101 protein-coding genes and 2 tRNA genes are annotated in these 99,160 nt (G+C 64.4%); 60 read left to right on the top strand and 43 right to left on the bottom strand.

Features of this window, described 5'->3' with window-relative positions:
• Positions 1-192 precede the first annotated feature (192 nt).
• Positions 193-798: a helix-turn-helix domain-containing protein gene (locus ACP7BL_RS13955; RefSeq protein WP_126846414.1), complete on the bottom strand. Its 606-nt coding sequence runs from the start codon at positions 796-798 to the stop codon at positions 193-195.
• Positions 799-882: 84 nt separating this feature from the next.
• Between ACP7BL_RS13955 and ACP7BL_RS13950 the strand changes: the two genes are divergently transcribed.
• From ACP7BL_RS13950 to ACP7BL_RS13860, 19 genes are all read left to right on the top strand, one after another.
• Positions 883-1,134, top strand: coding sequence for a transcriptional regulator (locus ACP7BL_RS13950; protein ID WP_126846412.1), 252 nt, complete (start codon positions 883-885; stop codon positions 1,132-1,134).
• Positions 1,135-1,429: 295 nt separating this feature from the next.
• Positions 1,430-1,927 (top strand): hypothetical protein, encoded by a 498-nt coding sequence (locus ACP7BL_RS13945; RefSeq protein ID WP_010403021.1) that lies wholly within the window; start codon positions 1,430-1,432, stop codon positions 1,925-1,927.
• 104 nt (positions 1,928-2,031) lie between these two features.
• Entirely contained in the window at positions 2,032-2,304 is a 273-nt protein-coding gene (locus ACP7BL_RS13940; RefSeq protein ID WP_126846410.1) for a hypothetical protein, read from the top strand.
• Positions 2,301-2,696, top strand: coding sequence for a helix-turn-helix domain-containing protein (locus tag ACP7BL_RS13935; RefSeq protein WP_126846408.1), 396 nt, complete (start codon positions 2,301-2,303; stop codon positions 2,694-2,696). Before ACP7BL_RS13940 ends, ACP7BL_RS13935 begins: the two co-directional genes overlap by 4 nt.
• Positions 2,693-2,890: a hypothetical protein gene (locus tag ACP7BL_RS13930; protein ID WP_126846406.1), complete on the top strand. Its 198-nt coding sequence runs from the start codon at positions 2,693-2,695 to the stop codon at positions 2,888-2,890. The genes ACP7BL_RS13935 and ACP7BL_RS13930 overlap by 4 nt, the downstream gene beginning before the upstream one ends.
• Positions 2,887-3,114 carry a hypothetical protein gene (locus ACP7BL_RS13925; protein WP_126846404.1) on the top strand — a complete coding sequence of 76 codons (228 nt, stop codon included), beginning with the start codon at positions 2,887-2,889 and terminating at the stop codon, positions 3,112-3,114. Before ACP7BL_RS13930 ends, ACP7BL_RS13925 begins: the two co-directional genes overlap by 4 nt.
• Entirely contained in the window at positions 3,111-3,455 is a 345-nt protein-coding gene (locus tag ACP7BL_RS13920) for a hypothetical protein (protein WP_126846402.1), read from the top strand. Before ACP7BL_RS13925 ends, ACP7BL_RS13920 begins: the two co-directional genes overlap by 4 nt.
• Complete coding sequence (locus ACP7BL_RS13915) at positions 3,452-3,688, top strand: DUF2312 domain-containing protein (protein WP_126846400.1); 237 nt, start codon at positions 3,452-3,454, stop codon at positions 3,686-3,688. Before ACP7BL_RS13920 ends, ACP7BL_RS13915 begins: the two co-directional genes overlap by 4 nt.
• A 2-nt stretch (positions 3,689-3,690) precedes the next feature.
• Complete coding sequence (locus tag ACP7BL_RS13910; RefSeq protein WP_126846398.1) at positions 3,691-4,104, top strand: hypothetical protein; 414 nt, start codon at positions 3,691-3,693, stop codon at positions 4,102-4,104.
• Complete coding sequence (locus ACP7BL_RS13905; RefSeq protein ID WP_126846396.1) at positions 4,104-4,427, top strand: hypothetical protein; 324 nt, start codon at positions 4,104-4,106, stop codon at positions 4,425-4,427. The genes ACP7BL_RS13910 and ACP7BL_RS13905 overlap by 1 nt, the downstream gene beginning before the upstream one ends.
• The gene (locus ACP7BL_RS13900) at positions 4,427-4,696 is read left to right on the top strand and encodes a hypothetical protein (RefSeq protein ID WP_033966405.1); all 270 of its coding nucleotides are present in this window, start codon (positions 4,427-4,429) and stop codon (positions 4,694-4,696) included. Before ACP7BL_RS13905 ends, ACP7BL_RS13900 begins: the two co-directional genes overlap by 1 nt.
• Positions 4,693-5,013, top strand: coding sequence for a hypothetical protein (locus ACP7BL_RS13895; protein ID WP_126846394.1), 321 nt, complete (start codon positions 4,693-4,695; stop codon positions 5,011-5,013). The genes ACP7BL_RS13900 and ACP7BL_RS13895 overlap by 4 nt, the downstream gene beginning before the upstream one ends.
• On the top strand, positions 5,013-5,393 hold the full coding sequence (locus tag ACP7BL_RS13890; RefSeq protein ID WP_085364578.1) for a hypothetical protein: 381 nt from the start codon (positions 5,013-5,015) through the stop codon (positions 5,391-5,393). The genes ACP7BL_RS13895 and ACP7BL_RS13890 overlap by 1 nt, the downstream gene beginning before the upstream one ends.
• Positions 5,394-5,613: 220 nt before the next feature.
• Entirely contained in the window at positions 5,614-5,952 is a 339-nt protein-coding gene (locus ACP7BL_RS13885; RefSeq protein WP_126846392.1) for a hypothetical protein, read from the top strand.
• A complete protein-coding gene (locus ACP7BL_RS13880) occupies positions 5,949-7,937 on the top strand; it encodes a ParB/RepB/Spo0J family partition protein (protein WP_126846390.1) in 1,989 nt (662 codons plus the stop codon). Before ACP7BL_RS13885 ends, ACP7BL_RS13880 begins: the two co-directional genes overlap by 4 nt.
• Complete coding sequence (locus ACP7BL_RS13875) at positions 7,937-8,182, top strand: hypothetical protein (protein ID WP_126846388.1); 246 nt, start codon at positions 7,937-7,939, stop codon at positions 8,180-8,182. Before ACP7BL_RS13880 ends, ACP7BL_RS13875 begins: the two co-directional genes overlap by 1 nt.
• 33 nt (positions 8,183-8,215) lie before the next feature.
• Positions 8,216-9,013 carry a DUF6551 family protein gene (locus ACP7BL_RS13870; protein ID WP_126846387.1) on the top strand — a complete coding sequence of 266 codons (798 nt, stop codon included), beginning with the start codon at positions 8,216-8,218 and terminating at the stop codon, positions 9,011-9,013.
• Positions 9,010-9,501 carry a hypothetical protein gene (locus ACP7BL_RS13865; protein WP_260591500.1) on the top strand — a complete coding sequence of 164 codons (492 nt, stop codon included), beginning with the start codon at positions 9,010-9,012 and terminating at the stop codon, positions 9,499-9,501. Before ACP7BL_RS13870 ends, ACP7BL_RS13865 begins: the two co-directional genes overlap by 4 nt.
• Positions 9,498-9,740, top strand: coding sequence for a helix-turn-helix transcriptional regulator (locus ACP7BL_RS13860; RefSeq protein ID WP_126846386.1), 243 nt, complete (start codon positions 9,498-9,500; stop codon positions 9,738-9,740). The genes ACP7BL_RS13865 and ACP7BL_RS13860 overlap by 4 nt, the downstream gene beginning before the upstream one ends.
• A 285-nt stretch (positions 9,741-10,025) precedes the next feature.
• On the opposite strand, the gene ACP7BL_RS13855 is transcribed toward ACP7BL_RS13860, so the two are convergent.
• Complete coding sequence (locus ACP7BL_RS13855; RefSeq protein ID WP_299112579.1) at positions 10,026-10,907, bottom strand: protein-L-isoaspartate(D-aspartate) O-methyltransferase; 882 nt, start codon at positions 10,905-10,907, stop codon at positions 10,026-10,028.
• A gap of 23 nt (positions 10,908-10,930) precedes the next feature.
• On the opposite strand from ACP7BL_RS13855, the gene ACP7BL_RS13850 reads away from it, so the two are divergent.
• The 7 genes from ACP7BL_RS13850 to ACP7BL_RS13820 all read left to right on the top strand — a co-directional run bounded on the left by ACP7BL_RS13850 (position 10,931) and on the right by ACP7BL_RS13820 (position 18,822).
• Positions 10,931-11,161: a hypothetical protein gene (locus tag ACP7BL_RS13850; RefSeq protein ID WP_299112576.1), complete on the top strand. Its 231-nt coding sequence runs from the start codon at positions 10,931-10,933 to the stop codon at positions 11,159-11,161.
• A complete protein-coding gene (locus ACP7BL_RS13845) occupies positions 11,158-11,340 on the top strand; it encodes a hypothetical protein (RefSeq protein ID WP_426258605.1) in 183 nt (60 codons plus the stop codon). The genes ACP7BL_RS13850 and ACP7BL_RS13845 overlap by 4 nt, the downstream gene beginning before the upstream one ends.
• Positions 11,315-11,596 (top strand): hypothetical protein, encoded by a 282-nt coding sequence (locus ACP7BL_RS13840; RefSeq protein ID WP_426258604.1) that lies wholly within the window; start codon positions 11,315-11,317, stop codon positions 11,594-11,596. The genes ACP7BL_RS13845 and ACP7BL_RS13840 overlap by 26 nt, the downstream gene beginning before the upstream one ends.
• A 167-nt stretch (positions 11,597-11,763) precedes the next feature.
• Positions 11,764-13,287, top strand: coding sequence for a pyridoxal phosphate-dependent decarboxylase family protein (locus tag ACP7BL_RS13835; RefSeq protein ID WP_299112570.1), 1,524 nt, complete (start codon positions 11,764-11,766; stop codon positions 13,285-13,287).
• 10 nt (positions 13,288-13,297) lie between these two features.
• Positions 13,298-14,551, top strand: a complete 1,254-nt coding sequence (locus ACP7BL_RS13830) for an ATP-grasp domain-containing protein (protein ID WP_299112567.1) — start codon at positions 13,298-13,300, stop codon at positions 14,549-14,551.
• Entirely contained in the window at positions 14,548-16,059 is a 1,512-nt protein-coding gene (locus ACP7BL_RS13825; protein ID WP_299112564.1) for a hypothetical protein, read from the top strand. Before ACP7BL_RS13830 ends, ACP7BL_RS13825 begins: the two co-directional genes overlap by 4 nt.
• Before the next feature lie 186 nt (positions 16,060-16,245).
• Positions 16,246-18,822: a hypothetical protein gene (locus tag ACP7BL_RS13820; protein WP_299112562.1), complete on the top strand. Its 2,577-nt coding sequence runs from the start codon at positions 16,246-16,248 to the stop codon at positions 18,820-18,822.
• Between the two features lie 58 nt (positions 18,823-18,880).
• On the opposite strand, the gene ACP7BL_RS13815 is transcribed toward ACP7BL_RS13820, so the two are convergent.
• Positions 18,881-19,984, bottom strand: a complete 1,104-nt coding sequence (locus ACP7BL_RS13815; protein WP_426258603.1) for an FAD binding domain-containing protein — start codon at positions 19,982-19,984, stop codon at positions 18,881-18,883.
• Entirely contained in the window at positions 19,984-21,105 is a 1,122-nt protein-coding gene (locus tag ACP7BL_RS13810; protein ID WP_299112636.1) for an MFS transporter, read from the bottom strand. Before ACP7BL_RS13810 ends, ACP7BL_RS13815 begins: the two co-directional genes overlap by 1 nt.
• A 464-nt stretch (positions 21,106-21,569) precedes the next feature.
• Between ACP7BL_RS13810 and ACP7BL_RS13805 the strand changes: the two genes are divergently transcribed.
• Positions 21,570-22,760 (top strand): acetyl-CoA C-acyltransferase, encoded by a 1,191-nt coding sequence (locus ACP7BL_RS13805; RefSeq protein WP_426258602.1) that lies wholly within the window; start codon positions 21,570-21,572, stop codon positions 22,758-22,760.
• A 63-nt stretch (positions 22,761-22,823) separates the two neighbouring features.
• On the opposite strand, the gene ACP7BL_RS13800 is transcribed toward ACP7BL_RS13805, so the two are convergent.
• Positions 22,824-23,717, bottom strand: a complete 894-nt coding sequence (locus ACP7BL_RS13800; RefSeq protein ID WP_426258601.1) for an HpcH/HpaI aldolase/citrate lyase family protein — start codon at positions 23,715-23,717, stop codon at positions 22,824-22,826.
• Between the two features lie 202 nt (positions 23,718-23,919).
• On the opposite strand from ACP7BL_RS13800, the gene ACP7BL_RS13795 reads away from it, so the two are divergent.
• Positions 23,920-24,891, top strand: a complete 972-nt coding sequence (locus ACP7BL_RS13795) for an SPFH domain-containing protein (RefSeq protein ID WP_033965968.1) — start codon at positions 23,920-23,922, stop codon at positions 24,889-24,891.
• Positions 24,888-25,337: an NfeD family protein gene (locus ACP7BL_RS13790; RefSeq protein WP_426258600.1), complete on the top strand. Its 450-nt coding sequence runs from the start codon at positions 24,888-24,890 to the stop codon at positions 25,335-25,337. The genes ACP7BL_RS13795 and ACP7BL_RS13790 overlap by 4 nt, the downstream gene beginning before the upstream one ends.
• Positions 25,338-25,351: 14 nt before the next feature.
• On the opposite strand, the gene ACP7BL_RS13785 is transcribed toward ACP7BL_RS13790, so the two are convergent.
• Genes ACP7BL_RS13785 through ACP7BL_RS13775 form a run of 3 tightly spaced genes read right to left on the bottom strand, consistent with a single transcriptional unit; the run spans position 25,352 to position 27,829 of the window.
• Entirely contained in the window at positions 25,352-25,681 is a 330-nt protein-coding gene (locus ACP7BL_RS13785; protein WP_033965966.1) for a hypothetical protein, read from the bottom strand.
• Positions 25,682-25,718: 37 nt separating this feature from the next.
• The gene (locus tag ACP7BL_RS13780; protein WP_126846380.1) at positions 25,719-26,174 is read right to left on the bottom strand and encodes a hypothetical protein; all 456 of its coding nucleotides are present in this window, start codon (positions 26,172-26,174) and stop codon (positions 25,719-25,721) included.
• A gap of 47 nt (positions 26,175-26,221) precedes the next feature.
• Entirely contained in the window at positions 26,222-27,829 is a 1,608-nt protein-coding gene (locus ACP7BL_RS13775) for a phosphoenolpyruvate carboxykinase (protein ID WP_126846379.1), read from the bottom strand.
• A gap of 178 nt (positions 27,830-28,007) precedes the next feature.
• Between ACP7BL_RS13775 and ACP7BL_RS13770 the strand changes: the two genes are divergently transcribed.
• The 7 genes from ACP7BL_RS13770 to ACP7BL_RS13740 all read left to right on the top strand — a co-directional run bounded on the left by ACP7BL_RS13770 (position 28,008) and on the right by ACP7BL_RS13740 (position 33,253).
• Complete coding sequence (locus ACP7BL_RS13770; RefSeq protein WP_010402796.1) at positions 28,008-28,715, top strand: response regulator transcription factor; 708 nt, start codon at positions 28,008-28,010, stop codon at positions 28,713-28,715.
• A complete protein-coding gene (locus ACP7BL_RS13765; RefSeq protein ID WP_426258599.1) occupies positions 28,684-30,288 on the top strand; it encodes an ATP-binding protein in 1,605 nt (534 codons plus the stop codon). The genes ACP7BL_RS13770 and ACP7BL_RS13765 overlap by 32 nt, the downstream gene beginning before the upstream one ends.
• Entirely contained in the window at positions 30,285-30,710 is a 426-nt protein-coding gene (locus ACP7BL_RS13760) for an HPr kinase/phosphorylase (RefSeq protein WP_033965963.1), read from the top strand. The genes ACP7BL_RS13765 and ACP7BL_RS13760 overlap by 4 nt, the downstream gene beginning before the upstream one ends.
• Positions 30,710-31,648 carry an RNase adapter RapZ gene (gene rapZ / locus ACP7BL_RS13755; protein WP_185867584.1) on the top strand — a complete coding sequence of 313 codons (939 nt, stop codon included), beginning with the start codon at positions 30,710-30,712 and terminating at the stop codon, positions 31,646-31,648. The genes ACP7BL_RS13760 and rapZ overlap by 1 nt, the downstream gene beginning before the upstream one ends.
• A 13-nt stretch (positions 31,649-31,661) precedes the next feature.
• On the top strand, positions 31,662-32,069 hold the full coding sequence (locus ACP7BL_RS13750; RefSeq protein WP_033965982.1) for a PTS sugar transporter subunit IIA: 408 nt from the start codon (positions 31,662-31,664) through the stop codon (positions 32,067-32,069).
• On the top strand, positions 32,069-32,341 hold the full coding sequence (locus tag ACP7BL_RS13745) for an HPr family phosphocarrier protein (RefSeq protein ID WP_126846376.1): 273 nt from the start codon (positions 32,069-32,071) through the stop codon (positions 32,339-32,341). The genes ACP7BL_RS13750 and ACP7BL_RS13745 overlap by 1 nt, the downstream gene beginning before the upstream one ends.
• Before the next feature lie 108 nt (positions 32,342-32,449).
• Entirely contained in the window at positions 32,450-33,253 is an 804-nt protein-coding gene (locus ACP7BL_RS13740) for a TrmH family RNA methyltransferase (RefSeq protein WP_033965960.1), read from the top strand.
• Between the two features lie 11 nt (positions 33,254-33,264).
• Here ACP7BL_RS13740 and ACP7BL_RS13735 read toward each other — a convergent pair.
• The 5 genes from ACP7BL_RS13735 to ACP7BL_RS13715 form a co-directional block, all read right to left on the bottom strand.
• A tRNA-Arg gene (locus tag ACP7BL_RS13735) sits at positions 33,265-33,341 on the bottom strand.
• A 35-nt stretch (positions 33,342-33,376) separates the two neighbouring features.
• Complete coding sequence (locus ACP7BL_RS13730; protein WP_137902297.1) at positions 33,377-33,841, bottom strand: DUF1178 family protein; 465 nt, start codon at positions 33,839-33,841, stop codon at positions 33,377-33,379.
• Positions 33,838-34,659: a carbon-nitrogen hydrolase family protein gene (locus ACP7BL_RS13725; RefSeq protein ID WP_033965958.1), complete on the bottom strand. Its 822-nt coding sequence runs from the start codon at positions 34,657-34,659 to the stop codon at positions 33,838-33,840. The genes ACP7BL_RS13730 and ACP7BL_RS13725 overlap by 4 nt, the downstream gene beginning before the upstream one ends.
• A complete protein-coding gene (gene grxC, locus ACP7BL_RS13720) occupies positions 34,656-34,913 on the bottom strand; it encodes a glutaredoxin 3 (RefSeq protein WP_033965957.1) in 258 nt (85 codons plus the stop codon). The genes ACP7BL_RS13725 and grxC overlap by 4 nt, the downstream gene beginning before the upstream one ends.
• Positions 34,914-34,971: 58 nt before the next feature.
• Positions 34,972-35,697, bottom strand: coding sequence for a ComF family protein (locus tag ACP7BL_RS13715; RefSeq protein ID WP_426258598.1), 726 nt, complete (start codon positions 35,695-35,697; stop codon positions 34,972-34,974).
• A 44-nt stretch (positions 35,698-35,741) separates the two neighbouring features.
• On the opposite strand from ACP7BL_RS13715, the gene ACP7BL_RS13710 reads away from it, so the two are divergent.
• On the top strand, positions 35,742-36,590 hold the full coding sequence (locus tag ACP7BL_RS13710) for a class I SAM-dependent methyltransferase (protein ID WP_426258597.1): 849 nt from the start codon (positions 35,742-35,744) through the stop codon (positions 36,588-36,590).
• On the opposite strand, the gene ACP7BL_RS13705 is transcribed toward ACP7BL_RS13710, so the two are convergent.
• On the bottom strand, positions 36,587-37,036 hold the full coding sequence (locus tag ACP7BL_RS13705; protein WP_171010433.1) for a YaiI/YqxD family protein: 450 nt from the start codon (positions 37,034-37,036) through the stop codon (positions 36,587-36,589). The two genes, ACP7BL_RS13710 and ACP7BL_RS13705, sit on opposite strands and share 4 nt — an antisense overlap.
• A gap of 90 nt (positions 37,037-37,126) precedes the next feature.
• Between ACP7BL_RS13705 and ACP7BL_RS13700 the strand changes: the two genes are divergently transcribed.
• Positions 37,127-37,651: a gamma carbonic anhydrase family protein gene (locus tag ACP7BL_RS13700; RefSeq protein WP_033965950.1), complete on the top strand. Its 525-nt coding sequence runs from the start codon at positions 37,127-37,129 to the stop codon at positions 37,649-37,651.
• On the opposite strand, the gene ACP7BL_RS13695 is transcribed toward ACP7BL_RS13700, so the two are convergent.
• The gene (locus ACP7BL_RS13695) at positions 37,648-40,254 is read right to left on the bottom strand and encodes a M1 family metallopeptidase (RefSeq protein ID WP_033965948.1); all 2,607 of its coding nucleotides are present in this window, start codon (positions 40,252-40,254) and stop codon (positions 37,648-37,650) included. The two genes, ACP7BL_RS13700 and ACP7BL_RS13695, sit on opposite strands and share 4 nt — an antisense overlap.
• 106 nt (positions 40,255-40,360) lie before the next feature.
• Between ACP7BL_RS13695 and ACP7BL_RS13690 the strand changes: the two genes are divergently transcribed.
• Positions 40,361-41,320 (top strand): NAD(P)H-dependent flavin oxidoreductase, encoded by a 960-nt coding sequence (locus ACP7BL_RS13690; protein ID WP_426258596.1) that lies wholly within the window; start codon positions 40,361-40,363, stop codon positions 41,318-41,320.
• Positions 41,321-41,364: 44 nt separating this feature from the next.
• Here the strand turns inward: ACP7BL_RS13690 and ACP7BL_RS13685 are convergent, their stop codons facing one another.
• Positions 41,365-41,802: a DUF1465 family protein gene (locus ACP7BL_RS13685; protein WP_231565226.1), complete on the bottom strand. Its 438-nt coding sequence runs from the start codon at positions 41,800-41,802 to the stop codon at positions 41,365-41,367.
• Positions 41,803-41,920: 118 nt separating this feature from the next.
• Positions 41,921-42,118 carry a YdcH family protein gene (locus ACP7BL_RS13680; protein ID WP_426258608.1) on the bottom strand — a complete coding sequence of 66 codons (198 nt, stop codon included), beginning with the start codon at positions 42,116-42,118 and terminating at the stop codon, positions 41,921-41,923.
• Between the two features lie 175 nt (positions 42,119-42,293).
• Between ACP7BL_RS13680 and ACP7BL_RS13675 the strand changes: the two genes are divergently transcribed.
• Positions 42,294-42,449 carry a YdcH family protein gene (locus ACP7BL_RS13675; RefSeq protein WP_081988780.1) on the top strand — a complete coding sequence of 52 codons (156 nt, stop codon included), beginning with the start codon at positions 42,294-42,296 and terminating at the stop codon, positions 42,447-42,449.
• 52 nt (positions 42,450-42,501) lie between these two features.
• Here ACP7BL_RS13675 and ACP7BL_RS13670 read toward each other — a convergent pair whose 3' ends face one another.
• The 4 genes from ACP7BL_RS13670 to ACP7BL_RS13655 form a co-directional block, all read right to left on the bottom strand.
• Positions 42,502-42,882 carry a PilZ domain-containing protein gene (locus ACP7BL_RS13670; protein WP_033965977.1) on the bottom strand — a complete coding sequence of 127 codons (381 nt, stop codon included), beginning with the start codon at positions 42,880-42,882 and terminating at the stop codon, positions 42,502-42,504.
• An 81-nt stretch (positions 42,883-42,963) separates the two neighbouring features.
• A complete protein-coding gene (gene dksA / locus ACP7BL_RS13665) occupies positions 42,964-43,428 on the bottom strand; it encodes an RNA polymerase-binding protein DksA (protein ID WP_426258595.1) in 465 nt (154 codons plus the stop codon).
• A 740-nt stretch (positions 43,429-44,168) separates the two neighbouring features.
• A complete protein-coding gene (locus tag ACP7BL_RS13660) occupies positions 44,169-44,783 on the bottom strand; it encodes a hypothetical protein (RefSeq protein ID WP_033965943.1) in 615 nt (204 codons plus the stop codon).
• Positions 44,784-44,822: 39 nt separating this feature from the next.
• Positions 44,823-45,047, bottom strand: a complete 225-nt coding sequence (locus ACP7BL_RS13655; RefSeq protein WP_426258594.1) for a hypothetical protein — start codon at positions 45,045-45,047, stop codon at positions 44,823-44,825.
• A gap of 92 nt (positions 45,048-45,139) precedes the next feature.
• On the opposite strand from ACP7BL_RS13655, the gene serS reads away from it, so the two are divergent.
• From serS to ACP7BL_RS13630, 5 genes are all read left to right on the top strand, one after another.
• On the top strand, positions 45,140-46,420 hold the full coding sequence (gene serS, locus ACP7BL_RS13650; RefSeq protein WP_033965941.1) for a serine--tRNA ligase: 1,281 nt from the start codon (positions 45,140-45,142) through the stop codon (positions 46,418-46,420).
• A gap of 126 nt (positions 46,421-46,546) precedes the next feature.
• Positions 46,547-47,311, top strand: a complete 765-nt coding sequence (gene surE / locus ACP7BL_RS13645) for a 5'/3'-nucleotidase SurE (protein WP_426258593.1) — start codon at positions 46,547-46,549, stop codon at positions 47,309-47,311.
• A 10-nt stretch (positions 47,312-47,321) separates the two neighbouring features.
• Positions 47,322-48,446 (top strand): peptidoglycan DD-metalloendopeptidase family protein, encoded by a 1,125-nt coding sequence (locus ACP7BL_RS13640; protein ID WP_426258592.1) that lies wholly within the window; start codon positions 47,322-47,324, stop codon positions 48,444-48,446.
• 29 nt (positions 48,447-48,475) lie between these two features.
• The gene (tyrS, locus tag ACP7BL_RS13635) at positions 48,476-49,702 is read left to right on the top strand and encodes a tyrosine--tRNA ligase (protein WP_426258591.1); all 1,227 of its coding nucleotides are present in this window, start codon (positions 48,476-48,478) and stop codon (positions 49,700-49,702) included.
• A gap of 113 nt (positions 49,703-49,815) precedes the next feature.
• On the top strand, positions 49,816-50,136 hold the full coding sequence (locus tag ACP7BL_RS13630) for a pilus assembly protein PilZ (RefSeq protein WP_033965937.1): 321 nt from the start codon (positions 49,816-49,818) through the stop codon (positions 50,134-50,136).
• Between the two features lie 137 nt (positions 50,137-50,273).
• Here ACP7BL_RS13630 and recG read toward each other — a convergent pair whose 3' ends face one another.
• The gene (gene recG, locus ACP7BL_RS13625) at positions 50,274-52,334 is read right to left on the bottom strand and encodes an ATP-dependent DNA helicase RecG (RefSeq protein ID WP_426258590.1); all 2,061 of its coding nucleotides are present in this window, start codon (positions 52,332-52,334) and stop codon (positions 50,274-50,276) included.
• Positions 52,335-52,421: 87 nt separating this feature from the next.
• Between recG and ACP7BL_RS13620 the strand changes: the two genes are divergently transcribed.
• Complete coding sequence (locus tag ACP7BL_RS13620) at positions 52,422-52,688, top strand: succinate dehydrogenase assembly factor 2 (protein WP_426258589.1); 267 nt, start codon at positions 52,422-52,424, stop codon at positions 52,686-52,688.
• 147 nt (positions 52,689-52,835) lie between these two features.
• The gene (gene mfd, locus ACP7BL_RS13615) at positions 52,836-56,393 is read left to right on the top strand and encodes a transcription-repair coupling factor (RefSeq protein WP_426258588.1); all 3,558 of its coding nucleotides are present in this window, start codon (positions 52,836-52,838) and stop codon (positions 56,391-56,393) included.
• A gap of 15 nt (positions 56,394-56,408) precedes the next feature.
• Here the strand turns inward: mfd and ACP7BL_RS13610 are convergent, their stop codons facing one another.
• Together ACP7BL_RS13610 and ACP7BL_RS13605 are read right to left on the bottom strand one after the other, a co-directional pair.
• Complete coding sequence (locus ACP7BL_RS13610) at positions 56,409-56,813, bottom strand: hypothetical protein (RefSeq protein ID WP_426258587.1); 405 nt, start codon at positions 56,811-56,813, stop codon at positions 56,409-56,411.
• Positions 56,810-58,795: a putative bifunctional diguanylate cyclase/phosphodiesterase gene (locus ACP7BL_RS13605; protein WP_426258586.1), complete on the bottom strand. Its 1,986-nt coding sequence runs from the start codon at positions 58,793-58,795 to the stop codon at positions 56,810-56,812. The genes ACP7BL_RS13610 and ACP7BL_RS13605 overlap by 4 nt, the downstream gene beginning before the upstream one ends.
• Positions 58,796-58,894: 99 nt before the next feature.
• On the opposite strand from ACP7BL_RS13605, the gene moaA reads away from it, so the two are divergent.
• Positions 58,895-59,902 carry a GTP 3',8-cyclase MoaA gene (gene moaA, locus ACP7BL_RS13600; protein WP_126846357.1) on the top strand — a complete coding sequence of 336 codons (1,008 nt, stop codon included), beginning with the start codon at positions 58,895-58,897 and terminating at the stop codon, positions 59,900-59,902.
• A complete protein-coding gene (locus ACP7BL_RS13595; RefSeq protein ID WP_033963346.1) occupies positions 59,899-60,678 on the top strand; it encodes an NAD kinase in 780 nt (259 codons plus the stop codon). Before moaA ends, ACP7BL_RS13595 begins: the two co-directional genes overlap by 4 nt.
• 57 nt (positions 60,679-60,735) lie before the next feature.
• Here ACP7BL_RS13595 and ACP7BL_RS13590 read toward each other — a convergent pair.
• Both ACP7BL_RS13590 and ACP7BL_RS13585 read right to left on the bottom strand, forming a co-directional pair.
• Positions 60,736-60,810, bottom strand: a tRNA-Asn gene (locus ACP7BL_RS13590).
• Between the two features lie 62 nt (positions 60,811-60,872).
• Positions 60,873-61,400, bottom strand: a complete 528-nt coding sequence (locus tag ACP7BL_RS13585; RefSeq protein WP_081988578.1) for a DUF2141 domain-containing protein — start codon at positions 61,398-61,400, stop codon at positions 60,873-60,875.
• A gap of 373 nt (positions 61,401-61,773) precedes the next feature.
• On the opposite strand from ACP7BL_RS13585, the gene ACP7BL_RS13580 reads away from it, so the two are divergent.
• The gene (locus ACP7BL_RS13580; protein WP_137902291.1) at positions 61,774-62,358 is read left to right on the top strand and encodes a CC0125/CC1285 family lipoprotein; all 585 of its coding nucleotides are present in this window, start codon (positions 61,774-61,776) and stop codon (positions 62,356-62,358) included.
• An 80-nt stretch (positions 62,359-62,438) separates the two neighbouring features.
• Here the strand turns inward: ACP7BL_RS13580 and secA are convergent, their stop codons facing one another.
• Positions 62,439-65,174 (bottom strand): preprotein translocase subunit SecA, encoded by a 2,736-nt coding sequence (gene secA / locus ACP7BL_RS13575; RefSeq protein WP_426258585.1) that lies wholly within the window; start codon positions 65,172-65,174, stop codon positions 62,439-62,441.
• Between the two features lie 563 nt (positions 65,175-65,737).
• Between secA and ACP7BL_RS13570 the strand changes: the two genes are divergently transcribed.
• The 5 genes from ACP7BL_RS13570 (at position 65,738) to ACP7BL_RS13550 (ending at position 70,203) form a co-directional block, all read left to right on the top strand.
• Positions 65,738-66,829 (top strand): extracellular catalytic domain type 1 short-chain-length polyhydroxyalkanoate depolymerase, encoded by a 1,092-nt coding sequence (locus tag ACP7BL_RS13570; RefSeq protein ID WP_426258584.1) that lies wholly within the window; start codon positions 65,738-65,740, stop codon positions 66,827-66,829.
• 43 nt (positions 66,830-66,872) lie between these two features.
• A complete protein-coding gene (gene argJ, locus ACP7BL_RS13565) occupies positions 66,873-68,093 on the top strand; it encodes a bifunctional glutamate N-acetyltransferase/amino-acid acetyltransferase ArgJ (protein ID WP_426258583.1) in 1,221 nt (406 codons plus the stop codon).
• A gap of 6 nt (positions 68,094-68,099) precedes the next feature.
• On the top strand, positions 68,100-68,711 hold the full coding sequence (locus tag ACP7BL_RS13560; protein WP_033963339.1) for a glutathione S-transferase family protein: 612 nt from the start codon (positions 68,100-68,102) through the stop codon (positions 68,709-68,711).
• A gap of 297 nt (positions 68,712-69,008) precedes the next feature.
• Positions 69,009-69,449 carry a hypothetical protein gene (locus tag ACP7BL_RS13555; protein WP_033963337.1) on the top strand — a complete coding sequence of 147 codons (441 nt, stop codon included), beginning with the start codon at positions 69,009-69,011 and terminating at the stop codon, positions 69,447-69,449.
• Between the two features lie 346 nt (positions 69,450-69,795).
• Complete coding sequence (locus ACP7BL_RS13550) at positions 69,796-70,203, top strand: hypothetical protein (protein ID WP_126846344.1); 408 nt, start codon at positions 69,796-69,798, stop codon at positions 70,201-70,203.
• A 102-nt stretch (positions 70,204-70,305) separates the two neighbouring features.
• Here the strand turns inward: ACP7BL_RS13550 and trxA are convergent, their stop codons facing one another.
• The 10 genes from trxA to ACP7BL_RS13500 all read right to left on the bottom strand — a co-directional run bounded on the left by trxA (position 70,306) and on the right by ACP7BL_RS13500 (position 87,323).
• On the bottom strand, positions 70,306-70,629 hold the full coding sequence (trxA, locus tag ACP7BL_RS13545; RefSeq protein WP_126846342.1) for a thioredoxin: 324 nt from the start codon (positions 70,627-70,629) through the stop codon (positions 70,306-70,308).
• A 64-nt stretch (positions 70,630-70,693) separates the two neighbouring features.
• Positions 70,694-74,140, bottom strand: a complete 3,447-nt coding sequence (addA, locus tag ACP7BL_RS13540) for a double-strand break repair helicase AddA (RefSeq protein WP_426258582.1) — start codon at positions 74,138-74,140, stop codon at positions 70,694-70,696.
• Between the two features lie 6 nt (positions 74,141-74,146).
• Complete coding sequence (addB, locus tag ACP7BL_RS13535) at positions 74,147-77,095, bottom strand: double-strand break repair protein AddB (RefSeq protein ID WP_426258581.1); 2,949 nt, start codon at positions 77,093-77,095, stop codon at positions 74,147-74,149.
• The gene (locus tag ACP7BL_RS13530; protein ID WP_341204724.1) at positions 77,088-77,852 is read right to left on the bottom strand and encodes a nucleotidyltransferase family protein; all 765 of its coding nucleotides are present in this window, start codon (positions 77,850-77,852) and stop codon (positions 77,088-77,090) included. The genes addB and ACP7BL_RS13530 overlap by 8 nt, the downstream gene beginning before the upstream one ends.
• Entirely contained in the window at positions 77,849-78,814 is a 966-nt protein-coding gene (locus ACP7BL_RS13525) for an aminoglycoside phosphotransferase family protein (protein WP_137902404.1), read from the bottom strand. The genes ACP7BL_RS13530 and ACP7BL_RS13525 overlap by 4 nt, the downstream gene beginning before the upstream one ends.
• Positions 78,811-79,251: a tRNA (adenosine(37)-N6)-threonylcarbamoyltransferase complex ATPase subunit type 1 TsaE gene (gene tsaE / locus ACP7BL_RS13520; RefSeq protein ID WP_126846334.1), complete on the bottom strand. Its 441-nt coding sequence runs from the start codon at positions 79,249-79,251 to the stop codon at positions 78,811-78,813. The genes ACP7BL_RS13525 and tsaE overlap by 4 nt, the downstream gene beginning before the upstream one ends.
• Before the next feature lie 40 nt (positions 79,252-79,291).
• Entirely contained in the window at positions 79,292-81,556 is a 2,265-nt protein-coding gene (locus tag ACP7BL_RS13515; protein WP_260591503.1) for a sensor histidine kinase, read from the bottom strand.
• A gap of 260 nt (positions 81,557-81,816) precedes the next feature.
• Positions 81,817-84,945, bottom strand: a complete 3,129-nt coding sequence (locus tag ACP7BL_RS13510; protein ID WP_426258580.1) for a TonB-dependent receptor domain-containing protein — start codon at positions 84,943-84,945, stop codon at positions 81,817-81,819.
• Between the two features lie 204 nt (positions 84,946-85,149).
• Complete coding sequence (gene ahcY / locus ACP7BL_RS13505; protein ID WP_426258579.1) at positions 85,150-86,568, bottom strand: adenosylhomocysteinase; 1,419 nt, start codon at positions 86,566-86,568, stop codon at positions 85,150-85,152.
• Positions 86,569-86,750: 182 nt separating this feature from the next.
• Complete coding sequence (locus ACP7BL_RS13500) at positions 86,751-87,323, bottom strand: YqgE/AlgH family protein (protein ID WP_341204734.1); 573 nt, start codon at positions 87,321-87,323, stop codon at positions 86,751-86,753.
• Positions 87,324-87,439: 116 nt separating this feature from the next.
• Between ACP7BL_RS13500 and ACP7BL_RS13495 the strand changes: the two genes are divergently transcribed.
• The 4 genes from ACP7BL_RS13495 to ACP7BL_RS13480 all read left to right on the top strand — a co-directional run bounded on the left by ACP7BL_RS13495 (position 87,440) and on the right by ACP7BL_RS13480 (position 90,251).
• Positions 87,440-87,919: a peroxiredoxin gene (locus ACP7BL_RS13495; RefSeq protein WP_426258578.1), complete on the top strand. Its 480-nt coding sequence runs from the start codon at positions 87,440-87,442 to the stop codon at positions 87,917-87,919.
• A gap of 116 nt (positions 87,920-88,035) precedes the next feature.
• A complete protein-coding gene (locus ACP7BL_RS13490; protein ID WP_126846322.1) occupies positions 88,036-88,293 on the top strand; it encodes a hypothetical protein in 258 nt (85 codons plus the stop codon).
• A gap of 73 nt (positions 88,294-88,366) precedes the next feature.
• Positions 88,367-89,833: an AMP nucleosidase gene (locus ACP7BL_RS13485; RefSeq protein WP_426258577.1), complete on the top strand. Its 1,467-nt coding sequence runs from the start codon at positions 88,367-88,369 to the stop codon at positions 89,831-89,833.
• A 73-nt stretch (positions 89,834-89,906) separates the two neighbouring features.
• The gene (locus tag ACP7BL_RS13480; protein WP_033963821.1) at positions 89,907-90,251 is read left to right on the top strand and encodes a hypothetical protein; all 345 of its coding nucleotides are present in this window, start codon (positions 89,907-89,909) and stop codon (positions 90,249-90,251) included.
• Positions 90,252-90,327: 76 nt separating this feature from the next.
• Here the strand turns inward: ACP7BL_RS13480 and ACP7BL_RS13475 are convergent, their stop codons facing one another.
• The 6 genes from ACP7BL_RS13475 to ACP7BL_RS13450 form a co-directional block, all read right to left on the bottom strand.
• Positions 90,328-92,166 carry a M2 family metallopeptidase gene (locus tag ACP7BL_RS13475; protein ID WP_426258576.1) on the bottom strand — a complete coding sequence of 613 codons (1,839 nt, stop codon included), beginning with the start codon at positions 92,164-92,166 and terminating at the stop codon, positions 90,328-90,330.
• Positions 92,167-92,218: 52 nt separating this feature from the next.
• Positions 92,219-92,980 (bottom strand): alpha/beta fold hydrolase, encoded by a 762-nt coding sequence (locus ACP7BL_RS13470; protein ID WP_426258575.1) that lies wholly within the window; start codon positions 92,978-92,980, stop codon positions 92,219-92,221.
• A complete protein-coding gene (locus ACP7BL_RS13465) occupies positions 92,961-93,407 on the bottom strand; it encodes a GFA family protein (protein ID WP_426258574.1) in 447 nt (148 codons plus the stop codon). Before ACP7BL_RS13465 ends, ACP7BL_RS13470 begins: the two co-directional genes overlap by 20 nt.
• An 82-nt stretch (positions 93,408-93,489) precedes the next feature.
• Complete coding sequence (locus ACP7BL_RS13460; RefSeq protein WP_010402873.1) at positions 93,490-94,518, bottom strand: aspartate-semialdehyde dehydrogenase; 1,029 nt, start codon at positions 94,516-94,518, stop codon at positions 93,490-93,492.
• Positions 94,519-94,579: 61 nt separating this feature from the next.
• On the bottom strand, positions 94,580-95,296 hold the full coding sequence (locus ACP7BL_RS13455) for an MgtC/SapB family protein (RefSeq protein WP_426258573.1): 717 nt from the start codon (positions 95,294-95,296) through the stop codon (positions 94,580-94,582).
• A gap of 189 nt (positions 95,297-95,485) precedes the next feature.
• A complete protein-coding gene (locus ACP7BL_RS13450) occupies positions 95,486-97,708 on the bottom strand; it encodes a S9 family peptidase (RefSeq protein ID WP_426258572.1) in 2,223 nt (740 codons plus the stop codon).
• A gap of 295 nt (positions 97,709-98,003) precedes the next feature.
• Here ACP7BL_RS13450 and ACP7BL_RS13445 point away from each other — a divergent pair, with 295 nt between their 5' ends.
• Positions 98,004-99,134, top strand: coding sequence for a hypothetical protein (locus ACP7BL_RS13445; protein ID WP_221885160.1), 1,131 nt, complete (start codon positions 98,004-98,006; stop codon positions 99,132-99,134).
• Positions 99,135-99,160: the final 26 nt, after the last annotated feature.

Here is a 99,160-nt window from a genome sequence, read left to right as displayed (position 1 = left end):
GATCATCACCAAGGCGGTCATTCGAAGCCGTCTGATTATGCCGAACTTCCGCATGGCTGATCCACGGAAAACCACCATTCTGAACGGCCATGCGGCATAACCCTGCGTTCGGCATAATGACTGGAACCGTGTATCGGGCGTCGCCCGCGTGCGAATTGCGCTGTCTGCGCTGCGATGTGCAGTGCGCCGTCATCACCGCGGTGCGCGACCGGCGCTGGCGAGAGTTGCAGGCGATTCTGCTGGAGCCGCCGGCGTCTCATCGTCCAACGCGTAGAGAGGACCTTGCACTTGCGCGATCGCGGTGGGCCACAGCTCTGCAAGCTCACGAGCGAGCTCGGGCACGGGAGCCGTCAGATCAACAGCCCGCAGCAACCCCTCGATCATTTGCCCCAGCGCGTTCTCGCTGACCGGCGGCCCGCGATAGCTTGTCACGGGCGCGTGGACCGTAAAGACGTCCCTTCCGCTGGGTGCGTGTCGTGTCAGGCCGCGCGCGATCTGCGCGATCGCGCGGCGGTCGGCCGTGTCCATCGCCAGGAGGTGGTCAAAAAGTTCCCGTATCTCCGAGTCGAGCCGTGGCGCATCTGGGGTGTCATCTTCGGGCTGGTCGGTTTCACCTGTCAGGTAAGCCGGTGTAGTGCCAAGCTCTCGCGCAATAAGATGGATGTGCTTGGACCCATATCCCTTGCCGGATACGAGGTTGTAAATCGACGCTTGGCTAATACCCACGCGCCTAGCCAACTCCGACTGTGAGAGCTTTCGTTCGGCCATGCGGGCGCGGAGGCGGGAGGCATCGAGCACGCCTTTTGCTACAACTTTCCCTGTAGCGACGATCTGAAGATTTATCTGTTGACGCACCTACAGATTTGCCTTTAGATTACCCTCATGGAACAACTCTCCCCCACGGATGCATTGCGCGAAGCAATTTCGCGGGTTGGATCGCAATCCGCGATGGGTCGCCTCGTAGGGGTCACGCAAGCTGCGGTGTGGGGTTGGCTGAAGCTCAACAAGCCTCTCCCTGCCGAACACGTCCTCTTGGTGGAGCGCGAAACCGGCATCCCGAAAGAGGTGCTCCGCCCCGACATCTACCCCGACGACTCGGCTACCCCCCGCGCCAGCCTGGAGCCCGCGCGGTGACGGGGTCAGCACAATCCCTTTCCCTCTGCCGCCACCCGGGCGGCGAGCGTCGGCGGCGGGTGCGCTCCCGCCTGCCGTCGACGTCCCCCTTTTCCCGTTTCGGCCGCCGACGGGTCGGCCGGATCGCGTGCGTCCGGAACCTTTGCCCTGGGGTTTCGGTGTTTCGACTTGGCGCACGTGCCCCCAACCCGTCCTGTTCGCGTACCGGCACCGTCATCGGGTCCCTCTCCCCCATGGCGGTGCCACCTCCCCTCTGTATCGATCGCACCGGGGCCATGCTGCTGGCATCGCCCGCATGGTTTACAGCGCAGGCGGTGGCGGCATGACCAAGCTGCGCCAGCCGCTCACCGTCGAGGATGCGCTTTACAAGGTCCTCGGCGCGCTCACCATGTCGGGCGCGGTCGAGGCGACCGGGCGCACCGCAGGCTATCTCCGCATGCTGTCGGATCCCGACCAGCGCGCGCAACTGACCGTGATCGACATGATCAAGCTCGACGTTGCGCATATGCGTGCCGGCTTCCCGGGCATGCCGATCTTCGAAGCCGTCGCCACCATCCTGCACGCGGCCCAGCCCGAGCTTTTCAGCAACGCCTATGCGATCAGCCGCGTCACCTGCGATGTGGTCAAGGAAGGCGGCGACGCGCACGTCGCGCTGATCGAGGCGAGCTTGCCCGGTGCCGACAGCCGCACGCTGAAAAAGGCGCTCAAGGAAACCGTCGAATCGATCGAGGCCAACCACCGCGCCGTCGCGGTGATCCAGTCGCTGATCGCGCACGAGCAACAACCGCCATGATCCGCCCGGCCCGCCCCCGGGCTTGACCGAACCTGTATCGCCGAACCGTCGCCCCCTCGCCGCATCCGCTGGCGGGGTGGGAAAACTGCTGCCTGGAAACCCGCATGAGCAACCGCGCCGCCATCGTTTCGATCATGATCGACCTGGACGCGATCCAGGACGCGCTGCGGCCGATCGAGCGGTCGACCGGATCCTTTGCTGCGCTGGCGCGGATCCGGCGCGCACGTCTCGCTATTTCGCTCGCCAAGATCGAGCTGGCGCACGCCCTGCACTATGCGGTCGACCCCGTCATCGAGATGACGATCGTCGAGCCTGTGTCGGCACGGCTCACCGGCGCTGCGGCGACCAGCGTCCTGACCGACGGCCTGTCATCATGACCGGCACCATCACCCCCGGCGCGTACCTAAAGCGCTGCCGCCAGCGCGCCGGGCTCAGCATCGCCGATGTCGCCGCGCGCGTCTCGACCGAGCCGCAGACGTCCGAGCATCTGCGCGGCGAATGGCTCGAGCTGATCGAAGCCGACGCCACGCCCGCCACCTTCACCACCATCGTCGCGCTGCGGCTCGCCTATCGCTTTGATTTGACCGTGCTCGCCCAGCTCGAAGCGATCGCCCAGGGCGCGGATCTTCCCGCGCCGATCCTGTGCCGCATTTGCGCGTGCAGTGATGGCGATGCCTGCATGGACGCGCTCGGCTGGGCGTGTTTCTGGTCCGAGCCCGATCTGTGCTCAGCCTGCGCCACGCCGCCTGCGGCGAGCGTCGTCCAATGAGCGCCGACGGTAACCGCCGCCCCCGGCGCGCACGCCTGGCGCGCCGCGCGATCGATCTCGCGATCGCCGCCGCCGGTTTCGGCGTCAGCGTGCTGCTGCTTAGCAAACCTTCCTTGGCGAAAGCGGCCTTGTGGCTCGCTTTGGTCGCGCTCGCGACCGGCTTCGCGATGATCCAGCGGGAGACGCCACGATGAGACTTGACCTTGCCGTCCGGCCGCGCCCGGAAATCACGCACCGCATGGACTGCAGCTGCCCCAGCTGCCGCCCGCCCAGCCCCAGCGATCCGCGCCGCGCGCTGCTGCACCGCCTTCTGCACCGTGGCCCCAGCCTGTTCGCGCTCGGCATGGTGGCTGGCCTGCTGGCGGTCGCCGCCACCGGCAATCTGGGAGCGGCGCTGCGCGCGCTGTTCGGTCTGTGAGCGTCACAGTCGCATCGGTCGACGAGCAGATCGCAGCGGGCCGGTCACTTGTCCCGGACCATCTGTGGACCGGTGTCCGCGCGCATATCTTGCATGGCACATCCACCGGCAGCTTCCTCAGTGCCGTTTTCGCGAACGATCTGCTGAATGCGGCGACCAGCGCCGACGAGGTTTCGCTCGATCGCCTGCCGGACCTGATGCGGTTCCTGCACAATTACGCCCCCTTCCACTGCTGGGGCTCACGACGAGTGCGCGACCTTTGGCGCGAACTCGGCGGCGTTGGGCGACGTGCCTACGAGGATCCAAGGTTTGAACGCCTGAAAGAGGAAGCTGCGGCATGAGCGACAGCATTTCCGGCGACCAGCTCCGCTTGCTCATCGAGCGGATCGAGCGCCTCGAGGAAGAGAAGAAGGGCATCGCTGACGACATCAAGGATGTCTACGGCGAGGCCAAATCGACCGGATTCGACGTCAAGACGATCCGCACGATCGTGCGCTTGCGCAAGATGGAAAAGCACCATCGTGACGAGGCCGAGGCGATCCTCGAAACCTACAAATCCGTGTTGGGGCTGTAGCAATGGCAGAGGTTACTTCACGTCAGCGCCGACGGCTGTCCGACGACCAGATTGATGAGATGGCTCGCCTGCGGGAGCGGGGTTGGAGCAGCGAACGCATCGCGGCGCATTTCGGCGAACAGGGTGTCTCGATCAGTGCCAATGCGATCAATTGGCAGTGTCTGCGCGTCGGCGCCGATGCTCCGCTAAAGTTCCAAGGCCGGTGCACCCAGCCAACCGAGCCCTATAACCGCGGCGGCCACATTGTCCGCCCATTCTCGGCGGCCGACGACGCGCTCCTCCTGACGCTCGAGGCGCAGGGCATCAATATCGCTGAGATCGCGCGGCGGATCAGCAGGAAACCCAACAGCGTCAAAGGCAGGTTGATGACTCTCGCGCGCCGCGATGCTCGTGCAGAACTGCGGGAGGCGGCGTGATGCCAAAGCCCATGCTCCAAGAGATCGCCGCCATGCCCTACCCGGCATCGCTGCAGGCATGCCGTCGCTATTACGATCGCCATTGGGCATTGTTCGACGATCGTGGCGAGCGCGAGATCGTCGTCACGATCGATTTTGAAGTCACCAGAGAGGATCAGCGTTCCTACGCGATCCTGGCCTCATCGGCCGAGCAGGCTGAGGCCGAAGCGCGCGAGCTCTTGCGTGACGAGGTGCGCGGGATTTCGGACGTGCTGGATGTCCGACTGACCGATCCGCGTCACGATCGGTCCCATCCCGCCTTTTCGTTCGATCGGGTGCACTGATGGACGCGATCGATCTAAAACGGCAAAAGCTGATCGCAGCGACCGACTATGTCGGCAAGCTGACTCGGGCGGGCGTTCCCGCCGCGACGATCATCGACGGCCTCGTCGCTAACCACGGGGCCGCATATCGCACGCGCTATGATGGTAGCCGGCTATCCTGCGCCGGCGTCGTGTCCACCTGCACCTTCAGCCCCGACAAGGGATTGCTCGAGAACTGGACCAAGACCGCGACCCTTCGGCTGATGGCCTCGGCGATGGTGTCGGCATGATCCAGGGCACGATCCACGCCGATGGCATCGACTGGGCCGCGCAGACCTATGTCGAGGCGCTCGGCTTCCGCGAGCTCGATCGCTTTGTGCCGCCCGTGGTCGACCAGGAAACCCGCGTAATCGTGATTGACCGTCGCCTCGAGGTGCGCGGTCCACAATACGCCAGTCAGATCGACTGGGCTGACGCTCTCGCCTTTCGCACGCTCGATTATACGCCTGAGGCAAAGCCGTGCCGCGTGTGTGGCCAGGCATCGATGTCCAGGACCGACGATCTTTGCGACGCCTGCGACGACGATGATCTGTGGGGGTGTTGCTGATGAGCGGCGTGTATCCCACCGACGCGCTCTGCTTCGCAGACGCGGACAAAGTCCGCTCCCTGCTGTTTCACGCGGGCGTCCACAAAAGCACCGACACCGCGATCGGACTCATTCCTTATCCGGTGGCAGCGCGTGCCGTGCGCGAAGCTCTCACCCTCCTGCCAGTAGGCGGCACCGCTGTGCGAGAGGCGCTGGGCGAGCCCTCCGAGTGGGCGGAAAAACGCGAAGAGTTGCTGGATTGGACTGGTTCAGCGTGGTTGGCCCGCGAGGAGAACACAGATCGTAGGCGCGAAATGTACGCGTTTTTGTGCGAGCTGATCGGCTATCTGCAAGCTGGCGAGGACGCCGCGCGCGCCGCATCGGCCGAGGCGCGATCATGACGTGCGACCACGTCTCCTTACCCGGTGGCGGCTCTGCCATCGTCTGCTCGTCCCGGACGCGCCAACGCTGCGGCTGCGGTCGCCCTGCCACCCGCCTGTGCGACTGGAAGGTCCCGACCAGGAAGAGCGGCACGTGCGATGCGCCGGTGTGCGCTCGCTGCGCGCACCAGCCAGCGCCGGGGAAAGACCTTTGCCCCCAGCATCGCACCGCCTTCAACCAATGGCGCGCCGCCCGCGCGGCCGCGACCAGCGAGGCGCGCGCGTGATCGGCTTTGGCGATCGCGGCTTTTGCACGGCCCGCTGCGGCACGCTCGATTGCGTGCAGAATTTCACGCCTGAGCGCGAGGCCGAGGCGCGCGCCTGGTGGGGCAACCGCCCCGGCCATCCGCCTGTGGATTTCCTCGATCTCGCCGCGCGCTGCACGCGCTGGCGCCCTGCGCCGCGCCCGCTGCGCATGTTTCCGATCTCTGGAGGCGAGGTGACCAACCTCGCCCCCGCCCCTGACCGTCCAGCGGTGGCACCCGCTCGCTCGGTCCTAACCGAAGGAGCGTGCCCATGACCAGCACCCCGACCGAGTTTCCCGCGACGATCGCGTCTGCGCGGCCTCAGCAACTCCCGCCCGCGATCCTGCGCAAGGCGGTGACCTTCGATCAGCTCGAGATCAGCCGCTTCAACGTCCGCACCAATCGCAAAGCGCAAATGACGATCGAGGCGCTCGGCCGCTCGATCCTCGCGCTCGGCCTGGTCAACGCGCTGAAGGTCCATCCGCTGAAGGGCGGCAAGGAACGCTATGGCGTGCATGCCGGCGGGCGCCGGTGCCGCGCGATCGGCGCGCTGATCAAGGCGGGCGCGCTCCCGGCCGACTGGCCGATCGACGTCGTCGTGCGCGATCAGCTGACCGAGGCGCAGCTGCTCGAGGAAAGCCAGGCCGAGAACATGATGCGGCTCGATCTCGAAATGTACGAGATCGCCCAGGGCGTGGTGCGCTCGCATATGGCGGGCGATTCGCTCGAGACGATCGCCGAGCGGCTCGGCCAGGAACCGCGCTTCACCTATCGCGCCTATCGGCTGGGCATGCTTGCCCCGCCGATCTTCGATGCACTGAAGGCAGGCACGATTTCGCAGGCGCAGGCCGAAGCCTATGGCGCGACCGAGCAACAGACACTGCAGCTTGCCGCATTCAACGCGCTGCGCCTCTTGTCCCCGCTCGAGCAGACGCCCGATCGCATCCGCGCCTGGCTGAAGATCGGCGATGCCGAGGCGGCGCGGCTGCTCCGCTTTGTCGGGCAGCAAACCTATCTCGATGCCGGTGGCGCGCTGGAACTCGACCTTTTCGACGATCCTGCCGACGCCGCACCGGCGCGCGCGCTGATCTGCCATCCCGATTTGCTGCGCCAGCTTGCCGATGCCGCGCTGGCGGGTGTGCGCGACGAGATCCGCCGCCGCGCCGCGCGGCCCGATCTGCGCTTCGTTCCACAACCGCCGCAGGCGAGCTTTGGCGGACCAGATCATTTCCTCAATATTCCGGAACTCGCGGTGGTGCTGGGCGAGGAAACCGAAATCACCATGCCCGACGGCGATGTCGTCGGTTACATCCAGATCGCCGCGAGTGGTGACCCCAAAATCAGTTTCTGGTGGGAAAGCACGAAGGCGAAGTACAGCACGCGCAAACCCGTCGACACCGCCGCGCCAGCCGCCAAGCCGCGCGCGATCGGCGCGGCCGTCAGCCAAGTCGCGGGGTTTGACGCGCGCCGCGCGGCCGATGCGGCGATCAAGCAAGAGGAGGGCATCACCCAGGAAGGCGTCGACGTTTTCCGCGCGCTGCGTCGATCGATCCTGCGCGCCGCCCTGGTCGGCAATGCGCGCGATGGCGGCACTGTCGGCCGCGATTTCCTGGTCTGGTCGCAATTGCGCCAGATGATCGCGCCGAACACGCCGGGCAACGCGATCGGTGTCGCACGCCTGGCACCGGCCTCGGCCGGGCCTGACAGCGCACGCGGCCTGATCCAGGCGATGCCGGGCAACCGGCTGTGGATGGACGCCATGCGCGACATGCACCTGTGCCCGGCCTTCAGCAGCGACGATCTCGTGGCTGCGTTCCAGTCCTATCGCGACCAGGCCGAAGACTTCAAATCGCTTGCCGCGACGATCGCCGCAGGCCTCGCGATCGAACGGTCGCTCAATTACGGCGATTACAGCGTCCCACTGCACGACGCCCTTGCCGACATGGTCGGCCTCGCCACCGATGAGGGCCTGCGCGATTTCTGGCAGCCGACGGTGGAGCTGCTCGATCTGCTCGGCAAGGAACAACGCCTCGCGATCGCCGAGCCGATGGTCGAGCGGGTCACCTTCGCCACCTGGGCGCGGCTGAAGGGAAGCGAGATCTCGCGTCAGGTCCTGCAGGTCGTCACCGGACAGCATCCCGCCACCCGCGCATCGAAGGCGCAGGCGGCCGCGAACTGGGTGCATCCGCTGCTCCGCTTCCGCGGCAACGAATCCGCCGTCGCGGCCGATGCCGACGACATGCTCGAGGCGGCCGAGTGATGGGCGCGATCATCCACGGCGGAGGCCGCACCACATCGTTTGAAACCGCAGTGATGGATATGGCCGATCTCGGCCATTCTGATCAGGAAATCGCCGGTTTTCTCGGCGTGCGGCTGGATCATGTCCGGCGCGTCCATGCCTATATGCGCGACACCGGTGCCGACCGGAAGCGCCTGACCGACGCGCGCCTCGGTAGCCAGAAGCTCGCTGCAGCCGTCCTCAAGACCGGCAGGGGGTATCAATGACCGTTGCTTCCAAAAAAGCCGCGGGGGGGGGGTATGCCCTCCTATGCTCTACCTCGGGGCCGACAGCCGTCTATCGAATGGGTGCCGCTCGGCGAGCTTCGCATCGACGACAGCTACCAGCGCTCGATCGAGACCGACGCATCGCGCAAGTTGATCCGCGCGATCGCAGCCGAATGGGATTGGGACGTGTTTGACGTGCTCAAGGTCTCCCGTCGTCCCGACGATTCGTTGTTCGTCATCGATGGGCAGCACCGGCGCGCGGCGGCCGAGCTGCGCGGCGACATCACGCAATTGCCGTGCGTGCTGAAGCGTTGCGCCGGCCCGGCCGAGGAAGCGCGGATTTTCATCGCCTCAAACCGCGGCCGCAAGCGGATGAGCCGCATCGACGACTTCCGTGCGGCGCTCGGCGCTGGCGATGCCGACGCGCTGGCGATCGCGCGCCTGGTCGATGCGGCCGGCCTTAAGATCGCCCCTCACGAACAGCCTGCCCATGTCGCGCCGGGCGAGCTTATGATTGTCGGGTCGCTCCGAACGCTGTTCATCAAACATGGCGAACGCGCGTTGGGTCAGGCTCTGACCTTGATCGGCGAATCCTTCCCCGACGAGGTGCTGGTGCAGCCGGCGGCAATGCTCGGTGCGATCCTGACGCTGCTCGCGCACGAACGGCCAGCGATCGATCCAGATCGCCTCTTCCAGACGCTGCTGACCGGCACCACGCAACAATGGTCCGACTGGGCGAACCTGCGCATACTTTCGGGCACGCAAAGCAAGATCATCGCGCTGCGTGCCCTGGTCCGCGAGCGCTACAACACTTTGGCGGTGGCCGCATGAGCGGCGCGTGCGGATCGTGCACCCTTTGCTGCACGCTGATGCGCGTGGCGATGGAACCGCCGAAGCCAGAGCGGGTGACATGCGCGCATTGCAGCTCTGGCGGCTGCGCGATCTACGATCAGCGCCCCGACGCCTGCAGCGGTTTCCAATGCCTGTGGCTCGGGTCGCAGCGGGTTGCCCGGCTTGCGCTCCCGGCGGCGATGCGCCCGGATCGCACTGGCGTCGTCATCGATTTGAACGCGGCCGGGACGGTGATCGCCCATTGCGAACGCCCCGCGTCCTGGAATCGTGAGCCGATGCGCGCCTGGCTGCTCAAGCATGCACGGCGCACGAACGTGATCCTGGAAGTACCGGGCGGTGCCGAACTGCTGTCGGCCGACGGGAGCACCGAGGCGCTCGCGCGTGTCGGCGTCGATCCGGTGACCAACAACCGCCTGTACGTCCGGGAGTCCAGGCTGCAGGCGTATTTGGCGGGAGTGGCAGCATGAGCGCGCCCGCACGTCGACCCACATTGGCTGAGTCGAAAAATCTCGGTCGGCCAAGCGATCGAGGGCGCTTCCTGCGGATCGATGATGTGATCGCGACTACCGGGCTGAGCCGCGCGACGATCTATCGCCAAATCGACGCACATGCCTTTCCCGAACAGGTCCGGCTGACTGCCCGGGCAGTCGGATGGTGGGAAGCCAGCATCGAAGATTGGCTCAACGGACGCCGCTCCGCCGCCTGAACAGTTCCGCGAAGGGGGGCATTCGCGGGGGCACCGGACAAATCAGTCGAACAGTTTTAAGAGTAAATGGGGATACTTAGCATGCACAAACTGGCTTCCACCTCTTCCGCCAAGGCTTTGTGCCGGGTTGTCTTATCCGATTGTCCTGATTGTCCATTGGGCAGGGACTTTTTTGCGTAGCTCCAAAAAGAGCCGGTTTTTCTGACTGTCGGGGGTTCAGTACCGAAAAGCAGCGAGAATCTAGCGCATCGGCAATCCGAAGCAGCGTCGGCGCGATTTGTAGCTTCAAAGTATCCCCACGATCGGCACCCCGAAGCATAGTGGAATCGATCGGTCAAACAGGCCGTAACGCGCGAACGGTCGCGCGCGCGCGCCAGTCAACGGAACAAAGAGCGCTGCCCCTAAGGAACAGCGCGCGACGCTTCGATCGGCATTTTTTGTAAAGCGTAATAACTGCGTGCTGCTATCACTTAGACCGATCGGCATTACAAGTTTGCCGCCCGGTTTAAGCTGGGCAAGCAATGGGGCCGGAACCTCTGACGCGCTCGCAGCGACGATGATGCCGTCGAACGGTGCAAACTCCGGCCAACCAAGAAAGCCGTCGCCGGTGCGAACCTCGACATTGGCAAAGCCAAGGCGACCGAGCCGCTCCGACGCGGATGTCGCCAAAGGCGGAACGATCTCGATCGATGATACACGTTTAGCAATTCGTGCCAGAACCGCCGCCTGATACCCCGACCCAGTCCCCACATCCAGCACATTGGCACCAATGGGCAAGTCTAGCGCTGCCGTCATGATCGCGACGACATACGGATCGGAGATCGTCTGACCGTAACCGATGTCCTGCGGAAGGTCGACATAGGCGGCGCTGCGACGGTCTTCACGCACGAACTCGTCACGCGGAATTGCGTTAACGATGGTTAAAGCCGTCTCAAACGCAGGGGTGTCCGCCCTTGGAGCAAGGGCGCGTAGCTCGGCACGGATGGTGTCAACCATCGCCTTGCGCTGGGCGGATGGGCTTCCGCCCGGCAGCCGCTTAGCCAATACGGTCAGGATGTCTACCGGCTCAGGCTGCGTTTTCCGGTGAACGCACGCGCCCACCAGAAGCGCACCGAGCATGACCAGGAACGAAGAAATACGCAAAGACGTTGAGGGGCGAATGGCCATCTATCGCGCGGGTCCCATGTTTTATGGTGCTCGGCAAGTTGGGATACGCCAAGGATGTCGATGGGAGTGAGATCTGCGTGACGCCATTCCTCTCCTTGCATGCCATGCCGACGCGGCGCACCAAACAAACCAACGGCACGGCTTTGAAGGCGGATAAATGGTCCCGCAATCCAGCACCTTCCTCGGTTAGCGCAGGCGTAACCATCAAAATTTCCGCAGGTTTCGCGCTGCCGCCAAATTGCTTCCTAGAATGAAGATGGGGAAGTCGAAGCACTGGCAACGGGAAGTCTGGCATCATGGGCACCTGCACGGGCGTAAGCGCGATATCGTCGGCATCGCCGACCTCTTCGACCGCGTCGAGCAACCAAATGGCGGCATTGCGACAACGCAGGCAGGATTATCTGAAAATGATGACGGCCGCCCAATCGGGTGACGTTACGGCGGCGAAAACGGCGTATGCCCGCTTGACCGCCAACCGCACGCCCCCCGCCAAAAGCCCGCTCGCCGCGCTCGGCGCAACGCTCCAGAGCGGCGACGCCGCGGCAATCAAACGCGCCGCAGAGGTGTTGCAGCAAGCGCGGGACGCTCAGACCAGCATCTCGGCCGATCCGAATGCGCCACCACCGCCAAAGCCCATCCCCGCCGCCGCTTACGGATCGAGCCAGACCGACATCAATGTTCTCGCGTGATCGCGAGGTCAAACGCCTTTCCCGAACGGGCAAAGGGCTGATCCGGACCATGCCGTGCTGATCTTGCACACCATGCCTTGGCGGCGCGGCTGTGGAAGGTCGGGCCCGGACGCCGCATCCCCTTCCGCCGCTGCGCGACTTGGTGCAGCAGAAGCGACGCTGTGGTAATGTTCGATCCCGCCGTTCCGGTCGCGTCCGATTGTGAGGAGTCAACGCGCCCCGACGTGGAAACCGCGCGCGCCCTGCGTCGCGCGCCGACGTCGCTCGATCCGGCAGAGTGGTCGAGCCTGCGCGCACAGGGGCACCAGATGCTCGATGACATGATCGACCATTTGGAAGGGCTCGCGCGCAAGCCCGTGTGGCAACCGGCCCCCGCGCACATCCGCGCTGCGGCGCACGAAGCGCTGCCGCTGGCCCCGACCGATCTCTCGACTGTGCACGCGACCTTCATGGACGCGATCCTTCCTTATACAGGCGGCAATCTGCATTCCGGCTTCATGGGATGGGTGCAGGGTGCCGGAACCCCGGTTGGCATGCTGGCCGAGATGTTGAGCGGCGGCCTCAACGCCAATCTGGGCGGGCGCGACCACATGCCGATCCTGATCGAGCGCCAGATCCGCGACTGGGTGCGGGAGATTTTCGCCTTTCCGGAGAGTGCCGATGGCCTGTTCCTGACCGGAACGTCGCAAGCCAATTTCGTCGCGCTGCTGGTCGCGCGGACGCGCACTTGCGGCGCGACTGTGCGGCAAAGCGGCGTGGCCAAGGCTCCGCGTCTGATCGCTTATGCGTCGAACGAAGTTCATGGCTGCGTTCCCCGGGCGCTGGAAATGGCCGGGCATGGCTCCGACGGGCTCACCCGCGTCGCCACCGATGCTGCGGGGCGGATCGATGTGGCCGCGCTCCGCGCGTTTATCCGGGCCGATCGCGCCGCCGGGCTGACGCCGTTCCTGCTGATCGGCACCGCCGGTACGGTGAATAGCGGCGCGATCGACGACCTGGATGCCCTGGCGGACCTTGCCGGCGAAGAAGGTGTGCACTTCCATATCGATGGCGCGCTCGGCGCGCTTGGCATGTTGTCGCCAGAAATCGCGCCGCTGCTGCGGGGGATTGAACGCGCCGATAGCATGGCGTTCGATTTCCACAAATGGGGGCACGTCCCCTACGATGCCGGCTTCCTGCTTGTCCGCGAAGGCGCATGGCTGAAAGACACCTTCGCATCGCCCGCGGGCTATTTGACCCGCGCCGAGACCGGCCTCGCGGCGGGCGGGGACTGGCCATGCGATATCGGCCCCGATCTTTCGCGCAGCTTCCGGGCGCTCAAGACCTGGTTCACGCTCAAGACCTACGGGACCCAGGCATTGGGCGCGGCCATGGCTGCGAACTGCCAGTTGGCCCGCGTATTGGCTGCGCGGATCGCGGCCGAACCCGATCTGGAACTTCTGGCTCCCGTCGCGCTCAACATCGTTTGCTTCGGTTACGCGCCCGACGGCGTTGGCGGGGATGGCGCGATCAACCGTGCGATCGTCGAGGATCTGCACAATGCCGGTCGCGTCGCACCGTCCCTGACGCTGGTGAAGGATCGGCCCGCGATCCGCGCCGCTTTCGTCAATCACCGCACCACCGCAGATGACCTCGACGCGCTTGTCGAAGGAGTATTGCGGTTTGGCGCGGGCCATTCTTCGCGGCGCTGAGGATATATCGATGCCAGTCAACCACCCCCTTCTCAACCGGCCCGTAATCGGTCCACGCACCGAGACGCTCGGCATGCATCGCCTTTTGCCAATGGCCTTTGAGCGCCGCGACATGACCGCTTTATGGCAACACACCATCCAGCGGATCGAGGCGGACGTGGGCGACGCGGCAGCGATGATCGATCTGTCGATGATGCTCTATTGCCATTTTCGCGCCGACGAAGCGCGTGCCTTGCTCGATCAGGCCGTCGCACTTCAGCGCGACTTTTGCATCGTCCACGGTGATGGCTCGGGCCTGAAGGTGCTCGCCTTCGTCACGCCGGGCGATTTCATGGCCAACACGCCGGTCGATTTCCTGCTCAACGGTTCCGACGCCGTTCTGTGGCTGCGCTATGTCGATGCCGACACCGCAGATCTGGACGGCCTGCCCGAATATGATGTCGCCTTGCTGGCGATTGGCGAGGCCACCGAGCATCGCGCCGTCCTGGCGCGGATGGCGGAATTATTGCCCACGCTCGGTGGTCCAGTGATGAATGCCGATCCGCGCCGGATCGCGGGGCTGACGCGGGATGACGTCAGCGCGTCGCTTGCGGCCGAGGCGTCGCTGTGCGTCCCGCCAACCACCAAGGTCGATCGGGCGGTGCTCGAATCGATCGGCTCGGGAGCAACCGAACTCGCCGACCATGTCGCGAGCCTTGCCTTCCCCATCATTGTGCGCCCCCTCGGCACGCATGCCGGCGGCGGACTCGATCGCCTGGACTCGCCCGACGCCGCGCTGGCGTATCTCGCCACCGATGAGAGTGCGAAGTTCTTCATCGCGCCCTTTATCGATTATCGCGGAAACGACGGACTGTTCAGCAAACAACGCGTGGTGTTTATCGGCGGCAAGGCGTTCCCCAGTCATTTGGCGCTCTCCGACCATTGGATCGTGCATTATCTGAGCGCCGGCATGGCCGAAAATGCCGATAAACGCGCCGTCGAGGCGGCATGGATGGAGCATTTCGATATCGATTTCGCTCACCGGCACGCTGCTGCGTTCGCCGCGCTCAATCGTCGGATCGGGCTCGATTATTTCGGGATCGACTGTGCCGAATTGCCCGACGGACGACTGCTGATTTTCGAGGTCGATGTCGCCATGCTCGTTCACGACATGGATGACGGGGAGACGTTCCCGTACAAAAAAGTGGCGATGCAGAAGCTTTTCGACGCGTTCGTCAGCTATGCGGGCGCGTTGCGAGGGGTCGGCTATGAGTGCGCCGCGTGAGCGCCCTCGATTTACTGCACTTGCTCGTCAGCGGCGGGGATGAGCGGCTTGCGCTCGATCCGCAGACGGGGTGCAATATGTATGGATACGGACCGCGTCCGGCTGCCTCGGAACGCGCGCTAAGCTCGTCCACCGCTTCGTCGATTTCGGGCAGCGCCTTTGCGGCGGTCCAACACTATCACCGGTATCTTCTGGGCGAGAGTGTCGCGCGGGGAGAAACCGCTGTTTATCAGGCGGAATGTGACGGTCTCCGCGCCAGCCTGCTCGATTGTATCGGATGTGCGGCATCGTCAGGGGTCGAGGTCCTGCTATCACCCTCCGGCACCGATCTGCACTTGCTGGCGACGCTTTTGTTTCGCCAGCCGGACGCACCCCTTTTCACCCTGACGCTCGAGCCGAGCGAAACCGGCAGTTCGGTGGCGAGTGCGGCTTCGGGCTCGCACTTCATGGCGCATTCGCCAAGCGGCGCGTGCCGCTTGCCGGGCAGTTCGATTACATCGGGCATAAGCAACGCGACCTTTGCCGTACGGGACGATGCCGGTTGCCTAAGAGATGAAGACGATGTTGAGGACGACATCAACGCCCGTATCGCCGCCGCGATTGAAAGCGGCCACAATTGCCTGGTCGTCGTCACGGATGTGTCCAAGACCGGGTTGATCGCCCCCCGTCTCGATACGGTGTTTCGCCTGAGGGCACGTTATGGCGACCGCATCGATTTCCTGATCGATGGCTGCCAGCTGCGCCTCACACCGGAAACCATTCGGGCCTATCTCGCGCAGGGGTTCGCCCTTGCGATAACGGGATCGAAATTTCTGGGCGGCCCCAGTTTCAGCGGCGCGTTGTTCTGCCCGCCGTCTCTCGCAAAGCGCTGGCGCGACCGCGAACTGCCCCCGCAAATGGCGGACTATTGTGCGCCTGCCGAGCTGCCCTCGGGCTGGCGCGCGCGACAAGCCTTGCCGGACCGCGCCAATTTCGGCCTGCTGTTGCGCTGGCATGCTGCCCTCCATGAGTGGCAGGCGCTGCTGGCCATTCCATCATCCGAGATCGAGCGCACCGTCAGGACGTTTGGGAAGGCGGTGGAGGATCGCCTGCGGCACGATGGTGCCTTCATACCGCTGGCAACCCGCTCGCTTGATCGGCATCCGCTGCTGCCAAGCGGGTCTGATCTGTCTTATGATGCCATGCCGACCATCTTCCCGTTCCTGCTCAATCGGCAGAACGGCATCGGCACCCTCAACGCAGTCGAAACGCGGCATGTCTTTGAGAGAGTTGCGCGAGGCGGTCCGAACGTTCCCGCGATCCGGCTGGGCCAGCCGGTCGCGTGTGGCCTACGCCATGGCGAGAAGGTCGCCGCGCTGCGGCTATGCCTGAGCGCGCGGCTGATTGTCGATGCGTCCGACCGCGAGGGCGGCCTTGTGGCAATCATCAACCACGCCATGAAGGCGCTTGACGGCGTCGCGATGGCGTCTTGTGGATTCAGCGTCGAACGGCGATCGATCGCTGCCTGACGGGCGTTTTGGCTGCGACCGATCGTCCCCCCCGCACGAGCGCTGCTCCATGTGAAATCAGGCCACCGCGCGGGTTCCGCCTGAACGGTTTCCGCGACCGCCACAATTCCGCCAAGGTGCTTGATATAAGATCGTTTTACCAAGGGGTACGCCGCCATTGCGGGTACGCGGCCGTGGGGGAACAGCGTGAAGGCCTCAAGCTGGGCATGGCCATCTTTCGCGCTCGTTTCCGTCGGCCTCGCCGACGTTTCCGAGGCTGCACAAACCCAGCCAGCCCCTGCCGCACCCGCCGACCCGCTGACGCCAGGTTCCATGACGGACCGCGATACAGGTGACATCGTCGTCACCGGGCATCGAACCGCAGGCACTGCCATCGAGACGGTGAAACCGCTTGCCGTGTTCGACAGCGCCGCACTGCTGGCGCTGGGGCCGACAAGCATGGCGGACCTGATGAAACGCCTTAAGGGCGTGGCAACCTCCGCCAATGGCGGTGAACCCGCCATCCTGCTTAACGGTCGACGCGTTTCAGGATTCGGCGTTTTGATGAGCCTGCCTCCGGAATCGATCGAACGTGTCGAGGTCCTGCCCGAGCAGGAGGCCACTCGCTTCGGCTTTCCGCCAACGATGCGGGTGATGAACTTCATCACCAAAAAGCATTTTCGGTCGGTGACTTTGCAGGAACTGGGCGGCACGACCACCGAGGGCGGCGGTGCGACCAACTATGTCGAAGTGAATGGCGCGCGTATCGAGGGGCCGAAGCGGGCCTCGCTCAGCCTCTACTATCTCCATCTCGATCCCCTGCTACAAAGCCAGCGAGCGATCGCGCCAGATCCCGACTCCCTTTTCGCCGTTGGCGGCAACGTCACCGGCGTCGGCGGTGGCAGCATCGACCCTTCGCTGGATCGCCTTGCAGGCCATCCCGTTACCATCGCCGCCGTTCCTCAAAGCGTCGCGGCCCGTCAATCGCTCGACAATTATGTCAATTCCGGCCGGGCGATGACCGATTCCGGTGCCTACCGCACGTTGCAGCAGCGTACAGATACGCTTCACGCCGAAGGAGCCTTCGGGGCACCGCTTGGCAAGAGCGTGGACGGTTCGCTCAACCTTTCCGTTCAGGCAGACCGCAACAGCGGGTTGAGCGGGCTCGCCTCGGGCATCATTCAGGTGCCCGGAGGTACAACGGCGCTGCCCTTTTCCGGGCCAGTACTGGTCTATCGCGCCTTTCCCGGGGCGGTGCTGCACCAGAACAGCTCCATGCTGACCGCGCATGGCGGCCTGACCCTTCAGGGCAGTATCCGACGGTGGTCGTGGAACGTGACCACTAGCTATGACCGCGTATTCTCCCGGGCGGACTCAGAAACGGGTGTTCCACTTGATGCGCTTCAGGACGCGGTCACGGGCGGCGGAGATCCCATGGCAGCGCTCGACGTCGCGAGCGCGGCGCAACGCACCGTCAACCACAGCCGTACCTCGACCAGTACGGTTGCGAGCAAAGCGGTTGTGAATGGCTCGCTCGCCCATCTGCCTGCCGGTGATGCGCAAGTCACGGTTTCTGCGGATTATAGTCGTTCGGTCAGCGGGACCCATGGCAATGGCGAAGCGATCGACCTTGGGGCCGTCAGTCGATCGATCGGCGGAGCCAGTTTCAACACCGTGATACCCATCGCCTCGGCGCAGAACGGTGTGCTGCCCATTCTTGGCCAGTTGACGGTAAACGGCATGGTGGGTGTGTCAGATGTCTCCCGCTATGGGCGGCTGACCAGTTCGAACTATGGATTCACCTGGACCCCGGTGCGGCCCGTGCAGTTGACTGGTTCCATCACCGAAACGCGAACGCCGCCTGCGATCGGCCTGCTCGTCAGCCCCACCTTTACGACGCCGAACACCCCGTTTTTTGATTTTACCGCCGGTGCCAGTGTGCTGGTTTCCACGCTTGTGGGGGGCAACCCGTCACTGATGCCCGAGCGACGGCGAACGACGACGCTGGGGCTTGCGCTACAACCCTTCAAAGACCGGGAGTTCCGCTTCGGGATCGATTTTCTCGACACCACCATCGATAACCAGTCCGCCACGTTGGGAAGCCTGACACCGGACTTTCAGGTCGCGTTTTCAGGGCTATTCCTCCGGGATTTGGCGGGAACCCTGATCAGCGTCGATCTGCGTCCGGTCAATCTGGCGCGCGAGAACGAGAAGAAGTTGCGGATGACGCTGAACCTCCAGACCCCGATTGGCCGCGCCCCACCACCGCCGCCTGCGCCGAACAAGGACGGGCCTCCGGCGAAACCGGCCAAACCGCGCCCGTTCCTATATATAAACCTGACGACCAACTATCGGTTGCAGGATCGTCTGGTCTTGCGGAACGGATTACCATCGCTCGATCTCCTCAATGGAGCGACAATCGACGGGACCAGCGGACGGCCCGAGTGGGATGTTGATGGCACCGTCGGCGGAAATTACGGCCCGTTCAACGTCGGGGTGTATGCCAGACTGCAAGCACCAACCCGCATTCGCAGTGCGTCGGCAGTTTCCGATCTTCGTTTCTCCGCGAAAACCTGGCTCACGCTCTACGGATCGCTCGATATCGCCAAGATCGCCCACCGCCCCTGGAGCAAACAGATGTCGCTCCAGTTCACGGTGGAAAATATGCTGAACGACCGAATCCAGGTGCGCGATCGGACGGGGGCAACGCCCAATCGCTTTCAAGCCGCTTATCTTGATCCGCTCGGTCGGTCCGTCCGCCTGGGTCTTCGCAAATTGTTTTGAAGAGCGCGGCACCTTGCCAGGGCAGGCCTGCTCCCCCGGGGAATGTCACGGCGGCCCTTCACTCCATGAACGTGCCGAGCCGCCGCCCGAAGTCGACGATCGCGTGGCCGATCCGCAGGCGCGCCCGTTGATAGCGCTGCAACGCCGCTTCGATGGGGGCTTCGGCCAATGCGCTTGTCAGCGCCAGCGCATCGCCCGCTGCCTTTGCCACGCCCATCGCCGTGTGCGGGCGCGCCACAAAGGCGCTGTCACCGATGAGTACCAGCCGTCCGCGCGCCATTTTCGGGGTTTCATAATCGAAGATCGCCTGAACGAACGGGTTTGGCTCGGCCAGCAGCGCATCGTGAAACTGCGGCGGAAGCTGCGCCGAACCGGCAGACCGCAGATCAGACTTTGCCGGCTCGGAAAGCTGTCCTGGAGCAAGGGAGAACGCATGAACCTGGCCAGTGCGGTCTGCGAGCGTGCGCTGGAGATCGTCCGCGCGCCGATACCAGACCCAATTGTACCGCCGCATCCCCGGCTCCAATTCACCGTTCGGCCCGGGGACGACATAACCGAGCGCCTGCGATCGATTGCCCGTGTAAAAGGCGAACCGGTCGAGCAGCGTTTGCGCGGCACTGTCGGGAAGCGCGCTTTCGGGGACCAACCCGCGCCAGGCGACATAGCCGGTATAGGTCGCCTGTTGCGCGGTTCCGATCACGGCCGCGCGGACCGTCGACCCGATCCCGTCGGCACCGATGACCAGATCGGCGGTTACGCGCGTTCCGTCTTCGAACTGCACCCATGCCGTGCTGTCGTCGGTTCCTGCCTGCACCGCATCGCGACCGACATGATAGTCCGATGTCGAAAGCACGTCGCGCAATCCGGTATAAAGATGGTCCCAGGAGATTTGCATCTGGGGCGCGGCAACGCGCCCGGTGATGGTGCCATCAAGATCCAGGAAAATGCGCTCGCGCGCCATCACACCGATGGTTGCCAGATCATCAAGCCCAAGCGCGCGAAGCGCGACGAACACCTCTTCCTGCGGAACCAGTCCAGCACCGCGCCCGGCAAGCCCGGCGCGCGAACGCTCATAGACCTGGACATCGTGCCCGGCCTTTCGCAGCAGCCCTGCAGCGAACAGACCTGCGAGCGACCCGCCTACGATCACGATCCGCATCATCAGTGCTTTCTGCGCAGGCTGGCGATCTGCAGCGCGACCGCAACCAGTGCGAACGCGCCGCCAAGGGCAGCGACGGCGTCCCAGCCCCCCGCCTTCCACGCGGTCATCGCGGCGGCCGAGCCGACCGCGCCGCCAAGGAACATCGCCCCCATGAAGATGGTGTTCAACCGCGAGCGCGCTTCCGGCCGCAAGGCGTAGACAATATGCTGATTGGAGACGAGCGCGCTCTGCACGGCGAAATCGAGCAGAATGACGCCGACGATCAAGCCGGCCAGCGAGGTCCACACGCCGAAGATCAACCAGGAAAGCAGCGTCAGCAGCGCGCCAATCGCGATCACCTGGTGCGGCCCGTGGCGATCGGCGATCCGCCCTGCAATCGGTGCCGCAAGGATGCCGACCGCACCAACGACGCCAAAGAGTCCGGCGATTTCGGCCCCAAGGCCAAAGCGCGGTTCCTGCAGCCGCAGCGCGAGGATGGTCCAAAACGCCGTAAACGCGGCGAACAGCAGCGATTGCGTTACCGCCGCCAGCCGCAGCGCGCCGAACTCGCGCCACAAATGGACGAGCGAGCGCATCAATGCTCCATAGCGCAGGGTCGAGTCGGGCTTGCTGCGCGGCAGCGAGAACGCCATCATCGCACCAGCGGACAGCGCCATCGGCAGACCGAGCCAGAACATCGCGCGCCACCCCGCGTGCGTCGCGACGAACCCGGCCAACGTGCGGCTGAGCAGGATGCCACATAACAGCCCCGACATAACGGTGCCGACGGTCGCGCCGCGGCGTTCGGGCGCAGCCAGATGGGCGGCAAACGGAACGATCTGCTGCGCAACCGTCGCGGCAGCACCGACCAGCAAAGAGGCGAGGATCACCAGCATAACCGTCGGGGCAATCGCAGCGGCGACCAAAGCCAGCGCCAGCACACCGAATTGCAGCAGGATCAGGCGCTTGCGCTCGACAAGGTCACCCAGCGGCACGAGCAGGAACAGGCCGACCGCATAACCGAGCTGGGTCGCCGTCGGGATCATGCCGGCCGCAGCGCCCGGAAACTCGCGTTCGATGATGCCCAGCATCGGCTGGTTGTAATAGATATTGGCAACCCCGATCCCGGCTGCGGCCGCCATCGCAAAGGTGGCACCGCGCGTTAACGGGAGGCTCGGCGCGCTGGTCGATTCAGCATCGGCGATCCGCTCCTCCGGGGGGGTACGGCTGGCCCTCTGAATGTCAGTCATCATTCACATCCTGTCGCGGTTCAAGACAGGATTTTACCCAACTCTTGCCCCGCGCGAACCCATACTTACATATGACCTAACTTATTTGTTAATATTCAAAATGTTACGACCATTTTCTTCCATCAGCCCCGTCGGAGAAACGGCGCAAGGGACGCCGCTTCACGATCAGGAAGTCGTGCGGCTGCACCACAATCTCGTCGTCGGGCTGGGCGCAAGCCTGCCGTTAAATCGGCGAAGAAAGCTCGGAAGCTCGCGAAATTTGCCGCGATGTCTGGCAACGCTGCCGCTATGAGCCCATGTCCGATATCGAGAGAATGCCCCTCGCCCGCGCCTTCTGATGTATAAAAGGAAGATCCATGCCTAACGACCCCGTCATCATCGCCAGCTACGCCCGTACGCCAATGGGTGGCTTTCAGGGGGCGCTTTCCGGCGTCACCGCGGTTGAACTCGGCGTGACGGCGGTGCGTGCGGCAGTCGAACGGGCGCAGGTCGACCCGAACAGCATCGATCGGATTTATATGGGGTGCGTGCTCCCTGCGGGCCTGGGCCAGGCCCCCGCCCGCCAGGCGGCGCTCGGCGCGGGGCTGCCCGATTCGGTAGAAGCGACCACGATCAACAAGATGTGCGGCTCTGGCATGCAGGCGACCATCATGGCGACCGAAGCGCTGATGGCGGGCACCGTCGACGTAGTAGTGGCCGGCGGTATGGAGAGCATGACCAATGCGCCGTTCCTGCTGGCAAAACACCGCTCGGGCGCGCGGATTGGCCATGACGTCGTCATCGATTCGATGATGATGGACGGTCTGGAAGATGCCTATGACAGGGGCAAACCGATGGGGGCCTTTGCCGAGGATACCGCCACCGCCTATCAATTTACCCGCGCCGAGCAGGACAGTTTCGCGATCGAAAGCCTGACTCGCGCCAACGCGGCGATCACCGGCGGCGGCTTTGCCGACGAAGTCGTTCCGGTCACGGTCAAGACCCGCGGCGGCGATGTCGTCGTCAGCGAAGACGAACAACCCGGTAAGGCCAAGCCCGAGAAAATCCCCAGCCTGCGCCCCGCTTTCGCCAAGGACGGCACGATCACCGCTGCTACCTCCGCTTCCATTTCCGATGGGGCGGCCGCCCTGGTGCTGACGCGGGCGAGCGTGGCCGAACAGCACGGCCTGTCGCAGGAGGCGCGAATCGTCGCGACCGCGGCACACGCCCATGCCCCGGCTTTGTTCACCACCGCGCCGGTCGCGGCGATCCGCAAAGTGCTGGAGCGCGCCGGTTGGTCGGTCGACGACGTCGATCTGTTCGAGGTCAATGAGGCATTTGCCACCGTGGCGATGATCGCGATGCGCGAGCTGGCCATTCCGCGCGAGAAGCTGAACGTCAATGGCGGCGCGACCGCGCTCGGCCATCCGATTGGTGCCAGCGGCGCGCGGATCATCGCCACGCTGGTCGCGGCGTTGAAGCGGCGGGGACTCGAAAAGGGCGTTGCCGCCTTGTGCATCGGCGGCGGCGAGGCGACCGCAATCGCGGTTGAGCTGATCCACCCGTAAGCCGCGCATCGGCAAGGCCGACGCAAGGGCGCGGGGGCCCGGCGTCGGCCTGATGACAGGCGGTCAGGTCTGCCGCAAAAGCTGCTTTGCGCGCGACAAATGCGGGCGATCGAGCATTCCGCCCTTATACCCGATCGCGCCGACGCCCGGATTGGCGGCGAAGAGATCGACGATCGCCTGCGCCTCGGCGATTTCCTCCGCAGTCGGCGTGAAGGCGGCGTTGATCACGTCGACTTGGGCGGGGTGGATGGCGAGCATCCCGCGAAAACCATCGCGCCGCACCTTTTCCGCCCGCGCTTTGAGCAAGTCGAGATCGCGAAAATCGCCCTGGATCGTTTCGATCGCCGCGACCTCCGCCGCCGCCGCACCGAGCAGGCACAGCGAGCGCGCCAATTCATAGGTGAAGCCATAACTGCCATCGGCGTTGCGATTGTCGCTGGCCCCGATCAAATCGGCCAAATCTTCCGCTCCCCAGGTCAACGCCACGACGCGCGGCGCACCCTTATAGTCGCCGGTGCGGAACATGGCGGCGGCGGTTTCGGTGACCAGCGCGATGACCGGGGTGGACCCTGCCGGGATGCCGTGCGCCGCCTCGAACGCGCTGAGATAATGATCGAGCCGCTCGACATCCTCCCGCCCGTTGACCTTGGGCACCATTATGCCGCCGGGACGGGCAGGCATGATCGCGGCCAGATCGGTAAGCGCAGCAGTGCCGTCGAGCGGATTGATCCGCACCCACAAGCGCGATCGGCCCGCCGCGTTCGCCTGCAAGGCATCGTGAACAACCTGCCGCGCGAGCGGCTTGTTTTCGGGCGTCACCGCGTCTTCCAGATCCAGCAGGACGATGTCGGCCGGACTCGCAATCGCTTTGGCCAGCTTACGTTCGCTATCGCCTGGCGCGAACAACCAGGAGCGCATCGTCAGCACTTCGGGGATATCGGACGGCACATCGCTCATTGTTCAGGGTTTCCCACGGTATCGAAACAGCCAAGTCGCATACGGTGTATGGCCGCGTTTGATAACCTTGCTGCATCGAAGCGAGATCGGGCGATAGGGTGTCGGTGCCACCGTTATATTCCCCTACCCCACCGCGCCCGATCTGCTAGAACAGCGCCACGTCGCGTCCGCGCCCGTGCGGTCGCCGCTCCGGGGGTATTTCATGGCACTCGTCATTGCAGGGCTGCTGGTCGTCGTTGTCCTGCTCTATCTCATGCTCGGCATGAAGGTGGTGCGCCAGGGCTATCAATATACGATCGAGCGCTTCGGCAAGTTCACCGCTGTGGCGCAACCCGGGCTCACCTTCATCGTGCCGCTGTTCGACCAGATCGGTCGCAAAGTGAACATGATGGAGCAGGTGCTCGATATTCCGGGACAGGAGATCATCACCAAGGACAATGCGATGGTCGCGGTCGACGGCGTGGTGTTCTTCCAGGTGCTCGACGCCGCCAAGGCCGCCTATGAGGTGAGCGACCTCTACCTCGCCATCATGCAGCTCGCGACGACCAATTTGCGTACCGTGATGGGATCGATGGATCTCGACGAGACGCTGTCGAAGCGCGATGAGATCAACACGCGGCTGCTGATGGTGGTCGATCATGCCACCGAAAGCTGGGGCGTGAAGATCACCCGCGTCGAATTGAAGGACATCCGCCCGCCTGCCGACATCGTCAACGCGATGACGCGCCAGATGAAGGCCGAGCGCGAAAAGCGCGCGACGATCCTCGAGTCCGAAGCGGCGCGGCAGAATGCGATCAACCGCGCCGAAGGGGCCAAACAGTCGCAGATCCTCGAGGCCGAGGGTCGTCGCGAATCCGCCTTCCGGGATGCCGAAGCGCGCGAGCGCGCCGCCCAGGCCGAGGCGAGCGCGACCAAGGCGGTGTCCGACGCGATCGAGAGCGGCAGCGTTCAGGCGATCAATTATTTCATCGCGCAGAAATATGTCGAGGCGATCGGCAAGTTCGCCACGTCTCCGAATGCCAAGACGATCCTGTTCCCGGTCGAAGCGACTCAGCTGATGGGGACGCTGGGCGGGATTGGCGAGCTGGCGCGCGAGGCGATTTCGGGCAGTCCGACACCGCCGGCTCCCGCTACGCCGCGGCCGCGCGGACCGTTTGAGGACAAGCCGCAATGATGCTGTTCGGCGTGGCATGGAGCGATGGTGCACTGTGGTTTGCGGCGGCGCTCGCGCTGGTCATTGCCGAGATGCTGGCACCTGGCTTTTTCCTGATTTTTCTGGGAGCCGGTACCGCCAGTGTCGGCGTGGTCGCGCTGATCGCGCCGGGCTTGCCGGTGATCGTCCAGGCGTTGATATTTGCGGTGGTGACCGGGGCGCTGGTGGCGCTTGGGTGGCGTTGGTATCGCCAGTCGGACCGGTCCTCGGCCGACCCGCTCCTCAATGATCGCGCGGCCCGACTGATCGGCAAGCGTGTCGTGGTTTGCGAAGCGATCGTCGATGGCGAGGGCCGGGTGACGGTTGGCGATGGCGCGTGGAGCGCAACCGGGCCGGATACCGCCGCAGGCGCGACGGTGCGGATCGTCGGCGCGGATGGCAGCGTCCTGCGGGTCGAGCCCGCCTGACGCTGCCCGTCGCGTTATTTCTTGCCGAAGAAATTGGCGGCGAGCCCTTCGAGTTCGCCAAGCGCGCCCTTGCCAGCGCTCCCAAGCGGACCGTCCAAAAGCGTCGCGAATTGGGCGAGCGCCCCTTCACCGCCGATGTGGCCGATGATCTGCTGCAGCACGTCTACGGGGAGGCCAGTCGTCTCGGCCGCAGTCGTGGCCGTATCGGTCGGCGCGGCATGGGCCTGGCCCAGCGCGGTGATTGCCGATTCGACTTGCTCCGGCGTCAGCCCGACCTTCGCGGCAAGGTTCTTTACGTCGACATTTTCAGTGACTTGGGCGAGCAGTCCGTCGAGCAATCCCATATGTGCATCCTTTCGAGCTGATCCGAGCATAGCAAGATTAGCATGCGCCCGGCAGCGACGCGAGATCGGGCGTGATGAAACCGCGTCGCGCGGCCACCGAAAACAATCGATCGCGCGAATAAAAGCGTAGTGGCCAATCGCGCTGTCCTGCCGGTGATCCAAGCAGGGCGTTAACGCACGCGACCAGCGTCTCCCCGGACGGTCGCGCTGCAACATGGGCGCACACACCACTGAGGTAGGCGCGGGTAATCGTCTCATGATATCCTTGGGTGTCGTCGTTCACCCCGCCGACCGCGACGTTGTAGCTACTTATGATAGCGGCAATTTCGACATCGATGGCGATGTCCGGACGATCGCGCACCAGCCACGTGGTCGCGGCGAGATGCGCCTCATGCGTCCACTCGGCACGCGGCAGGCTGTGGTCGAGCAGCCCCTCCCCGACGCGGCGAATGGCGTCATCGTCGGGGAATGGGCGAAAAGGCAATTGGGTCATCGGATCGGGCTTTCCGGTTGGGCGCGCCCGATCCGAAGACCGGGCCATCAGGCGGGAACGTGAACCTTCGGGGCCGATTGTCGCACCCCTTCATCGACATGATCGGCGAATTGCGCGAAGTTTTCCACGAACAGATCGACCAATTTTGCCGCCGTGGCGTCGTAGGCCGCCTTGTCGGCCCAGGTTGCCCGCGGATCGAGGATCGCGCTGTCCACCCCTGGCACCGCCACCGGCACCTTGAAGCCGAAATTCGGATCGGTGCGGAATTCCACGCCGTTCAGGCTGCCGTCGAGCGCCGCGTTGAGCAGCGCCCGCGTCGCCTTGATCGGCATACGGCTGCCGACGCCGTATTTCCCGCCGGTCCAGCCGGTATTGACCAGCCAGCAATCGACCCCGCCCTTGGCGATCCGCTCCTTGAGCAAATTGCCGTAGACCGAGGGATGCCGCGCCATGAACGGTGCGCCAAAGCAAGTCGAGAAGGTCGCATCGGGCTCGGTCACGCCAATTTCCGTCCCGGCCACGCGCGCGGTGTAGCCGGACAGGAAGTGGTACATCGCCTGTTCCGGGGTCAGCTTGGCGATCGGCGGCAGGATGCCATAGGCGTCCGCCGTCAGCATCACGACATTGCGCGGCACCGGCCCCATATTGTGTTCGGACGCGTTGGGGATGAAGTCGATCGGATAGGCCCCGCGACTGTTTTCCGCGAGGCTCGCATCGTCGAGATCGAGCACGCGCGTCACCGGGTCCATCACCACATTTTCGAGGATGGTGCCAAAGCGTTTGGTGGTGGCGAAGATCTCGGGCTCTGCATCGGCCGACAGGCGGATCATCTTGGCGTAGCAGCCGCCCTCGAAATTGAAGACGGCGGTGTCGGACCAGCCATGCTCGTCATCACCGATCAGCGTGCGGCTGGCATCGGCGCTGAGCGTGGTCTTGCCGGTGCCCGACAGGCCGAAGAATACGGCGGTGTCACCATCCTTGCCGATATTCGCCGAGCAATGCATCGGCATCACGCCCGTCGGCGGCAGCAGATAGTTGAGCAGGCTGAACACCGATTTCTTCATCTCGCCGGCATATTTGGTGCCGCCGATCAGGATCAATTTGTCGGTGAAGTTGACCGCGATGATGGTTTCGCTGCGGCAGCCATGCCGCGCGGGGTCGGCACGGAAGCTGGGCAAATCGATGATCGTGTAATCGGGCACGAAACCGCGCAGTTCCGATTCCTCCGGGCGCACCAGCATCGTGCGGATGAAGCTGTTATGCCAGGCCAGCTCGTTGATCACGCGCACGTTGACGCGGTGCTCGGGCTGCGAACCGCCGAACAGATCCTGAACGAACAGATCCTCCTTGTCCCGCAAGGCGGACAGAAAATCGGCCTTCAGGACAGCGAAATGCTCCGGCGACATCGCCTTGTTGCTTTTGCCCCACCATACGGTGCTCTCGGTTTCGGCATCACGGACGATGAACTTGTCCTGTGCGGAGCGCCCGGTATGCGCGCCGGTTTCCACGACGAGCGGCCCATCGGCCGACAGTTTTCCCTCCCCGCGCGCGATGGCGGACTGGATCAGGCGGGCGGTGACAAGGTTCCAGTGCAGGTTGGCGCGGGTCTCGATGCCCTGGGCCTCCAGCCCTGCGGTCGGGGTACGGTCGCTCATTGCGTGGGGTCTCCTCAATGTCCCATGCGGGCCAATTGACCTCGCATTTTATGCTTTTGCACCGTGGCGCATATCGTTGGCCTTGCCCGCGGTCAAACACGCTCTGTTCAGCGTGCATTGAGGCTGCGCGTGTAATCGATTACGCCGACTCGCGAACGACAAGGATCTATCCCGCCTGATGACGGCAACGATTGCTTTGGTCGATGACGACCGCAATATCCTGACCTCGGTCTCGATCGCGCTTCAGGCCGAGGGCTTTGTCACGCGGGTCTATTCGGATGGCGAGACGGCGCTGAAGGCGCTGATCGACAACCCGCCCGACATCGCGATCCTCGATATCAAGATGCCGCGCATGGATGGGCTGGAGCTGCTCCGCCGCCTGCGCGAAAAGAGCATGTTGCCGGTGATTTTCCTGACCTCCAAGGATGACGAGCTCGACGAAGCGCTAGGCCTGGCGATGGGGGCGGACGACTATATCGCCAAGCCGTTCTCGCAGCGGCTGCTGATCGCGCGGATTCGGGCGATCTTGCGCCGCACCGAAGTTGCGCAGGGCGGCGCGGGCGACGGTGAGGCAACCCCGGAGACATCGCTGGTGCGCGGCCGATTGGCGATGGACACGGCGCGGCACCGCGTTACCTGGAATGGCGATACCGTAACCCTGACCGTCACCGAATTTCTGATCCTGGAAACGCTGGCGCAGCGCCCTGGCATCGTCAAAACCCGCAACCAGTTGATGGACGCGGCTTATCATGACGACATTTATGTCGACGACCGCACCATCGACAGCCACATCAAGCGCGTGCGGCGCAAGTTTCGCCAAGTCGATGCCGACTTCGATGCGATAGAGACGCTTTATGGAGCCGGATATCGATTCTCCGAGGAATAGCGCCGTCAGCATCGATCTGACCCGCGACGAGGAGGATGCGCGCGCCCTGTCGCTGCGCTGGTCGGCGCGCGTTTCACTTACACCCCGCATTTTGTTCGTGAACGTCTTCGCGCTCGCGATGCTCGCTGGCGGCTTCTTTTATCTCGATTCCTACCGCAGCCGCATCGTCGACGGCCGCGTCACCCAATCGATCCGCGAGGCCCGCCTGGTCGCCGAGGCGATCGTCGCGGTACCGCAGAAGCAGCGTCCCGACCTCGCGCTGAAGCTGGCACAGGACATGGGCGCACGCTTGCGGATTTATGACAAGGACGCGAAGCTCATCATCGACACGCGCGCGATGGGACTGCGCAATTTCGTGCTGCAAGACCCCGACAAACAGGATTGGCAGCAGGCTGCAGCGCGCTTTCTGGACGCGGTCATCGACACCGTGGTCGGGGCACCGCGCGCACCACTCTATCGCGAGCGAACCAGTGGAATGGCGTGGCCCGACGTGCGCACCGCGCGTGCCGAGCCGAAGGTCGCCGCGACGGTATGGCGCGCGCCCGATCGCACGCCCGTCATCACCGCCGCCTCGGCCTTTCCGGGCGGCGGCGTGGTGATGAGCACGATCAACGCGCGCGACATCACGCAAACCGTGCGGGTCGAGCGCTTTCGCCTTGGCGTGGTCTTGCTGATCGTCGCGATCGTGTCGGTGTTGCTCTCCCTGTTTCTCGCACGCACGATCGTGCGACCGTTGCGGCGGCTCGCACGCGCGGCGGTGCGGGTGCGGCTTGGGCGCGCGCGCGAAGTGGTGGTTCCGCGCCTGCCCGAGCGCCGCGACGAGATCGGCATGTTGGCGCGTGCGCTCTCCGACATGAGCCTCGCGCTGCGCGCGCGGATCGACGCGATCGAGGCCTTTGCCGCCGACGTCACGCACGAGATGAAAAACCCCCTCGCCTCATTGCGCTCCGCCGTCGAGGGCATGGCGATGGTCAAGGATCCCGCGCTGCAGGATCGTCTGCTGGCGATCGTTCGCGATGATGTCCAGCGGCTCGATCGGCTGATCACCGACATCGCGGAGGCCTCACGCCTGGACGCACAATTGAGCCGCGCGAAGTTCGAGCCTGTCGATCTGGGCATGATGATCATGGCACTGATCGCCAGCCGCGACGCGCGCGGGATCGAGCGCGGCATTCGGATCTGGTTCGACAACAAGCTTGCCGAACCCCTGATCGTGCTCGGAGAAGGCGGGCGCCTGGAACGTGTGCTGGAAAACCTTATCGAAAATGCAGTTTCCTTCTCACCCGAAGGCGGTGTCATCACGATTACGGCGTCGCGCGATCACGACATTTTGACGGTTTCGGTGGAGGACCAGGGGCCCGGCGTTCCGGAAAGCGCGCGCGAGCAGGTGTTTCGTCGATTCCAGTCCTTGCGCCCAGCGGGCGAAGCGTTCGGAAAGCATTCCGGCTTGGGCCTTGCTATCGCGCGCACGATCGTCGAGGCCCACCAAGGGACGATCAATGTCGAGAGTCGTAGCGACGGCGCGGAGGGTGCCCGTCTGGTCGTCCGCCTTCCGGCGAGGAACGCGACGTGAAGCAGATTCGGCTTTATGCAACCGCTGTTGCGATCGGCAGTCACGCGGTGCTGCTGATGGGGCCGTCCGGTTCGGGCAAGTCCGACCTCGCCTTGCGCCTGATTGATCGTGGGGCAAATCTGATCAGCGACGATTACACGATCCTTGAGGTTCGCGACGGTGCGCTGTTTGCCTCGGCTCCAGAAACGATTGTCGGAAAGATCGAAGTTCGCGGGATCGGCATCGTCGCGATTCCGCATATCGACAATGTCGCCGCCGCGCTCGTGGTGCATCTGGGCGGTGCCGTCGAACGGATGCCACTGCGCCAGACCGTAATGACCATCGCGGGGGTCGATCTGCCCGAAACCAAGCTTGAAGCCTTCGAACAATCTGCCCCGATCAAGGTGGAATTAGCGCTGCACCGCGCTACAAAGGAACTATAATGCGTGACCCGAAGGACATTTTGCTCGTCACTGGCATGTCGGGTGCCGGCAAGTCGACGGTGCTCCGAACGCTCGAGGATCTCGGGTGGGAGGTCGTCGACAATTTCCCGCTCCTGTTGCTGGATCGGTTGCTGGACACGCCGCTCCCGAACGGAGCCGGCCAATCAGGCCAGCCGCTTGCGCTTGGCATCGGAGCGCGCACACGGGACTTCGATCCCGAACGGATCGTCCAACGGATCAAGCGGCTGCGGAAACTTCACGGCCACGACATCGGCACCTTGTTCCTGGACTGCGCCGGTAGCGAACTGGAGCGGCGCTATTCGGAAACCCGCCGCCGCCACCCCTTGGCGCTGGACCGCCCAGCGGCGGACGGCATCGCGCGCGAGCGCGAATTGCTGGCTCCGATTCGCCAATGGGCCAACCGATTGATCGACACGACCACGCTGTCCGCCAATGAACTGGCACAGCAGGTCCGCACCACGTTTTCCGGTGAACGGCTGGGGCAACCGACGCTTTCCGTAACCTCGTTCGGCTTCGCCCGCGGCCTGCCCCGCAACGCTGACCTCGTTTTCGATATGCGCTTCCTGCGCAACCCGCACTGGGTGCCGCAGCTGCGCCCCGGTACCGGGCTGGACGCCGATGTCGCCGCCTATGTCGCAGCAGACCCTGCTTATGAATCCGCAGTCGGGCAGATCGAGTCGCTGCTGCTGCTGTTGCTTCCGCGCTACAGAGCCGAAGGAAAATCCTATGTCACCGTCGCGTTCGGCTGCACCGGCGGGCGGCATCGCTCGGTGCATGTGACAGAGCGGGTAGGTGCCAGGTTGCGCGCGGAGGGATTTTCGCCCACGGTCTCGCATCGAGATCTTGACGCTGCTCCCCAGGACTCGCTGGAAGGCGCGCCGGACGAGACGCAAAATAATGGGGCGCGTGTTGCATGAGCTGGGCGGAGCGATGATCGGGCTTGTTCTCGTGACTCATGGCCGATTGGCCGACGAATTTGTGACCGCGATGGAACATGTCGTGGGCAAGCAGGAGCGTGTTGCCACCGTCGCGATCGGTCCGGACGACGATATGGAGGCGCGGCGCAACGACATTGCCGCCGCGATCGCCCGTGTCGATGCCGGGCGCGGCGTCATCCTGCTTACCGATCTGTTCGGCGGCACGCCCTCCAATCTCGCTATTTCGCTGCTCGAACGCGGGCGGATCGAGGTGATTGCGGGGATCAACCTGCCGATGCTGATCCGGCTCGAATCGGCGCGCAAGTCGATGAAGGTCGTCGATGCCGTTGCTGCCGCGCGCGAGGCGGGTCGCAAATATATTTCGGTCGCATCCGAGGTGTTGGGCGAGGCGGCGGCCTGATGGCCGTCAGCCGCAGCGTCCTGATCACCAACAAGCGCGGGCTCCATGCCCGAGCGAGCGCTAAGTTCGTGACGCTGGCGGCGGCGCAACCGTGCGAAGTGCTGGTCGAAAAAGACGGTGCGGGCTCTGTCACGGGCACGTCGATCATGGGCCTGATGATGCTCGGCGCAGCGATGGGCGACACGATCATGATCTCCGCCGACGGCGAAGATGCTGAGACGGCCGTCAGCGCGCTGTGCGACCTGGTCGAAGCCAAGTTCGGCGAGGATTGACCGACCCGCACAGCCCCCGCTTGCGGGCTGCGCTGGCGGAGGGCATGTGGCGGGAATGGACGTCGACATCCCCTGCCTTGCTCCCGCCGCCGCACCGGAGCGCCTGTAATGCCGCGTGAAATCACGGCTTATTCCAACCCGCTGATCAAGCGCGTGCGCTTGCTGCGCGAGAAGCGGCATCGCCGCGAGGAAGGGCTGTTCCTGGCGGAGGGCTTGCGCATCCTGACCGAGGCGCGCGAAGCCGGGCGTATTCCCCAATATTTGTTCTTCGCCCGCGACAGCGCGGCGCATCCGCTGGTGCAGGCGCTGGTCGCCGATGTCGAGGCGGCGGGCGGCGAAGCGATCGAAACGGTGCCCGACATCCTCTCCAAACTGTCGGGCAAGGACAATCCGCAAGCGGTGGTCGGTGTCTTCCCCGAATTTACGCGCGATCTGGCCAGCCTCGATCGCTCGAGCGCGGCGATCTGGCTGGTGGCCGAGCGACTGCGCGATCCCGGTAACCTCGGCACGATCCTGCGCACCGGCGATGCGGTCGGTGCAGGCGGCCTGATTCTGATCGGCGAATGCGTCGATCCCTTCTCGGTCGAAGCCGTGCGCGCAAGCATGGGCGCTTTGTTCACCGTGCCCGTCGTGCAGTGCGAATGGGCGGAGTTCACGCAGTGGTTGCGCAGTGGACCGGGGCAATTGGTGGGGTTGAGCCTCGACACCGACAGCGACTATCGCGCCGCCAGCTACACCGCCCCGACCTTCCTGCTGACCGGCAACGAAGCGCAAGGCATGCCCGATGCTTATGCGGCGCAGTGCGATCTGTTGGTGAAGATCCCGATGCTGGGCAAGGCCGACAGCCTGAATGCGGCGGTCGCGACCGCAGTGATGGCGTATGAGGTGCTGGCGCAAAGCCGGGGTACGTGACCGATTTAGGCTGGTGCCCCCGAGTGGATTCGAACCACCGGCCTGCGGTTTAGGAAACCGTCGCTCTATCCGACTGAGCTACGGGGGCGCCGCGCGCGGTGGTACTGTGCGGCGCTGACGAAATCAATTGACCGTATCGGGTGGAATTACCGGGAACGGCAAGGCCGCGACCGGTACGCCTTCCTCGACCAGCGCCTTCGCCTCGGCCAGGGTCGTTTCGCCGTGGATCGGCGTCGCGGCGGTTTCCCCGACGTGCATCGCGCGCGCGCGATCGGCAAAGGCGCGCCCGACCCATTCCGACTTCTCCAGCGCTTGAGCCTGGGCTTGAGCGAGCGCGTGGAGCGCGGCCTTCATCGTCTCCGGGGTGAGGGCTGGAGGAGCCGCCGCCTCGACGTTTGGCGCCGGAACGCTGCGGCTGTTGCCCTTTGCGCCCACATTCGGGGCCATCACGGCCTTGACGATCTCATCATCACCGCAGATCGGGCACGCGAGCAGGCCTCGCGCCTGCTGATCCTCGAACGCAGTAGTTGAGCCAAACCAGGCTTCGAACACATGCGCCTGACGACAGCGCAGATCGAACACGATCACGCCGATTCGACCTCCGGGATCGCGCGCCGATGCGCCAGCACCGGAATGCGCGCGCGAACATCGGCGACACGCGCCGGATCGATCTCGGCAAAGCCCAAAGCAGCCGTCTCGCCCATATCGAGGACAACCTCTCCCCACGGGTCGATCACCAGCGAATGGCCATAGGTTGCTCGGCCATCGGCATGGACACCGGTCTGCGCGGCCGCGATAACATAGGCCCCGGCCTCGATCGCGCGGGCGCGCAGCAGCACGTGCCAATGCGCCGCGCCGGTCGGACGGGTAAAGGCAGCGGGCACAGCCAGCACGGTCGCGCCTGCGTTGCTCAGCGCACGGTACAGATCGGCAAAGCGCAGATCGTAACAAATCGACAGGCCCAGCGCGCCGACCGGGGTCTGCACCACCACCGCGCCCTCACCGGGTGCGTAGCTTGCGGATTCGCGCCAGCTCTCACCGGTCGGCAAATCCACGTCGAACAAATGCAATTTGTCGTACCGCGCGCGGATTTCGCCATTGTCGTCGATCACGAACGCCCGATTGGCGAGCCGCCCGCTTTCCCCCAATACCGCCAGCGACCCGATATGAACCCAGATGCCGTGTTCCGCCGCTGCGGTACGCACCGCGGCCAGCACGACATCGTCCGCTTCGCTGCGCAAGACCTGTGCGGCGCGCGCGCGGTCCCGATCCAGCAAGCCCGACATTTCGGGGGTGAACAGCATCGTCGCGCCGCCCCGCGCCGCCTCCGCCACCGCCGCGACGAGCGTTTCGGCATTGGCAACGGGATCGATCCCGCTGGTGACCTGGGCAAGCGCGATCTTCATGCCGCGAGCAAGGCGTCCAATTTCCCGGCGCGCTCCAGCGCGGCCAGATCGTCCGACCCACCGATATGGCGATCATCGATGAAAATCTGCGGAACGGTGGTGCCGCCATTGGCGCGCTCGAGCATCTCGGCGCGCTTCGGGCCACCCATCGTAATGTCATATTCCTCGGGCGTGACGCCCTTCGAGGCGAGCAATTTCATCGCGCGCGAGCAATACGGGCAGAAGGCTTTGGTGTAGATTTCGATCTTTGGCATTGCCAAGAAATGTGGGGTGCACTGGTCGTTGTCAATGTCGGGGTCAATGTCGGGCGCATCAATCCGCCGAATCGAGCACCCGCGCCCAGCACAGGATCGTCACCTTTGCCGCGCCCGCGCGCAGCAAGGCGGCGGTGCAACCGTCGGTTGTCGCGCCGCTGGTGTAGATGTCGTCGATCAACACCACCGACTTGCGGCGCAGCTGCGCCTTCGGGTCGATCACGCGGAAAACCCCGGCGACGGCCCGGGCGCGCGCCTTTGCCCCCATCGCGCGCAGCGGTGGCGTGGCCTTGACGCGGCGCAACAGCATCGGATCGTTTGCGACACCGCTCACGCGGGTTAACGCGGCGGAAATCAATGCGGCCTGGTTGAAGCCGCGCGACCATAAACGCCAGCGGTGGAGCGGCACCGGCACCAGCATATCGGCATCGTCCGGCAGCAACCGCGCCATTTGCCGACCGACCGTCTCGGCAAAGGCGGTGCGACCGCCATATTTCAAGCGGAGCGCGACCGTGCGCGCGACATCGCCATAGGCCACCGCCGCGCGCACCCCGGCATGACGCGGGGGATCGGCGATACAGGCCGCACATTGTGCCCCTGCCCCGCGATCATAAGCGAACGGCGCATGGCAGGTTGCGCACCACGGCGGCGCGAGAAAGCGCAGCGCGCCCCAGCACACCGCGCAGAAGCGATGATCTTCCCCCGTGACCGCACCGCAGCCGGGGCAGCGCGGCGGCAGCGCGAAATCGGCGATCAGGCGCAAAGGGGCGAGCCAGGGCGACACGGCCCCCCTTGTCGCCCGACGCCTAGAGCGGCACAAGCCGCGCGATGAGCGTTCCCGACATCTTCGACCGCGCGGCACGCCGCCTCCACCGCGACCGCGCCGCCCCGACCTTCGCCGAGTTCGATTTCCTGCGTGCGGCGATGCTCGACGGGATTGCGGAACGGCTGGCGAGCGTGACCCATCGTTTCACCGACATGCTCGATCTCGGCTGCTTCGACGGGGCCTTGCCCGTTCCAGCGGGGGCAAAGGTCACGCGGTGCGACGCGGGCGCGCTGTTTGCTGTCCAATCCGGCGGGGTGCAGGCGGACGAGGATCGCCTCCCCTTCCCCGCCGAATCGTTCGACCTGGTGGTTTCGGTCGGCGTGCTCGACAGCGTCAACGATTTGCCCGGCGCGCTCACGCTCGTCCGGCGTGCACTTCGACCCGACGGCCTGTTCCTCGCCGCCTTCTGTGGCGCGGGTACGCTATCCACCTTGCGCAGCGTTCTGCGCGAGGCGGAGCGGGATCGCCCGGCGGCGCGGATCCATCCGCAAGTCGATGTGCGCTCGGCGGGCGATTTACTGATGCGCGCAGGCTTCACGCTGCCCGTGGCGGATATCGAGCCGCTGACCGTTCGCTATCGCGGGATCGGCGGGCTGCTGCGCGATTTGCGCGGCATGGGGGCCACCAATATCCTGCGCGACCGCACACCGCTGCGCCGCGATACGCTCGCGCGCGCGGCCGAACTTTTTACTGAGCGGGCCGATCCCGACGGCAAGACGCCTGAGCGATTCGACATTCTCTATCTGACCGGCTGGTCCCCGGCCCCGACGCAACCGCAACCGGCGCGCCGCGGCAGCGCGACCGCCTCGCTCGAAGGCGCGCTGCGGCGCTTTCCGCCGAGCGATGCCTAGCGCGCGAGCCGCACCAGCATTTCGTCGAGCGCCGAGAGGAAGCGCGAACGGTCGGCCTTGGCAAAGGGTGCGGGCCCGCCCACGACATCGCCGCCCGCGCGCAAATCGGCCATGATCGCGCGCACCGCGATCGCATTGCCGATCGACGCCGTGGTGAACGGCTTGCCGTTGGGCGCAAGCACGCTGGCCCCTGCTTTCAAGCAGCGATCGGCGAGCAGGATGTCGTTGGTGATGACCACACTCGCGCGATCGGCACGTTCGGCGATCCAGTCATCCGCCTCATCGAAGCGGTCGCCGACCACGATGCGCGACAGCAATGGATGGGCGGGAATGCGGATCGGGCTGTTGCTGACGATGGTGACGGCCACCGAACGTCGCAACGCGACCCTGTAGATTTCGTCCTTCACCGGACAGGCATCGGCGTCGACATAGATGTGCAGGCTCATACTGTGCGCCTAGGCGAAAAGCCGCGCCGGATCGACAGGAACCCGTCGTGCTGGCATCGGGGGGAGAAACCGCGCCTAGGAGACCGAGAGATGCCGCTCTATGAAATCGACGGGCTGCGGCCCACGCTAGGCTACAATGCCTGGGTCGCACCCAGCGCCGAACTGATCGGCGATGTACAGCTCGGCCCCGATGTCAGCATCTGGTTCGGCGCGGTGATCCGCGGCGATAATACGCCGATCGTGGTGGGCGCGCGCAGCAATATCCAGGAAGGCGCGATGTGCCATTCCGATCCCGGCGCGCCGCTGACGATCGGCGAGGATTGCACGATCGGCCATCACGCGATCCTGCACGGCTGTACCGTCGGCGACAGCGTGCTGATCGGAATGGGCGCGGTGGTGCTCAATCGGGCGGAGATCGGCGCAGGCTCGATTGTCGGCGCAGGCGCGCTGGTCACCGAAGGCAAGGTGTTCCCGCCGGGCAGCCTGATCGTCGGCAGCCCCGCCCGTGCGGTGCGCGAACTCGACGAAAACGCGCAGGCGATGCTGCGCGTCTCCGCCGAACATTATGTCGCCAACGGCCGCAAATATGCCGCCGGGTTGAAGCGATTCGATTAAGACCCGCTTTTGCTGCCGCCACGCGTCGCCCAGGCGGCGATGTCGCCGCGAATGCGCGCATTCACGAGGCGGCGCGCCGCCATCGTCGCAACCGTGGCCTTGGCGGCCCCGCGTGCGGCGAGCGGCAGATTGGCGGCAGCGAAGGCGGTGATCTTGGCGGGCATCGCCGGATCGTCCGAACCGGCCCCCAGGCTGGACACGAAGCCCGCCCGGTTGCTGGTTTCCACCAGCGTATTGACCAGCGCGAGATTGCTGACGGCAAAGTCGAACGCCATGTCGGGATGGCTGCTCGCGACCGAGCGCAACAGGCTGGCCTTTTGTGGTGTGGTCAGGTCGCCGGTCGACAGCAGGCCGAGCGCGCGACGGGCCAGCGCATCGTCATCGCTATAGCCCAGCAAGCGTATATAGCCGTTTTTCACCACCGGGTTCTTTTCGGCCAGCGTCAGCTTCAGCAGCGCGTCCCATTCGGCAGGGGTCGCGTTCGTGGCATAGGTGCCGAGGATCGGTTGCCGGATCGCCGCCGGGATCGCGTTGGTGTCGGTCGCCAGCGCGGCGACATAGCGCCGTGCCTTCTCAGCGACGACGGGGTCCCCATTGTCGCCCAGCACCGCGATCAGCGTTTCGCGCAACGTGGAGATCAGCGGCGATTCGTCCTGCTTGGCCTGGAACCCGACGCGTTCCAGCGCCGGTGCCAGCGTCGTGACGATGCGCGCGCGCATCGCGGTTTTGGCCGCCCCCTTGGGCAAGCGCCCGCCCAGGTCGGATAGCTGCCCGGCGAGCGTCTGCCACAAGAGGGGATTGGCACCGGGTTCGATCGCTCCGACATCGGCGAAATAACGGTCGAGCCGCTGATTGCCGCCCTTCGCCAGAGCGAAATCATCCCCCAGCGTGCCGAGCTGGTCGGTCAGCGCAAGGCTGGCGAAATCGCGGACGATCGCCGCGTGCGCCGACGCATCATAGGCCACGCGCGCATAGCTGCCCTCGTCGCGATTGAGCACCACGGTGCCGCATCCCTGCACGGTGACCGTGGTCGGCTTGGCACCGCGCACGATCGCGCGCGCCACTGGCTTCCCAACCACACCAAGCGTCAGCGGAACATGCCATGTCAGCACTTGCTTGGCGCTGCCGTCATAAGCGAAACGTCCCTGCGTCATAGTGACCTTGGTTTCTCCGCCGACGCAACGGGCGCTGGTCATGGTGACGAGCGGCACGCCCGGCTGCAGCGTGAAATCATGCGCGATATCCGCCACCGGCTTGCCCGCAGCCGCCGACAATTCAGTCCACAGCTGGTCGGTCACGGTGTTCGAATATTTGTACTTCGCCATGTAACGGCGGATGCCATCGCGGAAGGTGTCTGCCCCCAGCGTCGACTCCATCATGCCGATGACGGCCTGGCCCTTGGCATAAGTGATCCCGTCAAACCCCTCGCCAATCTGGTCGACGGTTTCGACATGGCGGATGATCGGATGCGTGCCCGAGGTCGAATCCGCCTGCAACGCGGCTTCACGGTCCTGCGCCACCGCCGTCGCCGCCGCATTCCAATCGGGGTTGAGATCGATGCTCGATTTGTTTTCCATCCAAGAGGCGAAGCCCTCGTTGAGCCACAGGTCGTCCCACCATTTCATGGTGACGAGATCGCCAAACCATTGGTGCGCCATTTCGTGCGCAACCACGGTGAAGATGCGCTGCTTGCCGCTCTGCGTCGCGCGCTTCTGGTCGTACAGCAACTCGGGCTCGAAATAGAAAATCGCTCCCCAGTTTTCCATCGCGCCGAAGAACTGGCTCGAACCCGGGCCGGCAATCATGTCGAGCTTGGGCAAGGGATAAGGCTGACCGAAATAATCGTTATAATAGGTCAGCAGGCGCTTGGCCTGGGCGAGCGCGTAATCGCCCTGATCCGCCACCCCGCGCCGGGTGATGATGCCAATTTCGGTCTTTCCCGCCATCACCGTCTTGCGCTCGACGTCCCCCATTCCGAGGAACAGGAGGTAGCTCGACATTTTGGGCGTTTCCGCGAACCGATAGAGCGTGGTCCCGTCCTGCTGTTGGGTAATGCTCGTGGCGGGCATGTTGGAAAAGGCGGTCTGCGCGGCGGGTGCCACGGTCGAGAGCGTGAAGGTCGCCTTATACTGGGGCTCGTCCCACATCGGCGCGAAGCGACGGGCATCGGGGGCCTCGAACTGCGTGGCCAGCATCCGCGCGGCCGATCCGTCCGGGTTGGTATAGTCGATCGCGAACAGGCCCGACGCCGAGGTATTGATCGTGCCCGTCCAGGCGAAATGCAGGCGGTGTTGGCCGGTCGGCGCGAGCGTCGGCAGCGTCAGCGTCAATTGCTGCTTACCGGTGTCGAGCGTGAACGGAACCGCTGTTCCGTCGAGGGTCGCCCCCGTAATTTTGAGGTCCGCCGCGTTCAGCACAATCGTCTTGGTTGCTCGCGCGACAGAGATCGTAACGGTTTCTTCGCCCGAGAACGTCATCGCTTTGGCATCTGGGCGGATGGTGATGTCATACGAGACGGGTGCTACGCCTTCCGGCAACTGACCGACCGCAAAGGCGGGCGACGCGACTCCAATCAACAAGGCGGCAGCAAGGGTCAGCTTCACTAGGGTGCTCCGGAAACAAACGCAGAATTCCGCCCCATAACCCTTTCGTGCGCCGTGGCAAATCAACGCCGCTGGACAGGCGTTTCGGTTGCGCTATGAAACGGACATGAGCATTCCCCCCTTGTTCGCATCGTTGCGGCTCCCGGTCATCGGTTCGCCGCTGTTCATCATTTCCGGGCCGGAACTGGTCATCGCGCAATGCAAGGCGGGGATCGTCGGGTCCTTCCCGGCGCTTAATGCGCGTCCGCAGGGATTGCTCGACGAGTGGCTGCACCGCATCACCGAAGAGCTCGCCGCCCATAATCGCGCACATCCCGAACGCCCGGCCGCGCCGTTCGCGGTCAACCAGATTGTCCATCGCTCGAATGAGCGGCTGGAGGCCGATCTGGCGACCTGCGCCAAGTGGCAAGTGCCGATCGTCATCACTTCGCTTGGCGCGCGCGAGGATTTGAACACCGCCGTCCACAGTTGGGGCGGCATCACGCTGCACGACGTGATCGACGACCGCTTCGCGCGCAAGGCGATCGAAAAGGGCGCGGACGGCCTGATCGCGGTGGCAGCTGGTGCGGGCGGCCATGCCGGTCGCTTGTCGCCCTTCGCGATCATCCAGGAAATCCGCCAATGGTTCGATGGCCCGCTCGCCCTTTCGGGATCGATCGCGACGGGAGACGCCATTCTGGCGGCGCAAGCGATGGGTGCCGACTTCGCCTATATCGGTTCGCCCTTCATCGCGAGTGTCGAGGCGAATGCGGAAGCCGCGTACAAGCAGGGGATCGTCGAGGGCAAGGCCGCCGACATCGTCTATTCAAACCTGTTCACAGGCGTGCATGGCAATTACCTGCGCGCGTCGATCGTCGCGGCCGGGATGGACCCCGACAGTCTGCCGGAGGGGGACCTCAAAACCATGGATTTCGGCACCGGCAACGGAGCGAAGCCCAAGGCGTGGAAGGAAATTTGGGGCTCTGGCCAAGGCATTGGGGTCATCGACCGAGTCGAGCCCGTTGCCGACATGGTCGACCGGCTGGAGCGCCAATATCGTGCCGCACGCGAACGCCTGAAGCTGTAGCTCTGCTGTAGCTCTATTAGGGCGCGCGACCGGGCGACCGCGACTCAGAAGGCGAGCGCGAGACGATCCTGCATCGTGCGGGCGGGGCTCTCAAAGCTCTCGATCTCCGCCGCCTGGATTTGGTCCAGCCGCGCGACACGCCGGTGAAGATCGATGCTCGCAAGGATCAGCGTTTGAGCGGTCGCAGGCATCGATTGGACGACCGCGCTCTCGGACATCGGGGCAGCCCCCAATCTACGCGACTCATCCAGCGCCTCGCGCGGTGCCATCTCGCCCGCGTCAACCGCGCGCTGGGTCAACAACCAGGCGATGACGTGCATCAACCGCGTGGTGACCTTCAACGATTCGCAGCTGAACGATACACGCGCGAGCGGATCAAGGGCTTCGCGATCAGAGCGGCCGCCTTCGTCGAAATAGCTGCGCGCCTCATCCGCCAGGACCATGGCATCGATGTACAGCGTGTCGATAACGCGGCGCTGCATGCGCGAATCATAGGCTGGGGACCCCATGCCACCACCATACATATACAAAACCTTAACGGTAGCGCCTTGTGGCGCGCGCGCCATTTGTCGCTTGTCCCACTTCGGGAACGCCATCGCCTTACGCGATAATGTCCGGGACGAGTTGATCTTCGAGCATCGCGATTTCATCGCGCAGACGCAGCTTGCGTTTCTTGAAGCGTGCCAATTGAAGCTGATCGATCGCACCCGAACCGATCAAGGCCCCGATCGCAGAATCGAGATCGCGATGTTCGACGCGTAACACCTCCAGCCGTTTTGCGATCAGGCTTTCGTCCATCGTGCCCCCTTCGATGCCTCGCCTTAGCAAATCACAGACGCGCAGCACGGATAAAATCGACCTGTCGCGCGAATCGGTGCGCACATCGTACTTCGTTATAATTGGGGAGAGACAAGCGGCGCTCCGCATGTTCTATTGGCTACCCCAAACAGCACATGAAGGAGGTACGCATCCCATGCAGACCGCGCATCACTCGGCCCTTTCGGCCAAGCATGCAGTCCTCGATCGCCAGATCGCCGCCGAAACGCAGCGACCGTTGCCGGACACCGCGACACTGGCCGCGCTAAAGAAACAAAAGCTTCGAATCAAGCAGGAACTTGCGCAAATCTAGCGTGAGACGGGCCCGGACGCAGGCGCGTCCGGGTCACCAACCGACCTCTCGATTAGCGAAGCGCGCGCGGGAAAATCGGTTTCACGAAAACGGGTGTCTGCCCGCCCTGACCGACCGGCTTTCGCGCGAGCAGCGGATCGATCTGACGATCGAACGCGACTCCGATGCGTCCGGCTGCCGACCAAGCGATTTGCCCGGGTACCCAGCCAACACCCCTTACGTCGAACTCGACTCGCAGGCCTTGCGCCAAGCCGTCTGGAAACTCTGCCATCAACCCCCCGGCAGAAAGGTTGCGAACCCGCACCGAGTGAGTAGCGCTTTGCCCAGCCACGCGAAAATCCGCCATCAGAAACAAGCTGTCGCGCGTGTCCTGACGGTTATGCGCCCCTTCATCGAATGAGGGACTGAGCGGATCTTGCGAATATTGGTCCATTGCGTGCAAATTGCCGATCTTGGTTCGCGGCAAGACTACTCGCGCAATGGTATCCAACATCTTAAGGCAGCGACCGTTCGCTCAATCCTCGCGCGAAATCTTTTCGTGCCGTTCGTGACGCTCCTGGGCCTCCACCGTCATCGTCGCGATCGGCCGCGCTTCCAGGCGAGCCAGCGAGATCGGCTCGCCGGTCACTTCGCAATAGCCATATTCCCCTTCATCGATTCGACGCATTGCGGCCTCGATCTTGGAGATTAGCTTACGCTGCCGGTCCCGGGTGCGCAGTTCGATCGACCAATCGGTCTCGCTGGACGCCCGGTCGGTAAGATCTGCCTCCCGCAGGGTATCGACCTGAAGCTGCGAGATCGTACCCGCTGCCTCGCGCAGGATCGAATCCTTCCAGCCTTGCAACTTTGCGCGAAAATACGCCTGCTGACGGGGGTTCATGAACTCCTCGTCGGCGCTTGGCCGGTAGCCGTCGTCACTACCGACCTGCGGTACCGCGAACTTTTCGGAATCGTCCAATCTATTCAAGACAGTCGCCATCCCACTCTCTCCCCTCACGGTCACCCGATGCTTTGTGCACCTCCGGACCGAGCCAAGGTCAACCCACCTGATGCGGGCCTATAGCCATGCCATTGAAGCACCACAAGCAATCCTGATGCCGGGCGACACGGGAAAATAGGATCGGACAAAATTGATACTGCCAGACGCTCACGCCGACTCCATTCGGGCGTGCGGAGATCGGGGACGCAGACTCGGCAAAACGTCTTCACGGTCACGTGCGAAACAAATGTTAACGCGGCGATCGTTCCATAATGAAACGTTAACCATACACCACACTGCTTAGTCACGTTTTGTGGCCAAAGGATCACAAAAAAGTTGGTTAACGCAATTGCACTTAACGCTTTGTTCGGCACTTTGCGGAATATCAAATGCAAGTCTGCGCGAGATGTATCGTCCAGGCGATATTTGCGCCGTTAGTGAGAGAATAGCATCATGTCCGTCCGGATGGCTTTGGCGAAACTGTGTGCATGTGCCTGTGGGGGCGCGATTGTCGGCGGCGGTGCCGTGCATGTGGCCGACGGCGCGCGGGCACGCAGCGCCTATACGCACAAGGTCACCAAACGAATCGTCCACCGCACCACGACGGTCGCCGCCAGCAAGATGCGGGTCGGACACGCTGGCGCGCGCGTTCGCAAGGTGGTGACCCAGACCACCACCACGACGCAGCCCCAAATTGTGTATCTGACTGCACAGGGTGCCCCCGTTCCTGTGGACCCGCCTTATTCGGGCTCAGGCGGCGGTGGCGGCGGCGGGCTGACCGTGATCGGCGGCAGCGGTGGTTTCGGCGGCGGTGGTTTCTTCGCCGGCGGTTTCTTTGGCGGCGGCGGGAGCAGCAGCGGCGGCGGCAGCATCGTCATCTCTTCGACTTCGACCGGTGGATCGACCTCGACCGGCGGATCTTCGACCAGTTCTTCCACCAGCGGCGGGTCGACCTCGACTGGCGGATCATCGACGTCGAGCGGCAGCGTTTCGAGCACGTCGTCCAGCGGTTCGGTCAGCAGCACCTCCTCGTCGGGCGGCTCGGGCGGATCATCCTCGTCCACGAGCACAGGCGGCGCAACGGTATCGAGCACGTCGTCAACCGGCGGCTCCTCGTCGAGCGGGAATGTCTCCTCGGCATCGGGCGGTTCCAGCGGCAACGTCTCGTCTGCCTCGGGCGGCTCGAGCGGGAACGTTTCCTCTTCGTCGGCGTCGAGTGGCAACGTTTCCTCGTCCTCCAGCGGTAATGTGTCGTCGGCCTCGAGCGGGAACGTCTCCTCGGCCTCGAGCGGCTCCTCATCCTCAAGCACCTCCTCCTCTTCGAGTGGCAACGTGTCCTCGGCCAGCTCGTCCAATGGTTCGAGCAGCAGCAGTTCCTCGGCAAGCTCGAGCAGCTATGGCTCAAGCAGCCATGGCTGGAGCTCCAATGGCGGTTGGGGATCATCGGGCAGCGGCAGCAACGGAAGTAGCGGAAGCAGCGCATCGAGCAGCGCGAGCAGCGGCAGCACGGGTTCCAGCGGCGGCCCACCCGCCCCCGTCCCCGCACCGCCGATGGTCCTGCTGTTCGGGGCGGCCGCAGCCGCGCTGGTGGCGCGCAAGCGCTTCGCCAAACCGAGCACGAACCTCGCCTGAGCGGGCGAAAAGCGACCGTAGCGGGTCTTCCCCACGCGAACGGGTTGCGTAGGGCACGGGGCGACGCCATAGCCCGGTCATGCATGATATCCGCCTGATCCGGGACGATCCCGCCGCTTTCGACGCAAGCCTCGCCCGGCGCGGCTTTCCACCCGTCGCTTCCGAACTGGTCGCGCTCGACGAACGCCGTCGCGCCCTGATGACCGAGGCGCAGGTTGCGCAGGCCCGGCGCAACGAAGCCTCGAAAGCGATTGGTGCCGCGAAGGCCGCGAAGGACGAGGCGACCGCCGCCACGTTGATGGCCGAGGTTGCGACGCTGAAAGAACGGCTGCCCGCGATCGAAGCCGAAGAAAAGGCGCTCGGCGAGTCGTTGAACGCCCAACTCGCGGCGATCCCCAATCTGCCGCTCGGCGACGTGCCCGAGGGTGCCGACGAGGCCGGCAATATGCTGGTCGCAAGTCACGGCACCCCCGGCACCTTCGGTTTCACCCCGCGCGAGCACGACGCGATCGGCCCCGCGCTCGGGCTCGATTTCGAAACCGGCGCGGCAATGGCGGGCGCGCGTTTCACGCTGGTGCGCGGGGCGGCGGCGCGGCTCCACCGCGCGCTTGGACAATTCATGCTCGATACGCTGTCGGGCGAGCATGGCTATGAGCAAGTCGTGCCCCCGCTGCTGGTCCGCGACGAGGCGGTGTTCGGCACCGGGCAGCTCCCCAAATTTGCCGAAGATCTGTTCAAGACCACCGATGGCCGGTGGTTGATCCCGACTGCCGAAGTCAGCCTGACCAATATAGTGCGCGAACAGATTTTAAGCGAAGCCGAGCTGCCGCTGCGCTTCACCGCCCTCACCCCCTGCTTCCGTTCGGAAGCGGGCGCGGCGGGGCGCGACACGCGCGGCTTCATCCGCCAGCATCAGTTCGAAAAGGTCGAAATGGTCTCGATCGTCACGCCCGATGCCTCCGAGGCCGAGCATGAGCGGATGACGGCGTGCGCTGAAGGCTTGCTCAACGCGCTTGGCCTGCCGTTCCGCCGCATGAAATTGTGCACCGGCGACATGGGCTTCACCGCCGCGCGCACCTACGATCTCGAAGTGTGGCTGCCGGGACAAGGCCAGTATCGCGAGATTTCAAGCTGCTCGACCTGCACCGATTTCCAGGCACGTCGCATGAACGCGCGCTACCGGCCCGAGGGCGAGAAAGCGACGCGCTTTGTCCACACGCTCAACGGTTCCGGCCTCGCGGTCGGACGGACGTTGGTCGCCGTGCTGGAAAACTATCAGCAGGAGGATGGCGCGGTGGCGATTCCCGATGTGCTGCAGCCTTACCTCAAGGGCCTCAACCGGTTGGAACCGGCGCGCTGACATCGCCCGTTCGCCCTGAGCCTGTCGAAGGGTAGCCCTCTTCCCGCGCCTGGCATGCAAGGGAGAGCGGTGCTTCGACAAGCTCAGCACGAACGGAAAAGGGCGTCACGCATAAAGGACGACACGATGCGGATTCTGCTGACCAATGACGATGGCTATCACGGGCCCGGGCTCAAGATCCTGGAAGCGATTGCCGCGACATTTTCCGACGATGTGTGGATCGTCGCGCCAGCCGACGAGCAATCGGGCGCGGGCCATTCGCTGACGCTCACGCGTCCGATCCGCGTGCGCCAGCATGGCGAAAAGCGCTTTGCCGTGGCCGGCACGCCGACCGATGCCGTGATGATGGCGCTGGCCCGGATCATGCGCGAGGCCAAGCCCGACCTGATCCTGTCCGGGGTCAATCGCGGGGCCAATCTGGCCGAGGACGTGACCTATTCCGGCACGGTTTCCGCCGCAATGGAGGGCGCGCTGGCGGGGGGACGTTCGATCGCGCTGAGCCAGGTCTATGACCGCGAGGGACTGGGGGACGCGGTGCCGTTCGAAGCCGCCGCTGCGTGGGGCGAACGCGTGTTGCGCCCGTTGCTCGACGCCCCGCTGGAGCCGCGCAGCCTGGTCAACATCAACTTCCCGGCCGGACCTGCCGACGCGGTGAAGGGGATCAAGATCGTGCAGCAGGGCCTTCGCGACTATGGCCGCCTGCAGATCGTCACCAACCGCGATCCGCGCGGGTATGACTATCACTGGTTCGCGCTCGGCCCGACGGAGGAAACACCGGCCCACGCCACCGATCTGGAAGCTGTGCAAGATGGGTACATTGCCGTGACGCCGCTGCATCTCGACCTGACACACCGCCCCTCGCTTGCTATGCTTGGGGCATTGTACGGTTAGGGGGTAGAGTATGGGGCATCGCGGCAAGACGTTTGGTATCGCGATCCTGGTCCTTTCTACACTCACCGCCTGCATTCCGAACCCCGACCGGCCACAGCGCGGTTACGACACCCCGCCCCCCTATCAGCCGCGCGACGACCAACGACCCTATGAACCGCAAGGCGGGGATCGCGCCGAGCGCGAGCAGGAGCGCTACGAACCGCAACGCATCGATACGGGCGTTTCCGCCCTCCCCGCGCCCCCGCCGGCCTGGCAGGCGCGGCCGGTAACCCCCGATGCCGAGACCATTTCCGCGACCAGCTATATCGTCCGACCCGGCGACACGTTGCGCGCCGTGGGGGATCGCACGGGCGCGGGGTCGGAGGCGATCGCGCGTGCGAATGGCCTCGCCCCACCGTTCGTGATCCGGCCCGGGCAGCGGCTCGACATTCCCGGCGGGCGCTATCACCTTGTCCGCGCCGGACAGACCGGGATCGCGATCGCTCGCGCTTACGGAGTGGATTGGTCACGCATCGTTTCCGCGAATGAGTTGAACGAGCCGTACACGCTGCGTGTCGGCATGCGCATTGTCATACCCGGCACCGCCAATGGGAGCACAGCCGCCGAGCGCGCCGCGGCGTTCCGGCTCGACATCGACGATATCGTCACCGGCAGCGAACCGGCTCTGGCCGCGAACGACCGCCCGGTGCGGCCATCGCCCTCATCGCGGCGCGTGCTCTCTCCCACCCAGGCGATTGCCGAGCCGACCCGTTTTAGCGGCGGTTTCGCCTGGCCAGTGCGGGGGCGCATTGTCGCCCATTTCGGCCCCGGCGCGTCGGGCGAAAAATATAACGGCATCAAGATTGCCGTCCCGATCGGCACCCCGATTCTCGCCGCCGCAGATGGCGTGGTCGCTTATGCCGGCAGCGGTATCCCGACGCTGGGCGGGTTGGTCATCGTCAAGCACGGTGACAGCTGGACGACGGTCTATGGCCATGCCAGCCAGTTGCTGGTCCAGCGCGGCCAATCGGTCCGGCGCGGGCAGACGATTGCGCTGTCGGGCGATTCGGGGCTGGCCGACCGACCCGAACTCCATTTCGAGATGCGCAAGGGCCGTACCCCGGTCGATCCGCAGCGGCAATTGCCGGGGATTTAATTCGGGGAAAAATCGGCTATTCGCCCGGAATGACCGAGCACACCTCCGCCCTCCTCCGCCTGCTGTCCGAGCGTGGCTACATCCACCAGACGACCGACGCCGCCGCGCTCGATGCGTTGGCGAACAAGCAGACCGTGCCCGGTTATATCGGCTTCGATCCGACCGCACCGTCGCTGCATGTCGGCAGCCTCGTCCAGATCATGCTGCTGCGCCGCCTTCAGCAAAGCGGGCACAAGCCGATCGTGCTGATGGGCGGCGGCACCGGCAAGATCGGCGACCCGAGCTTCAAAGACGAAGCGCGCAAGCTGCTCGACCATGATGGCATCGCCACCAACGTCGCCTCGATCCGACGCATCTTCGAACGCTTTCTGGTGTTCGGCGACGGCCCGACCGATGCGATCATGCTCGATAACGCCGAGTGGCTCGACAGGCTGGAATACATCCCCTTCCTGCGCGATGTCGGGCAGCATTTCTCGGTCAACCGCATGCTCAGCTTCGATTCGGTCAAGCTGCGGCTCGACCGCGAACAGTCGCTGTCCTTCCTCGAATTCAACTACATGATCCTCCAGGCCTATGATTTCCTGGAACTGTCGCGCCGCGCCGGGTGCCGCCTGCAAATGGGCGGGTCGGACCAATGGGGCAATATCGTCAACGGCATCGAACTGTCGCGCCGCATGGACGGGACCGAGGTCTACGGCATCACCACGCCGCTCATCACCACCGCCGATGGCGGAAAGATGGGCAAGACGATGTCGGGCGCGGTGTGGCTGCATGAGGACCAGTTGCCGCATTACGATTACTGGCAATTCTGGCGGAATACCGATGACCGCGATGTCGGCCGCTTCCTGCGGCTGTTCACCGATCTGCCGCTCGAGGAGATTGCGCGCCTCGAGGCATTGGAAGGTGCCGAGATCAATGCCGCAAAGATCGTGCTCGCCAATGCCGCGACCGCGATGTGCCGGGGCGAAGCCGCCGCTGCCGAAGCCGCCGAAACCGCGCGGCGCACCTTTGAGGAAGGCGGTGCGGGCGGCGCGCTGCCGACCTTCGCGGTCTCCGGCCCGATCGGTATTGTCGATGCCCTGATCGGCCTTGGCTTCGCGGCTTCGAAGGGCGAGGCCAAGCGGCTGATCAAGGGCGGCGGCGCACGTGTCGGCGCGGACAAGGTCAGCGATGAGGCATTGATGGTCGAGGTTGGCGACGACCCGGTCCGTATCGCTGCGGGCAAGAAGCATCACGGCCTGCTGGTCCGAGCGTAAATCTCGACAGAACCTCAAAAAATATAACGGTTAGCGGACGTTAAGCGGCTTCGTTGCGACCTGTTTTACATCCTTTGTCGTATTTTTGCCCGGCCCATTAGAGGGGTTTGGCAATGGCGAAGGCACTGGCTGGACAGGTCGCGGACAAGCGCGCCCTGGCCCGCGACGAAGTACATTATCGCGCTCGGGCTTATGGCCCGGACGCACAACAGGTGTCGTTGCTGATCGTGAACCTGTCGGCGCTCGGCCTCATGGCGCGCGCCGAGGTTCCGTATCGCGAGGGGGACCGGTTACGCGTCACGTTGCCGGTGGTCGGTGTCGTGGTAGCGGAAATCCGCTGGGCACTTGGCGGCCGAATCGGATGCGAGTTGGATCAACCGATCGACCTTGCGGACTATTATGAGGTGCTGGCGGTGATGGTGCGGGGTAAATAGCTCAAGCCGTTCGCCCTGAGCCTGTCGAAGGGCCGTGCCCAAGAAATCTGCTCGCGTTTGGCGAGGGGGCTTCGACAGGCTCAGCCCGAACGGACTTTGGGTGATCCGGTTTAAGCAAAATCGAGTCTAGGCGCGCCTCACCCCGATCGCAGCAAGGCAACGCCCGCCTCGCGCTCGAACAGATAGAGCGCCGTTCGCGCCGCTTGTCCGCGCGCGCCTTGCAGGCCACCGTCGCGGTCGATCAGCAGGCGTGCGTCGTCGGTCGCGATGGGCAGCAAGGTGGTCAGCATCTCGGGCGTCGCCAGGCGGAAACCCGCCTCGCCCGATTGCTTGGTGCCGAGCAACTCTCCCGCACCGCGCAACCGCAAATCCTCCTCGGCAATGCGGAAGCCGTCATTGGTCTCACGCATCAGCGCCAGCCGCGCGCGCGACGTTTCGCTCAGCGCTCCGCCGCGGATCAACAGGCAGTTCGACTTGCCCGACCCGCGCCCGACACGCCCGCGCAACTGGTGCAATTGCGCGAGGCCAAAGCGGTCGGCATGTTCGATCACGATCAGCGTTGCATTGGGCACGTCGACCCCGACCTCGATCACCGTCGTCGCCACCAGCACGCCCAAGTGCCCGCTGGCGAAGGCGGCCATCACCGCATCCTTTTCGGCGGGCTTCATCTTGCCGTGGACTAGCCCCACACGGTCACCAAAGCGCGCGCGCAACGTCTCGGCCCGCGCTTCGGCCGCCGCGAGATCGCTCTTCTCGCTCTCCTCGACCAACGGGCACACCCAATAAGCCTGGCCGTCATCGGACAGATGCCGCCCGAGCGCATCGACGACATCGCTCAGCCGGTCCTCCGAAATCACGCGCGTTTCGATCGGCTGGCGCCCAGGCGGCATCTCGTCGAGCTGGCTGACGTCCATTTCGCCATAATTCGCGAGCGTCAGCGTGCGCGGGATCGGCGTCGCCGTCATCGCCAGCAAATGCGGAGCCGCCTTGGCCTTGGCCTGCAACATCATGCGCTGAGCCACGCCGAAACGATGCTGCTCGTCCACCACGACCAGCCCCAGATCCTTATAGGAAACCGCCTCCTGGAAGATCGCATGCGTGCCGATCAGAATGTCGATCGTGCCCGCCGCCAGCCCCATCAGCGTCGCCTCGCGCACGCGGCCCTTGTCGCGCCCGGTCAGCACCGCAACCTCGACCGGCAAGCCTGCCAGCATCCGCCGCAGCGACTCGTAGTGCTGCCGCGCGAGGATCTCGGTCGGCGCGAGCAATGCCGCCTGCGCCCCTGCTTCCACGGCCGTCAGCATCGCCAGCGTCGCCACCAGCGTCTTGCCCGCGCCGACATCGCCTTGCAGCAGGCGCAGCATCGGTTGCGCCTGTGCCAGATCGCCCTCAATCTCACCCACGGTGCGCGCCTGCGCACCCGTCAGCGCGTAGGGCAAGCGCAACGCCTCGCGCAGCTTGCCCGTCCCGACCAGCGCCCGCCCTCGCCGGGCGCGCGACGATTGCCGCACCAGCATCAACGCAAGCTGATTGGCGAACACTTCGTCATAGGCCAGCCGCGTGCGCGCCACCGTGTCGGATGGGTCGGCGTGAACCCGCGCCAGCGCCGCGCGCCAGCCCGGCCAATCGTGCTTTGCGAGCAGTCCCGGCTCGATCCATTCGGGCAGATCCGGCGCGCGTTCCACCGATTGCGCGGCAAGCTGCCCCATCCGCTTGGAGGTGATCCCCTCCGACAGCGGATAGATCGCCTCGCGCTCCGGCGTGTCCTCCGCTTCTTCCAGCGGCAGGACATAATCGGGGTGTACGATTTGCAATTCCTGGCCGTATTGCTCGAGCCGACCCGACACGCGGCGCGGTTCGCCAATCGGCGCGAGCTTCTTGGCCCAGCCCGAATGCCCCCCGAAATAGACAAGGCTGACCGAATTGCCGAGCGCATCCGTCGCTTGCACCCGCGTCGGCCCGCGCCCGGCGCTGGAGCGATAGGATTGCGCGGTCAGCGTGATGGCGATGGTGCGCCCGGCATCGGCCATATCGAGCTCGTCGCGCGCCAGCCGATCGACCCAGCCGGTCGGCAAATGAAACGCGACATCCACCACGCGCGACAGCCCCAGCCGGTCGAGCGGCTTGGCCACACCAGGGCCAATGCCCTTCAGCGCCGTGACTTCGGCGAACAATGGATTGAGGATATCGGGCCGCATGACTATCTGGGGTGCTCTTACCCCCACCCGGCCACCACCGCCAGCACATGCTGCCGATGGTCGTCGGGCAATCTGCGTTGGACGCCCATGGACCGCGAAACCCGCCTCAAACGCCTGCGCTTCCGCAGCTGGCACCGTGGCACCAAGGAAGCCGATCTGCTGATCGGCGGCTTCTTCGACGCGCGCTCGGCCGACTGGAACGATGCCGAGATCACGCTGTTCGAGGAATTGCTGGAGGAACAGGATGTCGACATCATGGCCTGGGCAATCGGAACCGAAGCCTGCCCGCCGCGCTATCAGGGCTCGATCGTCGATGCGCTCAAGGCGCTGAACTACGTGCCGATCGCGGAATAAGAAATCTCCCTCTCCCCGCTGGCGGGGAGAGGGCAAGCGAGCGCAGCGAAGCGCGGGAGAGGGGCAGTCACGCGGACGGCAGTTCCTGATACTCCCCCTCTCCCCTACCCTCTCCCCGCAAGCGGGGAGAGGGAGAAAGTCAGAACAATGCCCAACCTGTCGCAAATCCTCACCGCCAAGACCCCGCTCACCCTTGCGGGTGTGCCGACCGGGTTCGAGCCGTGGCTGCTCGCCGATCTCGCCCGCGCCGCCAAGACGCGCGCGGTGTTCGTCGCGCCGGACGAAGCGGCGATGCGCGCGATCGCGGCGACCGCCCCCACCTTCGCGCCCGACCTCGAAGTGCTCACCTTTCCGGCGTGGGACTGTCTTCCCTATGACCGCGCCTCACCGACCCTGCGCGTCATGGCCGAGCGCATGGCGACGCTCTACCGCCTGCAACAGCCGCCCAAAGGCCCGCAATTGCTGCTCACCACGGTCAATGCGGTGGCGCAGCGCACGCTGACGCCGTTCCGCATCCGCCAATTGGTCGCGCGGCTTGCGCCCAAGGAGCGGATCGGGCGCGACCGGCTTGCCGCACTCTTGCAAGCCAATGGCTATGTCCGCGTCGAAACCGTTGCCGATGCGGGTGAATTTGCCGTGCGCGGCGGTCTGGTCGATCTGTTCCCCAGCGGCGAGGAACAGGCACTGCGGCTCGATTTCTTTGGCGACGAGATCGAAAGCGTCCGCACCTTCGACCCCGCCGATCAGCGTACCACCGGGCGCGTAGAGGGCTTCGTGCTGCTCCCGGCGTCCGAAACGCTGATCGACGAAGAGAGCGTCAAGCGCTTCCGCGCGCGCTATCGCGAACGCTTCGGCGCGACCGCGACCGGTGACCCGCTTTATCAGGCGATCAGCGACGGGCGGCGCCTGGCGGGGATGGAGCATTGGCTGCCGCTGTTCGAGGACAAGCTCGCCACGCTGTTCGATCATCTGGGCGACGGCGCGGTGATCCTGCGCGATGCCGGGTCGGTCGCAGCCGCAGAACAACGCTTCGAAGCGATCACCGATTATCACGCCAACCGCGTGAAGGCGCAATCGAGCGACCCGGGCAGCTATCGCCCGCTCCCCGTCGACAGCCTGTATCTGACCGCCAAGGGCTTTGCCGAGCGGCTCGACCAAGCTCCCGCCCACCGCATCACCGCCTTCCACGAACCGGAAAGCGCAAGCGTGATCGATTTCGGCGTGGACGGCCCGCGCGATTTCGGTGCCGAACGCGCCAATGGCTCCAACGTCTATGAAGCCGTCGTCCACCATTTGCGCGGGCTGGCGCGCGACGGGCGCAAGGCGGTGCTGGCGAGCTATTCGACGGGTGCGCGCGAGCGTCTGGCCGGGCTGCTCAAGGACCATGGCGCGACCAACCTCAAGCTGGTCGATACGTGGCAGGAAGCGCTGGGCGCTTCTGCTCCCCTCCCGCTTGCGGGAGGGGCTGGGGGAGGGCCTGCCACCACCCCACCGCCCACGAAAGCTGCAAACGTCCCTCCCCCAACCCCTCCCGCAAGCGGGAGGGGAGTTTCTGTTGCGCTCCTCATCCTCCCCCTCGACCACGGCTTCAGCAGCCCCCAGGTCGCGCTGCTCACCGAGCAGGACATGCTCGGCGACCGCCTCGTGCGCCGCAACAAGCGCAAGAAATCGGCCGATGCTTTCCTCGCCGAACTGGCGATGCTCACGCCGGGCGATCTCGTCGTCCATGCCGATCACGGCATTGGCCGCTATGAGGGGCTGACCTCGATCCCCGTCGGCCAGGCCCCGCACGATTGTGTCGCGCTGACTTATGCCGGCGGCGACAAACTGTTCGTGCCCGTCGAAAATCTCGAAGTGCTGAGCCGCTACGGCTCGGACAGCGAAGGCGCCAGCCTCGACAAGCTCGGCGGCGAGGCGTGGCAGCGCCGCAAATCCCGGATGAAGGAGCGCATCCGCGAAATCGCGGGTGAGCTCATCGCCACCGCCGCCGAACGCGCCTTGCGTCCGGCCGAAACGATCGATCGCGACAGCAGCTACGCCGCGTTCGTCGACCGCTTCCCCTATGAGGAAACCGACGATCAGGATCGCGCGATCGAGGATGTGATGGGCGATCTCGGCAAGGGCACGCCGATGGACCGGCTGGTCGTCGGCGATGTCGGTTTCGGCAAGACCGAGGTCGCGCTGCGCGGGGCCTTCGCTGCCGCAATGGCGGGGCTGCAGGTCGCGGTGGTGTGCCCCACCACCCTGCTCGCGCGCCAGCATTTCAACAACTTCACCGCGCGTTTCGAGGGCTTCCCACTCAACGTCGGCCGCCTCAGCCGCCTCGTACCCGGTGCCGAGGCCAAGGCGACCAAGGAAGGCCTCGCCGACGGCACGATCGACGTCGTGGTCGGCACCCACGCAATCCTCGCCAAGGGCATCGAGTTCAAGCGCCTCGGCTTGGTCGTGGTCGATGAGGAGCAGCGCTTCGGCGTCACCCACAAGGAACGGCTGAAGGCGCTCAAGAACGACGTCCATGTCCTCACCCTCACCGCCACACCGATCCCGCGCACGCTGCAAATGGCGATGTCGGGCCTGCGCGAACTGTCGGTGATCCAGACCCCGCCGGTCGACCGTCTGGCGGTGCGCACCTATGTCATGCCGTGGGACCCAGTGGTGCTGCGCGAAGCATTGCTGCGCGAACATTATCGCGGCGGCCAGAGCTTCTTCGTCACCCCCCGCATCGCCGATCTGCCCGATATCGAGGCGTTCATGCGGGATCACGTGCCGGAGGTCCGCTACGTCGTCGCGCACGGCCAAATGTCGCCGACCGAAGTCGAAGAGCGTATGTCGGCTTTCTACGACAAGAAATTCGAGGTGCTGATCTCCACCACCATCGTCGAGAGCGGGCTCGATATCCCAAGCGCCAACACGATGATCATCCACCGTGCGGACCGCTTCGGCCTCGCCCAGCTCTATCAGCTGCGTGGTCGCGTCGGGCGCGCCAAGACGCGCGCTTATGCCTATCTGACCACGCCCGAGAACCGCATCTTGAGCGAAACCGCCGAGAAACGGCTCAAGGTGCTGAGCGACCTCGATACGCTGGGCGCGGGCTTCCAACTCGCCAGCCACGACCTGGACCAGCGTGGTGCCGGCAATCTGCTCGGTGACGAACAGTCCGGGCATATCAAGGAAGTCGGCTACGAACTCTACCAGTCGATGCTGGAAGAGGCGATCATGGACGCCAAGGCCGGTGGCCAACGCCTGCGCCCCAAGGACTTCAGTCCGCAAATCACCATCGACGCCCCGATCCTCATTCCCGAGGAGTATGTGCCCGATCTCGATCTGCGCATGGGCCTCTACCGCCGCCTCAACGATCTCGAAGACCAGAACCAGCTCGAGGCGTTCGCCGCCGAACTGATCGACCGTTTCGGCAAACTGCCCGATCCGACCGAAAACCTGATCCGCATCATCGAGATCAAGCTCAACGCCAAGAAGGCCGCCGTCGCCAAGATGGACGTGGGGCCGAAGGGGGCGCTGGTCACCTTCTTTGACGATACCCCGCCCAATGTCCCCGGGTTGCTCGCCTGGGTCGGCAAGCTCGATGGCGTGGCGCGGCTACGCCCCGACAGCAAATTGGTGGTGTCGCGCGTGTGGGGCGATCCAAAGGCGCGGCTTCACGGCGCGCTGCAACTGTCGAAGGGGTTGGCCAAGGCGGCTGGGTAACGGCCATACCGCCGGTCAGACGGTCACAGGTTCGTCCAGCTTTGCCGATGCGTCATCCATCAAAGCATCGGCATCGAACTGCTCGCGAGTCATGGAGAAGCGGCCGGAGTAGCCGGCCAGCCGCCACAAGCCCGCGATCTCGGTGCCCGGAGCGTTCACAGTCCCCGAATACTCCACCGAATGTGCCAGCCGCCCGCTGCCGTCATACGTCTTGGTGAACTCGATTTGTCCGCCATTCCGTGTGCCGTCGACAATGGCGCGCAAAAGGCCCGCCTGCTGCCGATCAGGCTCGGTGATCGTACCCGAAACGAGCGACGCGGATTCCTGCAGCGTCGCGATGAAGCTGTTCGGCATGATGCGTCGGTCTGTCGCGGTCCAACGGCCATACCAAACGCCGGTTACGTCGCGCGGGTCGGTCATCTGGTTGCAACCAGCGCGACGAGCGCTGCCAGTGTAATCGGCTCCGAACACAGGAAGCCCTGGTAGATCTGGCAGCCTTCTTTCGCGAGCGCCTCCAACTGCGCCTCATTCTCCACCCCCTCGGCGATCACCGTAAGCCCAAGCGAGCGCGCCATGTCGATCACGCCGCGCACCACGATCCGGTCGCGCGGGGACCCGGTAATGTCCTGCGCCAGTTTCTTGTCGATTTTCAGATAATCGAGCGGCAACGCCTTCAGATAGGCCAGGCTCGAATAGCCTGTTCCGAAGTCGTCAATCGCAATCCGGCATCCAGCGCCGCGCAAAACCGACAACAGGTTGGACGCAATCCCCAGATCCTCGATCAGGCCGCTCTCGGTAATTTCCAGCGTTAGCCGGGACCGGGGAAAGCCGCTGCTGTCGACGCGGTCAAGAAACAGATCGGCGAAGCCCGGGCGGGCAATGTCCCCCGCCGTCAGATTGAGCGACAACCGCAAGTCGCCAAGCGAGGCCGGCCAGGCCGCCGCCTGGGCCAGCACAAGCTTTTGGATATGATCGGAAAGCCCGATGTCGAGATCGGCACGCGCGGCCGCAGCGAACAACGTCTCGGCACCGATCGTCCCCAGCACGCCATGCTCCCAGCGCGCGAGCGCCTCGACCCCGACGATCGCCCCGCTGGAGACCGAAACCTGCGGCTGGAACAACACGCCGATCTCGCCACGGTCCATCGCATGATTCAGTTCGACCGCAAGCCGGTCGATCGGCTCGCCTTCGCTATCGGAATCGGCCACCCGCATCGTCGCGCTGTCGGATTCGCGCGCTTCGGCCAATGCCTCGCTTGCGCGGCGCAGGAGGGTCGCGGCGGAATCGTCGTCACGCGCCTCGGCAAGGCCGATCCTGCAGCCCAGCACCGCAATCGACTCACCCGTCACAAAGGGGCGCGCCAATTCCGTAGCGACGCGCGCGACCGCCAGATCGATCCGCAAGCGCGGAGCCCGCGCGGCGACGATGAAGGTCGAACCGCCCATCCGGGAAATCAGCGCCTCGCGTCCCAGCATTTCGCGCGCGGCATCGTCGATCCGCTTTTGCGCGCTCCGCAACAGCGCATCACCGGCTGCGCGGCCATAGGCCGTGTTGACCATGTCGAAGCGGTTGAGCGCGACGAGCATCATATGCAGCGGCGCGTCGCCGCCGCTCTCCAACTGCCGTGTCAACCAGCGCCGCGCGCTGCTGGCATCGCGACTGCCGGCCAATGCCTCCCGCATCTCCGCCGCCGGCTCGGGTGCGCTGCCAAGCGGCTCGATCACCGCCTCGATGCGCTGCGTCGCTTCGTCCCATTGCAGATGCTGCACAATGCGGCCGATCCCTTCGGCATCATGGGCGAAGGCTGTTGCAGGACGACCATGCGACATGCGCCGCAGCGCGGCGATCGCCGCAGCCCGGTCCCCCCTGTCGAGGCGGCGCAACAGCGTGCGGACGCCAACCTCCCGCTCCAACCCAAGAAGCGCCATCAAGCCAGGTGTCAAAACCAGCGTTTTTTGCGGTAGATCATAGCGCCAACCCAGCGGAGCGAAGACGGGAGCCACAGCCCATTCATGTGCCATCCGCTCTGCATGGCGGGCGGCGAAGCGGAGCGCCTGGAGGAACTCCGCTTCACTGAACGGGCTCGCTAGAAAATGCGTCGCGCCCGCCTCGAACAGCGCTGCAATGGTCCCGACCTCGCCGCGCGAAACCAGCGCCAGCAATGCACCGCCATTGGCTTCGATCGCGCCGCTGAGCATGGCGACTGCGCTGACACCGTCCTCGGTCGCGCCCCGCGCGTCGATCACCGCGACTGCGGCTCCGCTTGAAAGGAAACGCCGCTCCGCACCACCGGCCCGCCGCGCTGCAACGACTTGCCATCCCGCTCCCGCAGCCAGCGATGCAAGCTCATCGCGCTGGCGAAACGACAGGACGAACAGCGGAGCTTGATACGCAGCAATCATACTTTGATCCTAGTGAAGCGCCGCCGAATAAAGAAGAGTGAGCTTTGCACGGCGCAATGCCCTTGTTCGCACCTCCATGAAGGCTTAGCTCCACAGCAGATGATCGCAGCAACCGCCCCTGCTCCCGGCCTTGTCGACCGCCACGGTCGCACGATCAGCTATTTGCGCATTTCGGTGACCGATCGCTGCGACCTACGATGCCGCTATTGCATGGCGGAACATATGACGTTCCTGCCCAAATCGGCGATTCTGAGCCTTGAGGAGATCGCGGTCATCGCCGAGCGCTTTATCGCCCGCGGCATTACCAAGATCCGCCTGACCGGGGGAGAACCGCTGGTGCGACGCGATATCGCCGAACTGGTAAAGCGGCTCGGTCACCATATCGGTGCCGGTCTCGACGAATTGACCATGACGACGAACGGCAATGCCCTGGCGCAGCACGCTCCGGCAATGGTTGCCGCCGGGATCCGGCGGATCAATGTGAGCCTCGACAGCCGCGATCCCGAAACCTTCCGCTACATCACCCGCCACGGCGATGTGGCGCGGGTCATCGAAGGCATTCTGGCCGCGCGCGACGCCGGGCTATCGGTCAAGATTAATCTGGTCGCGCTGAAAGGCCTGAACGAACACGAGATCGCGCCGATGCTGGAGTGGTGCATCGCCGAGCGGCTGGATCTGACGCTGATCGAGACGATGCCGCTCGGTCAGATCGACGAGGATAGGGCCGATCGCTTCGTGCCGCTGACCGCAGTGTTCGACGAGCTGGCCGGGCGCTTTTCGCTGGTACGCGACACGCATCGCAGCGGCGGCCCCGCGCGTTACTGGCGGGTGGACGGCACGCAGACCAAGCTCGGACTGATCTCCCCGCTGACCGCCAATTTCTGCGACACCTGCAATCGCGTTCGGCTGACCACGGAAGGTGTGCTGTATACCTGCCTCGGGCACGACGATCAGGTCGATCTCAAAACGATCCTGCGCAGCGAGGGCGTCGGCGGGCTGGATGTTGCGCTGGACGCGGCGATGCAGACCAAGCCTGCACGCCATGAATTCGATATCGCAGCGGCCGCCCCTGCGGTCGCCCGTCATATGAGCGTTACCGGCGGATGACGTCGCCGCAGCGCCGCGCGCTGGTCGCCTCGCCTACTCCACAGGCGCAAGAGGCGGCGGCCGTACTTGCGGACGCGCACGATTGGGTGCCGCCCGAGGAGGCCGAACTGATTGTGGCGCTCGGCGGCGATGGCTTCATGCTGCAAACGCTCCATGCGATGCTCGAACGGCGCAAACCGGTTGTGCCGGTGTTCGGCATGAACCTCGGCACGGTCGGTTTCTTGATGAACGAATGGCGTCCGCACGGGCTGGACACGCGATTGGAGCGAACCAAGGCGTTCAAGGTCGTGCCGCTCGCCATGAACGCGACCACCATCGATGGCGAAACCCACGCGCTGCCCGCAATCAACGAAGTGTCGCTGCTGCGCGAGACGCGCCAGACCGCGAAACTGGAAGTGACGGTCAACGACCGTGTCGTGATGCCCGAACTGGCGTGTGACGGCATTCTCGTCGCGACCCCGGCCGGATCGACTGCCTATAACCTGTCGGCACAGGGGCCGATCCTGCCGCTGGGCTCCAACATGCTCGCGCTGACGCCGATCAGCCCGTTCCGCCCGCGGCGTTGGCGCGGCGCGATCCTCCCCGACAAGACGCGAATCACCTTGCGTGTGCTCGAACCCGCCAAACGCCCGGTCAGCGCGGTCGCCGACCAGCGCGAGGTTCGCGATGTCGCGGTGGTGGAAATCATGATTGATCGCACGCGCGAACTGACATTGCTGTTCGATCCCGAACACGCCCTCGACGATCGCATCACGATGGAACAGTTCGTCGCCTGACGCCGATAAGCGTCCGTGGCAATTGGTGTCGCTTCCTGAACACCACCGCTGAAAAAATGGCTCCCTGAGTAGGATTCGAACCTACGGCCGCTCGATTAACAGTCGAGAGCTCTACCGCTGAGCTATCAGGGAACACTGCGGAGGCGGGCCTATAGCAGCGAGATTCGCAGACGCGCAAGGCCCGTTTTCAGCTTTTATCGCGATGGGCCAAAACCACCGAGGCCACGGAGATATTGGGTCTTGATATCGACCACCGCGACACCGTTGCCGACATCGACCGCCGCATCATCGACGCGTGGACGCGCGCGGCCGATCCGGGCGTTGCTGCGCAGCCCCACGCCGTCTTTCCAGAAGTCGAACTTGTCCTGCGCGCGGCGCGAATGCAGGAACAGCAAAGCGTAGCGGCCAGGGTGCGGCACGCGGATGCACAGCGACACCGGCCCTGCATTGGGCGCATCGACCGTCACGCGCCGGAAAATCTTGCCCTCGGCCAGCAGATCCATGTCGGGGCGCATGAAATCCTTGTCGTTGGCGGGATAGAGCTCCAGCCTGAGCAGGCCGGTGCGGTCTTTCAAGTCCGATACGTTGACCTGAATGGCTGGTCCACGGCCCGAAGCGCAGTGGCTGGCGTCCGCCCCCATCACGCCACCCGCAAGAGCTGCGGTCGGGCACCCTGCCAGCGCGACCAGCGTCAGGGAGAATGCCGAGAACATCACTTTCATGATCGGTCCTGAAATCGCGAGGCCACGCGGGCCCGTTACGAAAAGAGACCCCCGAACCCATGGACGTGCGGCGAATCGCCCCGTGTGCAGCATGGTTAAGACGGTCGTGTCATTCGAACGACGCCGTCCACCCGCGGAAACCACCTCAAGCCACTTGGCAAGTGCGGCAAAGCGTTCCGCTAGAACGTCGAACCGAAATTCACTCCTTTCGTCGCGCGTCAGTCTCCGTTCAGCTACAAAGGTTTATGCGATTCGCGACCAGTGCGATTGTCCGGAGCCTTGCCACGGGTGGATCGTTCTGCGCTTCATGGCCTTGGCTTCGCGGCCCTGTCGGCAACACCCGCCGGTCGGCGTCGCGTTTTTGGAGATCGACATGCCGCTACCTTCTTCTGCCCTACGCAAAACCCTCGCGGTAGCGCTCGGTGCCGCGACCTTGCTTACCTCGGCGTGCGCGACCGAATCGACCTATCGCCCCGCGACCGGCCATGGCTTCGAACGCTCGGGCTATAGCGATCGTCAGATCGAGGATAACCGCTTTCAGGTGAGCTTCTCGGGCAACAGCTATACCTCGCGCGACACTGTCGAGAAGTACCTGCTGTACCGCGCTGCCGAGCTGACGTTGCAGCGTGGCTATGACTATTTCATCTTCGCCGATCGCGATGTCGATCATCGCTCGCGGGTATATTCCACGCCCAGCATCGGCGGTGGTTATGGCTTTGGCGGCTATTGGGGCCCGAGCTGGCGCTATCGCGGTCGCGGCTTTGGCTGGCGCACCTGGGATCCATTCTTCGGTGATCCCTTCTTCGACCGCGGCGTCGATATCGATACGATCGACAAATATGAGGCCAATGCCGAAATCATCGTCGGCAAGGGCCCCAAGCCTCGCGACAACATCAAGGCGTTCGACGCGCGCGAAGTGATCCACAATCTCGGGCCGAGCATCGTCACGCCCAAATAAGCGCTTACGAAAAAGGCCCCCTTCCAAACTGGAAGGGGGCCTTTTTTGTTGCCTGCAATCAGCGCCGCGCAGCGCTCAGATCACACCGCACCGTGGCAATGCTTGTACTTGCGCCCCGAACCGCACGGGCATGGTGCATTGCGGCTGACCTTGCCTTCCCATTCCGACGGATCCTGCCCGAAATCGCTTCCATCGGGCAGCGGGATCGAGAGAGGGGCCAGCCGGGTGGTGATGTGGCCGCTCGTGCCGCCATCCTGGTCCATCGTGTCGTCATCGCCCGTGAACGGGTCGAAATGCGAGGTGATGAAGTCGGGCAGCGTCGGAAGCTGTGGCGCTTCCTGGATCTGGAACTGCGCGAAGGCGATCGTACGCGTCACATCCTCGCGAATGTTGGCGAGCATCCGCTCGAACAGCGAGAACGCCTCCTGCTTATATTCGTTGATCGGCGTCTTCTGCGCATAGGCGCGCAAGTGGACGACCTGCCGCAACGCATCCAGCGTCGACAGATGCTCCTTCCAGTGATGGTCGAGATTCTGCAGCAGGATCGACTTCTCGACCCGCACCCAGGTTTCCGGATCGAGCGAGGCAGCCTTTTCGGCGATCATCTCGTCCGCCATCGCCTGGACGCGGCTCTCGATGATTTCCGGGTCGATCGCTTCCTCTTCCAGCCATGCCTCGATCTGCGGCTCGAGGTTGAGCGTCTCGGCCAGCGCCGCCTTCATGCCGGCGATGTCCCATTGCTCGGGATAGGTGCCCGGAGGGCAAGCACCGCCAACGATGGTGTTGACCGTCTCGGCGCGCATATCGGCGACCACGTCGCCCACCGTGTCGGCATCCATGATGTCGGCGCGCTGCTCGTAAATGACCTTGCGCTGGTCGTTCATCACGTCGTCATATTCGACGACTTGCTTGCGGATGTCGTAGTTGCGCGCCTCCACCTTCTTCTGCGCGGTCTCGATCGCTTTGGACAGCCATTTGCTGCCGATCGCCTCGCCATCGCCGATGTTGGAGCGCATCATCCGCGCGAACAGCGTGTCGGGTCCGAAAATGCGCAGCAGATCGTCGTCAAGGCTCAAATAGAAGCGGCTGAGCCCCGGATCGCCCTGACGGCCCGAGCGACCACGCAGCTGGTTGTCGATGCGGCGGCTCTCATGCCGCTCGGTGCCGAGCACGAACAGGCCGCCCGCCGCCAGCACATTGGCCTTTTCATTCTCGATCTCGGCCTTGATCCGCTCGATCGCGGCATCGCGCTCGGGGCCTTCCTCCAGATCGGTCAGTTCATCATTGATGCGGAATTCGAGATTGCCGCCCAGCTGAATGTCGGTGCCGCGACCAGCCATGTTGGTGGCGATGGTGACGGCGCTCTTGCGCCCCGCCTGCGCGACGATGTGCGCTTCCTGCTCGTGGAAGCGCGCGTTAAGCACCTTGTGCGCGACGCCTTCCTTGACCAGGAAGTCGCTCAGCAGTTCCGACTTTTCGATCGAAACCGTGCCGACCAGCACCGGCTGGCCGAGATCGGCGTGATGCTTGATCTTCTTGGCGATCGCCGCGAATTTGTCGGCGGTGTCCTTGTAGAATTCGTCTTCCTCGTCGATCCGCTTGACGGGGACGTTGGTCGGGATGGTGACGACGTTCATTTTGTAGATGTCGTAAAATTCCGCCGCCTCGGTCGCCGCCGTGCCGGTCATGCCGGCGAGCTTGGGGTACATGCGGAAATAGTTCTGGAAAGTGATCGAGGCCATCGTCTGGTTCTCGGGCTCGATCTCGACGCCTTCCTTGGCCTCAATCGCCTGATGCAGGCCGTCCGACCAGCGGCGGCCATCCATCATACGACCGGTGAATTCGTCGATGATGACGACCTTGCCGTCCTTGACGATATAATCGGTGTCGGCCTTGAACATCATGTTCGCGCGCAGCGCCTGGTTGGTGTGATGCACCACCTGCGTGTTCTCGAAATCATAGAGGTTTGCGCCTTCGAGCAACCCGGCATCCTCGAGCATCCGCTCGACCTTCTCGGTGCCGTCCTCGGTCAGGATGATCGACTTCTGCTTTTCGTCCTTCTCATAATCCTCGGGCGAAAGCTGCTTCACGACCAGATCGACCGAGCGGTACAGGTCAGACTTGTCGTCGGTTGGGCCCGAGATGATCAGCGGGGTACGCGCTTCGTCGATCAGCACCGAATCGACTTCGTCGACGATCGCCATCGCGAACGGGCGCTGCACCATCGATTCGCGATCGTATTTCATGTTGTCGCGCAGATAATCGAAGCCGAACTCGTTATTGGTGCCGTAAGTGATGTCGGCGGCATAGGCCTGGCGGCGCTGTTCATCGGACAAATTGGGCACGATCACGCCCACCGTCATGCCGAGGAAGTTATAGACCTGCGCCATCCAGCCCGCGTCGCGCGCGGCCAGATAGTCGTTGACGGTAATGACATGCACGCCCTTGCCGGGCAGCGCGTTGAGATAGGTGGCGAGCGTCGCGACCAGCGTCTTGCCCTCGCCCGTGCGCATCTCGGCAATTTCGCCGCGGTGGAGCACGATGCCGCCGATCATCTGCACGTCGTAATGCCGCTGGCCGAGCGCGCGCTTGGCCGCTTCGCGCACCGTGGCGAAGGCTTCGGGCAGCAGATCGTCGAGCTTTTCGCCCGCCGCGAGACGTTCACGGAACTTGGCGGTCTGGCCCGACAGTTGCTCATCGGACATGGCGGAGATGACGGGCTCGAAGCCGTTGATCTTGGCGACGATGACGCCGAGCGATTTGACGTAGCGGTCGTTGGACGACCCGAAAAGCGATTTGGCAATGCCGCCGAGCATGGAGAATTCCTGTTAAGATAAGGCATCGGCCGCGCGTTGCGCGGCGACGACGAAGTCGATGGGAAGATAGGATCCGCGCAAGAGCGGACAACGGCGAAGCGCTATTCGCGACGCCGTCCTGCATAGAGCGGGTTTGCGGGCACGAGCGCGAAGCCGGTAAATTCGGGCGCGCGGGACAGTGCGACTAGGCCCGCCACCGTATTGGCCGGTCGCAAGACGCTGGAGCAGGATCGGGCGACTCGCGCGGTCGCCCGGACCACAGCTGCGGCCCGGTGCAACTCAACCCCCGGCGCGCGCGTCCCCGTCGCCCCGGTAAGGGCGCTGAGCAAGGCGGAAAGGATAAGCAGCAGTTCCAAAGTCGCACGTCACCCGTCGGTGGAGCCGCCGCACTTAGGGATATTTCCGCCGTGCGTCCAGCATCGCGCACCTACCGCGATGTCAGGCGGAAGGCTTGCATTTGCGCGATGCCGCACCATTTCATTGTGCATCGCAGCATAAATTGCGGTACACTGTCCCAAAGAAAGAATCCACGCCCCGCACGACGGGCCGGATAGAGATGTCGCATGCCTGGTCTTTCCGAAACGCTGTCTCGCCTTGCCGCTGCGCGCGCAAACGCCACGCAAATGCCGATTCCCGAGTCCGATCGGCTCGCTGACATTTCCGATTTCGGCAGCGACCCCGGCAATTTGCGCGCGCGGCACTATATTCCGGCGGGTTTCGCGGCGGGGGCCCCGCTTGTAGTGGTGCTCCACGGCTGTACCCAAAACGCGGCGGGATATGATCACGGGTCGGGCTGGTCGGCGCTGGCCGACCGCCATGGCTTTGCCTTGCTCTATCCCGAACAGCGCCCGGCCAATAATCCCAACCGCTGTTTCAACTGGTTCGCCGCCGACGATATCACGCGCGATCAGGGCGAGGCCCTGTCGATCCGCCAGATGATCGCGCATATGATCGCCGAATATCATATCGATCCGACACGCGTTTTCGTGAACGGGCTGTCGGCCGGTGGCGCGATGACGATGGTCATGCTCGCCACCTATCCCGAGGTGTTCGCCGGTGGCGCGGTGATCGCCGGTCTCCCTTATGGTACCGCGACCTCGGTCGGCGCGGCGTTGCAACGGATGCGGGGCAGCGGCCTGCCCGATGGCCCAGCCCTCGCCGAACTGGTGCGCGAAGCGGCACCAACCCCGCTACGCTGGCCGCGCCTGTCGGTGTGGCACGGCACGGACGACCAGACCGTCGCGAACGACAATATGGAAGCGATCATCGCACAATGGGCGCTGCTTCAGGGCATCCCGCTCGATGCCGCCAAACGCGACCAGGTCGATGGGCAGGCGCGCCGGCGCTGGCTGAGTTCGCGCGGCACCGTGCGGATCGAAGCCTATAGCATTGCCGGACTTGGTCACGGCACGCCGATCGATCCCGTCGGGGATGCAGCGTGTGGCACCGTTATGCCCTTCATGCTCCCGGCCGGGACCTGCTCGACCCGCCACATTGCCGCCTCCTGGGGCATTGCCGACGCCGCCGATATCGAGGTCCCTTCGCGCCGCTCGACACCACCGCCACCGCTGCGCGCCGCAGCGCGCCCGATCGCGCCCGGCGGAGTGGCAAAGGCGATCAGCGATGCGCTGCGCGCGGCTGGGCTGATGCGCTGATTCGGCAGCTTGTCTCACCCGCATCGCCGGGTATGACGGCGGCATGACCCGCTCCCCGCTCGCCCGCCCCTTCCCCGTTCTGCCGTCAATTGCCGGGGTCACCCCGCATGTCGCCCGGGCGCAGTATAAGACGTGGGATCGCTGCGACCTGACCTTCATTACGCTCGATCCCGGCACGGTGGTGGCGGGCGTGCTGACCCAGAGCAAATGCCCCTCCCCCGAGGTCGAATGGTGCCGCGCCGCGCTCCCGCTTGGGCACGCCCGCGCGATGGTGGTCAATGCCGGTAACGCCAACGCTTTTACCGGCCAGCGAGGCCGCGCGGCGGTAGAAGCGATCGCCGCCCGCGCCGCCGCGCATCTCGGTTGCCAGCCCTCCGACATCTTCGTCGCCTCGACCGGGGTGATCGGCGTGCCGCTGCCGATCGACAAGGCCGAGGCCGGGCTCGACGCCGCCTTCGCCGCTGCGCCGTGCAGTTGGGAAGACGCCGCCAATACGATCGGCACCACCGATACCTTCGCCAAGGGCGCGGTGACCACGGCGGTGGTCGATGGCCGCACCGTTACTTTGGTCGGCATCATCAAGGGCTCGGGCATGATCGCGCCCGACATGGCGACGATGCTCGGCTTCCTGTTCACCGATGCCGCCGTCTCCCCCGCCTTCCTGCAACGCGCGCTCAGCGACACCAATCGCGCGAGCTTCTCCTGCATCACCGTCGACAGCGACACCTCGACCAGCGACAGCGTGCTCGCCTTCGCCACCGGCAAAGCGGGCAACGCACCGCTGACCAGCGACGAAGACGCCGGAGCCGACGCCTTCCGCGCAGCCCTCGCCGACCTCTGCCTGCAACTCGCGCATCTGGTGGTGCGTGACGGCGAAGGTGCCTCCAAGTTCATCGAAATCGCCGTCACCGGTGCCGATAGCGACGCCAGCGCCCACAAAGTCGCGCTCAGCATCGCCAACTCGCCGCTGGTGAAAACCGCAATCGCAGGCGAGGACGCCAATTGGGGCCGCGTGGTGATGGCGGTCGGCAAGGCCGGCGAACCCGCCGAGCGCGACCTCCTCAGCATCCGCTTCGGCGACACGCAGGTGGCGACCGGCGGCCTTGCGGTCACCGGCTATGACGAAGCCCCGGTCGCCGCGCATTTGAAGGGGCAGGAGATCGAGATCGGCGTCGATCTCGGCCTGGGCGAGGGCACGGCGACAGTTTGGACCTGCGACCTCACGCATGGCTACATCTCGATCAACGCCGATTATCGGAGCTGAACGCCAATGCTCACCATCTGGGGTCGCCTCAATTCGCACAATGTGAAAAAGGTCGCGTGGTTCGCGGAAGAACTGGCGCTCCCCTATGTCCGCCACGATGTCGGCGGCCAGTTCGGCATGAGCGACGCCTATCTCGCGCTCAACCCCAACGCGCTGGTCCCGACGATCGAAGACGACGGCTTCATCCTGTGGGAATCAAATGCGATCCTGCGCTATCTTGCGGCGCGTCACGGCGGCAAAAGCTGGTGGCCCGAAGACCCGGTGCAGCGCGCGCAGGCCGATCGCTGGATGGACTGGCAATTCGACTATGCCGACGCCCAGCGCGGGGCCTTCCTCCACCTCATCCGCCGCCCGCTGGCCGAGCGCGATCCCGCCGTGATCGCGGCGTCAGCGGCAGCCTGTGCCGCCAAGATGCAGATCCTCGACCATGCACTGGCGCAGACGCCATGGCTGTCGGGTGCGGAGTTCGGCATGGCCGATATCCCGATGGGCACCTACGCCCATAGCTGGTTCACCCTCGATATCGCGCGCCCATCGGTCCCGCATGTCGAGGCATGGTATGCCCGGCTGACCGAACGCCCGGCTTTTGCCGCGCAGGTGATGATTCCGCTGACCTGATCGGGTACGGGGACGCTGTACACCTCGGAAAATCACAGTCCCGCACCGCAGCAGGCCAACCCACCCCAACCCCTCCCTTTCAGGGAGGGGAGAAAGGGCGCTAACCGCCAACCGCCCCTCCCTGAAAGGGAGGGGCCGGGGGTGGGTCGTTCTCCGTATCGTAAAACGGCAGCCTGGACGACCGCCAGAAGAAAGCAACGACCCGCCCAAAGGGCGCGGGCGCGCAAGCTGCGCCCTTTAGCCTCGCCGCCCCGCTTCTCGATTGCAGACACTGCTTTCAGATGCGAACACCAAGCAATGAGCAAGCTCACCCTTCGCTATCAATACGATTCCAGCGTCTTCGATCCCGACCAGCAAACCGATGATTTTGGCTGGCTTGAGGTCAAGGTGGAGACGGATCGCTTCTCGGGCGACGGCGGTTGTTGGGTTCAATGGCAGGACGTGAAAGAGTTTGGAAAAGCTCTAAGCGCCTTTCCCATTACGACAGATCATCCGATCGTGGTGCAATGGGGCTTTGATATGCAGGAAGGCGATGATCTGATCCTGCGCCTTGAGATTGCACCCGCCAATACGCGCGGCGATCTCGCCGTCCGGTTTGAAGTGGCCGATTATGCTGAGCCTCGTCACCGGGCACGCGGCTGCTTCATGACCAACTATCCCGATCTGGACGCATTCCGCCAAAGCATCGCGCACCTCATGGACAGGCAGGTGGAGGAAGCCACCTTGGCCGGGCGTTGACGGCTATGTCTTCCAATTCACACTGAAGGTCGCCGCCAGCAACACATCGCGTGCTCCCACCCCTGAAAGGGAGGGACTGGGGGTGGGTCGCTCTCCGTATCGTGAAACGGCACGCCCACGCCAAACGAAAATCCCTCTCCCAGCGGGAGAGGGAGGGAGCGGCAAAGCCGCGGAAGGGTGAGGGCGATCCCACGGATGATGCCCATCACCCTCACCCTTCCCACCGCTTACGCGGCGGGCCCCTTCCCTCTCCCGCTGGGAGAGGGAAAGCAGGCCGTGAACTACTTGTATGTGAGGGACTGCAATCGCCCATTTGCAGACATCCGCGCCAACGGTATCACGAGCTATGGAAACCATCGATCAGCTAAGGCATTATCTCAGAAATAACGGATACTCGCAGTTTCTAACCTGCGACAAACCAACTTGTGTTGGTGTATATGATCTACGTTTGGAAAAATCTGGAAGTGATTGGCGGGTTTTCGAAACCGAGCGGGGCCAAGAGGTCGCAACATATGCCAAGACGTTGGACCAAGGCGAGGCATCGCGGGCTTTCCTTCAGATCGCGTCAACGCGGATTTACCACCTAAAAACGTTCAAAGACGCCGAAAGGATCGCAAAGTTCGAAGCTGTGCTCGAAGCGGCTGATATTCCATTTGAGCGGAATGATGTGCCTTACGAGGGTGAGCTGCGAGTGTTTGTTACAGGCAGCAACTTGCTAAAGGCTCAACATGCCGCTGCGTCGTTCGGTGTTTGAACGACCGCTTCCCACCATTTCTACCCGTCCGAAGCGCCCCCCGCGTCATGCCGCGCAAGGTATAGTTCCCTCACCCACCCCACGCGGCACAACCCGGCAGTCTCAGCCCAGCGCACCCTCGAGCCACGCCTTGATCCGACCCTTCGGCTCGGCACCGACCTTGGTCGCGGCGGGGACGCCGTCCTTGAACAGGATCATCGTCGGAATGCCGCGCACGCCATATTTGCCCGGCGCATCGGGGTTTTCGTCGATGTTGAGCTTGGCGATGGTCACCTGCTCGCCCAGCTCTTCCGAAATTTCTTCGAGGCTCGGCCCGATCATCTTGCACGGGCCGCACCATTCCGCCCAGAAATCGACCAGCACAGGGCCACTCGCATTGGTGACGTCGGCGGTCCAGCTGGCGTCGGTGATCTTCTTGGTAGCCATGGTAAATCTCCTGATGTTGCGCAGAACGTAGGGTGTCGGGCGCGTCCACTCAAGCGGGTGCGTGCTAGCTTTGCTCTGCGGCGGCAAAGCCCGGCTTGTGTGCCTCCAGAAGCGGCGCTGACAGCATGTGCAGCACCGGCGCGCTTGTGTAGAGCAACGCCGCCTCGACGCGCCGTTCAGGGAAGATGACCGCCAGCGCCGCGACATAGGCGGCCATCTGCCGCAAATGATACGGCGGGATTGCGTCGGGCGTGGCGGGCACGCCGCGCCCGGTCTTGAAATCGACCACGCTCACCAGATCGGGCGTGACGAGCAACCGGTCGACCGTGCCCGACACGACGAAGCCATCGGGCAGCACCGCCGCAATCGGGGCCTCGGCCAGCGCATCCGGCCCGAACAGGTCCATGAGCCCGGGATCGCCGAGCACTGCCAGCACCGGCGCGGCAATCTCCGCGCGTGCGGTCGCGTCGGCCACCGCTCCGGCACTCGCCAGCCAACGGTCAGCGACCTCTGCTCGTTTCGCAGGTGCAACCGTCGGCAAACGCTCGAACAACGCGTGGATCAGCCGCCCGCGCTCGGCCGCCGCGCGCATTGCGGGAGTCGGCGGCGCGTCGGCGACAGCGTCATCGCCCAGCGACGACGGCGCGAGCGGACGCGGCGGTCGTGCCTCGACCGGTGCCGCGCGGCGTGCCCAGTCGGGCACCGGCTCGGCAACCACCGCCGCCCGCGCCGCTTTGCGGTCTGGCGCGACCGGCTTTTGCGGCACGCGCCCGGTGAAGCTGCGCTCTTCGCCTTCCGGCACCTCCAGCACGGCCATCGCGCGCGCGGCGGCCGCATACCAGCTTTGCGCGGGAGCCTCGCCCTGCGCGCGTGGACCGACCGACCCGGCAATCACCAGCCGCTCCTCGGCGCGCGTCGCCGCGACATAGAACAGCCGCCAATGCTCTTCGAGATCGCGCGCGGCGGTTTCCTCGACCAGCGCCGCCAGCGGGCCGGTGGCTTCACCCTTGCGCGGGCGGATCACCGGCAGTTCCGCCGCCATATCGCCCGCCCGCCATTTCAGCGTCGAGCGCGGTGAACGGGTCGGGTCGACTGCGGCATCGGCAAGGATCACCAGCGGGGCCTGCAAGCCCTTGGCACCATGCGCCGTCATCACCCGTACCGCATCAAGCGGGGCGGAGGGGTCGCGCTTGATCTCCACCTCGCCGCGATCGAACCAGTCGAGGAAGCGCTGCAAAGATGGCGTGCCGAGCGCTTCGAAATCGAGTGCGGCGCTCAGCAATTCCTCGACCGGGTCGCGCGCCTCCTGCCCCAGCCGCCGCACCAGCTTGCGCCGCCCGCCGAGTGGCCCCGACAGCAATTCTTCAAGGAATTGGTAGGGCGTGGCGATATCGGCGCGGTCGAGCATCGCGAACAACGGCGCGATCTCAGCACGCGGTTCGGCGCGGGCAATGTGCCGCCACAGGCTGACCGCGCGCTTGGGCGCGGCGTGCATCAACCGCTCCTGGCTCCAGCCGATCAGCGGCGATACCAGTAACGACGCCAACGACAAATCGTCGTCGGGCTGCAGCACGAAACGGATCGCGGCGAGCAGATCCTGCACCGACAGCGGCGCATTCAGCCGCAACCGGTCGACCCCCGCCACCGGCACGCCTTCGGCATAGAGCCGCGCGACGATCAGCGAGGCGAGTTCGCCGCGCCGCTTGACCAGAATCATGATGTCCTCTGGCCGGAGCGTGCGCCCCTTGCTCTCGAGCATCAGCGTGCCGATCCAGCCCTTGATCGTCCGCGCGATCCGGCGAGCGAGTTCGCGGGTGGAATCGGAAATCCAGCTTTCCTCATCCTCCTCGCTACCCCCGGCAACGACCAGTGGCCACAAGGTCACGGTGCCCGGCCCCGGCACTTCGCTGGCATGGACTTCGCGATCGGCGATCGCGCCCAGCCCCGGCTCGGGCAAAGCCTCGATCGCGGCATCGACGAATTCGAGCACGGGCCGGGTCGAGCGGAACGATTGTGTCAGCGAAAGCCGGTGCCACGGGCGCGCCCGCATCGTGCCGCTCTGGCGGCGTTGTTCCTCGTCCGCCGCCCACGCGTCGCGTGCGAGCGTCCCGATGCGCTGCTCGGCGGCGGCGAAAAACTTTGGGTCGGTACCCTGGAAGCCGAAAATCGCCTGCTTGAAATCGCCCACGGTGAACAGCGTGCGGACCCGCTCGTCATGCGATCCCTCGCCGGCGAAAAACTCCTCCACCAGCGCGCGGATGATCGCCCATTGGTCGGGGTTGGTATCCTGCGCCTCGTCGATCAGCACATGTTCGGTCGCCTGATCGAGCTTGTAGCGCACCCATTCGCCCATGCCGGGTTGGCCGAGCAGCGCGATCGTCGCGCGGATCAGATCGTCGAAATCGACCGCGCCCAGCCGCCGCTTCGCCTGGTCATACGCCGCCGCATACTCCCGCCCGACCGCCAGCGCTGCCGCAAGCAGATCGGCATAGGCCGCGCGCTCGCGCAAACCCAGCAGATGCGCGCACGCTTCGCCCACCTCGATTGCGAGATCGGCATAATCGGGGTCGGCGGCGAGCAGTTTGGGGGAATATTTGCGCGGCTCGCGCTTGGCGGTGAAGGGCACACCGATCAGGTCACCCAGCATCCGTGCGCGCATCTCGGGTGCCGCCTCGATCCAGCATTCGGCGATGTCGGCGTGGTTGCCGCCCGTCGCCGTGCCCCACGCCCGGTTCGCCGCCGCCAGCCGCGCGACCGCATCCACGTCGAAGGCATTGTCACCGCAGGCATCGGCGATCTCCGCCTCAATCTCGCCCACCGGCAAATCGAGCGCGCGGCGGATGAACGGGCCGATGCCCGCGCCCATCGGCAGTTCCGCCATCGCGGCGGGTGCCCGCGCGCACGCCAGCAGGAAGCGCTCGGCCTCGCCCTCGCCCAAGCGCAGGCTCAGCGCGCCAACAGTAGTGACGGTGGCATCGCGCCCTTCGGCCTCTGCCGTTACCAGCATTTCGGCCAGTGCATCGCGCGCCATTACCGCTTCTTCGCGCGCCTCGATCGGGCGGAAACCGGGCACCAGCCCGGCCTCGACCGGGAAGGCGGCAAGCAGGCTCTGACAGAAGCCGTGGATCGTCTGGATGCGGATGCCGCCCCCCGGCGCGTCGAGCACCTTGGCGAACAACGTGCGTGCGCGGGCGCGGAGTTGCGGCGAGGGATCCTCGCCCAGCGCCACCAGATCGGCCACCAGATCGGGCTCGGGCATCCGCACCCACGCCGCCAGCCGCTCGCCAATGCGCCCGGCCATTTCCGCCGCGCCCGCCTTGGTAAAGGTCAGGCACAGGATCGCACCAGGATCGACGCCGCGCAGCAACAAGCGATAGACGCGCGCGGTCAGCACCTGCGTCTTGCCCGTCCCGGCCGAGGCGGACAGCCAGACATGCCCGCCCGGATCGCTGGCGCGCGCCTGCGCGTCCTTCAAGACCGGGAGCGGTCGGCGGCTGTGGCCCTCGGTCATACGGACTCACTCACGGCCATACCATTCGTCCCGCCGCATCAACTGGTCATATTCGGCATAAGGCGCATAGTCCGGGTGCAGCTTCGCTTCGAACGCACGCGTGCCCGTCAACCAGTCCGCCACGGCGTCGCTGAAATGCCGCGCGGCGAGCGTGGTGAAATCCTCAGGCACGACCTTGTCGCCCTTGCCCTCGGCATCGACCGGCGAGGTGACATAACCGAACGCATCGCCCTTTTTCGACAGCGACCAATATTCGAAGCCGCGCGCCTTGCCCGCAATCCCGGCATAACCGCCGCGCTCGGCGATCAGCCCGAGCAACCCCAATTGCAGGCTGAACCCCTCACGCACCGCCGCCGGCGAGGGCGGCTTGCCAGTCTTGTAGTCGATCACCGCCAGCGCCCCGTCGGGCAACCGGTCGATGCGGTCGAACTTGCCCGTCAGCGTCACCCCCGCAATCGCGATCTCACCCGATTGTTCGACCGCCAGCACGGTGCGCCCGGAATCGACGTTCTTGCCCATCTGCGCGACGATCCAGTCGATCGCCTCCATCAGGCGCGGTCGCCACAGCGCACGCTGCATTGGATGCGCGCCGTCGAACATCGCCCGCGCGCGCTCGTGCAGTTTGTCGAGCGCGCAGGCGTCCTCACGCGCCCAGCGTTCGAGGATGTCATGCACCGCCGTGCCGCGCCACGCTGCGCTGGGATCGGCATCGACCGGGTCGAGCTGCGTCAGACCGAGGATGCGTTTGGCGTAGAACGCATAGGGATCGGCCTTCAGCCGATCGACGTCGGTGACGGCAATCGCCTTGGGCCGGCGTTCGGCGGGGGGCTCTGGCATCGGCTTGGCAGCGGGCACATGCGCGCCCGGATCGTCGAGCGCGCGCGCCCAGCCTTCCAGCGCGGTGGCCCGCTCGAACCGATCGCCCGCCAATGCCTGCAAGCGCAGCCAGAAGCGCGAGGCGATCGCCGGTTGCGTGCCGCCGCGTCGTGCACGCGTCATCAGCGCGGCGGGCGCGCCCAAGGCCTGCGCCAGATCATGCGCCGCCATGCCGACGCCGCGGTCGAGCCCCGGCAGCCCCAATTCGGTGCGGATTCGCGGTGCCAGCCACGGGTCGGGCGCGGGCAGACCGGGCCAGGTTCCTTCGTTCAGCCCGCCCAGGATCATGACGTCGGCGGTCTGCAAGCGCGCCTCGATCAGGCCATAAATAGCCAGGCGCGGATGCCCGCCTTGCTGCGGCCGCACTGCCACTTCGTCCATCAACGTCTTGAGCAACGGGCCAAGGCTGGCGGGCTCGATGACCGCCGGGCCGTGCGCGGCGTGATCCTCCGCCTCGCGCAGCAGCTCGGCAGCGGCGCGCCCGGCAGGGCCCGCCCACAAGGCATCGCCACAAAGGGCTTGCGCCGCCTCGCGCAGGGCAGCGAGCAAGTCGGCAATCGGTCGCGCGCCGCCATCAAACACGCGTTCGATCGGTTCGAGCAGCGCGCGCGCCTCCCCCCACCAGGCCGCCGGCGCTTCGGCGCGGCGCGCGGTGCGCAGATGCAGGTCGATCCCGACCAGCCCCGCCGCCGGACGGGGCCCGCGCAACACCCGATCAAGCGCGCGCACCCCATCGAGCCATTCCCGCCGTGCATCGCCAAAGCGCACCAGCGGATGTTTGAGCAACGTCAGCAACGCGAGCGGCGCAAAGCGCTGCGTCGCCGCCTCGGCCAGCGCGGTCAGCAACGTCCCGGACGGCAGGATCGACAGCGGACGCCCCGCCGAATCATCGATCGCGATCCCCCAGCGCGCGCAATGCGCCGCCACCCGCCGGGCAAGGCCGCGATCGGGCGTGACCAGCGCGCCCGTCCGCCCCGGCGTCTCAGCCACCTCGCGCAAGGCAAGCGCGATCGCCTGCGCCTCCTCGCCCGGCGTCGCCAGTTCCGCCGCCGCAATGCCGCCCAATCGCCGCTGCTCGGGGCCGAGCGTCGTCCATTTCGCCGTGAACTCGGCCGATGCCAGCGCGTTGGCGACTGCCTTGCCGCGCGCGACGGTGGCGTCATGATCGCTACCGTCGCGCCACAGCCGCACTTCGCTGCGGTTGACGCTCATTCGTTCGAGCAGCAGCTTCAAATGGAATTGCGGGTGCGTCTCGATCGATCGCCGGGTGAGCCCGGTCGCCGGATCGGGCGCGTGCGGCCCGAGCGCTTGCCACTCAACCTCGTCCATCCCCGTCGCGAGATCGGCCAGCACCACCATCCCGCGCGGGCTGTCCGCCACGCAGCGCAGCAGTCGCGCGACGGCGGGGGCACTATCGGTAACGCCCGCTGCGCAGACGAAACCGGCAGGTGGGGTGCGATCCCAGCGTTCCGCCAGCCGCTGCAACAACAGCCCGCGCCGTTCGGCGGCGTCAATCCGACCGATCCGCTGCAATTCGGCGGGCCAGCGGTCAAGCACAACCGCAAACAGATCGAGCGCGCGCTGCCAATGCGCCGACATTGCTTCGTTGAGCTCGATCTCGCGCAAGCGGCGGGGCGGGATTTCCTCCACCAGCAATTGATCGAGCGTGCGCGCCAATTCGCCCGCCAGCCGCACCGCCTCCGCCGCGTCGACCACCTGGCCGATGCGCGCGCGTTCCTCCGACACAAGTCGCGCCAGGATCATGCGGCGCTGCAAGGGGGCAACCGCAGGCGGAACCGGCGCAGGATCATCCGCCGGGTCGAGCGCCGCGCCCACCGCTTCCTCCAGCGCCGGATCGCCGATCGCGACCATCCGCGGCAGCAGCAGTCCGCCTGCACTCGCCCGTACAAAGGCATCGGTCAGCGCGCGTTTGGCGCGATTGTTGGGCAGCAGCACCAGCCCGCGCGCGAGCCCGAGATCGTCGCCGCCAAATTGCCGGATCAGCCCGGCGGCCAGCGCATCGGCAAAGGCGCGATGCGCCGGGATGGTGAAGAGCCTGGGGCCCTTCGCCTCAACCATCGGCGAGCATCGCCTCCGTCAGCGGAACGGCTTCCGGGGTGCCAACATCGAACCACAGCCCCTGATGGACCAATCCATATGCCCGCCCGGCCGCAATCGCCCGCTCCCAGAACAGCATGGTCGAGAACGGCCCTTCCGGCCAATCCGCGATCACGCGCGGCGAAAGGATCTGCACCCCGGTATAGACAAACGGCGCGAGCCGCCCAGGCGGCCGCCGCCCAAGAATGCGCCCGTCGGGGGCAAGGCGAAAATCGCCGCGCCCGCCATGATGGTTGGCGCGGGCCAGCGGGACCATCAGCAGCAAGGCGTCCATCGTCGCGTCGTCCCAGCGCGCCGCGAGCATCTTGATCGCATCCGAGGGCCCGTCGACCCACAGATTGTCGCTGTTCACCACCAGAAACGGCTCGTCGCCGAGCAAGCCGCGCGCCTGCACGAGCCCGCCGCCCGTTTCCATCAACCGGCCGCGTTCATCGGACACGACAATGTCGATGCCCGTCTCGCGATTGTGCAAATAAGCTTCAAGCGAATCGGCAAGATAGTGGACGTTCACCACGGCGCGCTCGATACCGCTTGCGCGCAACCGATCGAACACGTGGCCGATCAAGGGCTTGCCTGCCACTTCGATCAACGGTTTGGGGCGGGTGGCGGTCAGCGGGCGCATCCGCTTGCCGAGACCGGCCGCCATCACCATCGCGGTTTTGGGCACCGTACCACCCGGCTCCGGCCGGATGTTGAGCGTGCGCTTGGGCTTCATCATGCCGCCAACACCATCGGATCGCCGCGCAACTCGAACGGAATGGTCGCATCGAACCAGGCCTTGACCGGGGCAAGCGCGGGATGCTCCAGATCGCGGTTGAGATAGCGCCACACCCGCGGACACAAAGCGGCATAGCGGGTCTTGCCGTCGCGCTGCCACAGCCGCGTGAAAATCCCAATGATCTTGGCGTTCCGCTGCGCGCCGAGGACATGGTAGGCAATATCGAACGCTTCGCCCGCGCCCGTCGCCGCTTTGTAGCGCGCCACCATCGCCGCTTCGACATGTTCGTCGACGTCGCGTCGCGCATCCTGCAGCAGCGACACAAGATCGTAAGCGGGGTGGCCCGCCAGCGCATCCTGAAAATCCAGCAACCCCAGCGTATCGCCGCCGAGGAGCATCAGGTTTTCCGAATGGTAATCGCGCAGGACAGTCACCGCCGGCCCCGCGAGCGCATGGTCGAACACGGCGTCCCACGCGGCATCATAAGCCGCCTGATCGGGTGCGATCCCCAGCGCCGGACAATACCATTCGGTCAGCAAATTGGCTTCGCGGTGCAGCGTCGCCCGATCATAGGCAACCGGCGTCGCGGGATCCTCACGGTGCAAGCGGACCAGGAGATCGATTGCGGAACCATAAAGCGCCGGTTCACGCGAAGCATCGCCGTCCACGGTCTCGCGCATCCGCACGTCACCAAAGTCCTCGAGCAGCACCAGGCCGAGGTCGAGGTCGATCCCGTGGATCGCGGGTGCCGCGAAACCGCGTTCCCCAAGCCAGCGCGCAATATCGATAAAGGGGCGCGGATCCTCATTGGGCGGCGGCGCGTCCATCAGGATCGCGCTCCGTCCATCCTTTACCGCGCGAAAATAGCGCCGGAAGGACGCATCGCCTGCGACGGGCTCGATCGTGGCATCGCGCCACCCATTCGCGGCCAGGAACGCGGCGGCCGCCGCCGGGGGGATCATATCTGCTGCCATCGATCCTTCCAGCCAGCGGGCACGTCGGCTGTCAAGCGGCGGGTGCCATCCGGCAACATCTCCAGGACGAGCGGCAGTGCATCGGGCCACCAGCCCGGTGCCCGTTCCGGCCATTCGATCAGCAACACCGAATCACCCGCCGCATCGTCGAGCCCTAGTTCGGCGATCTCGTGGGAATCATCGATCCGGTACAGATCGATATGCAACACCGGCATCCGCACCTCAGGGGGGGCGTAAGGCTGCACGATTGCGAAACTCGGGCTCGGGGCCTCTCCCTGCAACCCAAGCGCGGCGAGAAGACCGCGCGCAATGCTGGTCTTGCCCGCCCCAAGCGGGCCCGACAACGTCACCACATCGCCAGGGCGGACCAACTCGGCCAATCGTGCTCCAAAGGATTCGCTCGCTTGAGGACCGGCCAGAATCATCTCAACATCCTGTCAGCATCATATCGACCCCGCTCCGCCTTCACCGGCGCGGCAGGGTGGCAGTGATCAACGTCCCCTGCCCGGCTTCGGACAGCAGTTCGATCGTGCCGCCATGCGCCTCGACAAACTGCTTGGCGAGCGGCAGGCCCAATCCCAAAGCGCGTTCCCCGTCGCGGGTGATCCCCGGTTGCGCGAAGCGATCGAAGGCACGCGTCACCGCCTGCGGACTCATCCCCACCCCGTCGTCGGACACCACGATCCGCGCCGTGGCATCGGTACCGTCAGTGTGGAGCAGAACCCGCCCCCCGGCCGGCGTACCCGCGACGGCATGGCGCAACAGATGCTCGATCACCTGTTGCAGCCGCCGGGCATCCCCCGTTATCGCGCCGGTTGACGGCAGGATCTCCACGGCGAAATCCAGCTTTCGCTTGTTGGCCAGGGGTGCCACCGCATCGGCGGCGGCCTGCGCAACCGCGCCAAGATCGATCGGCTGCATGTCGAGTTCAGGGGCCTTGCCCTCGGCTTGCGTAAGGTCCAGCACTTCGTCGACCAGCATACCGAGGCGTTCGACCGATTGGAGAATCGCCTCGACATATCCCGACGCGGAGGCGCTCAGCTTCCCGGCATAGCCCTCGTTTAGCATCTCGGCGAAACCGCTGATCGAAGTCAGTGGCGTGCGCAATTCGTAGCTCATCGTGGCGACGAACGAGGTTTTGATGCGATCGGCCGCCTCCAGCGCTTCATTGCGATCGCGCAGTGCGCGCTCGATCCGGCGACTGTCGGAGATGTCCAGCATCGTGAACAGGCCATTGCCATCGGGCAACGGCACGGCTGCAAATTCGAAATGTCGGCCATCGGCGAAACCGACGCGGCCGCCGCGCTGCTGCCGCTCGACGGTCGCGGCACGAACAAGGTCCGCGATCAACGAAGCCCGCGCCGGATTGGCAAGCTGGCGCGACGCGGCTTCGGCGAGTACGTCGACGCGCGGATGCGTCGCCAGGAATTCCTCGTCGAATCCCCACACCAGCCGGAACTTGTTGTTCCACAATTGCAGCCGGCCATCGGCGGCAAACACCCCCAACGCCTCATAGAGATTCTCGAAGGTCGCGGTGCGCACGCGCAACAAGGTGTCGCGGGCACTGGCCAATTGCACCTGTTCGGTGCGATCCTCGAAGATCAGCAATAGGCCACCATCGGGCAGGGGTTGCGCAACGACGCGCAGATGCGCGCCGCCGGGAAGATGCCATTCCTCCTCCTGTCCGCCGCCCGCCGCGAGAAACCAGTCGCGCCGCTCGGCCTTCCAGCCGGGAAAGTCGCGCACTTCGGGCAGGCGTTTGGCTTCGCGCATCCGTTCCAGCACCCGGTCGAATTCGGGGCGATCCGCCAGCCATTCGGCCTTCATGGCAAACAAGCGCCGAAACGGTTGATTGCAGAAGACCAGCGAGCGGTCGGCCCCAAATTGCACCACGCCCGCCGAGAGCCGGTCCAACATCGCGCGCTGCGCATCATCGAAGCGCTTCAAGCGTGCGCGGGCTTGCTCCAGATCCTCAATATCGATCGCAAAGCCGGCGACGCCCCCGGTTGAGAGCGGGGCGTCATACACGCGCAGCATCCGTCGCTCACCGCGGATCGTCGCGGGCATCGTTTGCGACTGCACCGATCTCGCATCGCGCGCCAACACGGCGTTGCCGAGCGGCCCGCCGACGCCCGATCCCTCCACCAGCTCGAGCCCGCGCGCGATTACGTCCTCGGCAGACGCCGCTTCGACGGCGTCGACATATTGCGAATTGACCATGGCCAGCCGCAAGTCGGCCCCCCGGTACCACATCGGCATGGGTGCCGCCTGGATGACACCGCTGAGATCTTCATACAGCGCGGTCGCCTGGCCGATGGCCACTCCGAGCTGCGCAATCTCATCTTCCGTGTCGGTTGCGTCAAAGACCCACAGGATAACGCCGCCTGGCGCTTGAAACGCCTTGGGAACGCGCGCGCCACGGATCATGAGCGCGCGCGCCGATCCCTTCACCCGCAGCGCACGCGAGAAGGGCCGCCCGGACTTTTGCGCGGCCGCAACGTCTGACGAAAGGGCGGCGAAGTCCTCTGCCGCAAGCCCTGCATCGCTCGTGGTCAGATCTTCGAGGTAGCGTGGCAGCGCGGCCAAGCCGAGCCAGTCCGCGAGGCGCGGTGGGCAATCAACGCGGCCATCGCTCCGTATGGTCAGCGCCAGCGCTGGGGCTGACGCAAGCATGGCTTCAAGCCGGGCATTCGCGGCAAAGGTTGCCCTCGCCTCGCGCCGCGCGCGCATGCCGAGAAACAGATTCCAAGACGCCCCACCAATCAATAGGGCGAATGCGGCACCGATTAGAACCGCGCTCAGTTCTGGAAGTTCGCTCACCGCACAAAGCCCTGACCCATATAGCTTGCATAGGCCAAGTCGGTCCAAGGAAGGAAGGTCAAAGCGCGAACGAGGCTGCATTCGACTTCAACCAACCGCCGCTCGCAGCCTGATCAAAAAAAGGGCGGTATCTCGCGATACCGCCCCCAAACTCCCAAATTAAAGCCGTGTCAGAATTTGGCGACGACACCTGCATACAGGAAGCGTCCCATCACGTCATATTGGCCGCTACCACCGCCCAGGCCAGTCAGGTCGAGCGGCGGGTGCTTGTCGGCAAGGTTGGTCACGCCGAGGTACATGTTGTATTTCGTACCAACGTCCATAGCGACACGAAGATCATGATACGCGACTGCCGGATATTTTTGGTAGTCCGCGTAATAAGGATGCAGTGCCGGATTGCCGTTCAAAGGATTGTAGTTGGTGTAATCGCCAACATATTGCGGACCATACCAGCGTACCGTGTAGCCGAACGTAACCGGACCGCTTTTGAATTCGCTGGCGATCCGGAACCGGTCGATCGGCGTTCCCAGATTTCCACGATAGCGCGTGATATAGGTGGGATCGGTCGGATCGGTGAAGTCGTCACGCTGAATGACATGGGTGTAATTCCCATGGACAGACAGTTTCCCGTAATTCCCGATCTGGTGCGTGTAGCTGATCTCGGCGTCGATACCGCGTGCCTGCAGCGCGGCGTAGTTGACACCTGCGGACAGGAGCGAGCCTTCCAAAATCTGATACGGTACTTCCGACTTGCCGCCAGCAGCGCCTGCTCGCTGGAAAAGACCACAGAACTGGTTGTTCAAGCTGGCAAGATCGTAGCACTGATTGATAATGGTCTGCGCATCGACCGACGAGATCGCCTGGTTCACCTTGATATTGTAATAGTCGACCGTGATCGCCAGGCCGGGCACCCAATGCGGCTGGAACACACCGCCAAAGGTGTAGGAGTCAGACGTCTCGGCCTTCAGGTTCGGGTTGCCGCCGCTGAGATACTGCAGCGAGTTTGAATATTGGAAGAAATATCCAGCAGGAATGCCGGCAGCCGCGCAATTGGCCTTGCGGTTGGCCGGGTTAGGACCCTGGCTGAGCTGATCGGACGAGCAGGGATCCTTCACCGTTGCGAAATTCGTGCCGGCCGGGGTGTACAATTCACCCAGGTTCGGAGCACGAACTGCGCGGGCGTAGCTGGCTCGCAGAGTCAGATCGTTAACAGGCCGCCAGATAACGGAGCCGTTATAAGAATAAACGGTGCCCGTCTTATTATTGTAGTTCGAAAGCCGCCCGGCACCCGTGACCGTCAATTCACGGATCAACGGAATATCTTTCAGGAGTGGGATCCGCAACTCGCCATAGGCTTCCTTAACTTCCAAGGCCGGAGCGATGAAATCAGGGATGGAGTTATAGAAGGTATATCCCGCGGAAACCAGCACGTCTTGCTGATATTGGTTTGTCTCACGACGGTATTCCCCACCAAGCGAGAAACCGATTGGACCGCCCGGTAGCGAAAACAGCTGTTGCGAATCGCCGGAAACGAAGCCGCTGATGTCCAGCTGGGTAATTTTTCCGATCGAGGTCGTGTTCTGAAGCAGATAGTTCTTCTGCGCGTCGGTAAATTTTCCGCCAAACACATTGATCGGAACGCAGGACGAGATGTCGTTAGCCAGGATCTTGGCCTGATTTACGGGGCTGATGACGCCGTCATAGCCATATGCAGCATTTGGATCGACTTGCGAGCGGCACACGATTTGGCCGCTGCCATTCTTTACCGCATCATTCGCGAGCAAGAAGCGCTGAATATTGAGGTTGCCGAGAACTTCCGTTTTCTCGCGGAATTCTCCATAGTTAGCCGCAAGTTCATAATGCCAATTGCCGTTGAAATCGCCCTTGAGACCAGCGACGATCCGATAGGTGTCGCGGTGCGACAGCTCCGAACGATTGCCGAGCCCTTCGAGAATTTCACGAACCCGGAACGTTGTAGCATCGGTGATCACAGCATTAGGATTGGCCGCCAACAAATTGGCGGTGATCACGCCGCGCGCTTGCGCAGTCAGATACGGGTTATCCAACCGGAACGACTCGCGCGGATCACCGCCAAGTGCCGTGCCATTGATAAAGGCCGGACCGCTCGAACCCGATCCGAAGACCGTTGTATGCGACCACGTTGCCTCGACAAAAGGCACCAGCGCCGACGAGATATCGTAATGGCCGACAAGGCTCACATTGACCCGGTCCAGTCGCGGCTGGATTTGGAATTCATCGCCACTGCGAAAGTTGCTGCCGTTGCCGCCGATGAAAGATCCGTTCGGGCCATAACCGACGCGTTGCCCGGTTAGTGGAACGAGGTTGCCGTCCGGAGTGAACTGATACGGAACGTAATAACGCTGGCCATTTGGTGCCGTGCCGGCATTGAGCGCCGCGTTGCCGCCAAACCGGATAACGCCGGTTTCGCTATAGGATGCACTGCGTACGTCGTTGAAGTAGCGGTATTCCGGATTGCCCGCGCTGCCGTTTGGGTTAACCTGGATGAAGGCGCTTTGCTGGTTCAGATAATCGCGGCCGCTGCCGAAATACTGGCTTTGATGCGCATATTCGGCGTTGACCGCGATGTTGCCGCGTCCCTCGCTGAAGTTCTTGCCCGCAAGCACGCTCGCGAATTGCGCCGAACCGTCGCCATAGGTGCTGATGCCGCTCTGGGCGCGCGCCTCCAGACCCTGGAAGTGGTCCTTCAGAACAAAGTTGACCACACCCGCGATTGCGTCGGAACCATAAATCGCCGACTCGCCGCCGGTCACAATATCAACGCGATCGATCAGATCGGTCGGGATAGTGTTGGTGTCGACCGACGTACCCGAGTTCAAAATGTCGCCTGCCACATGGCGCCGGCCGTTGACGAGCACGAGGGTGCGCTGCGTTCCAAGGTTGCGCAAGTCGATCAGGTTAAGGCCGGCGGTGCCCAGAAAGCGCGTCGAATTCGACTGGCTGAAGGTCGATGCAAGCTGCGGCAACTGGTTGAGCTGATCGCCGATCGAAACCGAACCGCTATGGAAGAATTCCTCGCCCTGAATGCTGGTAACGGGGTTGGGCGACGACAGATTCGGCCGCGCGATGCGCGACCCGGTAACGACGATGTCCCCGGTCGGGGCTTTTTCCGTGTCCGGTTCCGCTGCGGAAACTGCAGGTTTGCCGCTTTGCGCGTCCACAGGCGGAGCAGCTTGAGCGAAAGCCGATGTCCCGACGGTCAACGCCGACACGGATGCGGAAAGAACGAGCATCGCTCGCGCGGTATATGGCGATTTCATTTGAGCCCCCAAATTGGACATGGTGCAATGCACCTGACGGGCCCAAGAGATTGGAAACGCGCCCCTGTTGCAAGCGAGTGTTTCTGAATTGCGACTGAATGTTGCAGTTGTGTAGCAATTTTGCATCAAAAAAGCCGCTTCGGGCCTTTTGGTCCGAAGCGGCCAGGTTTGCGAGCGCGAAGATCTCGCGCAGCGTGGTCGATATCAGTAGCGATAATGATCTGGCTTGAACGGTCCCTCGACCGGCACGCCGATGTAACCGGCCTGCTTCGGGGTCAGCTTCGAAAGCTTCACACCCAGCTTGTCCAAGTGGAGCGCAGCCACCTTTTCGTCGAGGTGCTTCGGCAGGACGTACACTTCGTTCTTGTAGTTCTCGCCCTTGGTCCACAGCTCGATCTGCGCGAGCGTCTGGTTGGTGAAGCTGGCCGACATCACGAACGACGGGTGGCCCGTCGCGCAACCCAGGTTCACCAGGCGGCCCTTGGCCAAGACGATGATCTGCTTGCCGTCGGGAAAGGTCACCAGATCGGTGCCCGGCTTCACTTCGTTCCACTCATAGTTCGACAGCGCGGCGATCTGAATTTCGCTGTCGAAGTGGCCGATGTTGCACACGATCGACATCGGCTTCATCGCCTTCATGTGATCGGCGGTGATCACGTCGGCGTTACCGGTTGCGGTGACGAAGATGTCGGCGCGGGTCACCGCCTCTTCCATCGTCACGACTTCGAAGCCCTCCATCGCCGCCTGCAGCGCGCAGATCGGATCGATTTCGGTGACCATCACGCGCGCACCGCCATTGCGGAGCGACTGCGCCGAGCCCTTGCCGACGTCGCCGAAACCGGCGACCGCAGCAACCTTGCCGGCGAGCATCACGTCGGTGGCGCGACGGATCGCGTCGACCAGCGATTCCTTGCAGCCATAAAGGTTGTCGAACTTCGACTTTGTCACCGAGTCGTTGACGTTGATCGCCGGGAAGGGCAGCTCGCCCTTCTTCGCAATCTCGTACAGGCGGTGGACGCCGGTGGTGGTCTCTTCCGAAACGCCCTTCAGGTTCTTGACGGTCTCGGTCAGGTAACCCGGATATTTGGCGACGAACGCCTTCAGCGCGCGCTGGAATTCGACTTCCTCGTCATTCTCGGGCTCGCCGAGCGTATGACCGGCTTCGAGCTTCGCGCCCCAGAGTGCGAACATGGTCGCGTCGCCGCCGTCATCCAGAATGATGTTGGCGGTGGTGCCATCGGTGCCGGCACCCCAGTTAAAGATGTCGCCGACATAATCCCAATAACCGGCCAGGCTCTCGCCCTTGATCGCGAACACGGGAACGCCCGTCGCGGCAATGGCGGCAGCGGCATGGTCCTGGGTCGAGAAGATATTGCAGGTCGCCCACCGCACCTGCGCGCCTAGCGCGGTCAGCGTCTCGATCAACACGGCGGTCTGGATCGTCATGTGCAGCGAACCGGTGATGCGCGCGCCCTTCAGCGGCTGCGACGCACCGAATTCCTCGCGCAGCGCCATCAGGCCAGGCATTTCGGTTTCTGCGATGTTGATCTCCTTGCGGCCGAAATCGGCAAGGGTGATGTCGGCGACGACATAGTCGGTCGGACGGTCAAGAACGGTGGCCACGCAGGAATCTCCGGTTTGGTTGATGACGCGGCCCGTAACGCGGGTCAGGCTCCAAATCAAATATAAAGATGTCTTTATATGTTATGTGAGACGGTGTCTGGCCGTGATGACGTTGCCATTTCTCCTATCATAGCAGCGATTCGACCGCGCAGACGCCTTCCAGCGGCGATTTCAGTGGCGTTTCAGGCCCAGCCTGTCTCGTTCGCCAGGAGCCGCGAATCGATTCCGGCGCTGGCAAACCCCGCTTCCCATCGACTCTCGGCATTGCAGCCATACAGCAAATCGAGATCGCCCGGCACGTTCAGCCAACCGTGTCGCGTCAACTCGCCGTCGAGTTGCCCCTCGCCCCATCCCGCATAACCCAGCGCGACCAGCCAGCGCGACGGGCCGCGGCCAGCCGCAATCGCCTTCAGCACGTCGGTCGTTCCCGACAACGCCCACAGCGCCCCCGCATGCCCGACGACCTCGATCGTATCCTGGCCGCCCCAGTCGAGGGCGTGAAGCACGAAACCGCGCCGGGGTTCGACCGGCCCGCCGAAATGCACGGGAACATCGGGCGCGACGCCAAGGTCGATATCCAACTGCTCAAGCACCGTGTGCAAGCCAATGCCCGCGATCGTCGCACCGATCCCGATTCCCAGAGCGCCGTCGGAATCATGCGCGCACATCGCAATCACCGCCCGATCGAAGCGCGGGTCACCAATACCCGGCATGGCGAGCAGGAATTGGCCAGTGAGGTTGCGGGCGGAGTCCATCGCGTACAGCATAACCGCGGACGCCCTTGCTCGCCACGCTTGAAATTCCCGCGCGCTTGCACGAGGTACGCCGCGCCGCACCTATTAGTCGGGCGGCCCCATCAGGAGAGATTCCCATGACGATCAGCGTCGGCGACCGCATCCCCACCATCACCCTCACCAAAGTGACGGCCGAAGGCCCCAATCAGGTCAGCTCGGACGAGTTCTTCAAGGGCCGCAAGGTCGCGCTGGTCGCGGTTCCGGGTGCTTTTACGCCGACCTGTTCCGCTCGGCATTTGCCTGGTTTTGTCGACAAGGCCGACGAGATCAAGGCCAAGGGCGTGGACGAGATCGCCTTCACCTCGGTCAACGACGCCTTTGTGATGGGCGCATGGGGCAAGGCAAGCAATGCCGACGCCATCACCATGCTCGCCGACGGCAATGCCGACTTCGCCAAGGCGGTCGGCCTGACCTTCGACGGTTCGAAGTTCGGCATGGGCGAGCGCAGCCAGCGGTATTCGATGCTGGTCAATGACGGCGTGGTGGAACAGCTTAACGTCGAAGCGCCGGGTGCCTTTGAAGTGTCCTCGGCCGAACATCTGCTGAGCGAGATCTGATGCTATCGGCCCGGCTTACGCCGGGCCGAACGATTATTGCGATTGGCGTCGGAAAGCGTGGAACCCGCCGTGCTGCCGATCGGTTGCAAGAGGACGTTCCAGGAAAGGGCCAAGCCATGACCGATACGACCCGCGATTCGACCACTCCCCCGGCTAACGACACGATCATCGAGCAGGCCGAGGGCTTGTTCGAGCAAGCCAAGGGCGCGCTGAACGATGCGTTCGAGGCGACCGTCGAGGCGGTGAAGGAGCACCCGCTCGCCGCCGTCGGCATTGCGGCCGGAGCAGCAGCCGCTGTGGCCGGTGCCGCCTTCGGTGCCAGCAAGATCCTGTCGAAGGATGACGCGACCGCGACCACGCCGAAAAAGGCTTGATCGCCCCAAGGGGCGTATCCGCAATACGCCCCTTGGTCTTGCGCGCGTAACGATAGCGGCGTAGCGGCTATCCATGACGCACGCTTCCAGCCCCGCCGCCGCCATCGTCGCTGAACTCGACCGGCTTTATCGCGCTTCGGTCGATCGCCTGCAGGCGGCGCTGACCACCTATCTCACCACTGGAACCCCGCCTGCGCCGCATACGCGCACAGACGGGAGTTTCGCCTACCCCGAGATTCGGCTGCACTATCGCGGAGGGAGCGATCGGCCGACCCCGCGGCGTTCGTTTGGGCGGCTTGTAACCGAGGGTGATTATGCGATCAGCGTCACCAAGCCAGCGATTTTCGCCGATTATCTGACCGAGCAATTGACGCTGCTGATCGAAGATTATGACGTCACGGTCGAAGCGGTCGAAGGCCGCCAGGAAATCCCCTTCCCCTATGTGATCGATCCCGGCCATGCCCTGAGCCTGGACCAGGTCTCAGCGCTGGAACTGGCGCGTCATTTTCCAGCGACCGACCTGGCCCATATTGGGGACGAGATCGCCGACGGGCTGTATACCGTCACCGACGGCGCGCGCCCGCTGGCGCTGTTCGATGGTTTGCGCACGGATTTCTCGCTCGCACGGTTACGGCACTACACCGGTACGCCGCCCGAACATGTTCAGCGCTATGTGCTGTTCACCAATTACCACCGCTACGTTGACGAGTTCGTCCGCTGGGCGTGCGCGCAACTGGAGCCCGGTGAAGACGGCAAGCCAAGCCGCTACACCGGCGTTTCCGGTGCCGGCGGCGTGCTGATGCGCGCGGGCGACGATGTCGAGGCGATGCTGGCCGATACGAGCGCATGGCGGCGGCACCAGATGCCGGCCTATCATTTGATGGCAGAAGACGGCACCGGCATCACGCTGGTCAATATCGGCGTCGGCCCCGCCAACGCCAAGACGATTTGCGATCATCTGGCGGTGCTGCGGCCCGAGGCGTGGCTGATGATCGGCCATTGCGGCGGCCTGCGCCCGAGCCAGCGGATCGGCGACTATGTCCTCGCCCACGCCTATTTGCGCGACGATCACGTGCTTGACGATGTGCTGCCCCCGGCAATCCCCGTGCCCGCGATTGCCGAGGTGCAACTCGCGCTCGCGCGCGCGGCCGAGACGATTTCGGGCCAGTCGGGCGACGAACTGAAGCGCCGCCTGCGCACCGGCACGATCGTCACCACCGACGACCGCAACTGGGAGTTGCAATATTCGCGCTCGGCGCTGCGCTTCTCGCTCAGCCGCGCGGTCGGCATCGACATGGAATCGGCGACGATCGCAGCGCAGGGCTATCGCTTCCGCGTGCCGTACGGCACGTTGCTGTGCGTGTCGGACAAACCGCTGCACGGCGAATTGAAGCTGCCGGGTCAGGCCAACCGCTTCTACGAACGCGCGATCAGCGAGCATATGCGGATCGGCATCGAGGCGTGTGAGGAACTGCGCCGCGAGGGCAAGAAATTGCACAGCCGCAAGCTGCGCGCCTTCAACGAACCGCCGTTCCGCTAAACGCTTGAAGGAGGGCGGGGAAACACCCGCCACCTCGCGCGTTACGCCTGATCAACGAACAAGGGAGCCGCTCATGGCCACGCCGCCGAAAAAACCGACCGACACCGCAACCAAACCCGCGACCCCGCGCAAGCCCGCGACGCCCCGCAAAGCCGCGGCACCGCGCAAGGCAACCGCGAAAAAGGCTCCGGCGACGAAGACCGCTGCGACGCCGACCCGCAACCGCTGGGGCCTGGCCGCGATCATCGGCGGCGTGGCGGCAGTGGGCGCGGCAGCGGCAGCGCTCTTCACCCTGCGCAGCAGCACGCCCAAGACCGAAGCGCTGAACCCCGGCGAACATGCACATCAGGCCGATGGCAGCGATTCCAGCGCTTCCTTCCAAGCGGGCATCGCCGATGAAGGGACGATCCCCAACTGAGGCGACCTATCGCTTGGCCTCGCGCCCGGCGGAACCAGAAGTTTGGGGGAAGGCAGACCGACCTTCCCCCCAAGCATCACCACCCCTGCGGCTTGCCCTCATTCTGCTTATCCAGCCACGCCTTTAGCGGTGCGAAATAATCGACCATCGCCTGGCCCGAAATCTCGCGGGTGCCCGTAAACACGGCCAGTGCCTCGGGCCACGGCTTCGACTGCCCCATTTCCAGCATGGCGTTCAGCTTCGCGCCGACCTCTTTGTTGCCGTAGAACGAGCAGCGGTGCAGCGGCCCGGTCCAGCCCGATTGCTTGCACGCCGCCTGGTAGAATTGGAACTGGTAGAGCCGCGCGAGGAAGTAGCGCGCATACGGCACGCTTGCCGCGACATGGTATTTCGCGCCGGGATCGAAGCGCGTCTCGTCGCGCGCGACGGGGGGGACGATCCCCTGATATTTCAGCCGCAGGTCGTTCCAGCTCTTCTCATACTGCCCCTGGGGCGTCGCGCCCGAAAAGACGCCCCAGCGCCATTTGTCGACCAGCAGGCCGAACGGCAGGAAGGCAACCTTGTCCATCGCCTGCTTGAGCAGCAGGCCGATATCCTTGTCGGGGCTTGGCACCTTGGCTGGATCGAGCAGGCCGATCTTCACCAGATAATCGGGCGTGATCGACAAAGCGACGAAATCGCCGATCGCTTCGTGGAAGCCGTCATTCGCGCCATTCTCGTAGAGGAAGGGCTGATTTTTATAGGCGCGCTGGTAATAGTTATGGCCCATCTCGTGATGGATCGTGACGAAATCATCGCCATTGACCTTGGTGCACATCTTGATGCGCACGTCATCCTTGCTGTCAATGTCCCAGGCCGAGGCATGGCAGACGACTTCGCGATCGGCCGGCTTCACGATTTGCGAGCGCGCCCAGAAGGTGTCGGGCAGCGGCTTGAACCCGAGCGAGGAGTAGAAGCCCTCGCCGGTCTTGAACATCTTGATCGGGTCATAGCCCTTGGCCTTGAGCAGATCGCCGACATCATAGCCGACATCGCCCGCGCCCGCCGGGGCTACCACATCATAGATGTTGCCCCATTCCTGCGCCCACATATTGCCCAGCAGATCGGCGCGGATCGGCCCTGTCTTGGGCTGCACCGCATCGCCATATTGGGCGTTCAGCTTCCAGCGGACATAGGTGTGGAGCGCCTTATAGAGCGGCTCGACCTGCTTCCACAGCGTATCGGTGGTGGCCTCAAACTGCGCCGGGGTCATGTCATAGCCCGAGCGCCACAGCGCACCGACATCGGCATAGCCGAGGCCCTTGGCGCCTTGGTTGGCGATCACCACTTCGCGCGCGAAATCCTTGCGCATCGGCGCGCCGACCGCGTCGTGCCAGCTGACCCACATCTCCTTCGACTTGGCAGGATCGCGCACCGTGCCCATCGCCGCCTCGATGTCGCTGCCGTTGATCGGCTTGCCGTCAAGCGTGCCCTTGCCCTTGCCGTAATCGGAGCCGAGCTTGGTGACGATCGTCGACAGCTCGGATGCGGCACCCGGCGTGGTCGGCGCGGGCAGCGTCAGGCCGTTGCGCAGCAGATCGATCTTGCGTTTGGTATCGAACGACAGGCCGGGCACGCCCGCATATTTCGCGGCCTCAAGCGCAAGGCGGACTTGCATCTCGGTCCCCTCCGCGCCGAACTTCGCGGCGATCGCGTCGGTGTCGTCGGTAATGTAGGTCGCGTTGATCCACGCGGCTTGCTGCGCCGGGGTGGAGAATTCGGCCAGTTCCTTCTCGGCGCGCGCGACGAAGGCGTCCGCGTCGGCAGCCGTCGGCGCTGCTGCAGCGGCAGCGAGCGCGGGTGCCGGGCTGGCGAAAGCCGGTGCCGCCGCCAGCGACAGAATAAGGGCGAGCGACGAAATTCCAGTGCGGATCATGTGAGTCCCCGTGTTCAACGATGGCGCAACCTGTGCGCCACCGCGCGTGGGGTCAAGCCGCTAGAAACGCTGCAATCGCCATGCCCAATTCGGGTTTGAGCACTGCGCTCATATGGTTGCCGGGGACAGCCTGATAGCGCGCATCGGGCAGCGCCGCCGCGAGGTCCTGCGCCGAGCCGTTGTCGCCATCGTCCTCGCCGGTCAGGATCAGCGTCGGCGTGGTGATATGGTCGAGCGCATCGCGCGGCGTGTCGACGAAGGTGTCGAGAATGTGCAGCAGCGCGACCGGATCGCCCCCGGTCGTCTTCAGGAACGCCTCGGTCAGCCATTCGCTGCTGCCACGCGCGAAGCTGCCGAGGTTGGTCAGCACGTTGTGGAAATAGCTGCCGCGCCCGGCGGTATCGACAATGCCCTGCAACCCCATGCCCGAGATGACCGCGCGACGTGGCGTCGCGCCATTGGCGAGCATCCGCATCGTGGTGCGGCCGCCGAGCGAATAGCCGGCGAGATCATAATCGGTGAGGCCGAGATGCGCGATCAGCGCAAAGCCGTCGCGCATCAGCACGTCGGGCGGATAGGCGGCGGCATCGTGCGGCTTGGCGCTGTCGCCGTGCGCGCGCAGATCAGGCATGATGACGCGGAAACCCGCCTCGGCAATCCACGCGGCATGGCCATATTTGATCCAGTTGATCGTCGCGTTGGAGAAATAGCCGTGGATCAGGACGACAGGGCGTCCCTCCCCGATCTCGCGCCACGCCAGGCGGGTGCCATCGAAGCTGTCGAAGAACTGCGGTTCAGTCGGGGAGTTTGCCAATAGCTTTCATCCAGCGCTCGACCGCCGACGGATTATCCGCCACCCGCGTCGTCGGCAGGTCCTTAGTGTCGAGCCACGCCTCATGCCAAGTCTCGAGCGAGAAATGATGCGTCGGCCGGAAGCGATAGGGATCGTCAAAACTGCCGACAGTGAGGTCCATAGTCTCGCCGGGTTCGAGAAATTCGAAGGTCAGAGGCGTGCCGCACGCAGCGCAAAAACCGCGCTGCGCGATTGGCGAGCTTTGATAGCGATCGGGTTCGCGCTCCCAAGTGACATTGGCGATCTTGACGCCCTTAAAGGCAATCGACACGCCGCCGGTCGCGCGCTGGCACATCCGGCAATGGCACAGATACGTATCGTCATTGTCGATCGCGACGCTGTAGCGGATCCGACCACATTGGCAGCCGCCGGTGACGGTTTCGGTCATCCCAACCTCCCAGTCTACGCGGCCATGCCTCATCGGCTAATGACCGCGTTCGACCGGAGGCTAACAGGCGGTCAGCAGCCGCTCAATCCGCCTTCTTCAAATACCGCCGCCCCAGCAACTCGGCGATCTGCACCGCGTTCAGCGCCGCGCCCTTGCGGAGATTGTCCGACACGCACCACAAGGACAGGCCGTTCTCCACTGTCGAATCCTCGCGCACGCGGCTGATGAAGGTCGCATATTCGCCGACGCATTCGACCGGCGTCACGTATCCGCCGTCCTCGCGCTTGTCGACGAGCATCACGCCGGGTGCCTCGCGCAGGATCTTCTGCGCCTGATCGGCCGAGATTTCATTCTCGAACTCGATGTTGATCGCTTCCGAATGACCCACGAACACCGGCACGCGCACGCAAGTGGCGGTGACCTTGATCTTGGTGTCGAGGATCTTCTTGGTCTCGACCACCATCTTCCACTCTTCCTTGGTCGACCCGTCGTCGAGGAAGCTGTCGATGTGCGGGATCACGTTGAAGGCGATCTGCTTGGTGAACTTCTTCGCTTCCGCCGAATCGCCGACGAAGATGTTGCGCGATTGCTCGAACAGCTCGTCCATCCCCGCCTTGCCCGCGCCCGATACCGACTGATAGGTCGCGACGACGACGCGCTTGATCTTGGCGAAATCATGCAGCGGCTTCAGCGCCACCACCATCTGCGCGGTCGAGCAGTTCGGGTTGGCGATGATGTTGCGCTTGGTATAGCCAGCGATCGCATCGGGGTTCACTTCCGGCACGATCAGCGGCACATCCGGGTCCATGCGGTAGAGCGACGAATTGTCGATCACCGTGCAGCCGGCAGCGGCAAAGCGCGGCGCGTGGATCTTGGTCGCGTCCGACCCGATCGCGAACAGCGCCATGTCCCAGCCGGTGGGATCGAAATTGTCGATATTCTGCACCTTGAGCTTGCGCCCGGTCTCGCCGAAATCGACCTCGTCACCCTGGCTGCGCGACGATGCCACCACCGCAATGTCCGCCAGCGGGAATTCGCGCTCCGCCAGAATATTGAGCATCTCGCGCCCGACATTGCCCGTCGCGCCCGCGACCACGATCCTGTAACCCATGTAATCCTCCAATTCGGACCGCGCCCGTAGCGACATTACGCGCGGACGTCCAATCGCTTTGCTAATCGTGCGTGCGCGCTTGCCACGTCGCATGGGAAATTCCATGCACGGTAGCGAGATGATCGGTAAGCGCGTCGAGCTCGCTGCCTGCAATATTGGTACGCACCAGCTTGGCTACAATCTCCACGCGATCTTCACCGCGCGCGACCACATCAAGCTCGGCCACCGGGAGCTGCGCCGCTTCCAAATGCTCGGTCAGCAAATCGCCCATCGGCCCGGCTTCCTCAGCGTCGGTGGTGATCGTCACCGTGTAGGTCGCCTCGACGCTGCGCCCCTCGATCGGGATGCGGTTGATCGCATCGACCAGCGGGCGCAGCATCGTGTTGGCGAGGATGACGAAGCCGGTCAGCAGCACCGCCTCGGCGATCAGATCGCTCCCCGCAATCGCGCCCACCGCCGCCGAGCACCACAAGGTCGCCGCAGTGTTGAGCCCGCGGACGTTCATCCCCTCCTTCATGATCACGCCCGCGCCGAGGAAACCGATCCCCGACACGACATAGGCGATGATCCGGATCGACTCGACATCGCCGCCAAGCCGCTGCCCAAGGTCGACAAACGCCGCCGAGCCCAGCGCGACCAGCGCGTTGGTGCGCAGGCCGGCAGTGCGCTGGCGATATTGCCGCTCGGCCCCGATCAGCGTGCCGAGCAGGAACGCCGCAAGGTAACTGACAACCGTGTCCAGGAACGGCCACAGATGGAAGGTGGTGAGGAAGCGCATGACGCCGCGCTTTATGGCAGCGACACGGCTGGGGCTAGAGGGCGGCGGCAAGACGGCACTAAACTACCCGTCACCCCGGGCTTGTCCCGGGGTCTACCGTGATCTCATTCCTCACGCCTCGCTTTAGCCGCCCGGTGGACCCCGGCACGAGGCCGGGGTGACGGAAAGCGTATTGCGGATGACCGAACCCTAGCGTTTGTCCTTCACGTTCCGGTCGAGGAACGTCAAAATCGTCCCCCACAGATGCTCGCTGATCCCCGGCCCGCCGACGCGGTGGGTGTAGCCGGGGTAGAACATCATCTCGAACGGTGTGTCGGTCGCCTGCATCCGCGCGGCGAGCGCGGTCGAGTTGGTGAACACCACATTGTCATCCGCCATGCCGTGGATCAGCAGCAGCGGATCCTTGATCTTGGGGGCATTCTCGAGCGCACCCGAGGCGGCATAGGCTTTGGCGTCACTGACCGGCGAGCCCATATAGCGCTCGGTATAATGCGTGTCGTACAGGTTCCACTGTGTCACCGGCGCGCCCGAAACGCCCGCTGCATAGACGCCCTGGTTCGCCTCCAGCATTTTCAACGTCATATAGCCGCCATAGGACCAGCCATAGATCGCCACCTTGTCGGGATCGACGAACGGCTGGCTCTTGATGAATTTCGCGCCCGCCAATTGGTCCGCCACTTCGACCGTGCCCATCGCGCGGTAGATATGGTCCTCGAACGCCTTGCCGCGATTATACGACCCGCGATTGTCGATCTGGAAGAAGATGTAGCCGTGCTGCACCAGATATTGCGGCAACGCCCCACCCCAGGCGCGCGTCACCTGCTGGCCGGTGCCCGGACCGCCATAATGCTGGAAGAACACCGGATACTTCTTGCCCGGCTCCAGCGGCGGCGTGATCATCTCATAATAAAGATCAGTGCCGTCCTCGGCCTTGATCGTGCCGAAGGTGGTTTGCTGATGGCTCGCCAGATAGGGGTAATAAGGATGCCCCGGCTTCAGCGCATTTTCGTTGATCCACGACAGCCGCTTGCCGCTCGCATCGGCCAGATAGACCTGCGTCGGCTGGGTCGGGTTGGAGCGCCCCACGATCATCCGCGTCGCGGCATGATCCATGCTTGCACCATTCCACCAGCCCGTCTCGGTCAGCCGCGTGACGACGCCCGGATGCGCTATATCGACCGAATAGACATGCTGCTCCAGCACGCCATCCTTGTTGCCGGTGAAGAACAGCCGACCTTTGGCTTCGTCAACGCCGATCAGCTGCTGGACGACCCAATCGCCCTTGGTCAGCGCGGTCCACTTGCCCTTGGCGAAGCGGTAGAGGTGGCCATAGCCGGTCCGCTCCGAGCGCCAGATCAAGCTGCCATCCTTCAACGGACGATAGGCTTCGGTAAGGTTCAGCCAACTCCGCGCGCCCGCTTTCTCGGTGAACAGGATGCTGCTTTTGCCCGTTTCCGGGTCGACCGTGAGCATGTCGAGCGTCTTTTGGTCGCGGCTTTCGCGCTGCACCAGCAGCGTCTTGCCATCGGGCGTCCAGTCGACGCGGGCGAGATAGATGTCGGGATTCTGGCCAAGATCGACCTTCACCTTGCCGGTGCCATCGGCCTTCATCACATACAGTGCGACCGCGACATTGGGCGTGCCTGCGGCGGGATAGCGTTGCTCATAGACCTTCGTGCCGGTCGCCCCGATCGCCGCGCGGGTAACAATGCCGACGGGAGCCTCATCAAAACGCTCGACCGCGATGTACGTGTCCTGCGGCGACCACCAATAGCCGGTCCGGCGATCCATTTCTTCCTGCGCGACGAACTCGGCCTCGCCCCAATGCACCGTGCCCGCACCGTCCTGGCTGACCTGGCGCGCTTCGCCACCGCCAAGCGACTGAACGAACAAATTCTGCCCGCGCACGAAGCTGACGAACCCGCCCTTGGGGCTGATGGCGGGGTTCAGCGCGCCGTCGGGCGAATTGGTCAGCCGCCGCGTCGTGCCGTCGAGTGTCGCCAGATACAGGTCGCCATCGAGCGGCACGAGGATCGTCTTACCGTCGGGAGCCCAATCATAGGCGACGATCCCCTTTGACCCGGCGATGCGGGCGCGCTCGCGCTGCATCTTTTCGGCCTCGGACAATTCCGCGCCACTGCCGACCTTCTTTGAATCGACCAGCATCCGCTCCTCACCGGTGCGCGTATCGAGCGCCCAAAGGTCGAAACGTTCCTTCTCATCGGCGCGCGGGCGCAGCGAGGTGAGCAGCGTCCCGTCCGGCGACAGGCGCACGCCGCGCGGTTGCACGCCCGACAGATCGGGGCTGCCGAACACGCGCGACAGCGTCAGCTTGGTCGGCGCGTCAGCCGCCATCACGGGCACCGCCGCACAGGCGAGCATCACGCCCGCAAAAGCCCAACTCGCCCGCATCCTGCATCTCCAATCCCGCATGGTTCCTCGCCCGACGAACGCAGGCGGCGTCGGCGCTTATCGCGGTGCGCGGGGACCGCGTAAAGAGGGCAAGCGCGCGGTGCGGCATCGCGTCCGGATTGCAACGAGAATTTGCTCGGCTGCGGATGCGTCGACCCGCGCCGAACCCCGCCTTGCCGTCGTTACGGATCAACTTCGGCCTGCACTTTGCGCGTCGCCCGCTAAGCTGACCTGGCAACGCGCGCTGCAACAAAACGAGAGACACCTCGACTTTCCCCTTTTCAGGAGAATAGCAATGCCTTTGGAAACACGCAGCTTGTCCCCGCGCGATGCCGCGCTTGAAATCATGGACGGTTTCAAGGCGCGACTGGGCATCGACCTGGCCGGAATCGCCGGCAACGAAGCACTCACCGTCGAGCAACGCCGTCGCAAGATGATCGCAAAACTGTTGGAGGCGACGCTCGCGGGAATCGATGAGTATCACCGTGCCGAGGGCATCGAGCTCGCGTCGCATGACGACAACACGCTGATCACCGCCGCTTTGGCCGAAGAGCCCACCGAGATCGAACCCAATATCAGCCTGACCCAGCATAATTTCGAAATTGTCCGCGGCTATCGCGGGCAGGAAGTGACCGATTATGTGTACGGTCTGTCCAAACGGCTCGAAGCGATGCAAAACGCCAAGACGCCGGGCCAGCTCGCCATCGAAATCGGCGCGAGCAGCCTGTTCAGCATCGGCGTGGCGATGGCCAAATTGACCTGGACCGCCTGGCGCGGCGGGGCGACCTTCCTCAACGCGCTGCGCACCGGCATCACCACGCTGGGCATGAAGACCGCGATCACCATCATCGTGATCGTGCTGGTCGCATTCCTGCTCTATCTGTTCCTCGAAAACCCCAAAAAGGTGCTGGCGCTGGTGTTCAACGACACGGCGGAAGATCTCGTCGTCACCAATTGGCGCGCCGGAGTCGAGGGCGGCACGGGTGGGAACCTCTATGTCGCGCACGGGCACATGGAGAATTTCATGCAGGATCACGCCAGCGGCGATCTCGATTCACCAATCGTGCAGATCCGCCAACGCTTCTTCTTCGAACCGAACGATCCCGACAATGTCGTGTTCGGCGGGATCTATTTCGCCGATCGCAATTTCGGCCTGCGCGGCAGCGAGGGGGTAATGCTGTTCACATCGCTGAACAGCCCTTTCTCCGCCGCGCATCTCTACGCCGTGCCGTATGTCAACGATAACGGCACCAACATGCGCTTGATGACCGGCCAGAAACCCAATCTCGAAACGCTGTTCCGCGAGATGTACGATACGCGCAAGGTGCGGGTCGATTTCGCCGAGGGCGGGTATCGCTTTACCTCGACCGTGAATGACGCGCGCGGTGGCGTGGTCGGCTTGATCGGCACGATCTCGACGACCTGATCCGAAAGCGGCAGGGCGTGGTGGAC

The organism is Sphingomonas sp. DC1600-2 (assembly GCF_049897605.1).
Classification (GTDB): domain Bacteria; phylum Pseudomonadota; class Alphaproteobacteria; order Sphingomonadales; family Sphingomonadaceae; genus Sphingomonas.
This window is presented reverse-complemented; position numbering and strand designations above follow the sequence as displayed.

Bases quoted from the DNA above. Each gene is read 5' to 3' on its own strand.
- ACP7BL_RS13950 (WP_126846412.1), top strand. From the start codon at position 883: ATGGAACAACTCTCCCCCACGGATGCATTGCGCGAAGCAATTTCGCGG.
- ACP7BL_RS13945 (WP_010403021.1), top strand. From the start codon at position 1,430: ATGGTTTACAGCGCAGGCGGTGGCGGCATGACCAAGCTGCGCCAGCCG.
- ACP7BL_RS13940 (WP_126846410.1), top strand. From the start codon at position 2,032: ATGAGCAACCGCGCCGCCATCGTTTCGATCATGATCGACCTGGACGCG.
- ACP7BL_RS13935 (WP_126846408.1), top strand. From the start codon at position 2,301: ATGACCGGCACCATCACCCCCGGCGCGTACCTAAAGCGCTGCCGCCAG.
- ACP7BL_RS13930 (WP_126846406.1), top strand. From the start codon at position 2,693: ATGAGCGCCGACGGTAACCGCCGCCCCCGGCGCGCACGCCTGGCGCGC.
- ACP7BL_RS13925 (WP_126846404.1), top strand. From the start codon at position 2,887: ATGAGACTTGACCTTGCCGTCCGGCCGCGCCCGGAAATCACGCACCGC.
- ACP7BL_RS13915 (WP_126846400.1), top strand. From the start codon at position 3,452: ATGAGCGACAGCATTTCCGGCGACCAGCTCCGCTTGCTCATCGAGCGG.
- ACP7BL_RS13910 (WP_126846398.1), top strand. From the start codon at position 3,691: ATGGCAGAGGTTACTTCACGTCAGCGCCGACGGCTGTCCGACGACCAG.
- ACP7BL_RS13905 (WP_126846396.1), top strand. From the start codon at position 4,104: ATGCCAAAGCCCATGCTCCAAGAGATCGCCGCCATGCCCTACCCGGCA.
- ACP7BL_RS13900 (WP_033966405.1), top strand. From the start codon at position 4,427: ATGGACGCGATCGATCTAAAACGGCAAAAGCTGATCGCAGCGACCGAC.
- ACP7BL_RS13895 (WP_126846394.1), top strand. From the start codon at position 4,693: ATGATCCAGGGCACGATCCACGCCGATGGCATCGACTGGGCCGCGCAG.
- ACP7BL_RS13890 (WP_085364578.1), top strand. From the start codon at position 5,013: ATGAGCGGCGTGTATCCCACCGACGCGCTCTGCTTCGCAGACGCGGAC.
- ACP7BL_RS13885 (WP_126846392.1), top strand. From the start codon at position 5,614: ATGGCGCGCCGCCCGCGCGGCCGCGACCAGCGAGGCGCGCGCGTGATC.
- ACP7BL_RS13880 (WP_126846390.1), top strand. From the start codon at position 5,949: ATGACCAGCACCCCGACCGAGTTTCCCGCGACGATCGCGTCTGCGCGG.
- ACP7BL_RS13875 (WP_126846388.1), top strand. From the start codon at position 7,937: ATGGGCGCGATCATCCACGGCGGAGGCCGCACCACATCGTTTGAAACC.
- ACP7BL_RS13870 (WP_126846387.1), top strand. From the start codon at position 8,216: ATGCCCTCCTATGCTCTACCTCGGGGCCGACAGCCGTCTATCGAATGG.
- ACP7BL_RS13865 (WP_260591500.1), top strand. From the start codon at position 9,010: ATGAGCGGCGCGTGCGGATCGTGCACCCTTTGCTGCACGCTGATGCGC.
- ACP7BL_RS13860 (WP_126846386.1), top strand. From the start codon at position 9,498: ATGAGCGCGCCCGCACGTCGACCCACATTGGCTGAGTCGAAAAATCTC.
- ACP7BL_RS13855 (WP_299112579.1), bottom strand. From the start codon at position 10,907: ATGGCCATTCGCCCCTCAACGTCTTTGCGTATTTCTTCGTTCCTGGTC.
- ACP7BL_RS13850 (WP_299112576.1), top strand. From the start codon at position 10,931: ATGGTGCTCGGCAAGTTGGGATACGCCAAGGATGTCGATGGGAGTGAG.
- ACP7BL_RS13845 (WP_426258605.1), top strand. From the start codon at position 11,158: ATGAAGATGGGGAAGTCGAAGCACTGGCAACGGGAAGTCTGGCATCAT.
- ACP7BL_RS13840 (WP_426258604.1), top strand. From the start codon at position 11,315: ATGATGACGGCCGCCCAATCGGGTGACGTTACGGCGGCGAAAACGGCG.
- ACP7BL_RS13835 (WP_299112570.1), top strand. From the start codon at position 11,764: ATGTTCGATCCCGCCGTTCCGGTCGCGTCCGATTGTGAGGAGTCAACG.
- ACP7BL_RS13830 (WP_299112567.1), top strand. From the start codon at position 13,298: ATGCCAGTCAACCACCCCCTTCTCAACCGGCCCGTAATCGGTCCACGC.
- ACP7BL_RS13815 (WP_426258603.1), bottom strand. From the start codon at position 19,984: ATGATGCGGATCGTGATCGTAGGCGGGTCGCTCGCAGGTCTGTTCGCT.
- ACP7BL_RS13810 (WP_299112636.1), bottom strand. From the start codon at position 21,105: ATGGCGGCCGCAGCCGGGATCGGGGTTGCCAATATCTATTACAACCAG.
- ACP7BL_RS13805 (WP_426258602.1), top strand. From the start codon at position 21,570: ATGCCTAACGACCCCGTCATCATCGCCAGCTACGCCCGTACGCCAATG.
- ACP7BL_RS13800 (WP_426258601.1), bottom strand. From the start codon at position 23,717: ATGAGCGATGTGCCGTCCGATATCCCCGAAGTGCTGACGATGCGCTCC.
- ACP7BL_RS13795 (WP_033965968.1), top strand. From the start codon at position 23,920: ATGGCACTCGTCATTGCAGGGCTGCTGGTCGTCGTTGTCCTGCTCTAT.
- ACP7BL_RS13790 (WP_426258600.1), top strand. From the start codon at position 24,888: ATGATGCTGTTCGGCGTGGCATGGAGCGATGGTGCACTGTGGTTTGCG.
- ACP7BL_RS13785 (WP_033965966.1), bottom strand. From the start codon at position 25,681: ATGGGATTGCTCGACGGACTGCTCGCCCAAGTCACTGAAAATGTCGAC.
- ACP7BL_RS13780 (WP_126846380.1), bottom strand. From the start codon at position 26,174: ATGACCCAATTGCCTTTTCGCCCATTCCCCGACGATGACGCCATTCGC.
- ACP7BL_RS13775 (WP_126846379.1), bottom strand. From the start codon at position 27,829: ATGAGCGACCGTACCCCGACCGCAGGGCTGGAGGCCCAGGGCATCGAG.
- ACP7BL_RS13770 (WP_010402796.1), top strand. From the start codon at position 28,008: ATGACGGCAACGATTGCTTTGGTCGATGACGACCGCAATATCCTGACC.
- ACP7BL_RS13765 (WP_426258599.1), top strand. From the start codon at position 28,684: ATGGAGCCGGATATCGATTCTCCGAGGAATAGCGCCGTCAGCATCGAT.
- rapZ (WP_185867584.1), top strand. From the start codon at position 30,710: ATGCGTGACCCGAAGGACATTTTGCTCGTCACTGGCATGTCGGGTGCC.
- ACP7BL_RS13750 (WP_033965982.1), top strand. From the start codon at position 31,662: ATGATCGGGCTTGTTCTCGTGACTCATGGCCGATTGGCCGACGAATTT.
- ACP7BL_RS13745 (WP_126846376.1), top strand. From the start codon at position 32,069: ATGGCCGTCAGCCGCAGCGTCCTGATCACCAACAAGCGCGGGCTCCAT.
- ACP7BL_RS13740 (WP_033965960.1), top strand. From the start codon at position 32,450: ATGCCGCGTGAAATCACGGCTTATTCCAACCCGCTGATCAAGCGCGTG.
- ACP7BL_RS13725 (WP_033965958.1), bottom strand. From the start codon at position 34,659: ATGAAGATCGCGCTTGCCCAGGTCACCAGCGGGATCGATCCCGTTGCC.
- grxC (WP_033965957.1), bottom strand. From the start codon at position 34,913: ATGCCAAAGATCGAAATCTACACCAAAGCCTTCTGCCCGTATTGCTCG.
- ACP7BL_RS13710 (WP_426258597.1), top strand. From the start codon at position 35,742: ATGAGCGTTCCCGACATCTTCGACCGCGCGGCACGCCGCCTCCACCGC.
- ACP7BL_RS13705 (WP_171010433.1), bottom strand. From the start codon at position 37,036: ATGAGCCTGCACATCTATGTCGACGCCGATGCCTGTCCGGTGAAGGAC.
- ACP7BL_RS13700 (WP_033965950.1), top strand. From the start codon at position 37,127: ATGCCGCTCTATGAAATCGACGGGCTGCGGCCCACGCTAGGCTACAAT.
- ACP7BL_RS13690 (WP_426258596.1), top strand. From the start codon at position 40,361: ATGAGCATTCCCCCCTTGTTCGCATCGTTGCGGCTCCCGGTCATCGGT.
- ACP7BL_RS13685 (WP_231565226.1), bottom strand. From the start codon at position 41,802: ATGCAGCGCCGCGTTATCGACACGCTGTACATCGATGCCATGGTCCTG.
- ACP7BL_RS13680 (WP_426258608.1), bottom strand. From the start codon at position 42,118: ATGGACGAAAGCCTGATCGCAAAACGGCTGGAGGTGTTACGCGTCGAA.
- ACP7BL_RS13675 (WP_081988780.1), top strand. From the start codon at position 42,294: ATGCAGACCGCGCATCACTCGGCCCTTTCGGCCAAGCATGCAGTCCTC.
- ACP7BL_RS13670 (WP_033965977.1), bottom strand. From the start codon at position 42,882: ATGGACCAATATTCGCAAGATCCGCTCAGTCCCTCATTCGATGAAGGG.
- dksA (WP_426258595.1), bottom strand. From the start codon at position 43,428: ATGGCGACTGTCTTGAATAGATTGGACGATTCCGAAAAGTTCGCGGTA.
- serS (WP_033965941.1), top strand. From the start codon at position 45,140: ATGCATGATATCCGCCTGATCCGGGACGATCCCGCCGCTTTCGACGCA.
- surE (WP_426258593.1), top strand. From the start codon at position 46,547: ATGCGGATTCTGCTGACCAATGACGATGGCTATCACGGGCCCGGGCTC.
- ACP7BL_RS13640 (WP_426258592.1), top strand. From the start codon at position 47,322: ATGGGGCATCGCGGCAAGACGTTTGGTATCGCGATCCTGGTCCTTTCT.
- tyrS (WP_426258591.1), top strand. From the start codon at position 48,476: ATGACCGAGCACACCTCCGCCCTCCTCCGCCTGCTGTCCGAGCGTGGC.
- ACP7BL_RS13630 (WP_033965937.1), top strand. From the start codon at position 49,816: ATGGCGAAGGCACTGGCTGGACAGGTCGCGGACAAGCGCGCCCTGGCC.
- recG (WP_426258590.1), bottom strand. From the start codon at position 52,334: ATGCGGCCCGATATCCTCAATCCATTGTTCGCCGAAGTCACGGCGCTG.
- ACP7BL_RS13620 (WP_426258589.1), top strand. From the start codon at position 52,422: ATGGACCGCGAAACCCGCCTCAAACGCCTGCGCTTCCGCAGCTGGCAC.
- mfd (WP_426258588.1), top strand. From the start codon at position 52,836: ATGCCCAACCTGTCGCAAATCCTCACCGCCAAGACCCCGCTCACCCTT.
- ACP7BL_RS13610 (WP_426258587.1), bottom strand. From the start codon at position 56,813: ATGACCGACCCGCGCGACGTAACCGGCGTTTGGTATGGCCGTTGGACC.
- ACP7BL_RS13605 (WP_426258586.1), bottom strand. From the start codon at position 58,795: ATGATTGCTGCGTATCAAGCTCCGCTGTTCGTCCTGTCGTTTCGCCAG.
- moaA (WP_126846357.1), top strand. From the start codon at position 58,895: ATGATCGCAGCAACCGCCCCTGCTCCCGGCCTTGTCGACCGCCACGGT.
- ACP7BL_RS13595 (WP_033963346.1), top strand. From the start codon at position 59,899: ATGACGTCGCCGCAGCGCCGCGCGCTGGTCGCCTCGCCTACTCCACAG.
- ACP7BL_RS13585 (WP_081988578.1), bottom strand. From the start codon at position 61,400: ATGAAAGTGATGTTCTCGGCATTCTCCCTGACGCTGGTCGCGCTGGCA.
- ACP7BL_RS13580 (WP_137902291.1), top strand. From the start codon at position 61,774: ATGCCGCTACCTTCTTCTGCCCTACGCAAAACCCTCGCGGTAGCGCTC.
- secA (WP_426258585.1), bottom strand. From the start codon at position 65,174: ATGCTCGGCGGCATTGCCAAATCGCTTTTCGGGTCGTCCAACGACCGC.
- ACP7BL_RS13570 (WP_426258584.1), top strand. From the start codon at position 65,738: ATGCCTGGTCTTTCCGAAACGCTGTCTCGCCTTGCCGCTGCGCGCGCA.
- argJ (WP_426258583.1), top strand. From the start codon at position 66,873: ATGACCCGCTCCCCGCTCGCCCGCCCCTTCCCCGTTCTGCCGTCAATT.
- ACP7BL_RS13560 (WP_033963339.1), top strand. From the start codon at position 68,100: ATGCTCACCATCTGGGGTCGCCTCAATTCGCACAATGTGAAAAAGGTC.
- ACP7BL_RS13555 (WP_033963337.1), top strand. From the start codon at position 69,009: ATGAGCAAGCTCACCCTTCGCTATCAATACGATTCCAGCGTCTTCGAT.
- ACP7BL_RS13550 (WP_126846344.1), top strand. From the start codon at position 69,796: ATGGAAACCATCGATCAGCTAAGGCATTATCTCAGAAATAACGGATAC.
- trxA (WP_126846342.1), bottom strand. From the start codon at position 70,629: ATGGCTACCAAGAAGATCACCGACGCCAGCTGGACCGCCGACGTCACC.
- addA (WP_426258582.1), bottom strand. From the start codon at position 74,140: ATGACCGAGGGCCACAGCCGCCGACCGCTCCCGGTCTTGAAGGACGCG.
- addB (WP_426258581.1), bottom strand. From the start codon at position 77,095: ATGGTTGAGGCGAAGGGCCCCAGGCTCTTCACCATCCCGGCGCATCGC.
- ACP7BL_RS13530 (WP_341204724.1), bottom strand. From the start codon at position 77,852: ATGATGAAGCCCAAGCGCACGCTCAACATCCGGCCGGAGCCGGGTGGT.
- ACP7BL_RS13525 (WP_137902404.1), bottom strand. From the start codon at position 78,814: ATGATCCCCCCGGCGGCGGCCGCCGCGTTCCTGGCCGCGAATGGGTGG.
- tsaE (WP_126846334.1), bottom strand. From the start codon at position 79,251: ATGATTCTGGCCGGTCCTCAAGCGAGCGAATCCTTTGGAGCACGATTG.
- ACP7BL_RS13515 (WP_260591503.1), bottom strand. From the start codon at position 81,556: ATGCGCGCGCGGCGCGAGGCGAGGGCAACCTTTGCCGCGAATGCCCGG.
- ACP7BL_RS13510 (WP_426258580.1), bottom strand. From the start codon at position 84,945: ATGAAATCGCCATATACCGCGCGAGCGATGCTCGTTCTTTCCGCATCC.
- ACP7BL_RS13500 (WP_341204734.1), bottom strand. From the start codon at position 87,323: ATGGACTCCGCCCGCAACCTCACTGGCCAATTCCTGCTCGCCATGCCG.
- ACP7BL_RS13495 (WP_426258578.1), top strand. From the start codon at position 87,440: ATGACGATCAGCGTCGGCGACCGCATCCCCACCATCACCCTCACCAAA.
- ACP7BL_RS13490 (WP_126846322.1), top strand. From the start codon at position 88,036: ATGACCGATACGACCCGCGATTCGACCACTCCCCCGGCTAACGACACG.
- ACP7BL_RS13485 (WP_426258577.1), top strand. From the start codon at position 88,367: ATGACGCACGCTTCCAGCCCCGCCGCCGCCATCGTCGCTGAACTCGAC.
- ACP7BL_RS13480 (WP_033963821.1), top strand. From the start codon at position 89,907: ATGGCCACGCCGCCGAAAAAACCGACCGACACCGCAACCAAACCCGCG.
- ACP7BL_RS13475 (WP_426258576.1), bottom strand. From the start codon at position 92,166: ATGATCCGCACTGGAATTTCGTCGCTCGCCCTTATTCTGTCGCTGGCG.
- ACP7BL_RS13465 (WP_426258574.1), bottom strand. From the start codon at position 93,407: ATGACCGAAACCGTCACCGGCGGCTGCCAATGTGGTCGGATCCGCTAC.
- ACP7BL_RS13460 (WP_010402873.1), bottom strand. From the start codon at position 94,518: ATGGGTTACAGGATCGTGGTCGCGGGCGCGACGGGCAATGTCGGGCGC.
- ACP7BL_RS13455 (WP_426258573.1), bottom strand. From the start codon at position 95,296: ATGCGCTTCCTCACCACCTTCCATCTGTGGCCGTTCCTGGACACGGTT.
- ACP7BL_RS13450 (WP_426258572.1), bottom strand. From the start codon at position 97,708: ATGCGGGCGAGTTGGGCTTTTGCGGGCGTGATGCTCGCCTGTGCGGCG.
- ACP7BL_RS13445 (WP_221885160.1), top strand. From the start codon at position 98,004: ATGCCTTTGGAAACACGCAGCTTGTCCCCGCGCGATGCCGCGCTTGAA.